Raw genomic sequence first — 115,343 nt, 5'->3', positions numbered from 1 at the left:
GTGCGACAGCGCCGACAGCAGCGCATTGCGTAGCTGTTCGCGCTCCGCCGCCAGCCGTGAAGCGGCTTCGCGCTGGCTGAGGGCCATGCGTTCCAGCGCGTTAGCGATCAGCACGGTAAAAGTTTCCACCAGCCGCTGCTGCTCCGGGATCATCAGCTGGCGCAGATTCAGCGGTTCCAGGATCAGCAGTCCGAGGGTATCACTGCCGCTTTTCAATGGCAGCATCTGCCACTGCACGCCCGGCAAGGTATCGGTCCCGGCTCCCGCCGGCTGGCCCTTATCAAAGCTCCAGCGCGCAATTGCCCGGTCCGGCACCGCGCTAAGATGCGCAGCGCCTACCGGCACCAGCTCGCCGTGCTCGTCAGGCAGATAAAGCTCACTGCGCGCCTGTAGCGTACTTTCCACGCTGCGCTGTAAGGTGGCGGCGATATCACGCTGTGTCAGGGCGCGACTGAGGGCTTTTGCCGTTTCATACAAATGATGCGCCCGCTGCTCGCGGTAACGCGCCACCCGGGCCTGATAACGAACTCCGGCGGTTAAATTACCCACTATCACCCCCACCGCCAGCATCACGCCGAAGGTCACCAGATACTGCACGTCTGACACCACCATCGTGCCGGTTGGCGCGACAAAAACCAGGTCAAAGGCGGCGATATTCAGCAGGGTCGCCACCACTGACGGCCAGCGGCCGTAGCGCAGCGCGACAATCACCACCGCCAGCAGGTAAACCATCACCAGGTTGACCGAATCCACCGCCGGCAGCAGCCAGCGCCCGGCCAGCGTCACCAGCATACATAACAGCAGAGCGGCGGCACAGCCACGCAGCTGACCGCGCCGTTTTCCCTCGTTGCCGTTGATACGCTCGTTTAGTGAGCTGACGCCGTCCGCCGGCGGGTCGTCCAGCGCGACGATCAAAATATCCAGATCCGGCCCCAGTTCGCCAACACGCTCGGCAAAGCTTTCGCGCCACCAGCGCCGGGTCGGCCGACGGCCAATGATAATTTTGCCGAGGTTGTGTTCACGCGCGTAGCGCAGCACCGCGCTGGCCTCGCTCGGATCGGAGAGCGTGGCCGTTTCCGCACCCAGATCCTGTGCCAGTTGCAGAGTGCGCAGAATGCCGCGCCGCCGTGTCTCGGACAGACGGTACAGTCGCGGCGTTTCGACATACACGGCGTGCCATACGCTGTCGAGGCGCGCTGCCAGCCGGGCCGCGCTGCGTACCAGCTTTTCGCTGCCGCTGTTGTCGCCGATGCACAACAGAATGGCATCACGCGTGTGCCACACCTTTTCGCGCCCCTGGGTATCTCGCCAGGCACGCATCTGGTCATCCACCCGGTCGGCGGTGCGCCGCAGCGCCAGCTCGCGCAGCGCGATCAGGTTGCCCTTGCGGAAGAAATTTTCGATCGCGCGCTCTGCGCTCTCACCGATATAAACCTTGCCCTCTTTCAGACGCTGGCGCAGATCGTCCGGCGGCAGATCCACCAGCACCACCTCGTCGGCCGCATCGAAAAAGGGGTCCGGCACCGTTTCACGCACCCGAATGCCGGTAACGCCGCCCACCACATCGTTAAGGCTTTCAAGGTGCTGAACGTTGACGGTAGTCATCACGTCGATACCCGCGTCCAGCAACTCGTCGATATCCTGCCAGCGTTTAGGATGGCGCGAGCCGGGCGTATTGCTGTGCGCCAGTTCATCCATCAGGATCACCGCCGGATGGCGCGCCAGCGCGGCATCAAGGTCAAATTCCGGGCGGCGCTGCTGCCCGGTAGCCCGCCTTGGCAACACCGTTAGTCCGGCCAGTAGCGCCGCCGTTTCCGGTCTGTCATGCGTCTCTACCACACCGACCAGTACCTCCAGCCCCTGGGCGCGCAGTCGACGCGCCTCTTGCAGCATCGACCAGGTTTTCCCCACTCCGGCGCAAGCGCCAAAGTAAATTTTCAGCTTACCGCGATGGCTTTCCACCGCCTGGCGTAGCAGCGCATCCGGATTGGGGCGCTGGAGTTCGTCGTTCATGACACTCCTTTAGCGTTGTAGCGCGTCCAGCGCCAGGTTCAGCGCCAGCACGTTCACCGCCGGTTCGCCAAGAAATGCTGGCATGGGCATCGTGGTATGTTCATCAATCAGCTGCTGAACGTTTGCCAACGGCAACCGCCGCGCTTCGGCAACCCGCCAGGCTTGCCAGTAGGCCGCCTGCTGTGAAATCTGCGGATCCAGCCCGCTGGCGGAAGCCGTGATCAGGTCAACCGGCACCTGCTGGCTGGCCATCGGATTAGCTGCCCGCAGCGCCGCCACCCGCTGGCTGACCGCCTGGTCCAGCGCCGGGTTACTGCCCGCCAGGTTGCTGCCTGAGGAAGCCAGCGGATTATAGGGCCTGTCGCCAGTTGCTGATGGCCGCCCCTGGAAATAATCCGGGCGGGTAAAGTTCTGGCCGATCAGCGCCGAACCGCGCACGCTCCCCTGCTCCAGCAGCAGCGAGCCGTTTGCCTGCTGCGGAAACATCCACTGCGCCAGCGTGGTGGTCAGTAAGGGATAGAGCAGCCCGGTAACCAGCGTCAGCAGCAGCAGTAAAAATACGGCAGGACGAAGTTGACTCATGTTAGTTCTCCTTATGCCAGACCGGTGACGGTCAGCAGCATATCAATCAGTTTGATGCCGAAGAACGGCACCAGCAGCCCGCCTGCACCGTAGATCCACAGGTTACGTCTTAGCAGTGCTGCCGCGCTTAGCGGCCGGTAGCTTACGCCTTTCAGCGCCAGCGGGATGAGAAAGATAATCACCAATGCGTTAAAAATGACCGCCGACAGGATCGCCGATGCCGGTGAATGCAGCCCCATTACGTTGAGCTGATTCAGCTGCGGATAGGTCGCAGCAAACGCGGCGGGCAGAATGGCGAAATACTTGGCCACGTCATTGGCGATGCTGAAAGTGGTCAATGAACCCCGCGTCATCAGCATCTGCTTACCGATATGCACCACTTCCAGCAGCTTGGTGGGGTTCGAGTCCAGATCCACCATGTTGCCAGCCTCTTTTGCCGCCTGAGTGCCGGAGTTCATCGCCACCGCCACGTCGGCCTGCGCCAGCGCCGGGGCGTCGTTGGTGCCATCGCCGGTCATTGCTACCAGCCGTCCTTCCGCCTGATACTGGCGGATCAGCGCCAGCTTGGCTTCCGGCGTGGCTTCAGACAAAAAGTCATCCACCCCGGCTTCAGCAGCAATCGCAGCGGCCGTCAGCGGGTTGTCACCGGTGATCATCACGGTTTTAATCCCCATCTTGCGCAGCTCGGCAAAGCGTTCTTTAATCCCGCCTTTGACGATGTCCTTCAGCGCCACCACGCCCATCACCCGGTTACCGTCACTGACCACCAGCGGCGTGCCGCCCGCGCGTGCCACCTGATCCACCAGGCTGTTGACCTCGTTCGGGAACTGACCGCCGTTGCTGTCGATATATCGGCGCACCGCATCCGCCGCGCCTTTGCGGATGGCCCGTTGCTGTACATTGACCCCGCTCATGCGCGTTTGCGCCGAGAACGGGATAAAGGTCGCCCCCATGCTGTTGAGGTCGCGTTCGCGCAGATTAAATTTCTGCTTGGCCAGCACCACAATGCTGCGCCCTTCCGGGGTTTCATCAGCCAGTGAGGCCAGCTGGGCGGCATCAGCCAGCTGCTCTTCGCTCACGCCCTCCGCCGGCAAGAACTGCGTTGCCTGGCGATTACCCAGGGTGATGGTGCCGGTTTTATCCAGCAGCAGTACGTCAACGTCCCCTGCTGCTTCCACCGCACGACCGCTGGTGGCGATGACGTTGGCTCCCAGCATCCGGCTCATCCCCGCCACGCCAATCGCCGATAGCAACCCGCCGATAGTGGTTGGGATCAGGCACACCAACAGCGCCACCAGCACCGTAATACTGACCGGGTTACCGCCCCAGGCAGAGAACGGCCAGAGCGTCACGGTCGCCAGTAGCAGCACGATGGTCAGCGCCAGCAGCAGGATGGTAAGGGCGATTTCATTGGGCGTCTTGCGTCTTGTCGCCCCTTCCACCATCGCTATCATACGGTCAAGGAAGGTTTCCCCCGGGTTCACGCTGCACTGTACCACCAGCCAGTCAGAGAGAATGCGCGTACCGCCGGTCACCGAGGAGAAATCGCCGCCGGATTCGCGGATCACCGGCGCCGATTCCCCGGTGATCGCACTCTCGTCCACCGAGGCACCGCCCTCCAGCACTTCGCCGTCACAGGGGATAATGTCGCCCGCTTCCACCAGCACCCAGTCGCCTTTACGCAGCGTGTCCGCGGCCACCGGATGATGGCTGGCCCCGTACTTCGCCTCGTTGAGCTTTTTGGCCATGCTGGTTTTGGTCACGCCTTTCAGGCTGTTGGCCTGCGCTTTACTGCGCCCTTCCGCCAGCGCTTCGGCAAAGTTGGCAAACAGCACGGTAAACCACAGCCAGACTGAAATCGCCGTGGTAAATCCTGCATCGCCCGGCGTTTTACCAGCGGCCATGGCGATAGCCAGCAGCGTAGTGACCATACTTCCCAGCCAAACCACAAACATCACCGGGTTGCGTACCTGGGTACGCGGGTTCAGCTTTTTCAACGCATCGAGCAGCGCGACACGCATCAGCGCCGCGTCAAACAGCGCCAGTTGATTACGACTCATGACTCGATTCTCCGCCCGTTAATGACCAGGCATTTGCAAATGTTCCGCCACCGGCCCCAGGGCCAGTGCCGGGATAAAGGTCAGTGCACCTACCAGCATCACGGTGCCAATCAGCAGTGAAATAAACAGCGTGCCGTGGGTAGGCAGCGTGCCGTTACCGGCGGGCTGGACTTTTTTCACCGCCAGAGAACCGGCGATCGCCATCACCGGGATAATGATGCCGAAGCGCCCCAGCAGCATGCAGAACGCCAGCAGCATATTCCAGAATGGGGTATTAGCACTCAGACCGCCAAAGGCGCTGCCGTTGTTGTTGGCCGCCGAGGAGAGCGCATACAGCACCTCGCTGAAACCGTGAGCTCCCGGGTTAAGCATGGCGCTGCGCCCGGCATCGGTCATCATCGCCAGCGCGGATCCCAGCAACACCAGGGCGGGCGTTACCAGGATCGCCAGCGCGGTCATCTTCATTTCCCAGACGTCGATTTTCTTACCGAGATACTCCGGTGAGCGGCCGATCATCAGCCCGGCGATAAACACCGCCAGCAGCACAAACAGCAGCATGCCGTACAGCCCGGAGCCAACGCCGCCAAATACCACTTCACCAATCTGCATCAGCCACATTGGCACCATGCCACCGAGGGCGGTCAATGAGTCGTGCATCGCATTCACCGCGCCACAGGATGCCGCCGTGGTGATCACCGCAAACAGGCTGGAGTTCAGGATGCCGAAACGCGTTTCTTTGCCTTCCATATTGGCAGCGCTGTCAGCGCCAAGGGTGAGGAAGTGCGGGTTGCCGTTGACTTCGGCCCACATCACCACCACAACGGCCCCGATGAACATCAACGACATGGCCCACAGCAGCGCATGCCCCTGACGACGGTCGCGTACGATATCGCCAAACGCAAAGCACAGCGCCGCCGGGATCAGGAAGATCGCCAGCATCTGTACAAAGTTGCTCAGTGCGGTGGGGTTTTCAAACGGATGAGCCGAGTTGGCGTTGAAGAAGCCACCGCCGTTGGTGCCAAGCATTTTAATGGCTTCCTGCGAGGCCACCGGCCCCATCGGCAGCGTCTGTTTCACCCCTTCCAGGGTGGTCAGATCGAGATAGCCGTGCAGGTTTTGCAACGTACCCTGGCTGACCAGAAACAGCGCCATCAGCAACGACAGCGGCAGCAGCACGTAAAGCGTGATGCGGGTGATATCGCGCCAGGCGTTGCCCAGATCGCCTGATGCACGATTGGCAAAACCGCGCATCAGCGCAAAGGCCACGGCAATCCCGCTAGCCGCCGAGAAGAAGTTCTGCACCGTCAGGCCAACCATCTGACTGAAGTAGCTCAACGTGCTTTCCCCGGAATAAGCCTGCCAGTCGGTGTTAGTGATAAAGCTCACGGCGGTGTTCAGCGCCAGGTCCCAGCTGAGGCCAGGCAGGTGCTGCGGGTTCAGCGGCAGGCTGGCCTGATTCATCAGGATTAAAAGCAGCAGCAGCAGCCCGACGGCGTTGAACAGCAGAATTGCCAACAAATAGCGCTGCCAGCTCATGCCCTGCTTTGCCACCCCGCTGACGCGCCACAGCCCGCGTTCGACGGCGGCAAACCCGGTAAGCGGACGGTCGGCGACCAGATGTGCCAACCCTGTACCCAGCGGACGGGCCAGCAGCAGCAGCAGCAGCAGATAGCTGCCAATCAGCAAACTTGCGGTAGCCATCATCAGAATGTCTCCGCATTGATCAGGGCATAGATCAGATAACCCAACAGCATAAACACCAGCACAATGCCGGTCATCACAGTGATGCTCACAATACACCTCCAGAGGCGTTTCACATGGCGGATAGTGTTGCGGTTGGCGTGCAAAGTTGATGTAAAAATGTCGGGCTGGGGTGTAAATAAAGTATAAAAATGGCGGAGTGTTGACGAGATTTCAGCCAGTCCGCTCCCCTTAATCCCGTTTACCGATGATGAACAGGCTGAACCATCCTCATGCTGAATACCATGAAATAGCTTAGCACCCTCTTCAGCAACGCGTTTGATCACCGGGGAGCGCTGGTGACGCTTTCAGATTAATGGCGCTGAGTGCTTAGCAACTCTATCGCTACGCGGCGGCGCCGGTCACCAGCCACACCGCCAGGTGATCAATAATGCTTTGGCTATAAAGCCCCGGAACAACGTTTCGCCGGGCAACAGACAGCCCCCCGGCACGCCAAATGGCGGGTTCAAAAAGGTGACGGCACTGTTATGCGGGATGGCTACAATATGACTTCGTCATTATCAATTTTTGATGATGAAAATTACGTGGGTACAATCTATTTATGCACTTCGCTAGCCAGTTAACAGTATGGGTACAGCATCCTTCCCATCTCCTTATCAGAATGGTTAAATCCGGTATTCATTACCGATCGGAGGTTTTATGCTGTCCTCACATACCGTTAGTCTGGCTATTCAGCGCAACTGGGTCGATCTGTACGAGACGATCTGGCAACCGACGTTTTTCCCTAAATGGGCTTCTGAGCTTGGCCAGGGACCGCTGGAGCAGGAAGGCAACGGCTGGAAGGGGCTGGGTCCGCACGGCCCGGTTAAAGCCCGTTTCACCGAACACAACGCGTTTTGCATCATGGACCACTATATTGACAGCGGTTTCAGCAAAGAAATTTTTATACCGATGCGCGTCGTCGCCAACGAAGAAGGTGCTCAGGTGCTGATCACCGTCTTTCGTCAACCCCTGCTGTCGGATGAAAAATTTGCTCAACAGCTCGAATCGGTACAACGCGATTTGCAGGCGCTGCATAACCTGCTGACCACCTGACAGCCAGGCCAGGGATGAACGTGCGCCTGACAATGGAAAGGATCCCCGATGCAGAAAATTATCTTCGATACGGATATCGGCGTCGACGACGCTTTTGCTCTCACTTATGCGGCGCAGAGCGTCGACATCATCGGCATCACTACGGTATTTGGTAACGTACCGGTTGCCCAGGCGGTCAGCAACGCGCGCCTGTGCAGCCATAAAATCGGCCTGAATGTACCCGTCTATCGCGGCTGTTCACGGCCGCTGGTTCATCCACCCACCCCACCCGCCTGCGCCATTCACGGTGAGGATGGCTTTGGCGACGTGTTTGATAATCCGTGGAATGGCGCGGCAGGCAATGCCGTTGATTTCATCATCAACAGCGTGCGTAACAACCCGGACGCGCTGACCCTGGTGGCCGTTGGCCCGTTGACCAATATCGCTCTGGCGATCAATCAGGCACCGGATATCGTGCCGCAGATCAAGCAGCTGGTGATGATGGGCGGGGCTTTTGGCACTCACGGGCACGGCGGTAATATCACCCCATTTGCCGAGTGGAATACGTGGAGAGACCCGCACGCTGCGGACCAGGTGCTCAACTCAACGCTGCCGGTGGTAATGATACCGCTGGATGTCACCCTTCAGGTGCTGGTGCATGGGGATGAGATACGCGCCCTTAATCAGCCCGTTCTGGAAGCCATCTCGCGGCGCTATCTGCAATATAACTGTGAAAATGATGGCATTGCAGCCATTGCGCTGCACGATACGCTCACCATTGCCTGGCTAAATCATCCTGAGTGGTTTAGCGTCAGCGAATCTCTGGTGCACGTTGTCACCGATGGCATCAGCCGGGGTCAAACCTTGCGCCACCCGGCATCGCGTCAGAACCCGTTTTCCACCAGACTAGTCAAGAAGCTTTGCCTGATGGTGGAGTCACAACGGGTAAAACAACACTTTCTCAATGCGCTGCAACGCTGATCGCCAGACCGTGCCAAACATGAGTTACCGGAAGAACGGCTAACCCTCTTACTTGATCAATTTATTTGACATAGTAGGACAAATCACTCCGCTATTCCTGTTCCATTAACAGGCGTATTATTATTTTAACGAGGCAAAAAGCCTTTAAATAACACGACTGATTAAGGAACGACCCCATGAAATACATCAAAAAATTTGCGGTAATTATCGTGCTTTCTACCGTTTCTTTCGCCGGTGTAGCTCAGAGCGTTACCGCAACCGGTACGACTCTGGACAGCGCTGAAGCGAAAATTGCCACCCAGGCGCAGCAGGCCGGGGCCTCTTATAAAATCACCGAAGCCAATACCAAGAACGGCGTGCATATGACCGCCGAGCTGGTTAAACAGGTTGCGGGCTAACGTCAGGCAAAATGCAGGCAGCATCGAAGATCACCTTATCCCTCCTGCCGCCTGCGCGTCGCCGTTGGCGGTACCCGGTGCTGGTCATTTCCGCGCCGTCTTCCTCCAGACGCCATCCTTAACTCAGTGAGGATCAGGGCGACCGTAGGCAAAATACTGCGCCACACGTTGAACATCTTTTTCGTCCAGGGTGCCGGAATCGCTCAACAGGGTGATCCAGGATTTGATGTAGGTGTATTTGGCGGAGGCCAGATCGCGCCGGGCGCTGTAGAGCTGCTGTTCCGCGTTAAGCACATCGACGTTGACGCGCTGCCCCGCCAGCACGCTCTGCCGGGTCGCCGTGACCTGAGTTGTCGCCGACTTCACCGCCAGCTCGTAGGCCGTCAGTTTGACGCGACTGCTGTTACACAGGTTGAACTGTTTGCGCAGATCGTTCAGCGTTGTGCCAACCTGCATATCCATTTCTGCCATCGCCTGACCATAGCGCGCCACCGCCTGCCGGGTTGATGCCGCAACACCGCCACCGGAATAAATCGGCATGCTGACCTGTACGCCGATGCTGTCGGTGCGATATTTCTGGTTAACCGTGTTGTCGCTGCTGGAGTCATTTTCCGAATGCGAAGCATAAAGTTGCACGTTCGGCATAAAGTCGGCACGGTTGCTCTCCACCTCGTATTTCGCCGCATCAACGCCGTGGCGCGAGGCCGACAATGCCGGATTGTTTTCCAGCGCGATCTTTTGCCACTCTTCAAATTTGGCCGGAATCAGCGGTGCCACCCGGAACTTGCCAGGCCGCAACACCTGCAGTTCATCCAACTGGTTCAACGGCACGCCGATGATCGCTTCAAGTTCGCGCTGCGCGGCATCCAGCGCGTCGTGCGCTTCGATCGCTTGCGCTTCGGCCAGGCTGTAGCGCGCCTGAGTTTCCGCAACGTCGGTAAGGGTTCCCTCGCCCGCACTAAGCAGGCGATCGTTCAACGTGAGTTGCTCTTTATAAGCCGCCTTTTGCGCTTCGGCCAGGGCGATTTGATCTTTGGCATCGGCCACTTCGATGTAAGCGCTGCTCACCCTTACCGCCAGGTCGAGCAGCTTGCCGCGGTAACGCTCGTCCGACATCATCGCCTGTGCCACGCCGCCCTTATAACGTGCATAGGCCTCGTAATCGAACAGCGGCTGCGTCAGCGTGACCGAACTGGAATAGCTGCGGTACTGCTGGCGTCGCGTCGCTTCCGACACGTTGCCTAAGAAGTCGCTTTGCGGGTATTTCTGCGTTTGCCAGTTGCGCGGTGAGTTCTGGTAATTAAGCGATATCTTCGGCAGCAGCCCCGCCCTGCCGATATTTTCGTTTTCATCTCCCGCTTCTTTCTCTTTTATCGCCGCCCGGAAAGTCGGGTCCTTTTCTAATGCCAGCGAATAGGCGTCTAAAATACCTAGCGCATAAACCGGTGCCGACATCGCAAACAAAAGGGTGCCGACAACGAGACCGGCAGCCTGTCGTTTTAACTGAATCAAAATTATTCCTCGGTCAATGAAGTATGAGCGCGATCCAAAATAGGTTTAAACAGATAGCTCAGTAGCGAGCGCGACCCCGTTTTCACGAACACTTCCACCGGCATCCCCGGCTTGATGTCCTCGCCACTGAGCATGGCCATGCCCTCTGGAGAGACCGTGACCTGCATCCGGTAGTAAGGTTCACCGCTGGTTTTATCGACCAGACGGTCGGCGGAAACCAACGTGACCGTTCCCGGAATTTTCGGGGTTTTATTTTGGTTGAAGGCGGTAAACATCAGATCGACCGGCAGTCCTTGGTACACCTTGTCGATCAGGTCAACTTTCAGGTGAGAATCCACCACCAGCGCCGCCTGGCTGGGTACAACGTCCATCAGGTGGTCACCCGCTCCCACAACGCCCCCCTGAGTGAAGATATTCAATCCGACCACGGTACCGTCCACCGGTGAGGTGATGGCGGTGTTGCCCAGGTCGAAATCAGCCATTTGCAGCTTGTTGCGAAACTCGCTGATGTCCATTTGGGTTTGCGCCAGCTGCGTTCTGACCTCGCGCTGATAGTCAGCGAAGCGCTGATCGATACGCTGCTGAGATTCCTGCAGCTGCTTTTGCAGTTGGCCAATCCGCCCAGCCGTTTCATTGCTGCTGCTGCTCACCTCGGCGAACTGGCGCTGAACGTCCAGATAGCGATTGCGCGGCAGATAACCGTCTGCCGCCAGCTGTTTCATGCTGTTCATCTGCTCGCGCAAGCTGGAGAGCTGAATCTGCTTGTTGGCGCGCGAGTCCTGCAGGCCTTTCAGCTGAAAACGCATTCCATCCATCGACTGCTTATAACCGTCAATTTCACTTTGCAATCCTTGACGGCGGGAAGCGAACAGCTGCGTTTGCAGCGCGATGATCTCCACTACGCGCGGCTGATCTTTGACCTGGGCGAAAATGGGGGAGAAAGTGACCTGGTTCAGGCCATCTCGCTCGGCAAGCAAGCGCCCTTCGGTTGCCAGCGTGGTGTAATAGCGATCGCGCAGCGAATCGACCTGTGCCTGTGCCTGCACCTGGCTCAACTGCACCAGAATCGCGCCGGCTTTCACCTTGTCACCCTCTTTGACCGCGATATTGTTGATGATGCCGCTGGCCGGGGCCTGCACCGTTTTACTGTTGCCGGACACGGTCACCGTTCCCGGTGACGCGACCCCTTTGTCCAGCGGCGCAAACGCCGCCCAGGCTAAAAAGCCGAACAATCCCACCCCCAGCGCCAACCAGCCCATGCGGGTATAGCGGCGCTCATCCTGCGGGATCTGTGCTGAATACGAGTCCTGCGACTCGTCAATATGCGTAGACATACCCATTCCTTTGACTGCAGGCGGCGTGAAAATGCCGACTGGCAAGTTCACGGCTTAATTAATTTGAGTTTGAGGCATAGCGCCTTCATCCGACCCGGCGTTCACCGCTCGCATCGCCTGCGGTGGCACCGGCGCTTTTTTCGCCTTCGCCAACGCCTGCAGCACCTGCTGCGTTGGGCCAAACGCATTAACGTTCCCGTTAACCAGCAGCAGCAGCCTGGTGGTCATCGACAGCAAGTGGGTTCGATGGGTGATCAGGATCACCGTTTTATTGCGCTGCTTGAGGAACAAAATGGCCTGATTCAATGCCTTCTCGCCGGCGTCATCCAGGTTGGCGTTAGGCTCATCCAGAATGACCAGCGAAGGATCGCCATACAACGCCCGCGCCAGACCGATGCGCTGTTTCTGCCCACCGGACAGGCCGGCACCGCCGTTGCCCAGCACCGAATCGTAACCTTTGGGAAAACGTAGGATCATTTCATGCACGCCAGCCAGCCTGGCAGCCTCGATCACCTTTTCAGAATCGATCTCGTTGAAACGGGCGATGTTTTCGGCGATGGTGCCGGCAAATAGCTCGATATCCTGCGGCAGGTAGCCGATGTACGGCCCCAGCTCGTCCTTGTTCCACTGATAGATGTCGGCGTTGTCCAACCGCACGATGCCCTCGCTTACCGGCCAGATGCCGACCAGCAAGCGTGCCAGCGTCGATTTGCCGGAGGCGCTCGGGCCGATAATCCCCAATACTTCGCCGGGCTGAATGGCAAAGCTCACGTTGTGCAACACCGCATCGCCTGCAGATCCGGGCGGCGTAGCGGTAATGCCCTCCACCGAAATCACCCCTTCAGGGCGCGGCAAAGACATGCCGGTGCCGCGTTGCGGGTGCGTATCCAGCAATTGCACCAGGCGACCATAAGAATGCCTGGCGGCGCTGTAGCTCTTCCACACGGTGATCACCTGCTCAATTGGTGCCAGCGCTCGCCCCATCAGAATGGAACCGGCGATCATCATGCCGGGCGTCATGTGCCCGTCGATAGCCAACCAGCCTCCCAATCCGAGTACCAAAGATTGTAGCGACATGCGCACAAACCGGGTGACCGACGTCACCCGCGCCGCCCGTTCGCTGGCGATGCGCTGGCTGTTTAAAAACCGCTGATGCAGACTAAACCACCGGCGTTTCAGGTTCGGCAACATGCCCAACGCCTCGATCACTTCGGCATTACGCAAGTTGGTGCTGGCCGAATTACCGGACAAAATCGACAGCTTACTGGCCTCCGCTAAAGGCTTTTTCGAGGCTATTTCATTGATGATCGCCAACGCAATCAGCAACAATGCCCCCACCAAAGCAAACAGCCCCAGCCACGGATTAAACAGGAAGATCATCAGCAGATAGATTGGAAACCAGGGGGCGTCGAAGAAAGCAAACAGCGCGTTGCCGGTGAGAAATTGCCGCAGAATGGTTAAATCGTTCAACAACTGACCGGCGTCAGAAGAGCCGTTTTTTAGATTCGCCTCGTAGGCCGCGGTATAGACCCGCGTATTGAGGCGCATATCCAGCTGGCTGCCGATACGGATCACCACCATGCTGCGCACATACTCCAGCAACGACATCATACCGAACAGGCCCAGCATAATTAGCGTCAGCATCAGCAGCGTGATTTCATTGCGTGAAGGCAGCACCCGGTCATAAACCTGAAGCATATAAACGGACGGCACCAACATGAGTAAATTAATAAATGCGGTAAAAATGCCAACGTCCCGGAAAACTTTGCTGTGTGTGCGTAAAACATCCGCAATTTCGTTGCGCGGTATAAACTGGTTCACCCTCTCCCCTTATAGCATGGTGTCGAATGGATAACGGCAGAAAACGGGGGATCAATTTTTGCTTTTCTTCAGTATTTTCCCGGTTTGCTGCCAGATTTGACTGCGGTAATGTTCCCCTTCACGAGAGAAAAACAGCACGGTAAGGCCATCGCCGTTTAATAACGCAATGCCGTCTGGTGCCGGACGCCATGCTTCAGGGGTTTCCGGCAGCACCGAAGGGTCACAGCCGGGTGAGATACTCAACTTATAGCCGTTTGCTGCCTCAAAGCGTTCCGCTGTGAGTTGAACATCGCATGAGCTTGATTTATCAACCACCGTCCACTGACCAGACAGTGATGCGGCGGAAGGTAAGACCAGACTGCTCGCCATAGAGACTCCTGAAAAAAATAGTGATATGACAACAAAAAGAGATGTTCGCATAGATAACCTGTTTAAAACGGTGGCCATGTCATCCACCGTTTTTTTGCTGCTTTACACGATAAAGTCGCTGGCAACATTAGCCTGGCCGACAATCTGCACCATAAAGTCTGGATTGGTGCCACCATCGACGTTGAATGCCAGCTCACTCAGATTGCTCCGGGCATCATATGACAACAGCGCCTCACCCGCCTGACCGCTGAAATGGTCAACAAAATGAATGAAGTCACTGCCTTTATCCCCCTGATTAAAGAAGGACAGGTCAATTTTGTCCTTGCCTGACTCAAAGTCGCGGATTTGGTCGGGTGACTTAGAGGACGAGTCTTTCAGGTCAGAGAATACGAAGATGTCGTTGCCGCTACCTCCCCATAATTGATCCTGTCCGCCGCCGCCGTAAATCACATCGTTGCCGGCACCGCCTTTAATGACGTTATCGGCGGCGTTGCCGACAATCACGTCGTTACCCGCACCGCCAATGGCGTTTTCGATTGTGGCACCGGCAGCAATGGAGATGTTACCTTTCAGGCCGCCCACATCAGAGAAAGAGCCTTCGTTGAGATTGATACGTTGGTTTTGAGAATAGCCAGAGAAATCAAGGGTATCGTTACCGCCTGCATCCCAGACGGCGAAAATCAGTTTCTGGTTGCTATCTTTGGCAGTGTAGAAGTCCCGATCGGTATTGGAATGAAAGCCGTATACGGTGTCACCCGTTCGGGTTGTCATGTTGGCGCCGTACAGATGCTGGATGGCCGCGATATCATCAATCAGCGGTGCAGCGGAATAATTTCCTCCGTTATCACCACCGGTATTAGGCTCGTTCCAGTAGCTCATGTCGCTAAACTGGCGCGAATCTTCGGCGTAGGTTGCATCGGCATAGCTGGGGTTGCCTTCGCCGGCATTATAATCCCCGGGGTGATTCAGTCCTAAAGTATGCCCGATTTCATGGGTAAGGGTTAATCGTCCATAATTACCTAATTCGGGCGCTAAATTTTCTGGATCGGACGTGCTGTACCAGGATTGTCCTGAAATATCGAAACTGCGATCGTCATAAATAATTTTGCCATTATCAGTCGACTGGGGAAGCATTGCGTACGCCTGAGTGTCGGGCGCAACAATATTACCAAAAGTTATATTGGAATACTGGTCCCCACTTACTTCGACGAACTTAATATTGGCGACATCGGACCAGGACTGCAATGACAGTTTGGTCTGAGCCTGTTGCTCAGGATTAAATGCCGAGTGGATGGTATCTCCATTGAAATTCTTTTTGCCCGGCTCCCACGAGGGGAAAGAATAGGTGACGGTGGCTCCTTTATCCGTTACGTGCACGCCATTCCAGCTTTGCTCCCCCCTGGCTATCTCTTTGCCGGCCTGATCAATATCATATGAAGTTTTGTTATTTACACTCGAACCATTTCCGCGTTGATGATAGTTAAGCAGGTCGTTAATGCTATCCCAACCCGTTTTTTTTCCTTTCAAAGCATTATCCATAACTTCCTCCAATATGTAGATAACACCCAGTGTTATCTAGTTGATATTCTTCAACAAGAAAAGCTTATATCTTAAGGAAAATCTTAAAATTAAGCTTTTTTATATTAATTTATTTAATCACAAAATCAACTTTATTAGACAAACTGTCTCATATTTGTGCGCCTTAACTTCTCAGAGGTAACCCCACAGTCAGCGACCTGTCGCAAAGCTCTGACATGCGGACCCGGTTGAGCGGGTTAAACAGGCGCCGTTTCGCGAGGAGGGGGAAGCTGATGACGGCATCAGCGCGGGATCGAACCACGCCAAACAATCGCCATTTTGCTGTCTGCAAAGCAGCGCCGGAGTGCGGCCTGCATGTAATATGCGAAAAACCGCTGTGCTTCAGCAGCGCGGAGGCGAAAGAGCTGGCAGATTAGAGCAAAAAGCGGAAGACAATCATGGGAATAACTTACGGTTATGCCGGTTACCCGCTGATCCAGCAGGCGCGCAGTATGATCGCCGAAGGGCTGCCGGGCGCGATCCGTATCGTCAATATGTCGTTTTCGCACGGTTTCATAACCAGGCGGCTGAGCTGACTCACCCCGGCACGCGCTGGCGCGTCGACCCGAATTTTGTCGCGCCGGATCATGCGCCGGGCGATCAGGCGATCCGCTGTTTCTGGCGCAAACCATGCAGCCAAAGCGGGAAATTAAGCGCCTGACGTGTTCACGCCAGAGTTTGGTGAGATCCCGGGCGCCGCTCGGGGACAAGGCTTTTGTGCAGATGGAGTACGATGACGACGCGGTGGGATCGCTGTGGTGTTCAGCGGTAAACAGCAGATCGGTGCACGGTCAGAAGATCCGGGTAATCGGTTCTGAAGCCAGCCTCGAATAGGGGGACGAACAGCCAAACCAGCTGCGCTATGAAATCCACGAGGAGCCGGGCGGATCTCCGAACGCGGCATGAGCTATCTGGCCCCGCATGTGCGGGAAGAAGATCGCATCGGCGGGGGTCACCCGGAGGGGCTGTTTGAAGCTTGGGCAAATTGGTATCACCGTTTTGCCATCGCTACAGATGCCACCGATCGCGGCGATCATGCTGCTGGCCGGATTCCGGTAACCGGACGTCCACGCCGGCGTGGCAGACATACAGTGGGTGGAACGCTGCGTTGCATCGGCGAATGCGGGCGCAAGTTGGATAGATTTCGCCGGTTAATTAAGGTGAAACGCACGGGGCTGTCTGCGGCGATCGCCCCGGATTTAGCCATCGGCAGCGGGCTTTCATCCACAGCCTGCACGCTAATGTCCTGTTTGCCAGCAGCTGCGCCCTACTTTTTTGGCGCTTAGCCCGCGGCAGCATAACGCATCACTTTGTCTCCGCCGGACGCGAATGCCTTACTGTAACGGTTTTTTACTTAGCCCGTCCCGGAACCTTGATCTTGATATTGGTGTTACCAACATTGCACCGATCGCTGTGGCGATACAGCGTGGCTCATTTGCATGGTTTATGGCTGAAGATCGGCACACTGAAGAATTGACAGCGCTTATCATCTGAGCAATCAGCCATTGCTGGCGGAAGTCTTAACCCATTAGCGCAAGGTGCTCTACCAGAATGCTGCTGCCAATACCAATCAGCACCACGCCGCCAAAAATCTCGGCCCATTTGCCCATAACCGGGCCGAGGAAGCGGCCAAGCAGAATACCTGTAGCGGCCATAATCATGGTCGATGCGCCGATGGCCAGCGCGGTAGTAACGATATTGACCTGCAAGAACGCCAGGCCAACGCCAACCGCCATCGCATCAAGGCTGGTTGCTACCGCAGTACAGGCCAGCAGCCAAAAACCGTGGCTGTCAGGCGCTTTTTCTGCTTTGCACTCTTTCTTACGTATTCCTTCAGCGATCATACGCGCGCCGAGAATAAACAGCAGTCCAAACGCTACCCAGTGATCCCACGCCATCACATACTGGCTGGCGGCAATGCCGATCGCCCAGCCCACTAACGGGGTCAGTGCTTCGATCACGCCGAAAATCAGGCCGGTGCGCAGAGCTTCTTTCAAGGTCGGACGATGCAGGCTGGCCCCTTTTCCGATAGCGGCGGCGAAAGCGTCCATCGACATACCAAAAGCCAGAATCAGGGTTGCATATAGGTTCATTGTATTTATCCCGGTCTGAAGCGGCGGGTGCGTTCCAAATCGTTAAAATAATGGCTTAAGTCAGAGAAATAACCCTAAGCCAGCTCAGGTGAACGGCATCCTATCACGGTGCGGGAAATAAAAAAAGACTGTAAAATCATACATTTGATTATAGCATCGGCTATACTTTTTAACGAATGCTATTTCATAAATCAATGATGAAGCGGAAACTCTAAAAGAATGACCGTGTTACACAAAGACCAGGGTTAAACACCCCTGACGAGATTGAGGGATAATTCGCTGAGTCAGCCTGAATGGCTTTCTGCTTATTTTTAACCGGCGCGTCTTCCCTTCATGCAGCCAGAGTGACAGCAGGAGCAGGCGATTTGCCCGCCCCCATTCAGCCAGAAGCTTTCGCCGGGTGCATGCCCCAGGCAACGGCTGTTTAATCACTGACCCCGAACCCCGGGCTGTCGGCCGGTATCGGTGGAAAGTTCGCCACCGGTATCAATTGTTGCCCCCCATTGCTACCGCTGTTTACTGAGCCAGATAACGGCTGATAAAGATAGCTGCTCTTTTGGTCACGACAGGGAGGGAAGCGATTTCCAGCGTCTCATTTTGCCCGTGCGCGCCTTTGCCCCAGGGGCCAAGACCGTCGATACTGGCTGAAACAGTTTGCGCAATGTACGAAACATCTGAACCACCACGTTCAGCCGCCGGCACAGACTTCAGCTGCGGCCCACCCAGCGCGGTATTGATGGCGCTGAACTGAGCTAAAAGCTGCCTGTTGCCGTCGGTTTCCGTCATGGCCGGCATGATGTCTTTGAATGTCAACTGACTGGAGGTAAGCGGTAACGAGGTGCCGGCAATATCACGCATTTTCTGCTCTGCCTTGTTTTTCTGGTCCTCGGAGTAAAAACGCAAGTCGCCATGCACCAGAGTTTGTGCAGCAATAACGGTTTTCTTGCCGCTGGCGCTACCGGTATTTTGCTGTACATCTTCGCTGGCGGTCTGCCCGCCAACAATAAGACCCGGATTGAGCGTTAACCCGGACGCCACGGACGTCTCTGCAAAGGCCGTCCGAAACGCGTTCAATACCCGCGCAGTTTCATAAATGGCACCATCGCCAGATTCTGGCCCAAATACGGTGGATGAATGGCGCGATTTACCCGTGCTGGCAAGGTACCATTCGCTCAATCCTCTTCGGTTTGTCACCAGCTGGTCTTCAGCCAGAGAAAACTCGAAACCTAATGCAATATCGCTACCCTGAGCGGCTGCACGCAGTGCCTTACGTGAGATTTCTGTGGGTTTCGCCGCCTGCTCCTCATCACCGATTAGCACCACGGTAATATTGGCATTTTTTAATTTGCCGGCGTGCTGTAGCGCCTTGAGCGAATATAAGATAGTGACTACGCCACCTTTATCATCGATAACGCCAGGCCCGGTGGCGAATTTTTGATCGGCAGAAAGCGTAAAGGACTGAAAAGGACTGTTGTCGGGGAAAACCGTATCCAGGTGGCCGATCAGCAAGATCTGCTTCCCGGACCCGCTATGGGTGGCCACTAAACTGCCAGCGTGTTTCAGGGTTGCCGGCAGCTCGACCCATTTTGTTTTAAAGCCCATGCTTTCGAACTCAGGCCGCACCATTTCGCCAATTTTTTTTACTCCCTGGCTGTTTTCCGTGCCGCTGTTGATATTAACCATGTTCTCTAATAATTTGAGCTGGTCTGTTTTATGCTGATCGATGTAATTGACTAACACCTCTTCATTGGTACTTAGCATTGCACTGGCTGCCGGTATGTAGTTGACGCCGGACAGCGTTAATAACAAAAAAAATAATTTAGCTTTCATGTTTCCTCACAGTTTCAATTACCCTGCACCTTACCGGCACGTATCAAGCCTGCACGCGTTGACAGGCCCTCCGTCTGCCGGGATGGCTGCGAATTGAGTTAATTTTGGCCAGGAGCATATCCGTTATCGCTCCGGGTCTTTACAACAGTTGACACTTTAAACATTGAAATTAAGATCGGCAATCGGAGTAGTCGGTTAATCAGCCGGCACTTGATAAATAGGGAATTGCGATGAAAAACCCGTTTGAAACTTTCCTGATGCCAATGAGCACTCTGCTGCTTGGCTTTCTCTCCGCGCTGCTGCTGCCCGCGCCGTGGTTTGGTGTGGCGTTAACGCGTAAGCTGGTGGCGGTTTTCCATCTGGAGGATATCGGCCAGCTGTATACGCTGGTATTTTGCCTGTGGTTTTTGCTACTTGGCGCGCTGGAATATTACGTGATCCGCTTTATCTGGCTGCGGTTTATCCATCCAGCAGCATAGAAAGACGGCCAGCGCCCACAGAGAGGGCACGATGAGGCGAACTGACTGCGTTTCTGCGCCAGTTCGCCCCCTGCCAGACATTCAGCCGCTAAAAACCATTGCCACGCCGCTGGCGAAGATAAGCAAGCCGGCGATAAACAGTACGATGGCGCTAACCGTATTCTCATGCTTCATCAATCAACCCTCCTCAGAACCACTGGCCGAAACGGCGCACATACAGACGTTTTACGCCCTGAGTCACCAGGCAGTAACCGAGCAGCGTTGCCAGCAGCCACGGGAAGTAACTCCACGGCAGCGGCTCCAGCCCAACGGCGTGACCGAGCGGCGAGAACGGGATAAGAATGCCCAACGCCATCACCAGTCCGGTCATCAGCATCACCGGTAAGGCGGCACGGCTCTGGATAAACGGGATCTTCTGGGTACGCAGCATATGCACCACCAGGGTTTGCGACAGTAGCCCTTCGACAAACCAGCCGGACTGAAACAGCGCCTGCGATCCCACGCTGTTGGCGGCAAAAACGTGCCACATCAGCCAGAATGTGGTGATGTCGAAAATTGATGATGTCGGGCCTAAGCACAGCATAAAACGGCCAATATTTTTCGCATCCCACTTCCGTGGCTTGCGCAGAAACTCTTTGTCCATTTTGTCCCACGGCAGCGCCAGCTGGGACAGATCGTACATCAGATTCTGCAACAGCAGATGAATCGCCATCATTGGCAGGAACGGGATAAACGCACTGGCGACCAGCACCGAAAAGACGTTGCCGAAATTGGCGCTGGCGGTCATGTTCAGGTACTTGATGATGTTGCCGAAGGTTTCACGGCCTTTAATCACCCCCTGTTCCAGTACCAGCAAGTTTTTCTCCAGCAAAATAATATCTGCCGATTCTTTGGCGATATCGGTCGCACTGTCGACAGAGATACCGATATCCGCCGCACGCAGCGCCGGAGCATCGTTAATGCCGTCGCCGAGGAAACCTACCGTGTGGCCGTTGCTTTGCAGCATCTTTAGCACGCGGGCTTTCTGCTGCGGGCTGAGACGACAAAACAGCGTTCTCTGTTCCACCAGCCGTGCCAGCTCCGCGTCGCCGAGGCGCGAAATCTCGCTGCCGCACAGCGCTTCACCCGGATCCAGCCCGATATCGCGACAGATTTTTGCCGTAATCATCGCGTTATCCCCGGTCAGCACTTTGACCTGGACGCCATTTTCATGCAGGGCGGCGACCGCTTCTGCCGCGCTCTCCTTCGGCGGATCGAGGAAGGTTAACAGCCCGCTGATAACCAGTTCACGTTCGTCGTCAGCACTGAGCTGTTTTGTAAGCGTGTGCTCACTTACCTGACGAGCCGCAATTAACAACACGCGGAATCCCTGACGGTTGTAGCTTTCCGCCTGCTGCTTCACCTGCTGGCGTACCGCGTCATCCAGCGGGCGCACTTCTCCGTTATCCATCCAGTATGCTGACACCGTCAGCATTTCATCCACCGCCCCTTTGCAGATCAGGGTTTGCTGGTTTTCGTCAGCAACCAGGACTGACAGGCGGCGGCGTTCGAAATCAAACGGCAGTTCATCCACTTTACGAAAACGCCACAGCCCGCCGGTCGCCAGATTGCCCTGACTGAAAGCGAGGATGGCCTTGTCCATCAGGTTTTTCACCCCGGTCTGATGGCGGCTGTTCAACCAGGCCTGTTGCAATACGCGTTCATCACTGCAACCGTGCAGGTTGAGATGCTGCGCAAGGATGATGCGATCGTGAGTCAGGGTGCCGGTTTTATCGCTGCACAGCACGTCCATCGCGCCAAAGTTCTGGATGGCGTTCAGCCGTTTGACCACCACTTGGCGTTTCGACAGGGCAATGGCACCCTTCGCCAGGTTTGAACTGACTAGCATCGGCAACATTTCTGGCGTCAGTCCAACGGCTACCGCCAGGGCAAACAGCAACGCGTCGCTCCAGTCACCTTTGGTGTAGCCGTTTATCAGCACCACCACCGGCACCATCACCAGCATAAAACGGATCAGCAGCCAGCTCACGCTGTTAACGCCCCGGTCGAAAGAAGTTTGTGGGCGCTCACCTACCAGTGAGCGAGCCAGCGACCCAAACCAGGTGCCGTTTCCGGTAGCCACCACCACCGCCGTGGCAGTCCCGCTGGCAACATTGGTTCCCATCAGGCAGATGCCTGGCTGGCACAGCAATTCCTGCTCATCAAGCGGCGTTGCCGGCCTGGCGACGTGCGGGCGGCTGTTGGTATCATATTTTTCCACCGGCAATGCTTCGCCGCTCAATGCCGCCTGGCTGACAAACAGATCGCGGGAATTGAGCAACTGCACGTCAGCCGGGATCATATCCCCGGCCGACAGCGTGACGATATCCCCCGGCACCACTTCGGCAAGCGGCACCTCGATTTTTACCGCCTCACGGTCGGCATGGCTACGGCGCACCACCGTAGCCGTGGTGCGCACCAGCGTTTTCAGTGCCTCTGCCGCTTTATTGGTACGGTATTCCTGCCAGAAGCGCAGCAGTCCGCTCAGGCCAATCATCACCAGCATAATAGTCATGCCGGTCAGGTCAGTCTCCTCGCCTTGACGCATTGGCAGCAGATAGTCGGTGAAGAAGCTGATCGCCGCCAGCGCCATCAGTATCCAGATAAACGGGTTGTTGAAAGCCTGTAGCAGTTGCAGCCATGCAGCAGGCGCCCGCTCGCTGGCCACCTGGTTAGGCCCGTGCTGTTGCAGCCGCGCGGCGGCATCTTCATAAGTCAGCCCCTGGTATTGGGCGTTAAGGCGAGCGAGGGTATTGTCCAGGCTCTGTGTCGCCGCGCTGGCGATGGCCAGATCGCGTGCCATTTTCAGGTTGGCTTTATGCATTTTCATTTGCCAGTTCCTTGAATTAATTGTGTGTTTTATATGCAGGCATAGCACGCCTGCCAAAGAGGATTTTTCAAAACTATGCAGAAGAAAGGCGGAGCTGACAGGATTAAACCTGGAGGGCTATCCAAAATAACCGTGGCGGCAGCAAAGCGGTGAGTGTGCGCATCCCCCGGCGCTGAGTGTCAGTAACTGGGGATGAGTACACGGCCATTGATCGCTGCGGCTTGCAGTCTCGAGGATAGAGCGCCGCCTCTCTCCGGACGGAGGTTCTTTCATCAGGAGCTCCTTATCACGTGGTTAAACCGTTACCGCTGGTGCGATCTGCCAGTACACCGCACTGACGCTTTTTCCAGACTGATACGGCAGACTCTATTTTCGATCCCCCGCTGCGCGGCGGTTAAAGCCATCACTTCAGTGCTCATGCCAGCATGCCCGGGCCGGGCGATATCGGCACCGTAAAGCGACCGCAGGCGCAGCACCACAGCGCGGCGGCGGTATTCAGCCCGTGACGTACAATCACCCCGGCCCCGAGAAAACCGATGCCGCAGACAATCTGCGCCACATTACGGCCAGAACTGTCTGATGATGTGCCCATGGAACTGAGAATGAAAATGGCCGCACCGGTGGCGACCAGCGCACCGGTGCGCAGTCCGGCCATACGCTGACGCCACTGGCGTTCAGCACCGATCATCGCCCCCGGCGTCACCGCCAGGGCCTGATGCAGGGTATAAGGGGTATATGCCATTTTCGTTGTCCTCACTGTCGTTTCTCGACGGGAATGCAGACGCGCAGCAGCGCACCGCCAGATTAAAATTCGCGCTGGCAGCGTGGAGGAAAAAGGTGATGACGTTGTGGCACGACAAGTACATGACGCATAAGCAATCCCATTCTGGCCGGGGGCCAGGACCTGCAGATGTCAAATTTCGGGATGCGACAGCTCAGAAGAGATGAAACATAGCCCGCCGGTTTACGGCAGACTCACAAATGGCGTGCGCCTGCCTGTTATAACGCTTGAATTACAGGATGACTGTCCAATTGTGGGCTCCATGAGAGAAAGTGGCGGAATTCTAGCCCTGTCGGTCAGGGTTGTAAATATTTATAATAGGCACTTTCTTAACCGTTTATCAATACAGGAAGAATATTCTCATTTATGCCGACCGGGTAATCAATGCGCTCAAGCTGGTAAAATCGCGCAGCATGACTGATTATTCACCACCAGACAGCATTTATCGCTGACTTCTCACTTTTATTGAGCCATTTTTCAGTGATTAACGCCATAAAATACCCTTTTGCCGCTGCCTTATAGGCGCAAATATGCCGTATTGAACATTATCCTCTTTTCCACCTCAGGAGCGGCAGCACCTGACGTTTACACCATTGAATGCGGCCTGGCCTGTGCGTAAGATCCTCTGTTCATCGTTTACTCACAAATAAGAACAAATCTATGCACGCCTCTATCGACACCGACGCCACTCCCGTCAACTCACGCGGTAAAGTGATGGTCGCTTCACTGGTCGGAACGGCTATTGAATTTTTCGACTTCTATATTTATGCCACAGCAGCCGTGATCGTTTTTCCGCACATCTTCTTCCCACAGGGTGATACCACCGTCGCCACGCTACAGTCGCTGGCAACGTTCGCCATTGCCTTTGTGGCGCGTCCGATTGGCTCCGCCTTATTTGGCCACTTCGGCGATCGTGCAGGACGCAAAGTGACGCTGGTGGCTTCACTGTTAACAATGGGTATTTCAACCGTTGCCATCGGCCTGCTGCCGGGTTACGACAGTATTGGCGTATTTGCCCCGCTGCTGCTGGCGCTGGCGCGTTTTGGTCAGGGGCTTGGCCTCGGTGGTGAATGGGGAGGCGCTGCCCTGCTGGCGACCGAAAATGCCCCGGCGAAAAAGCGCGCGCTGTACGGGTCATTCCCGCAGCTCGGCGCACCGATCGGCTTTTTCTTTGCCAACGGCACCTTTCTGCTGCTTTCCTGGTTACTGAGCGACGAGCAGTTTATGAACTGGGGATGGCGCGTACCGTTTATCCTTTCAGCAGTGCTGGTGCTGGTGGGTCTGTACGTGCGCGTGTCGCTGCATGAGTCGCCGGTCTTCGCCAAAGTACAAAAAGAGAAAAAACAGGTCAAAGTGCCGATTGGCACCCTGCTAAGCAAGCATTTGGGGACCACCATTATCGGTACCTTTATCATGCTGGCGACCTATACGCTGTTCTATATCATGACCGTCTATTCGATGACTTATGGCACCACGCCCGCGCCTGATGGCTTAGGCATCGCACGCAATACCTTCCTGTGGATGCTAATGTTAGCGGTGATCGGTTTTGGCGTGATGGTGCCGGTTGCCGGGCTGCTGGCGGACCGTTTTGGTCGTCGCAAGACGATGATAGTGATTACGCTATTGATTATCGCTTTCGCGTTGATTTTCCCGTCAATGCTGGGTTCCGGCAATCAGGCGCTGATTATGGCTTTTTTGCTGTGTGGCCTGAGCATGATGGGGCTGACCTTTGGCCCAATGGGTGCGCTGCTGCCGGAGCTGTTTCCTACCGAGGTGCGTTATACCGGGGCATCGTTCTCGTATAATCTGTCGTCGATTCTGGGTGCTTCCGTCGCCCCCTATATTGCCACCTGGTTAGCACACACTTACGGGCTGTTCTACGTCGGTATATATCTGGCGGCGATGGCCTGCCTGACGCTGATGGCGCTGATTTTGTGTAAAGAGACGCGCCATCAATCGCTGTTTGATTGAACGGGGTTGCACGGGGCAACCGGCAACGGCTGGCCCCGGCCCCTTTTCAATCGTTCTTCCCGTCACCGCGCCCGGCTACTGACCTTTCATCTGCTGTAATACGCGGGTGCACTGGTTATCATCGTTATCGCTCGGCGAAATCAGCGCCAACAGCGCGGCGGCCGGCGCCACCACCGTGCCCAACGCCAGGGCAGCGGCACCACGAGCCAGCAGCGAACCGGTTTTCACCCCGGCATCCGGGTTTTGAAACGTGCCCCGCACGTACAGCGGTGAACGCAAAGTTATAATTCTGACGCCCTTACTCTCCGGGTTAATCGACAGATCAAGGCGTTCGTTGGCGAAGTTGGTGCTGCCGGTAATATTGATAATTGCGTTTTCGGTATCAAACACTATCAGACGCGACGAAGCCAGCCCTTGTTTCACCTGCAAATCGGCGGCGGCGCAATTGATTTTCACTTCGTCATCGCCAAACAGCTTACCTACCACGTAGTTGCCGACGTTAAGACCGACTATCTCCATCAGGCTGCGGCTGATCAGGCCATCGTTCATCAGCAGTTTCAGAGAGCCATTGCTGGTGGCAAGCAGGTCCGCCACCGAATTGCCACGCCCGATCAGGCTGGCATCGCCGTTTATCTGGCCTGACGCGCTGCGCATGGCGGCCACGTCCGGAAACAGCTGGCGCAGCTTAAGATTACGCACCTGCAGATCGGCGCGCCCCTGCATCGGCGACCGATCGCCCTGTAAGCGCACGGTGGCATTCAGGCTGCCGCCGGCAATACCGAAGCGCAGCGGATCGAGCAGCAGGTCGCCATTTTTGAGGATCAAATGGGTCGACAGATCGCTAACCGGCAATGAACTGCTGTGCTCAATGCGCTTGCCACGAAAGCGCACATCAGCATCCATCGCCTGCCAGCTTTGCGTGTCAAACTCATCGTGTGGCAGTACCCGGCCAGCAGGTTGAGGAGACGTTGCGCCGCGTTGCGCTTTCGCCCGTGCCGTTTTCGCGCTGTCTTTGCCAGAATTAACGCCAATCAGTGGGCCGAGGTCAGCCATGCGCAGCTGCAGCGACTCCAGCGTCCCGGTTAGCTCAGGTCGGGGTTTGCCCTGGCGGTAGGCGAGCGAGCCGCGAATATCGCTGTCGCCGATATGACCATTGAAGTTCTGATAGCGGAATTCCGCTCCGTTTGGCTGCTGGAAACGCGCTGTCAGGTGGCCGTCGGTTTCATAAGGCGGCGTTTCTGGCAGCAGCACGCCGGTCAGCCCGTAGAGGTTAGCCAGCGTATCGCCGGAGAAGCGCAGCCGGATATCCACCGCGCCCATATTCAGCGGGTCCCGCACCGTGCCCGCGATGCGCACGCGGGTGGTACCATTGCGCACATCGGCAGCAATCGGGAACGGCGTGTTCTGGCTGCGCAGTGACAACATGCCGCCTGTTTTGCCCTCGCCACTGAGCTTTTCATTGTGGTATGTGCCGCTGGCGCGCCAGCCGAAAACAAAGTCGGCCGCGCCTTTTTGCTTATCGTCGCCGCCTGCCAGCTGGCCATAAGGCACCGGTTTGCCCAGCGGATCGACCATCACCTGCACATCGGCTTGATTAATGGCATCGCGGTAGCTGACGGTTCCCCGATCGAAAGCGATGTTGTCGAGGCGGAAAGACCACGCAGAGGATCCCTTACCGGCCTGCTGGTCATCGCTGCCGGCAAGGTTAAACGTCCAGTTATTCTTTCCATTGGCAGTCTGCACCAGCCTGGCCTGCGGCTGCTGCAGTGAGATCCACGGCAGATAGATCTGCCGGCTTAACAGCGCCAGCGGGGACAGCGTGGCTTCTACCCGTTGCAGGTGAACCATCGTGACATCGGGGATATCGGGCGGGTTGCCCAGCATGATATCCTGCGCATGCACCTGTGGCCAGGGTACCCAGCTGCGCCAGCCGGGTTCACCGCGGTTACGCTGCCAGCTCACCCCCAGATCGCCACGGATGGCAAACGGGCGGTTAATCTCTGCCGAAACTTTTCGATTGATAGTGGGTTTCAGGCGATTCCAGTCAAAAAGCGCGATCGCCGTCACTGTAACCACCACCAACAATAAAAAAATTCCGCCGATCCAGCTAATAACTTTCCCCGTCCGCGACATTCGTGGTTCTCCCGATCGCTACCCGTCTCAGGTCAAAGCATAGTCGAGACGTTAGCAGATGCCATCAGATGACATGCATTGGCAGGGTATCCAGCAGTTCAATCGGCACGGGGCGGGAAAAAAAATAGCCCTGGGCTGCACAGGCCGGGGAGTTACGCACCTGCTCCCAGTCTTCCCGAGTTTCGACACCTTCAACAATCACCCCTTTACAGTAGCGATTGATCAACGCCAGTAGCATACCGAACAGGTTGCGTCCCTCTTCGCTGGCACGCAGCAGGATAAACAGCTCACGCGCCAGTTTGATATAGTCATATTTCAGTTCGGTCAGGGCGGAGAAGTTCGCCATGCCGGAGCCAAAATCATCCATCCAGAGGGGCCCAAATTCCGGCATTTGCGTGGCGATCAGTTCCTGCGGCAGCACATGGTGCTCGACCAGTTCAAAACGCAGCCACGGGCAGCGTGCGATCAGCCGGCGCAGCGTGCTGTTCTGCCGGGTAGCTAACAGCGTAGACCCGTCAATGTTGACCGAGGCAACGATATTAGTGCTGATGAATTTCTTTTCCCATTTCACCAGCGACTCCAGCTGTTCGACGACGATATCCAGCCGCTGCGGAACCTCAAGCGTGGCAAAATAAAGCTCCGGTGATACTTTCAGGCTCGGGGCGGCCGGGTGAAACACCGCGGTGAGCAACTCAATTGCCATCAGACTTCCGTTCACCCGATAAATGGGCTGGAAGTGATAGGAACGCCGACACTGCTGCCAGTATTCAGGTTCTTCTGGCTGCTTTAGTTTAACAATTGAGGAAGGAAGCCGGTGGCTGAGCGCGTTCAGCACCATCGATATGATCCTTTGTCTGTGAGACCGCCTTCAATGGGCATCCCGTATTGCAAGTATCGGCAACGTCCTGGATAATTTCAGCTTTGCCGCCACATTTAGCAGGGCAATAGTAACAAAGCGGCGCACTTTTCAATCGCCAAAACAGCTGCACCTTAGGCCGTTTCATCCGCAATTGGCGCAAGCTCAACCCGCAACTTGATGGTACTGAAAACCTGTTTGACGTCAGCGATCGGGTACCAGGGCGCGTTGATTGAGGGCTGGCTGGCGTCACGCGCGCCGCAAAGAGCAGCCAGCCGTCGTGCTGCGCATCGATCACCGCCCCACGCTTTACGGGCGTCCAGTCGTGCTTGCGTATGACCTGCTGATGTTGCAGGTGCTGTTTGTTCAATGCCAGTTCAGCATGATTATGGAAAGCATATTGCTGCGCGCCCGTCGCCGGGCTGAAGAAGCGCCCCGGTAACGAGGCTGACTTAAAGCGTAGCAGCGGCAGTGGCCTGAGATCGACACTACGCTGGCGAGATTTTAGCTAATGGGGTACGGGGACACCCTCCGGCGGATCAGGGCAGCCGACCATGGCCGCCTGTGGACGGGGCGTTCAGGATGCAGGCGCGGTGTTTTCACCGACGGTGGCTGCCGCCGGGGAAGTCACCCCGGGCGTCATCATCTTCTGCCAGTTTTCCTGCAATAGCTTCACGTTGGTTTCCGCTTCGCCTTGAGGCTGCATCAGCACCATGGTCATATCTTGCGTCAGCTGCTGGCGTAGCTCCTGATTGAGCATATCCAGCGTCATCCCGGACAGGAACGTCTGGCGCAGCTTCTGATATTGTTCCGGGGCAATGTCCACCACTGCGTTTTGCTGTGAACGCAGACGCTGGCTCATCAGCACGCTGGTATCGGTACGGGCATAGGTGGCAAACAGCTTGCTCAGTTCGGCATTTTTCTGCGCCATCAGCGCATCGAACTCCTGCTGCGTCAGTCCTTTATCTCGCACGGTAACCATCTCTTGCGCCATCAGCCCAAGATTGTCGTTCAGTGCCGCGTTGTCCGCATCCATATTGATGGCACACTGGGCGCGCTGATACAGCACCCGACAGTCGAAGCTGACCTGCATACCCGGCGTTTTTTTGTCGCTTAGCGCTTTTTGTACGTGCCAGAACAGCGCTTCACGCGCCAGATCGCTCTGCCAGTAACGCAGCAGGCTGGCCGATTCGCGGATCGGTTGCCACGGGTTATCCCATACCAGCGAAAGACGATCCTGGCTGATGGCATTGTTAACCAAATTCACCGGCTGCTGCGGTAAAGGAGAGAGAGTTGGCATCGCGGCTGGCTGGTCACGTTTGCCTGCCAGCGGGGAGAAAATTTTATTGATCTGCTCCACCAGGCCACGGCTGTCGACGTTGCCCACCACAAACAGCGTCATTGCATCCGGCGTGTACCATTGCTTGTAAAAGGCATTGAGCTGGGCGAGGTCGACCGGCCGTTTCACGGCGGCGGCAGGATCGTGCGCCAGCATGGCGGAGCTATTCAGACGATAGCGCCACCAGACATCCTGCGTATTGCCCGGCCACGTCGCGCCGGGGTCATCGGCTTGGATAGCCGTATCCACCACCTGCTGATTAATGGTCATTTTGCCTGCGGTTGCCGCCAGCCAGCTCAGTGCTTCTTTTAGCACTTCCGGGCGGTTATTCGGCAGACTGAGGTTATACAATGTGAAGTCGTACGAGGTGATGACCGGCGGATTTGGGTGCTGCGGGTCGATGCTCTGCTGCCAAAGCGAGCGCTGCTGAGCAGGATCCAGCCGGGCGTTGTGAACCAGCGACAGACGCGGTAAAAGATGACTGTAACCTTCCTGTTGCACGCTTTCCACCATAGATCCGGTGTTCACCCTCAGGCGGATCTCAACGCGGTCACTGGGCCGTTGAGGCGTGGTGAGCAGCTGCCAGCTGAAACCATTGGCCAATTTTCCCTGCTGCCAGGCGGGGTCGGGTTGCAGTGTTTCAGCCTGCGCAATACCGGCTGCTGCCAGCAATACTCCCCCAACCAATAGACGAATTCTGGTGTCCTGCATGTGAACCCCTACTCAATCACTAACTCAAATTAATAACCGGTGAGCTACGGCCTGCTGCAATCACGCGATGAGAGATCCCCGCTAAATTTCCTGTGACTCGCATTATTTGGCTACAACCTGGCAAAGCCGCTGTTTTTTAAGGAACAGCCTGTTAGACCACGCACCGACAAGGATGTCACACAGCGCCATAAAATTTCTTAAAACAGATGGGGGTTATTATGCAAATGCCCGCCGTGAGGGCAAGTCACGACGGGCATTTGTGGCCATTTTTCACAAATTAACTCAGGGTTAACTGATTTCAGGCGGTTTTTACCTCTTTTTTCCCTTTACTAAGCGTCTCCGTTAGCTGCTTCTGATCCAGCTGGCCCACCCACTTAGCCACCACCACGGTCGCCACGCCGTTACCGATCAGATTGGTCAGCGCACGGGCTTCGGACATAAAACGGTCAATGCCGAGGATTAGCGCAAGCCCCGCCACCGGCAGATGACCGACCGCAGACAGCGTTGCCGCCAGCACGATGAAACCGCTGCCGGTCACACCTGCAGCGCCTTTCGACGAGAGCAGCAGTACCACCAGCAGGGTGACCTGGTGCCAGATATCCATGTGGCTGTTGGTTGCCTGGGCAATAAACACCGCCGCCATGGTGAGATAAATCGAGGTGCCATCAAGATTGAAAGAGTATCCGGTGGGAATAACCAAACCCACCACCGATTTCTTACATCCCAGGTTCTCCATCTTAGCCAGCATACGCGGCAGCGCGGACTCCGATGAGGATGTGCCAAGGACGATCAGCAGCTCTTCTTTGATATAGGCGATAAATTTGAAGATGTTAAAGCCAACCACGCGCGCAATCACTCCCAGCACCACCACCACAAACAGCGCACAGGTGATATAGAAGCAGATAATCAGCTGGCCAAGTTGCACCAGCGATCCCACACCGTATTTACCAATGGTGAAAGCCATCGCGCCGAAAGCGCCGATCGGAGCCAGACGCATAATCATATTAATGATGCCGAAAATAACGTGGGAGAAGCTGTCGATAAAGTTAAATACCAGCGTGCCTTTATCGCCCATACGATGAAGCGCAAAGCCGAACAGAATGGCGAACAGCAGAACCTGCAGAATATTGCCGCCGGCAAACGCGCCAATGACGCTGCCGGGAATGACATCCAGCAGGAACGCAACAACGCCCTGCTGCTGCGCCTGCTGGGCGTAAATCGCCACCGCTTTGGCATCCAGCGTCGCTGGGTCAACGTTCATACCCGCGCCGGGTTGCAGCACGTTGACTACCACCAGACCGATAATCAGGGCAAGAGTGCTGACCACTTCAAAGTACAGCAGCGCCACCGCACCCGTGCGCCCGACAGCTTTCATACTTTCCATACCGGCAATCCCGGTTACAACGGTACAGAAAATCACCGGAGCAATAATCATTTTGATGAGTTTAACGAAAGCGTCACCCAGCGGTTTCATCTGCGCGCCCAGTTCAGGGTAAAAATGGCCGAGCAACACACCAATGGCGATAGCAGTCAACACCTGGAAGTAAAGGCTTTTAAACAGAGAGGTTTTCATAGGATTTCAGTTAACCACTTTAGTTATAATCAGAAGAAAGATAACGCGAAAGTAACACCTGACTAACAGGATAGATATATGGCGAGCGGGGCGGATGCCGCAGATAATTCATTTTTATGAGCTGAATCACTTCAGTTCGATGTTGTGAAACTAAAGAAAGTCAGCGCGCGCGAGCAGAGCCTGGCGCGGTGGTCAGTAACTGGCCAGATAGCGCTGATTAAACTGCGCCAGCGGCAGCGCTCCCGCATAGAGATACCCCTGGCCGAAGTGGATCCCACAAGCCAGCAGCCGCGCGCGTTGCTCATCGGTTTCGACGCCTTCTGCAATCACGTCCAGCTTAACGATCTCGGCAATCGCCGCAATGATACGCACCATGGTGTCATCGTATGGCAGCACCGTCACAAAGCTACGATCCATCTTCAGCTTGCCTATCGGCAGGGTTTTAAACTGGTTCAGCCAGTTGAGGTTGGCATAACCCATGCCGAAATCATCCAGCGCGACGGCAACGCCGGTCTTTTGCAGCTCCTGCAATAACAGCAGTGCCTGCTCCGGCTCGCCGATCTGGGCCGTTTCGGTGATTTCCAACACCAGGCTACCAGCACGGATCCCATAGCGTTGGATCAGGGCCTGCAAATGAGTCACCATCGCCGCCTCGCGCAGCTGGATGGCGGACAGGTTGACGCTTAGCGTCAGCTCACAGCCGCGCTGTTGCCACTGCGCCAGGATGCGGCAGGATTCTTCAAATACCCAGCGCCCGAGGATGGCAATTACGCCTATTTCTTCGGCGTTGGCAATGAGATCCTCCGGCAGTGACCAGCTGCCATCGGGTTGGCGCATGCGCAGCAGTGCTTCGGCGCCCACCAGTTGACCGCTGCGCATATCGACCTGCGGCTGTAGCCACAGCGCAAATTTTTCCTCTGCCAGCCCCTGTAAAATGTCATGTTCCTGCGTCAGCCGCTTCTGCGCCCGCTGGGCCAGCACCACATCAAAAAACAGGATCTGGTTCTTGCCCTGGTGACGCGCCGACATCATCGCCGAGACGGCGCGCGCCAGTAGTTCGGGCGCGCTAAAGCCCGCTTCACGCTGCGCGATGCCAATGCTGATATTAGGCCGCAGCTGCATGTGCTGGAGCAGCACCGGCTGATTGAGCTTCAGCATCAGGGTACGCGCCAGCCGCAGCGCGCGGAAGGGATTGTTAGCGCGCTTAATCAGCAACGCAAAATCACCGATCGACAGCTGCGCCAGAACCGTGCGCTCATCAATACAGCTGCGAATTTTGCTCACCAGCGTCAGCAGCAGGGCATCGCGCCGTTCGTCAGTCACCAGGCCATTGGTCTCCAGCAGCGTTTCGATACGCAGCACCATTACCGTAAACACACCTGAGCGACCGATCGCGCGCAGATGCTGTTCCAGCATGGCAAGGAATAAGGTTTGGTTCGGCAGATCGGTCAAGGTAAAACGGGTACTCTGACGGCTCATCTCATCATGCATGGCGCACAGCGCCTGCTGATTGCGGTTGTAGTTGCGGATAAGAAGACCTATCTCATCATTACGATGATGCTTAGGCAGCAATAGCTGGTGGTGAATCGCCTGCTGCGGCGTGAGATCTTGCAGGGCGTTGGCAATATTGCGCAGCGGCCGCACTATCAGGCGGTTTATACACCAGCTGATTGAGACTGAGAGGATCAGCGCCAGCAGCAGATAGGCGGTGACCATCGTCGATACAGCACTAAGAATAAACTGATAAACACGCCACGAATCCGCCTGCAAAACCAGAAATGCCAGCGGTTTCGGGTTGGCAGGTTCAACCGAATAGAGCGGGACAGTAATCTGCACCGGCAGTTCAAACAGCCGGGCGATAAAGTGCGGGATCGGCCTCTCCGCGGCAAACTCGGTATGCAGCGCCTGTAATCCGTTGGGCAATAACACTTCTGCCCGCGCAAGGATCCCGGCCGGGCGCAGCGAGTTAAGGATAAGTTCAGCCTGCGGGATATCTGCTTTTAGTACCGCCTGCGACAAGGGCTGGCGCACGGTATGAGCCACGTTCTCCATCTGCTGGGCATAGTCAATTCTGCGCTGCTGCACAAAATGAAAAAGCTGGATAACGATAAAGATACAAACGGTGACCAGCGCAACGCTGGAAATGGTCGCCATTTGCTTAATCTTTAATGAACGGCTGACGCGCAAGCAAACTCTCCGAAGCGCTGAAAGGGTTTTTCAACGCATTTAAGGCCAAAACAGCCTTGAGTATATCCTAAGGTAACTACTTGTTAAGTTACCACGCTTCGCCAGCCGCCGTTTAAGTGTTTTCCTGGATGAGGCGATCGGCAGGTGAACAGAGCCGCGCGGCGGGTACAGAACTAAGCCAGACTGCAGAACGCCAGGTTTCACAGATGAAAACGTGATAAATGATCCGCTGACGCGTTTTAAGCAGTGATGTATATTGAAATGAATAATCACTGGTGCTGAAATGTCATTCACACCAGCTTCCCCCGAATGATTCCCGGTGCGCATAACGTTATGACGATGTCATTTACCCTGGGCCTTGAACAGGTGCAAAACGAATTAATCCAGATGAAAACCCCTGGCTGCTATTGGGTAATGGTCAACCGACAGCAGGATGCACATCTGCTGGTGCGTCAGACCATCGCTGCGCACGCGGCAATCACCCTGATAAGCCATGCCGCCGGGGCAAACGAAGATTTACTGCCGCCGATCGATGCCGGCGTGCGCGATCGGATCGCGTTGTTTTCTCTACCGGATGCGCCGGATGCGCTGAACGACCTGACCCAATATCTGTCGCGTGGCGTAAACGATAATCCGGGACTTCTTCTATTTTGTGCCGTGTTGAGTACATGGGATAACCTGTCCGCTGACCAGCTGGCCCAGTGGCTAAAGGGGATGCAGCAGTGGTTAGCCCGCAAACAGCTAACCATGCTGGTTATTACGGAGGGGGGCGGGGTCGATATCGCGCAGCATGATTTGCATGCGTGTTACCGCCACCTGGAGGGGTTGTCCCACCTGGCATGGCAGCAGGGAAGCTGGCATTACCGCGTTCACTGGTGGGGCCATGGCGGCCGCTTGCTGGCCGACCGCCTGCTGTCTCTTGACGTACAGCACGGGGTTTTCACTCAGATTGTTCCAGGCCAGCAGGGCGCTCTCTCAGAATGTCATGATGAAAACCTGTATCTGGTGGAAAAAAACGTGCTGGCAGGCGCGGCGCCATTGCCAACGGTGAACTGGGCGCTGTTTGAGGGTAACGGCCAGTTGGCGCAACGTGCGCAGCAGGCCAGCAGCGCTACCGTGGTGTTTAGCCTGCAGCATCATCACCAGATTGAGGCACTGGCCGGCGATATTCACCAGCTGCGGCGTACGCGCGGCAGTCGGCTAAAAATTGCAGTGCGTGAAATGCAGCAGGCGCTGCGCCGCAGCGACGAACGCCTGCTGCTGGCCTGCGGCGTCAATACTATTTTGCCGTCAAACGTGCCGACATCGCGCTGTCTGGCTGCCCTTGAGGGGTTGCAGGGGCAGGCTTATAACCGCCACGTTCCGGCCGAACTCGCCGTACTGCTGAAATCCCTGCAGCCGATACAGGATAAAGGCTACCTGCCACCAACACAGTTCTGCCATGCGGTAACGCGAATGATCGGCAACCGGCTGCTGCCGGAAAATGGCAAAGGGCTGCTGGTCGCGCTGCGCCCGGTGGCAACCCTGAGCACGCAGCAGGCGCTGATGCTGTGCAGGCCAAGGCGCTTTGGCGATCTGGTGACGCACACCGAAGATTGCCTGTATCTGTTCCTCTCTTTCTGCCACTACCACCATCTTGAAACCGCGCTGAAGTTTATCTTCCCCAGGCCTGCCGGGGAAATCTTCGTCGACCTTCAGGTGTGGTTCGAAGATTTGCTCGTCTGCGCTGAATTGCAACACATCACCGCAAGGGGAGCAGATCCTGTCTCCGCTCCACCTTTCGTCCCTTAGCGGTCTTTAAACGCCAGCCAGGTTAACAGGTGCAGGCTTGATGAGTAATAGTCTTCACTGGCGCCCGGTGATCCATCGAGATATCCGGTGTCACCCAGGGTTAAATCACGCACCGCCAGCAGGCCGCCTGCCATATAGTAGGGAGCTTTGTTGTTGCTTATCACATCTACCCATGCCGGGGTTTGCAGGCGCTGGAAACCGGCCCAGAAACGCTGGAACGGCACCAGCCCTGAAGACGTGGCGTCGTACCAGTGCAGGTACAACGGAATACGGATCGCATCATAACTAAATCGTGGTGGCCAGGCGGTAGCCGGTGCCAGCGAGCCGTCGGCGTTCATTGCCACCCAGTCCAGCGGCAGAGCGGTATCGCCAAAATGCATTTCCGTGAGCAAATTCTGTCCGTCTCCAATCAGCTGCTCCCACACCTTTAAGTGACTGCGCCGGGCAAAATCACGCCACGCCGGGAAGACAAAATAGGAGGGGTTCAGCACCACGTAGCTGGTTTTATTGAAGCCCTGCACACCGGGCAGCATCACGGTGCGGCCCCCAAAGGCAATCACGTTATGCGCCACAATGGCCCGCTGAATACGGTCTGACTGCTGCAACCAGCCGGGAACCTGCCACTTTTCTCCCGCCTTCAGTAGCGCCCAGGCGATCAGTACATCCCCGTCGGAGGCATTATTTTTGTCGCTAACCGGGTCGCTGGCTCCGGGGGTGTATTTCCAGTAAAACAGGCCATTTTTCGGGTTACTGAGGTTGTTCTGCGTCCAGTGCCACAGCTTGTCAAAGCTGCTGCGGTCGTTGAAATAAACCGCCATCAGCATGGCATAGCCCTGGCCTTCGGTGTGGCTGACGTTCTGATTGCCGGTATCCTGAATCCGGCCATCGCTGGTCATAAAGCGCGTTTTGAAGCTGCTCCAGCCATCTGCGGCCATCGCCTGAGACATTCCCATTATGAGCGCCAACAGCATAAAGCCAGCCCTGAGTATGGCCATCTTATTAATCCTCAAACCTGATAACGAAAACGCAGCGAACAGTCGCCGGTCTCTTCAAGGGTCAGCCCGACCTGGTCGCTGCCGCCCTGACCACGCATCCAGCGGGCGTACAGCCCGCGCAGTACCGCGCCCATCGCCAGACGCCATTGCCGATGCGGCATGACGCCGTCACCGGCTGGCAGCGCGCTATGATCGATAACAATCGCGCCGTCATATGCTTGCAGGCAGACAAAGCCCCAGTTAAACCGCTCCAGTACCTGATTGATATTCCCTTCCAAATCGGCCACGGTGCGCGCTTTATCCAACGGATAACGTCCGGCCAGGTTGTCGCCCATCTGGCGTAAAAATGCCTGGATTTCCTGCTCGTCGGCATTATCCATCATGCCGCCTACCATCACGTTCACCAGATCAAACCAGCCCGGCTGAGACTGCCGTTGCCGGTGATATTGCAGCGTGCGTTCCTGGAGTAACTGACTCATGCTTATTTGCCCCCCAGCATGTAGCGCAAGTAGAGTTGTGCCGTGCTTTCGTTATAGTCACCAAAAGTGTCATAGCCAAGCTGGCCGCCAAGTGAGACGTTTTTGTTAATCTTGTAATCTGCGCCAGCATGAAGGTTATAGCCGATGCCGCTCTTACTGCTTCCGCTAAAATACGCTTCTTTGGCATAGCCCGCCGTAACCATCTCTTGCAGCAGTGACTGATAATCACTGTTATTCGGGAAGTAGGCACTGCTGTTCTGAGTATAGGACTGATAACCTACCGACCCACCCAGCCTGACGCGTAAATCGTCGTAAGTCTGCGAGAAGTCCACCGGCAACGACACGCTGATATAGTTCTGCGGACTAAAGTAGCCGCCCTGTCCGAGGCTGAAACCGCTGAGGTTTTTTGAGAAGTCCATCCAGCTGATATTCATCCCGGTTTTCAGCTCGCGATCGCTATAGTGAAACGGACGCACGTAAGCCCCGGCGTTCGCCATGAGTGCGCTGTTGCTGGCAACGTTTTCCCCCGTATAGCCGTAACCACCGGCACCCGCGTAGAATCCGGCATCGCCATCATCATAGCTTAACAATGCGTTAGCGCCGTTTTTGCTTACCCGTCCCCAGCTTTTACCCGAATAGGGATCCTTCACGCCCACATAGGAGAGCAGGCTGTCGGTCACCGCACGGCGTTCGCCGGTCAGGATCAGCGTCAGGTAGTCGGTCAGTTTCGGCGACCATTTGATGCCACCGACCAGGGTACTGAGTTCCTGGCCGAGCGGCGTACTGCCCAGGTCGATGCGGTAACCGTCGCCGCTTAACGCCAGGTTCAGCTCCACGCCGGATGCCGTCTGCGAATCCGAGGCGTCAGTGCTCGCGCGATCGACGTCAGCTTTACGCGATGAGGCAGCGAGATAATTCTTAAGAGCTGCGTTGTTATTGATCGCGTTGAGATGGCTCATCCCGCCGTTGGTGAACGGGTTATAGTCAGCCGCGTTAATCCCGTTCAGGCCATCCAACGCGGCCGCGACATCAGGATTAGCCGCATTGAAAGCAGTCACACCGTCGGTATTGCCGTTTGCGCTGTCCGTCGCGCGCAATGCTTTAAGGTGATCCTGTTCGTTCTTGATGTTCTGGATCTGATTGGCCACCGCAACGCCCGCCGCCCCGCTCCCCAGACGGCGATAGGCGTCGCCGCTGGCGCTGCCCGCGCTCAGGGTCATTGGCGTCACGGTGAAGTCAACACGCATATCGCCCAGCGGCGAACTCGACCAGGTAAGCGGCGCTTTGCTTTCGTTCAGCTGACTTAAGCCCTCTTCACCATCGCGGCCACGGATCTGTACCCCCGCCTGAACCCAGGTGCCGCTCTCTGTTTGCAGGGAGTCCATCATGGTATCGATCTGGCGTAACGTCTGATCCTGTGCGCTGGCCACCTGCGGCACGCTGACGCCATCAATGCTACGGTAATCACGCGCATCCGGGGCCTGCTGCCACGGCATGGCGTGGCCATAGATCGACGGGGAGGGAGCGGCTGACAGCGTGGTACGGTTGATAAACGGGTTATCCGCCAGCGCCAAACCACCCATGGCGGCCGGGCTACCTTGCAGGCCGATCATTTTGCCTTTCGCGCGGCGCAAGTAGCTTAGCGCCTGGCTGCGGTCGCCGTCTGCTTCTGATACTCGCGCCATTAACAGCAGGCGCTGCGCTGACGGTTCCCCGCGCAGCCCTGCCGCCAGCTCACGCGCTTTCGCCACGTCATTCAACGATAACGCACTGTTGATCGCCCCTTCACGCGCCTCCTGGCCCGGCGTATCCCGCGTCATCAGGTAGTCATAAACCACCGCCGCCTCTTTGTTCATTTTGCCGGACTGATACAGACGTGCCATGGCAAACATCAGATCGCTATTCTGCGGGTCCTGCTGCAGTGCGCCAATCAGCTTGTCATAGGCGGCTGCATACTGTTTGCGCGTGCGCAGCTCATCCACCTGATTGATCAACGCGCCGTTCAGGACGCCTGCCAGCTGCGCGCGGGTGCTGCGCGCCTGTAATTCGGGATTGTTGATGAAGCTTTGCGCTTCCGCGCCCAGCCCGGCCTGCTCCAGTACCGCCAACTGTGCCGCATAATCCCCCACATTACCCTGTACCCCGCGCTGCATATTGCTCCGCACGACCGACACCGCCGTGGGGAGATCGCCAGCCTGCGCCAGGCCTGCCGCCAGCTTACCCGCATCGACGGGGTTGTACGGTGGGTTGACCGCCAGCGCTCTCAAGGTATTGTCCGCGGCTGCCGGGAAACCCTGTGCCAGATAGCGCCGGGCCACCGCCATCTGCTGGTTGAAGTTCACCCGCTGCGCCAGGGTGCGCATATCCGCGTTCTGGCTGCGGGATGGAATGCGTGACAGCAGGCTCTGCGCCTGTGACCAGGCGCCGTTTTCGCTGGCAAACAGGGCGGCGGCATAGATTTCATTGCCGCTGGCTGCGGGACGAAAAGCGGGCTGCATGACGTCAGCGGCCGCCGCCGCATTGCCCTGCTGCTGATAAATACGCGCCAGATCGAGGCGTAACCAGCCGTCGCCCGGAAAACGCTGCACCCCCTGTTGCAGAATGCCGATCGCCCGTTGCGCATCGCCCGCCGCCAGCCGCTGTTGTGCTTCACGCCGCAGCGGATCGCTGGTGGCTAGCGGGCGCGGTGTCACCGCCTGACGGACGCTGGCCGGCAGCGAAGCCAGCAGGGTGTTGGCTTCGGCAGTGCGGTTCTGCTGGCGCAGCACGTAGAACAGCCCCTCCTGCGCCTGGCGGTTAGCGGCATCGGTAGCCAGTACGGCGCGATAGGTTTGCTCCGCCTGGCCCGGTTGATTCTCACGACGCAGCACGTCAGCATAGAACAGCTTAGCCGCTGTGCCTTTTTCGCCTTCTGCCTGGGTCAACGGCGCGCTCAGGCTCAGTGCCTGTGCGCTGTCGCCAGATTTCAGCGCCTGCCGGGCGCTGGCTAACCGGGCGTAGAAACGCGCATCGTCCGCCTGCTGCTGGCGCTGCTGGCTGTCGCTACCGCCCAGATTTGCCGCACGTTGCAGGTATTCCGCCGCCTGAGAATCGTGACCGCTACGCTGCGCAGCATAGCCAAGACCGGCCAGCGCATCCGCATCTTGCGGGTTGCTCTGCAATACCTGGTCGAAAGCGCTCTGCGCGCCGGCGATATCACCGCTGTTCAGGGCGCTAAAACCTTCGCCTTTCTCGGCAGCGGTCACATTTTTGCGGTAGTAGTCCGTTACCGTCTGGTCCTGCGGGTGGCGCTGCTGGAAATTCCGGTACAGCGGCGCATCCCCGGGCTGTGGGCCAAGCCACAGCAGCGCCTGGCGTAGGGAGCGGTCAGCCTCGGCGTTGCCGTCCGCCAAACCTTCCAGCACCTGCAAACCTTCACGCCGGGTGGCGTCCTGGTAAGTCAGGGCTTTACCGAGAGCCAGTTTCCCCCCGATATCCTGCGGATGACTGGCAGAGAACTGGCGCAAATTATCCACCGCCTGCGGCAGCAGGCGGCGGTCACCGGCCATGGTCAGATAATACTCCGCCGCCACGCTGGCCGGAGGCTGGTTGCCGCTGAAGGTGTTACGCCAGGTTTGCAACGCGGCGGCAGTGTTGCCGCTGCGTGCCTGCTGACGCGCCAGCGCCAACTGAGCCGCCGGCAGAGTTTGCAATTGCCGCGCATTATCCAGGCTGACCAGCCGCGGGTCCTGCGGCGAAACCTGACTCAGTCGATTGCGCCAGGTAGCCGCTTCGCTTGCATTGCCCCTTTGCTGCGACCACAGCGCCATCAGATACAAGGCCTGCACGTTGCTGCCGTCAACCATCAGGACTTTTTGCAGCGCCTCACGCGCTAAATCGTCATGGGATTTCTGATGCCAATAGTCAGCCTGCTCGAACAGCGCCTGCAATGCCGGATTGTTATCCACTGCCAGTGCCGCAAATGTCAACATCGACAGTGCAAGGCTGCTGCTGCTCAGCCAGCGCTGGCGCGCACGGCCAGTGAACTGAACAGGTTTATTTTTCATTGTCTTTTTTCTCGTCAGAAGGACGAAGTTTGTCCAGTGGATGCAGACGGCGCCGTGCATGGCGATCCAGCAGAACCCAGGCACTGAGGCCGATGACGGTGGCACAAAACAGCGCCAGCAACGACAGCATTACCGCATGCTGGTTGGCGTACCACACCACCATCATGTACCACGGCATTTCCCCGCTCGGAAACTGTGCGCCCACGCGGAAGCTGCGAATGCCATTTTCATCAGTGATGATTGCCGTGTCGCCACGGATCCCGGCGTTTATACGTCTGGAGGTCATATCATTATGCAGACGGCCCAGCTGTTGGTCGTTGGTCGCCAAGGCCATCACCATCAGACGGCTACTGTTCCACGGCGATCGGTAGCTGATAAAACCACGCCAGTCCTCGTTCGAAGAGAGGTAGCGATCTGCGGCCAGCGTCTGGCGATACCAGTCACCGTTCAGCCAGCCGCGCAGCTTATTTAGCAAACCGGGCACTTTGACGCCGAGCGTATGGTCATTTAGCTCATACGGGGAGTCGACCAGCATCTGCTGGGTAAATTCACCCTGAACCAGCGTGGAAACCGCCAGAATGTCGCTATTAGCCAACTTTTCACGCAGCGGGCCGTCGGACGGAACGCCAAACATCACGCTATTATGGAACAGCGCCACGCCGGTGGCATTACCGGAACGGCCAGCCATATCCAGCAGGGTGCTGATTTCACTGTCAGAGGGTTCTTCTGGCAGCATGAATACGGTCTGCGAGTAGTCGGCAAGGCGGGAGAACGGAAATGATGCGCCGACGAAATAAGCGAGGTTCGGCAACAGCGCAAAGTGACGGGTATGACTGAGATCGATAAATGAATTGTCCTCAATACGGCTCTTGATATTGTTATTGGCCAGAACGCTGCAGGGGGCGCTGTCCTTTGGCTTGATATCGAAATAGAGCTGCATCTGGTTGTCACCGTAGATCAGGTACGGATCGAGCCGCAGCGTATATTGCTCCAGACGCGCATCACCGCCGAGACGGTGCCAGATATTCTCCAGCAGCCCGACTTTGTTCACCGTCAGGTTGCGCAGAAAGGTGCCGTTCAGCGTGACGTTCAGCAGCGAGTTATCTTCATCAATCCAGCTTTCTGACGGGAAGCGGTAGTTCAGCCGGACCGGAACGCTGTCACCGTCCCACAGGAACAGATCCGGGGCGGCGCGGAAGTTGACGCGCAGCGCATCGTGCCAGATGCCGGTAGTGGTCAGGCTCTGATCTTTGCGCAACAGCTCACTGAGGCTTACCGGGCGATCGGTGCTGATCCAGCGCGGCGCATCATAGGGTTCGCGCAACGGCATATGCTGGTCTGCTACCGCCAGTTGAGGAGCATCCAGCTCCAGAGGTTGCAGCAGTCGCCAGCTGGCCTGACGTAGCGCCTCGTCATCCTTGCCAGTCACCAGCAGCAGCTTGTACACCGGGTTATCCGGGTTGTCGATAATTTGCAGTGACAGGCCTTCACCGGCTGGCAATGTCAGGCTGCCAATTTTTTCGCCGGGATGACCAAAGACCACCCCATTTTGTTCGGGCAGCTGGCCACGTATTACCGGGAAGCTGACGCCACGATAATCTGCCTGAATCCCCATCCAGGAGGCAATTATCGCCGCCGCACTCACTTCTCCCGGGGTGACATGGTGACCAAAGGTCATGGGGACGCTGGCCTGGCTCATACGCAGCGGGTCGATAAACGGACGCGGGAAATGGCGCAAACTGTTACCGATCTTCAGCTGTTGCCCTTCAAGCGCCAGCGTGGATTTCGGCAGGATCGTCACCTGATATAAGCGGGTGCTGTCACGCTCACACATCAGCCGATCCGCATCGTTGATTTTAAAGCTCAGATTATTGCTGGAAACCACCATCGCCGCCGGGATTTCCAGCTCGTAGTCTTCGCTGTTGTTCTCTGTCGCACCCAGCGGCAGCGTACCAAGCGGTTGGCCGTTAAGCATCAGCTGCAGTGAGGTATTGCGCGCCGCCAGCGCCTGCGACACCTTCAGCGACAGGTTCAGCCGCGCATGAGTAATGACTTCATCGTTGGGCAAGGTAAAGATGATGCCGGACTGCAGCTGCCCGCCGCTCAGGGTAATCCCCTGCTTCTGGCCCATCTCGGCTACGCTAAGGATGCTGGATGTCGGCTGGTTTAGCGCAGACATCGACGTAGCAGGCTGCTCATCGGCCACGGCTGAAAGGGGTGGATCCTCGGGCAGTACGCTGCCATTGCCCGCCAACGGGTCGTTTGGCATCACCGCACCGGGTGGATGGCCCTGCTGTGGCTCGATGCCTGCCCGGGAAGGTTGAGGTGCCGGGATCGCTCCCGGCGCAGCGGAAACAACATCCACCGGCGGCGGAATAGTTGCCAGCGCATTGCTATCCCCGGTAACGCTGGCCGCATCTGCCTGAACGCCACCGGGGGTTAACAGCGTATACAGGCAGAGTGCGCGTACGATTAATTGCTTCATGCCGCGCCATCCTCTTTCATTTGTGCCTGGCGTTTTTTCTTCGCGCGGCGGTCTTTCCACGACAGCCAGAACAGCTCAAATACGGTGCGAACAATGTTCAACAGCGAACGTAGCGGATTATCCTGATACTGCTGCGGTTTAAGCCACGCATCGGCACGCGACAGCACCACGCGCACCAGCTCACGCCGCCGCGCCAGCGGCATTTCCTCAAACTGCAGGCGGATTATTCCGTCGTGCGCGTCGATATACTGCACCGGAATTGAGATGGTGGCAGAATGCAGAATCACATCGATCGCTTCAATGCCATCATTTTCGTGGCGCTGGTCCGGCGCGTGGATCTGGGCGCCGCCCATTGACAGATTGATGGTATGAGTACGTGAGGAGATGCCGCTGGCATAGTGTACAATTGCGGGCAGATCGGCATCTATGCGGATGGTTTTACGCACCTGTTTGGTTTCACGCGCCACGGCAATCGCCGCCATCAGAATAATCAGGCTGAAGGTAGCCCAGCCGACGTTGAGCGCGATCACATAGCGGTCAACGCCGAAGTAATCCTGTGCCGTAGCGCGAACGATGCCGCTGACCACGCCGGCAAGCAGTAACAGGGCACAAATGACGTGCGGGCGCACAATGTTGAAGTCAAAGAAACCAACGTCCAGCAGGCCGCCTTTATCCGTGACGTTAAACTTACCGTGTTTAGGTGAAATCATCGTCAGCAGCGTAGGAATAATCAGATGGAACGCCATCACCGTTTCGTATATTTCCCCCCAGAAGCTGGCGCGGAAACGGCCATTGATGCGTGCGTTAACGTACAGTGACATCACCAGATGCGGTAACACATAAGCGAAGATCAGGCTGGCCGATGAGTGGATAATATTAAGATTAAACAGCAAATAAGCCAGTGGTGCGGTCAGGAACACCACGCGCGGCAGGCCAAACTGGAAATGCAGCATGGCGTTGAGGTAGCACAGGCGCTGCTGCCATTTAAGACCACGGCCGAGCAGCGGGTTATCGACGCGAAATATCTGCGTCATGCCACGCGCCCAGCGGGTTCGCTGAATAATATGCAGCCCAAGACGCTCGGTGGCCAGACCGGCCGCCAGCGGGATGGCGAGGAAAGCCGTGCGCCAACCCCGGCGCTGCATTTTCAGTGCGGTATGCGCATCCTCAGTCACTGTTTCTACCGCAAAGCCGCCAATTTCTTCCAGCGCGCCACGGCGAATAACCGCACAGGAACCGCAGAAGAAGGTGGCATTCCAGTTATCGTTACCCTGCTGTACCGGGCCATAGAACAGCGCACCTTCATTCGGAATTTCACGAGCGGCTTTCAGGTTACGTTCAAAGGGGTCCGGCGAATAGAAGTAGTGCGGCGTCTGTAACAACGCCAGCTTATCGTCTTTCAGGAAAGCACCCACCGTTGCCTGCAGAAAGGTCCGGGTGGCAACATGGTCACAGTCAAACACACAAATCAGCTCGCCTTTAGTGATTTGCATGGCGTGGTTGAGGTTACCGGCTTTCGCGTGGCTGTTGTTATCCCGGGTGATATAGCCCACGCCCGCATCGGCGGCGAAGCGCGCAAACTCACTGCGTTTACCGTCATCCAGCAGGTAAACCTTAATTTTATCCTGCGGATAGTCGATACATTGCGCCGCCAGGACGGTATCACGGACTACGTCGAGGCTTTCGTTGTAGCTGGGAACATAGACATCAACCGTGGGCCACAGGCTGACATCATCCGGCAGCGGTTGGATGGTGCGCTTAAGCGGCCATGATGTTTGCAGGTAGCCAAGAATTAATATAAGCCAGACGTAAAGCTCGGCAATAAATAAGCCAATACCCAAAATGGCTTCCACTTCTGAATTAAAGTGCAACGTTTCTGAGGCGCGCCAGTAAATATAGCGGGTCGACATCAGCGAGGAGAGGACAACCATCACCAGGGAAACTTTTCTGCTTTTGCTAAAGCCTAATAAAAACAGCAGCGCGATGGAAACCAGGCCAAAGATATATTGCTTTTGGCTGTCCATAGGAACAATCACAATAACCGCAGCCAGCGGGAACAATATCAGCAACAGCAGATAAAACAGGACTTTATTCATGAGTCATCCTGGAAAGCATATCGTTATCATACGTGACAAACTCGCCACACGTCCTCGGGCCTCCCTGCCCAATAATCAATCCGCCAGCTAATGGTTATTTAACGGGGCGTGCATTTCCCCGTTGCCGACTTTGATATCAAGCACTGCCATAAGGCGCTGACCGATCAGTTCAATATCAAAGGCGGCGGCGGAAACCGGATTAAATTCGAAAACAGACTGTTGTGACGCGTTAGCTTCTGCCACGCTTTCATCCCGGTTAACCACGCCCATTAGCTTTTCGCCAAGGCGTTGCTGCATAAAGGCGGTGACATCGCGGCTGATATGTCGGCGGTTGTCGCACTGGTTAAGCACGAAGGAGTGGCCGGCACGTTGATTCAGCACGCCGCCGATCATTTTTTCATTTTCAATCTGCGGCAACAGCGCCAGCGAGGCGGTATCAGCCATCAGCACCACCAAATGCAAATCAGCAAGCGCCGTCATTGCCTTTAATGCCGGCCCCGGCCCCGGCGGAAAGTCGGCAATAATGATCAGCCCCGGATAGTTGAGTACGGTATGCAGCCCCCTGGCAACGAAGTTAGCGTCTTTGGTCAGACGATCTTCAAAGTCAAGGCGTTGTTCCTCTGTGACTTCACCGTATGGCAAGACGAAAATATTGCCGCCGGTAGTGAGGATAGACTGGCTCCAGTCAGATGATTGCGCCGATTTCGCCACAAAACCACGACCGTCAGACAACGGGACGCCAAAGTGCAGGCGCAAAGCATTCTGTACATCAAAGTCAATGGCAAGCACTTTACTGCCGCCGCGAGCAAGAGCGTGGGCGAGGTTAGCCACCATGGTGGTTTTACCCACTCCGCCTTTAGGTGAGCAAACACAAACTAACGGCATGAGGCAATTTTCTCCAGCAGGGGGGATAACAACGTGTCTTTCGACAGTGCACCGGACGCCGATGCAACGGGCGAGCGGAATAACTGACTGCCGCCGGGGGTGATCCGCGCCGTGGCGATCTCTGGCCGGGCTGCGGGCGCGTCTTCGTTAACTTTAACCGCCGGTTGCACTGCCAGCGGAGTAGCCTCAACCAACGGTAAAGAAGCAGCAATACTGTCCAACAGCGTTGCACCGACCTTGTCTGAAGCCCCCGGCGCCGCAGTGAATGGCCGGCTGCTGAAGGGCTTTAGCGGTTTTTCACTGACCGGGTAAGCCGTAAAGGCAGCAGGCCCCACCGCTTGCGGTGCATCAATGAGTGGAATGTTATGCAATACCGACTCTGCACCTTCGTCCGCCAGCTGTTTAATCAACGGCCAGGGGCTACTTTTGGCGTTAAAAAAATGCTCGGACATGTCTTTAAAATCAATTTTTTTTGTTTGTGTTTTTTCTTTAAAACGCTGCAGGTCATCATAACTTTTCATCAGTATGATCCCCAAGGTAGGAAATTTGAAACGAATGTAACACAACAGCGGCAATAACACATAATTCTATTAAGATTAATCTTACAAGATAAGAGTAATCCCATTAAAAACAATTATTAAGAATAACCCAAAGCCGATAATCAATTTATTTAATGAGGCCCGATTATCCTGAACGAAAGGTGGCATTAATTAGCCATGTTATTCCATAGCTTTACCCTGTCCTGATTTATGTTATTACAATGCATAAAACATTTACCTTTATTTCACATCTCGTTTTCCATTTTTTATCTCACCCTCTGCTGGTCTCCTCCGCTGTTTGAAAAAATTTGCCGTAACAATCAACAAAGCGTCTCAACAGAACCGAGCTTCATTGCCAGCAAGCAACCGGACAGAATCAGTCACCGGCAGTCTGCTTTTGATCCAACTAAGCAGCCGCGAAGGATTCATGCATTTTTCTTAAGCATGCCACGCTGTCTGTCAGGAATATGGGCAAAAACGCGGGAGAATGATAAACAAAATCACTGTTTAAACAGAGGATGGGGAAGAACGTCGCGACCGCCGACCGTTTGACAATAAGGGGGGCAACCAGCGCCCCCCGGGCAGCATTCAGGGTAACCGACCTTCGTCCTGCTCGACGGCAAAACAGGCGATTTGCTGGCCAGCGAAGTTTTGCAGCTTAGGCTGCAGCTGTACACAGGTGCCAAAGCGGCGGCGACAGCGTGCATTAAACGCGCAGCCCGGCGGTGGATTGAGCGGGCTTGGCAGCTCTCCGGTCAGTTTGATACGCTCGCGGCGCTGGTCCGGGTTAAGGCGTGGGGTCGCCGACAGCAGCGCCTGCGTGTAAGGGTGGCGCGGATTGGCAAAAATGGCCTCTTTACTGCCCTTCTCCACGCAGCGACCGAGATACATCACCATCACCTCATCGGCAATATGCTCCACCACTGACAGATCGTGAGAGATGAAGATGTAAGACAGGCCGAGGTCCTGTTGCAGATCCATCATCAGATTCAGCACCTGCGCACGCACTGAAACGTCCAGCGCCGATACCGGCTCGTCGGCAATCAGCACGTCCGGATCCAGCATTAATCCACGCGCGATGGCAATACGCTGCCGCTGGCCGCCGGAGAACATATGCGGGTAACGGTCGTAATGCTCGGTTTTCAGCCCCACCTTCGCCATCATCTCCAGCGTTTTCTCCCGCCGTTCGGCACGGGTCAGGCTGGTATTAATCACTAAAGGCTCTTCCAGGATCTGGCTGACCTTTTTGCGCGGATTAAGCGATCCGTACGGGTTCTGGAATACGATCTGAATTTTCTGACGGCGCAGTTTCGCCGCCTGCGGATCGTGCAGCAGCAGATCCTGGCCCTGATAAAACAGCTGACCTTCCGTTGGGGGTTCAATCATGGTCAGCAGGCGGCCCAGCGTGGATTTACCGCAGCCGGACTCCCCCACTACCGCCAGCGTTTTGCCGCGCTCCAGGTCAAACGATACGCCATCAAGCGCTTTGACCAGCTGCTGCTGGCCAAACAGCCCTTTTTTCACCGGATAGTGCTTTTTCAGATCGATAGCCTGCATCAGCAGGGTCGGTTTATCGTGTTCAGGCTTCATAAGAGGGCCTCCCGGCATCGTCCAGAGGGAAATGACATTTGGACTGCCGCCCGGCAATATCACGCAGAGGGGGTTCTTCACTACGGCAGCGCTCTTTAGCATAGGGGCAGCGTGGATTCAGCAGGCAGCCGTTCGGCCGATCGTACTTGCCGGGCACTACGCCAGGCAGTGACGCAAGCCGCGCTTTATCAGCAGCAAATTCCGGCAGCGCACGCAGCAACGCCTGAGTATAGGGATGGCGCGGAGCCTTGAAGATATCCCGCGCTTTACCGGTTTCTACCACCTGGCCGGCATACATCACAATAATATGCTGCGCGGCTTCTGCCACCAGCGCCAGATCGTGAGTGATCAGGATCAGCGCCATATCTTCCTGGCGTTGCAGATCGAGCAACAGCTCAATGATCTGCGCCTGAATGGTCACATCCAGCGCGGTGGTCGGCTCATCGGCAATCAGCAGCTTTGGCCGACAGGCAATCGCCATCGCGATCATCACGCGCTGGCTCATGCCGCCAGACAGCTGGTGCGGGTAGACATCCAGTCGCGAAGCCGGGTCCGGGATGCCCACCTGATCCAGCAGATCGATAGCACGCTGGCGTCGGGTACGGCGATTGCCGCCCTGATGCACCTTGATGGCCTCCATGATCTGGTAACCCACGGTGTAACACGGGTTGAGGCTGGTCATCGGGTCCTGGAAAATCATCGCCACTTCAGAACCCACCAGCTGGCGGCGCTGTTTTTCGGAGAGCCGTTGCAGATCGCGCTGATTAAACTCCAGCTTCCCGGCCATCACCTTGCCGGGATAGTCAATCAGCCCCATGATCGCCAGCGAACTGACGGACTTACCGGAGCCGGACTCACCGACAATCCCCACTACCTGGCCCTGTTCAACCTGGTAGCTGATGCGGTCTACGGCGCGGAACGGTGCGTTTTCGTCGCCGAAATGCACCGAAAGCTTATCTACAGTTAATAGTGCCATCTCGCTGCCTACTGTTTGAGTTTCGGGTCCAGAGCGTCGCGTAAGCCGTCGCCCATCAGGTTAAATGCCAGTACCGTCAGCAGGATCGCCACCCCAGGGAAGGTGACCACCCACCAGGCACTTTGCGCAAACTGCAAGACGTCGGAGAGCATGGTGCCCCATTCCGGCGTAGGCGGCTGCGCGCCCATACCCAGGAAACCCAGCGCGGCCATATCCAGAATGGCGTTGGAGAAACCGAGAGATGCCTGCACGATCAGCGGTGCCAGGCAGTTTGGTAAAATGTTGACGAACATCTGGCGCAGCATACCGGCCCCCGCCACGCGCGATGCCGTGACGTAATCTCGCGTTACCTCGACCAGCACCGCCGCGCGGGTCAGGCGGATATAGTGCGGCAGCGCCACAAAGGTCAGTGCCAGAGAAGCATTGACGATCGACGGGCCAAAAATGGCCACCAGTACCAGCGCCAGCAGCAGGCTGGGCAGCGCCAGCATGATATCCACCAGGCGCATAATCGCGGCGTCAATTACGCCGCCAACATAACCGGCGATCAGGCCAAAAATCACCCCCAGCACCAGCGACAGCACCACCACCAGGCAGCCGACCAGCAATGACAAACGCGCACCGTAAATCAGGCGCGACAGCACGTCACGACCGACGTCATCGGTGCCAAAGACATATTGCCAGCTGCCGCCTTCCTGCCAGGCTGGCGGGCGCAGCAGCGCATCGCGGAACTGCTCTGCCGGCGCATGCGGGGCCAGCACGTTGGCGAAAAGGGCGATAGCGATCATCAAAACCACGTAAACCAGGCCAATAACGGCACCTTTGTTACGCTTAAAGTAGTGCCAGAATTCCTGTAACGGGGTCATCGGCTTGGGTGCAGCATCAACGCTGCCTGGTTCCACAACAGACATGTTGGCCCCTTATTTCTTGTGACGGATGCGCGGATTAACCACGCCGTAAAGCAGGTCAACCAGCAGATTGACGAGGATAATCAAGGTTGCCACCATCAGTACGCCGCCCTGCACCACCGGGTAGTCGCGGCGCTGCAGTGCATCAATTAACCAGCGCCCGAGACCGGGCCAGGAGAAGATGGTTTCGGTGAGAATGGCTCCAGCCAGCAACGTACCGACCTGCAGGCCGATCACCGTGACCACCGGCAGCATGGCATTGCGTAAGGCATGCACCACAATCACCCGCATTGGCGTCAGCCCTTTGGCACGCGCGGTACGAATATAGTCTTCACCCAGCACTTCCAGCATCGCCGAACGCGTCATGCGCACGATGACCGCCAGTGGAATGGTTCCCAGCACGCTAGCGGGCAGGATCATATGCATCACCGCATCGTTGAAATCGCCGGGTTCGCCCCAAATCAGGGTGTCGATCAGCATAAAGCCGGTCAGCGGCTGGCTGTCATCGAGGAACACGGTGTCGGCAATTCGCCCGGAGACCGGGGTAAGATTGAGCTGCACCGATACCAGCATGATCAGCATCATGCCCCACCAGAAAATTGGCATTGAATAGCCGGTTAATGAAATGCCCACCACGGTATGGTCAAAAATGGAACCCCGTTTGACCGCAGCCAGCACGCCAGCCGGAATACCAACGGCAATGGCAAACAGCATCGCACAGATCCCCAGCTCCAGCGTGGCCTTGAAGCGCGGTATGAATTCGTCCCACACCGGCACACGGCTCTTCAGCGACAGCCCCAAATCGCCATGCATTACGCCATTGATATAGGTGATGTACTGCTGCCAGAGAGGCTTGTCCAGACCGAGCTGAGCCATCAGCTCGGCGTGGCGTTCGGCGGAGATACCGCGCTCGCCGACCATAATCATCACCGGGTCACCGGGGATCATATGAACAAACGCGAAGGTTAACAGGGTGATACCAATAAACGTCGGGATAACAAGCCCCAGACGTCGGAGTATGAATTGCAGCATATTCCGGATTCTCTTGTATTTCCCGCCGACTGTAACCGACAGGATTATTATTGCTCACATCTTGCGCGCGGTTATACCCGTGGGTATTTAACCACTCGCGACGCAGAAAATGCGCCTTGACGACCGTTTTGCCTGCTGGCAAGAAGGGCCGGATTAGCCCGGCCCTTTGCAAAGGTGTACAGCCGGTATGCACCGGCTAACACATTACTCCTGGATATCAACGTTCTCGAAGTGGTGTTTGCTCAGTGGATCAACAATATAACCCGATACTTTTTTGCTGACCGGCTCGTAAACCGTCGAGTGCGCGATAATCAGCGCGGGCACCTGGTCGTGCATCACCACCTGCGCCTGCTTGTAATATTCAATGCGCTTGTTGTGATCGGCTTCGGCGCGCGCTGGCTGGATCAGATCTTCAAACGGCTTGTAGCACCAGCGTGAGTAGTTCGAACCGTCTTTGGCGGCAGCACAGCTGAACAGGGTGGCGAAGAAGTTATCCGGGTCGCCGTTGTCACCGGTCCAGCCCATCATCACGGTTTGATGTTCACCGGCTTTAGCACGCTTAAGGTATTCACCCCATTCGTAGGTGACGATTTTGGCTTTGACGCCAATCTTCGCCCAGTCGCTTTGGATCATTTCCGCCATACGGCGCGCGTTCGGGTTGTACGGACGCTGAACCGGCATCGCCCACAGATCGATAGTAAAGCCGTCCGCCATGCCCGCTTCTTTCAACAGCGCTTTGGCCTTTTCCGGGTCGTAGGCGTAATCCTGAATACTGTCGTTGTAGCTCCAGATGGTTGGCGGGATCAGGTTCTTCGCCGACTGCCCGGCCCCCTGATAGACCGCTTCGATAATCGCTTTTTTATTCACCGACATCGTCAGTGCCTGACGCACCTTAAGATTATCCAGCGGCTTCTTCTCGGTGTTGAACGACAGATAACCGACGTTCAGCCCCGGAATCTGCATCAGGTTGATATTTTTATCTTCCCTCATGCGCGCCAGATCGGCCGGATTCGGGTACGGCATCACCTGGCACTCGCCCTTTTGCATTTTGGCGTAACGTACTGAGGCATCAGGCGTAATGGAGAACACCAGACGGTCTGTCTTGGGTTTGCTGCCCCAGTAGTCCGGGTTGGCTTTATACAGGATGCGCGAGTCTTTCTGATATTGCAGCAGCTGGAACGGACCGGTGCCGACAGGATTAAGATCCAGCTTCTCCGGCGTGCCGGCTTTCAGCATATTATCGGCATATTCAGCGGAGAGGATCGACGCGAAGTCCATGCCGAGATCCGCAAGGAACGGGGATTCCGGACGATTCAGTTCGAAACGTACGGTAGCATCATCGACTTTAACAATTTTGCTGATCAGCTTCGGCATATCCATGCCTTCAAAGTACTCATAGCTGCCGCCGGAAACCCCGTGATATTTGTTGTTCTTGTCCAGCTGGCGCTCGAACGAGAACACCACGTCATCGGCATTTAAATTGCGTGTGGGTTTGAAATCTTTGGTGGTCTGCCACTTCACGCCCTGGCGCAGATGGAAGGTATAAGTTTTGCCATCGGCGCTGACGTCCCATTTTTCCGCCAGGCCTGGCTCAATTTCGGTTGTGCCGACTTTGAATTCAACCAGACGGTTGTAGATCGGCACCGAACTGGCGTCGTAGGTGGTACCCGAAGTAAACAGCTGTGGGTTGAAGCCTTCTGGCGAACCCTCAGAACAGTAAACCAGAGTTTTCGCCTGAACGCCTGTAGCGATCGTCAATGCAATGGCGCTGAGAGCCACTTTCAGCATGCCGAATTTAGCCAGGGGAATACGCATTTTTATACTCCAGTAGTGATGTGTGTTGTGTGCATTACGCCGGCCGATAGTTTTTTTAGATGACCTGTGCGTGTCGCCTTACAGCATCAGTAAACAGCGGGAGCTGCTGTCCTCAGGTGGCCAGAAGATCCCCATACCTTTTGTACTGAGGCTTCAATTTGTCAATTGTTGCAAGGTACGTCAATACAGGCTTAAGTTTTTTACTCAGAGTGTGTGATTCAGCAACCAAATATAAAAAAGTCATTAAGACCTTTCTCCAGCGTAAAGATCAGCGCGTTAAGCCAAAGCGCCAGTTTGAACCACTTTAAACAGGCATATTAGCAGCGTGTTACTCTGCAAATAAACGTGTGAAATAATCTGCAAACCACGCCGTTACACACGATAAACTGATATAAACCGCGCTGTGACAGATAAAAACGCTGCAACGCAGAGATAAGAAATGGTCAACCTGACGAAGTTGACCATAAGTAAAATGCGTAGCGAATTAAGTGGCAGAAGACTGGATACTGGCCCAGGTTGGCTTAAACAAGATTTTCTTTGCCATAGAGGTGAATGATCGCTTTTCTAAAGGGATCACGATAAAATTGAGGGGGATAATCCGCGTTTGGGTTTACCGGTGATACGTAAGGGCGTGGCAGAGAATCGCTTTCATCTATCCTGCTATATTTTACTTCTGTCTCTATGCATGCCTGATTAATCGCAAGCTTTGCTGTGTGAGCTTCGTATTTTTTCAATTTCATCATCAGACGCGTTTTGATTTCAATATATTTCATCGTTTTATTACAATCGCCCCTGCTATTTTTTAACTTTATCTGTACCCTTTCCAGGTTGCTTTGTGCTTCTGCGTTTTTAACTGAAAGCAGTTTGCGTGCAAACTGGAGGTTTCTGTTATCTATATTTGCCCGCATGCACGCTGAATCGGTACTGCGAAACAGATGGGCTTTAACAAAATCTACTGGTGAGGATATAAAAAATAACATACTAAAATTCCTTTTCATTGGACAAGTTATATCCGCTTTAAACACACTTTTAGTCCTGCATCGCTGCCGGGGTTCTCTGGCAGCTTAAGAAATAAAGTGTAATGGCGGATTAACGTCACTTATGGATGAGTTTAAATATTTCTGACAGCACTATTGAACATATCACACATCATCTTAATAAATAAAACAGTGAACGACCTGGTGAAATAATGGCGTTAATTACATGAGTAAAAAAATTGTGTTTCGCGGAGAATTAAATACGGCCAGAAATATGAGTTTTTCTTACGGGAGAAATATGAGCCAGGCAATAAGTAAGCACTTTTTATCTGCAACTATTGTCATCCCGGCACAGTGCAGGGTGAGCCGTTATTACTAATCAGTGGGATCGGGTGGGGCCGTCGTTGTGGTGCAGACGGCCCCTGGAGAGATTATGGCGCGGCACACCAGTTATTAGACTGATTTATGCCACCATCGGGGGACGTGTAGCCAAGGCAGCCTAAAATGGTGTCAAACAGTTCAACATGGCGGTGGGTTTTACCCGCACGCTGTTGTGCCTGTAACTGCTCAAAAGCACGCTTATTCTGCGCGTCGGCAAGATACTTATCCGATGCCCAGACTATCATCGGCACACGGAATTGCTCCGGCGGTGCCATATTGCGCGGCGTACCGTGCAGGTGCATATTGTCGCTGATCGATTCGCCGTGATCGGCGGCATAAAACACAATTGCTTTCTTATCCCGCAGCTGGTCAAACACGCTGTCAAGCATGGTGTCAACGTACCGAATCGAGTTGTCGTAAGCGTTGATCAGCATCTCTTTGCTGCAGGTATCGTCCACGCCCATACACTCCGGCTGGTAGTGGGCAAATTCGCGTGGATAACGCTGCGAATAGAGATAATGAGAGCCTTTGGTATGCAGTATGACCAGATGTTTACCTTTGGCATGGTCATCTATTGATGACTTCAGTTCCGGTATCAACAGCATATCGTCTACCGATTTACCCTGATTACGTTGCTCGGAACCAATCTGCTCGCGGAAGGCAAAGCTGTCCGCATTGGTGTTGTTGTAAAACCAAACTTCACTCTGCATTGCGTACAGGTCAGAACTAAAGCCCAGTTGTTTCAGCACCGCAAACACATTCTGCTCTTTGAGCGTGCGGGCCGGGTTATCCTCGGTTCCCCCTTCACGCACAAACATGCAGCGCAGCGATAGCTTGGTGGAGGTATCGCAGGACTCACCGCGAAACGCCACCAGATTCTTCTCTTTCGCCAGCTTTGGCGTGGTATCGCGTGCATAACCCAGCAGGCCCATATGGTCCCAGCGCGTGGTTTCACCAATAACGAACACCACATAGGTATCATCTAATCCGTCAGGGGCGTGATAAGTAAACTTTTTCGCCGGATCGAACAGGTTATCACTGGCCATATGCTCGTCGTAGCTGGTGTAGGCAAGCAGCCCCAGCGCCGTCAGCCAGTTAGACGGCAGATAGGAGTGCGCCACGACGCCGCCGTAGCTCGGAAGATCGATATTAGTCTGCTTCTCGTTAGCGCTTTGTGCTTTATCAAAATAACGGATGGGTAGCCAAATCAGCAGCACGGCCAGCAGCAGCATCAACAGCGGTTTGCAACGCTGCCCGGGCGTTTTTATCTGTTCCAGAAGCGTCAGGCGCAGTCTGCTGCGCCAGATCGGTATCAGCGGAATAAGACTGATCGGCACCATCCACAGCACAAAGTGGTATCCGACCACCTCTTTTGACAGGTCGGTGTCGGTGGTCATCACCGAGGCGACAATGCCGTAGCCGATGACAACATTAAAGAAGGTCATGTAGTAACTGGCGGCAACGGATATCACCACCAGCAGGCTGACGGATACGCGCCAGAATAGTTTCCCGCCCAGCGACAGCAGGCGCAGCAGGAAGAAAGTCAGCAGCACGGTAGCCACGACTTCAGCCAGCGCGGACATCCATTGCAGGGTAGCAAACTTAACGAGGAAGGGGTCAAAGCGACGATAAAATACCGGAATATTTAAAAACAGCCCGATATAGAGAGCCAGCAACAGCGACAGCTTTTGCTGGGTACACATTTTAATATAATTCATTCAAACTTAATCCTGGCCTAATCGGAACAATTGCTAAACACCATCTGAACGCTAATCAGACCCTGGCTCTACACCAGAGTTCACCGGATTGACCGTTAAACCTCAGGAACGGGTATAAACAGAGGAATCTGATAACCGGGAGGAAGACGAGGTGACGTTGCAGGCGGCTAGTTAAACATACTTACGCCTGCGCGTCTGTTTACAGGACAAAATTAGCTGTTTTACGACAAATATAGGGATTTTCTGATTAAAGCAGGTAAGGCCCACGCATCCGGGACTGGCAGCCCCGGATATATAACTTTATGCAGGCTTAGTTGATGATGTTCAACGTCACGTCAATATTGCCGCGCGTGGCGTTAGAATAAGGACAGACAATATGCGCCGCATCGACCAACTTCTGTGCTTCCGTGCCGTCCATACCCGGCAGATGAATATTCAGCGTGGCTTCAATGCCAAACCCGGTCGGTAACGGACCAATTCCGACTTCGCCTTCGATAAAGGCGTCTTTTGGCATAGTGAATTTATCGCGACCGGCAACAAACTTCATCGCGCCGAGGAAACAGGCAGAATAACCGGCAGCAAACAGCTGCTCCGGGTTGGTCGCTTCACCACCTGCACCGCCCATCTCTTTTGGTACGCCGAGTTTGATGTCCAGCACGCCGTCTGAGGAAGTCGCACGGCCATCACGTCCACCGGTGGCTTTTGCTTTTGCGGTATAAACAACTTTTTCTAATGACATAGTGAAGCTCCTGAGTTGGTTTACTTGCGATTAAATAGCACGCTATTTATAAAACTGGGTATGATAATTATTTAGGCTATTTCCTGGTGTCAGCACAATTAACCATTAAGGTTATCACGTAGCATTTCAAGCTCGCTTTTCAGCGATTGCAGCTCTTCCGGTTTACAGGCGGAGGCACGGCAGACGGATGCGGGCAGATCCAGCGCCTGCTGACGCAATGCTCTTCCCTGTTCTGTCAGCGTAACCTCCACCTGACGTTCGTCTTTACGCGAACGATAACGGTTTAACAGACCTGCTGAATCAAGGCGTTTAAGTAACGGCGTCAGGGTGGCTGAATCGAGGTACAGCCGCGCGCCGATCTCAGATACCGTGACATTATCCTGCTCCCACAACACCATCAGCACCAGATATTGCGGATAGGTGATGCCCAGCGGAGCCAGCAGCTGCCGGTAGAGCTTATGCAGCGCAAGGTTGGCCGAGTAAAGCGCGAAGCACAGCTGCTGGTCGAGCAACAGGGGCGCAGTAGTCACTTCTTTAACGTTCTTATCGTTTTTATCGGTCATCATGCTAAGATGATAGATAGTGCACTATATAATTGCAAGCGACTTTTATGATCTGGGGGTGCAGAAGCATGCATACAGTGGAAGAACGAGCGCATCGCTATGCCAGAAAAGCTCATGCTGAAGCCGGACAGCGGCGAAAATATACTGACGAGCCTTATATCGTGCATCCCGCAGCGGTAGTGGCGCTGGTACGCAGCGTCAGCCACAATGAGGAGATGCTGGCAGCAGCGTGGCTGCATGACACGGTCGAAGATACTGCCAGCACCCTGAACGATATTCGTCGTCACTTTGGTGGCACCATTGCCAGCCTGGTTGAGATGCTCACCAACCGGGGTGACACGGCAGGTCAGAGCCGCATTGCGCGTAAAATCGCTCATTTCCGTCATACGCAGCAGGCCAGTCCTGCAGCGCAGACCATTAAACTGGCCGATATTATCGACAATACCCGTTCAATTATTCATTACGATCCGCAGTTTGCACGGGTTTATCTGGTTGAAAAACGCGTGCAGATAGCACTTCTCACGGCGGGCAACGCTGCCCTGTTGCAGCAGGCTAAACAGATTGCCGAACAGAGTATACGGCAACTGGGGCAACCGCCGCACAACGTCCCGGCCAGCTGGTTTGAACGCCAGGAAGCCAAGTACCGCCAGGCGATAAACGCAGCCGCTGGTAACGCATCGTACAGCTGAGATGCGGGCCGTTGAGCGACCCACCCGGCTACCCGCCTGCCTTATGGGCAGAAATGGGACTGTTTGTTATCAGCCCGGCGGGCTGCGCGCGATCAACTGATGTCCAGCAAGGCGATTTCTGCCAGCTTTAATGGTGCAGGCAGGGCGTTTAAACAAGGATGATGACCACAACGGGCAATGAAGGCTGCGAATAAGGTAAATAGCGTCATTGCCCTGTTGGCAGCTCGAAAATAAGCCTTAAGCAGCCACTCGCTATCGGAGCCAGCAGAATGAACTCCTGCTGGCATATTTATTACTGTGGGCTGATTGATAAATGGCGACATAAAGAGATTGATTCTATTTCAGGGAGTGGCACTGGAATACGTCCACCCATGCTCCCGGCGTGTTGAGAATATATTTTTTTTCCGCTTGCACAGACGCATCTTTTTCACTGCTGGCTGTAAAGGTCCAGTCCCACAGCCCACGGTCGTTATTATCACCATAAGCACCGCTGCAATAATATGCGCTTTGAGCAGCATAAACTGGCAGAGAGACTAAAGCAGTGAGGATGCAGATTAGTGAGAAAAAATTTTTACCTTTATTCACAGACGATCCCTTTAATTAATTACTCCAGTTGACGTGCGATAAATCAGGTTAAATATCGCACCTTAACGATTAACACAAGATAAACCATTTGCCTGCAACCACTCACATAACGTCCTGAATTTCAATCAGGCAATATTCGACGGGGATTATTTATTTGAGCAATTCCTATCCTGTAAGGGGGGGTTAATTTTCTTCAACCGGCCCATCGTATGCACTGGCACCTCGACGTTTTGGAAATATCCCATTCTGACACCGCATGGTGTCAGGCGATGATCCACACCATTTTACAAGCCGGTGGTAAGCGCTGGCAGCCGTGGGATACCTGTAATATGCTGTATGAGTTCATTATTATATGCGTACCCTATCTTTGCGGTTCGCTGAACGGGGCAAATTATTCTGAGCTAAATCAGACGTGCGACCGGCGATTATCGCACGCTTTATGGAGTTGAACTATGTGCGCATATCGTTTCACCTGTCCCGCAAATAAATTGAAAGTGGCCGTCGCGCAGGCGGAGCCTGTGGCGGGGGATATTCCGGCTAACGTGCAGCAGTCCGTTACCCTGATCGAGCGAGCAGCAAAATTGGGGGCAAAAGTGGTCTTACTGCCGGAGAAATTTCTCAGTGGTTATGAACCTTCGTTAATCAAAGCCGATCCCGCCCGCTATGCCGTTAGCACCACTGACGAGCGGCTGAAGCCGATTGCAATGGCATGTCGTCAGGCAGCTATTTTTGCCGTTATTGGTGCTGCTACCCAGGAAGAAACGGGAGTTTGCATTACTTCGCTGTGCTTTAACCCACAGGGTGAGCTGTTTGCCCGTTATCACAAACGAGCGCTGTTCAGTAGCGAAGCGAGGTTTTTCCAACCTGGCCAGCAGGCTGTGGCGATTGAGGTCGAAGGATGGTCGCTGGGGATGGCTATCTGCTACGACAGCGGTTTTGCCGAACATGCCCGCGCAGCGGCGCTATCAGGATGCCATGCTTATCTGGTCAGCGCCCTGTTCAGCTGCGGAAATGGCTACCATGAATCCCGAATCTGGATGCCAGCGCGGGCGCTGGATAACACCTTGTACGTGTTAATGTCCAATCACGTTGGTACGACCGGGGGCTGGCAGGCGTGCGGAGGCAGCGCCGTCTGGGATCCTTACGGCAAGATAATGGTCGAGGCCAGCGCAGAGAGCACGGAAGTGATGGTGGCAGAGCTGGACCCGGCATTTCTGCGTGATATGCGCGGCCGGGAAAACATGCTGAACGACTTTGCCGAACGTTACTACATGTTGGCCAGCCCGCTGACGCAAGGGGCAGGATCATCGTAATACGGATATGAAATGGATCCGTAAGCCGCCGGATCCGTAACATCAACAGCGGCGTTAAAATGCGGCTTCGCTTCACTGGTACAATTTTCTTGTAGCGATGGTTAATACCATTGAGGTCAATATGAAGGAGATCAACTTCAGCGATGCTCGCCAGAACCCGGCGGCGGTCTTACAGCAGGCAACTGACCGCATGCCCCTGTGACCATCACGCGTTGCGGACATTCCTCAGCGGTGATTATCAGCACCAGCGAATTTCATGCCCTGCAGACGGCAAAAAATGGACAACGAGTTTAAGGTCATAATCAATATTCATGGCGACCAAGCCTGGGATCAGGCACCCAAATGACGATACGTTTCATTTCAGCGGAATTATGGCTCGCTTTGTTACCGGATACTGAATGTCACTCACGGAGTCAGACGGATTTCCGAACCGGGACGCGCCGCTTACTTAATCAACATATTTATAAAGGTGTTAAGGTTATTTTGAGCAGGCAGCTGTTCACCTGCTGGCAATATCACGCGGCCCTGTATTCAATGATGGCAATATGTGCACTGCGCTGTTTATTATACTACTTTTTCTAAGACATAATGGGATTGAAATACAGAGTAGAGGTATTCAACAGGTTTAACAGCGGGGGCGCAGGATCCTGGATAGCTGTAACTGATACCGCTGCATCTACCCTTTTTGGCCTGTACCAGTCGTCTAAGCAACGCTTACTGAGCGCGATACAGCACCTCTCGGCAGCAAGAACATCCCAATCCATGTTCTATAAGTTTTGAAGTGGAGCGTTATTCCGCGCAGCTATTAAGATGAAATCATTATTCATTCCTTCAATACTCGCGTTTCTTTTATTTATATATAGAATGAGATCGTTACTCAGAATTGAATTGGGTAATGATTTATTTGTTGTTATTTTGTTTATATAATTTTTATGTGATTTTAAAATACTGTTTTTCACTAATATCCCACCATTCTCATTTATTACAATGATATTTCTATCATACAGTTTATGGTGGTTTTCACATAACCAAATTCCATTATTTTCACTTAGGGCATGCTTAAGCTTTTCATCATCACTTAAGTTTATCTTTTTTATCTCAGATACAGGCCAAATATGAGCTCCCTGTATTATTTGAGGGATTTCACAATCACAAAAGGAGCATTTTTTTTGTCCTATTTTATTTAGTAAGTTATATATGAATGTAGGAGATCGAAGGCTATCATTTTTTATGAATTCATCTCTCTCCATATCTTTATCAGACTGAATTTCTAATATATTAATCTCTCTTTGGATGACAGATAAATCTGGTTTTGGTAACTTAGTTAAGCTTCCCTCAGATACTTGAATGAGTTCAACCCGCTTACAATCAAGATTAGCTAAAGCCAAACACATTAACGTTGACTCTTTTTTATTTGCTCCATATGTTTTAGCATATATTTGAGTGATATTTTTATCGTTTATAGTTATGTAAGATGAGTTATTGGCCTTATTTTTACTCCGCAACGAATCTTTATTTAATATTAAATCATCTATGTTATTGAAATGTGTTATTTTCTTTCCAACTGCAATGTCATCATTTAAAAAAACAAATCCTGCAGTTGCCATTAATCTATACATAAAGTTAAAGTATTTTGTTTTTATGTTTCCTTCGTGATTAACAAAATAAAAAAATACCTCTTTATTTCTCGATGAATCATTATGATAGGCAACTAAGGCACTAGTTGCACTTTGAAAGCTAGAGTTTCTTCCTTCAGCATTACTTTCCGATATAGAAATATAGTTAGTTTTCCCATTGAACTCTAACCTTGCTAAACGCCCTTTATTATAACTATCATTATCATACGTAACATGATAGTCTTTTCGTCCTGTTATCCTGTAACAGATATCAGTCAAAACGTCATTGCTAAAAACATCTGAGAATAAAAATTTACCTTTTTGCGATTTTCTTTTAATGGTAAAAAGTGGGTTTTTACTTTTCATAATTTACAATGATTACCTCTTTTCTATTTCGCCCTAAAACAATTGGAAGTTCAATTAATTTGTAATCATTTTCTTCTATAAATGATTTTAACTGATGGTTGTATTCTCCACCGTGTTCCAATACATAAGACAGCATGAATTTTATTTTCTTATTGTTTAATTGATTACAAAAGCAAAATAAATTAGATTCATCATCAACACCCCAACCGTTAAATCCTCTTTTTCCATCATTATAAGAACCGGTTGTAAGTCTGTAAGGTGGATCAAGGTAAACAAAATCATCGCTATCGATTGAGTTCATCAAAAGCTTATAATCTTCCTGATAGAAGGATACATTGATTTCTTTTATTTTCCTGGAAAAAGAAATTAATTTTTCTAAGACCTTGTTATTGAACCACCGCATCCCGGTTGGATTATTAAACTCATAACTACCATTAAATCTTATTTGCTGCTGAAATCCATACAATATTATAGTATATAATAAAATCGGATCTCTTTTATCAATAGAACTACTATTGTAATCCTTTCTGGCCTTTAGGTAATTATCTTTATTTTCCGGCTCAAGGTTATATTTTTTTATTAGTTTTTTTACGTTAGTTATGTATTTATACGTATCAATGTCATGAATTGACTCAATTAGCTCCTTAACGAAAAAATTATATTCATTATATATAACACTATCAGCATCGATATTAATCCCAACATTGAAACCCCCACCAAAAATATCATAGAACTTATCTATTTTATTGGGTAAAGCAGAATTGATGAAATCAATATATTTAGACTTGCTTCCAATGTAATTTAATGGCGATTCATATCGTACAGTGTTTTTTTCTCTTTTTTTTATATAAAACAGATACTCAAAATGTTCTGACTCACCTTTAGATTTATGGTTTTTATATTTTTTATACGCTATTTTTCTGCATTCGTAGCTGCTTTTCACACCATATCGCATCATGACTGAGTCAATAAAGTCTTTTGACATAAAACCATCAGCACTGTAGCTTAATAATATGTGACTTGCTTTTGTTTTGCTTATTATTTTATCTAACAGGATATGACACTTGAAATCCTTTGACCAATCTGATCTCATCGGCGTTGTTGATCTGGATCCTGTTACTTTACTAATATCAGGTGAATCATTTAAGATCAGTGTTTCAAGTAAATGATATTGAGTCCCATATTGGTTTTGCGTATATGGAGGGTCTAAATAAAGAATATCGCATTCAACATTTTCTATGATGTCTTCTATTTTTTCGTTAAATACAGTTAACTTATTACAGTTTCCATCGCTACAATCAACAGGGAGATACTCAATTTCTTTTAACGCTCTGGAGTCCCAGTGCTTTAAGTATGCCCCATAAACCCCTGCTGTGTTGGACACTTTAGATATAGACTCTATTAAACTTGCTAAAAGATAGTTATACTCACTTTTATTTATTTGGCCATCTAAAAACCAATTTTCGATATTCTCTCGAATATAATCTATTCTCCCTGCATTTTGCGCGGAAAAATACATCCGTTCAGAACCACCAGGGGAGTAGTTTTTGTAAAAAAACCCTTTTTTGATTTCACTGGTATTATTAAAGAAATCAAAAGGATTGAAGTTTAATTTATTAAACCCGCACTCCCCAGATAGCAATCTTCCTGAAGAATATAACGTACTCCATTTTAAATTATCATTGATAACAATTTCACTATAATTACTTTTCAATGCATCAGCAACTGACCCAGTACCACAAAAAGCATCAAAAAATGAATATTCATTTTTGATGATATTTTTATCTTTTAATAATTCAATTATATTAGAAACGATAGTTTCTTTATTCCCTAAATATCTCAATTTAACTACCTAATCTTAACTGTAAAAACTATACTTCATGATATATCCACACCGCATTCATTGCCACAGAAAATAATGTTTTCTATATCTACATTCTCCACCCTGTCCCCCAGCGACAACATCGTGTACGTTTTGGCCTTTTTTGTGTCGCCGGTCCCGGTTCGGCCAGGATGAGAGCGTCCTTACCTCTACCGGGATGTATATCAGCCATATTGAACCACTGCCAGAAACCTTGCCTGCCGGCAGTCTGGTAATGGTACCCGGCGTTAGCGACTTCAGCCTGTGGTTTAAACCCCGCAAGCACAGACGCCACGCAGCTGGCTGACACGCATTCAACCGATGATCTATGCGCCGCGGGTGTGTATCTGTTCCGGTTCGCTACTGGCGGCCAGGGCGGTAATTGCTGAACGGCGGGAAGTCACCACTCACTAAGAGATGACTTCCCGCCTGAATGCGGCAGAAGCTGCTACGATCGTCAAACAACACCGTTTTTTTGTTAAAGACAGGGGTTCCGGACCCGCGCCGGGATCACCGCCGGCATCGATCTGTCGCTGCATCTGACAGGCTGCCTGTGCGATTCTCAGGTGGCGCCGGATGTCGCGCAAAAATTGTGGTGTTTTTCCTACGTTCAGAGGAAGAGCCGCAGCTGTCGCCCTGGCTGCGCTATCACAGCCACATTCATCCTGCCATCCACCGGGTTCAGGACATGCTGATACTGCAACCGAAGCAGCCGTGGTCACTGGAGGAAACTGCCTCACATGCGCCTGTCAGTGCACGTCTATTGCGCGCCTGTGCCGCCAGCAACTCGGCATTAGCGTGGGTGCTTATCATCAACAGCTGCGTCTGACCATTGCACGGCAGCGGCTCCGGCAGGATATAGGCAGTGAGAGAGCAGCGCGGTCTGCCGGGTTCTCTTCCTCACGCCAGCTGCACAGCACCCGCAATGCTGGCAGCAGTGTTTTTTTCACGCATCGCCGCCAGTGGCTTGGGCCGCCGGTTTTATCACCTTGATTTTCTGTGCTACGGTTACAAATAACATTGTCACTATCTGTTTCAGATTAAGGATAAGGTTTGCACCGCAACAACGATGAAAAATCGAACTGGTTACACCTTGGTGCTGGCGCCTTTCACCGCGCACACCAGAGCTGGTATCTGAACCAACTCCACCAGCAGGGAGACAACAGCTGGACACTTTCCCTCGCCAATATTCGCAACAGTCGTACGCAAAAAACCCTCCAACAGCTGGCAAAACAGCAGGGCCGCTACACGCTGGAAATCATCTCCCCCGAAGGTGACATTGTCTATCAGCCGATTGAAGCCGTCGAAAACGTCATCCTTTGGGACAACGGCCTGAAATCACTGGTCGATGCAGGGGCCAGTGCAAAAACGAAAATTATCTCGTTTACCGTCACCGAGGGCGGCTATTTCCTTGACGATGATGGCCAACTTGACCTGACGCACCCGGCGATTCAGGCCGACCTTGCCGGGCAGCAGGAAACCGGCACGCTGTACGGTGCGCTGGTGAAAATTCTGCGTGAGCGTATGCGTCATCAAACCGGCTCCGTTACCCTGCTTAACTGCGATAATCTGCGCAATAACGGCGACAGCGTGGCACGCGGTTTATCTCAGTTTGTTAAAGCGCAGCACGACCCGGATCTGCTGGCGTGGATTGAGCACAACACCTCCGCCCCGAACGGTATGGTTGACCGCATCACGCCCAAATTTGATGCCGCACTGTCAGACAGGCTGGCGAAACAGGGTATTAAAGATGACGATGTGCCGCTCTCCTGTGAAGCTTTTTCCCAGTGGGTACTGGAAGACAAGTTTATTGCCGGCCGTCCGGCGCTGGAAAAGGCCGGAGTTGAGTTTGTCAGCAGCGTCACGCCATATGAAGAAGCCAAAATACGCGTTCTGAACGCCAGCCACAGCGGCATTGCCTGGGCCGGCGCACTGCTGGGCAAAAAGTATATTGACCAGAGTTTGCAACCGCAGATCAAACAGTGGATTTGCGACTACGTGCTAAAGGATGTGGCGGCAGCGTTGCCGCCTTGCGATATCGATCTGGCGCGTTATGCTGAAACCACGCTAAACCGATTTAGCAATAAATGGGTGCGCGATACCACGCAGCGCGTCTCTTCGGACAGTATCGCCAAGCTCCAGCAGTTTATCTCGCCAACGCTGAAAACCCGTTATAAACAGGGTGCGACACCTGCGGCAACGTTGATCCTGCCCGCCCTGTGGTTCCGCTTTATGCAGCAGCATCATGCCGGAACGCTGCCGTTCGACTATGAAGACCGGGCGCTGGATGAAGTGCCGTTTGCAGACATCTTCAGCGCCGACGACCCGCTTCAGGCATTGACTCAACAAAAGAAATTATTTGGTTCGCTGGCTGGCCGCCCTGAACTGTATCGCGATCTGGCAGCAGCGGTGGACAAGGTTGATAAGGGTTTACAAAAGATGCGAGAAAATCCATGAAAAATATACTGATTGTGGCCGCCACCATTGCCCTGGCGCTGTTGTCGATCATCTTCCTTAGCCCGTGGCCGGTCTGGTTGGGAACCCTGGCGGCCTGGGTCACCACCGGTTCTTTCTGCCTGCAGGTGATGCATATCGTCAAAAACAAAGATACCAGCGGGCTGTCGCTCGGGATGTGGGCCGCGCTGTTCTTCGGCGTTTCCTGCTGGACGTGGTACGGCTACCGCATGCACGATGTGCCGGTGATGGCCGCTAACAGTGTCACCTCGATACTGGCTCTGACGGTGATTATGCTCAAGCTGTGGCACGAGCGCCCGACGCGCAACCCTAACCCACGCCGGCTGGTGCGTACACCGGGGGTGATCCTCAATCCACGCATTAGTCGTCTGCGCCCGCTGGTGACGCCGGGGATGCGCCGTCGGGATAAAAAAGGTCAGCTCACCAAATGATATTTATCGATGCGCTTCAGCCCCGCCGCCAGTAGCAGGCTGCCCAACAGGGTAATGGAAAATACCAGCGGGATATCCAGCAGCGGGCGATCGGTGTTATCCAGGTGGCGGGTGCGCATAAAGTGGATAAACAAGGCATGGAAGCCATAAATCGGCAGCGAATAGCGTGAAATCAGCGCAAAGAATGGATTAACACGCTGGTTAAGGGTGTTTTTAAACAGCACCAGCAGGCTGACCGCAGCAAGAAATACTGCCGGACCGCAATAGAGATACCAGGTATCAGCAAAGGCGCCGTTTATCGCAAACTGTCGTTTGGTGCCAAACGCAATCAGCAGCACGCAGAGTACAAAACTCCCCCCGGCAAGCCAGCTAACGCCGCGCCTCTGCGTATCCATCATGCCTATCGCCCGGCCCATCAACGCGTACAAAAGGTAGTAGATGGTGTCGCCGCTGATATACAGATTAACCGGTAACCAGTGGAAGCGGGCAATCGAACCGTCGACGGTATTCGGGTTGGCGAGGATCGCCAGCACCAGCGTCACCGCTGCCAGATAGCCAGCACGCACCGGTTTCACCTGTATCAATGGCGAGAAGAGATAGATAACGATAATCGCGAAGAAGAACCACAAATGGTAGAACACCGGTTTTTGCAGCAGGTATTTGATCGACTGCGCTTCGTTAATTGGCGTCAGCAGCGTGATGTAGAGCAGCGCGACCGCGCTGTAGAACAGCAGGCACAAAAAAATCCTCAGAAAGTGTCGCTTCTGCGCGCTACGCTCGCCAAAGAACAAGAAGCCGGAAATCATAAAAAATAGCGGTACGCAAACGCGTGAGGCAGAATTCAACAGGTTGGAGAGATCCCAGCTGCGCTCGCCCACCGATAAACCGGTAGTGACATACCAGGTGGTGGTGTGGATCATAATGACCATCAAACAGGCCAGGGCGCGTAAATTCTCAATCCAACCGATTTTGTGCGACATTTCGTCCTCTGTTACCCGATTAATCCTGCCTCAATGCGAAATTCAGGGTAGCCAGGCGGCCAGCCTACAACAAGCTGCAAACGAAAAATTAGGAACAGGATGAGGGCGCGCTTGCCCGGACGGCGGTATGACAGGCTGAAAAGCACATTACGCGCCGCCGCGCATTTTGCGCAGCAGGCCGCAAGAGCAGATACCCTTTTGGTAATCCCCCCGGTCAACGGGTATACTGATGCCCACTTTTATAACGACTCGTATCGCGTGCGAAATCAACATGCAAAAGTTTGATACCAAGACCTTTCAGGGGCTGATCCTGACCTTACAGGATTACTGGGCTCGCCAGGGCTGCACCATTATCCAACCGCTGGATATGGAAGTGGGCGCGGGGACATCTCACCCGATGACCTGCCTGCGTGCGCTCGGCCCGGAGCCGACTGCGGTTGCCTACGTGCAACCCTCACGCCGCCCAACCGATGGCCGCTATGGTGAAAACCCGAACCGCTTACAGCACTACTATCAGTTCCAGGTGATCATCAAGCCTTCCCCGGACAATATTCAGGAACTGTACCTCGGTTCACTGAAGGAGCTGGGCATGGATCCGACCATTCACGATATTCGCTTCGTGGAAGATAACTGGGAAAACCCCACGCTGGGCGCCTGGGGCCTGGGCTGGGAAGTGTGGCTGAACGGCATGGAAGTGACGCAGTTCACCTACTTCCAGCAGGTTGGCGGCCTGGAGTGTAAGCCGGTTACCGGTGAGATCACCTACGGGCTGGAGCGCCTGGCGATGTATATCCAGGGCGTCGACAGCGTATACGATCTGGTGTGGAGTGACGGCCCGCTGGGTAAAACCACCTACGGCGACGTGTTCCATCAGAATGAAGTCGAGCAGTCGACCTATAACTTTGAATACGCCGACGTCGACTTTCTCTTTCCCTGCTTCGAGCAGTACGAGAAAGAAGCGCAAAGCCTGCTGGCGCTGGAAAAACCGCTGCCGCTGCCGGCCTATGAACGCATTCTGAAAGCCGCACACAGCTTTAACCTGCTGGATGCGCGCAAAGCGATCTCCGTCACCGAGCGTCAGCGCTATATTCTGCGCATCCGCACCCTGACCAAAGCCGTGGCTGAAGCCTACTATGCCTCCCGCGAGGCACTGGGCTTCCCGATGTGCAATAACAAGAAATAAGAGGCAGCCATGACTGATAAAACTTTTCTGGTGGAAATCGGCACCGAAGAACTGCCTCCGAAAGCGCTGCGCAGCCTGGCTGAGTCCTTTGCCGCCAATCTGACCGCCGAACTTGACGCTGCGGGCCTCGCCCACGGCGAAGTGAGCTGGTTTGCCGCCCCGCGGCGTCTGGCGCTGAAAGTCGCTAATCTGAGCGCCGCCCAGCCGGATCGCGAAGTGGAAAAACGCGGCCCGGCGATCCAGGCGGCGTTTGATGCTAACGGCGTGGCCACCAAAGCGGCTGAAGGCTGGGCGCGCGGCTGTGGCATCACCGTTGATCAGGCCGAGCGCCTGAGCACCGATAAAGGTGAATGGCTGATGTACCGTGCCCGGGTCACCGGTGAGCGTACCCAGGCGCTGCTGCCAGCCATGATTGCTAATTCGCTGACAAAACTGCCGATCCCGAAACTGATGCGCTGGGGCGCATCTGAGGTGCAGTTCGTGCGTCCGGTGCACACCGTGACGCTGCTGCTGGGCGATGAGCTCATTCCGGCCAATATTCTCGGGGTCGATTCGGCGCGCGTTATTCGCGGCCACCGCTTTATGGGCGAACCGGCGTTCACCATTGACCATGCCGATCAGTACCCGCAGATCCTGCTGGAACGCGGTAAAGTCCAGGCCGACTACGCAGCACGTAAAGCCACCATTAAAGCAGATGCCGAAGCGGCAGCCGCGAAAATTGGCGGCGTAGCCGACCTGAACGACAGCCTGTTGGAAGAAGTCACTTCGTTGGTCGAATGGCCGGTGGTGCTGACGGCGAAGTTTGAAGAAAAGTTCCTTGCGGTTCCTGCCGAAGCGCTGGTGTATACCATGAAGGGCGATCAGAAATACTTCCCGGTATATGATAAGGCGGGCAAGCTGCTGCCGAACTTTATCTTTGTGACCAACATCGAGTCGAAAGACCCGCAGCAGATCATCTCCGGTAACGAAAAGGTGGTGCGCCCACGTCTTGCTGACGCCGAATTCTTCTTCAACAGCGACCGTAAACGCCGTCTGGAAGATAACCTGCCGCGTCTTGAAACCGTGCTGTTCCAGAAAGAGCTGGGCACCCTGCGCGCGAAAACGGACCGCATTCAGGCGCTGTCCGGCTGGGTTGCCGCACAGATCGGCGCTGACGTTAATCACGCCACGCGCGCTGGCCTGCTGTCCAAATGTGACCTGATGACTAATATGGTGTTCGAGTTCACCGATACCCAGGGCGTGATGGGCATGCACTACGCGCGTCACGACGGCGAAGCCGAAGACGTGGCGGTAGCACTGAACGAGCAATATCAGCCGCGCTTTGCCGGTGATGTGCTGCCTTCTAACCCGGTGGCCTGTGCGCTGGCGATTGCGGACAAGATGGATACCCTGGCGGGCATTTTCGGTATCGGTCAGCATCCGAAAGGCGATAAAGACCCGTTCGCGCTGCGTCGTGCTGCGCTGGGCGTGCTGCGTATCATCGTCGAAAAGAATCTGCCGCTGGATTTACAAACTCTGAGCGAAGAAGCGGTGCGTCTGTATGGCAATAAGCTGTCTAACGCGAAAGCGGTCGATGAAGTAATCGACTTTATGCTGGGCCGGTTCCGCGCCTGGTATCAGGAAGAAGGTCACAGCGTTGATACCCTTCAGGCGGTACTGGCACGTCGCCCAACGCGCCCGGCGGACTTCGATGCGCGCATGAAGGCGGTCTCTCATTTCCGCACGCTGGAACAGGCGGCGAGCCTGGCGGCAGCCAACAAACGCGTATCCAACATTCTCGCGAAGGCCACAGAGCCGTTGAACGACAGCGTGCAGGCATCGTTGCTGAAAGAGAATGAAGAGATCAAACTGGCGACTTACGTCACCGCACTGAGCAGCAAACTGCAGCCGTTCTTTGCCGAAGGGCGTTACCAGGAGGCGCTGATTGAGCTGGCGCAACTGCGCGAAGCGGTCGATAACTTCTTCGACAAGGTAATGGTCAACGCCGAAGAGAAAGAGGTACGTATCAACCGCCTGACGCTGCTGGCCAAACTGCGTGAGCTGTTCCTGCAGGTGGCCGATATCTCTCTGCTGCAATAACGGAAGAGGCAAGCGGCGGAATAACACGGGTCCGCCGCTACCCGCATCAGAATGATATGCTAATAAGCGGGCGGCCAGATTTCACCGCCCGCTGCGTTGTTTTGACACTTCATTTTACCCTTCCATGATTGCTTTCCGGGCTTCACCCCCCTACCCTGTAAGGTTTTCGCCAGGCAGGTTAAAACATTATGCAATCTCATGGATTCGCTGCCAAAGCAGCTAACACCCCGCTGGAACCCTTCGAATTTAAACGTCGTGAACTACAGGCTGGCGACGTCCATATCGATATTTACTATTGCGGCGTCTGTCATTCTGACCTGCACATGGCACGTAACGAATGGGGCATCAGCCAGTTTCCACTGGTGCCGGGTCACGAAATCGTCGGGCGGGTACTGCGCACCGGCAGCGATGTCACCGCCTTTAAAGCCGGGGATCTGGTCGGCGTTGGTGTGATGGTCGACTCCTGTGGCCACTGCGGGCAATGCCGCAAAGGCGAAGAGCAGTACTGCGAAGCAGGCTTTACCGCCACCTACAACGGCGAGGAGAAAGTCATCGGCGGCAGAACCTTCGGCGGTTACTCCGACAGCATCGTAGTCGACAGTAAATTTGTTATTACGGTGCCGGAAAATCTGCCGCTGAACGCCGTCGCTCCGCTGCTGTGCGCTGGTGTTACCACCTGGTCGCCGTTGAAGCACTGGAACGTGCAGCCGGGTCAGCGTGTCGGGGTCATTGGTCTGGGCGGACTGGGCCATATGGCCGTCAAGCTGGCGGCCGCGCTTGGCGCTGAAGTGGTATTGTTCACCACTTCCCCAGCCAAAGGTGCCGATGCCCGGCGGCTCGGGGCCAGCCAGGTCGTGGTATCAAAAGATGCACTACAGATGGAAAGCGTGCAAAACAGTCTGGATATGATCCTCGACTGCGTTGCCGCTCCGCACGATCTTGACCCGTACCTTAGCGCGCTGAAGACCAACGGGCATCTGGTTCTGGTGGGTATTCCTGATGCACCGCATAAATCCCCAGACGTCACGCCGATGGTATTTAAGCGCCTGAGCATCTCAGGAACGTCGATCGGCAGTATCAATGAAACACAGCAGATGCTGGATTTCTGCGGCCAGCACAATATCGTGTCAGACGTTGAAGTCATCCGTCTGGATGAGATCGAACAGGCGTTTGCACGAATGCTGAAAGGAGATGTGAAATACCGATTTGTCATTGATATGAAAGCTGGCAAGTAACCTTCAGAAGGCAAAAACCCGCCTGAGGGCGGGTTCATTCTTCTAGTTCAGCAGATCTCTGCTGAGATAAGGATTCGACTGAATCAACTTCATCAACTTTTGCGCACTGCGTGACGGTTTGGTTCGTTTGGCTTCCCAACTTTTTACCGACGATACGCTCACGCCTAACACTTGGGCAAATTCATCAATCTTCAGACCGGTAATTTCCCGGATTCGCTGCGGTTCGGGCATCGCCGTACTGTCCTTAGAGGCGGTTACCGCCGGTACTCCATCACGGGTTAACACTATCTGCTCCAGACTGGACAGCAGTTCAGACATTGGATCTTTAGTCTCCATCGGCACACCTCAATAAACTCACATAAACGTGAACAACCAGAGGGGTAGAACCTGAGGCTCAGGTTCTGAATACTGGCGAACACTTGCCGCAGCAACGTTTTCGGGCAGCAAAAGGGAAAACGCCAGAACCCTAAGTATTAGTTCACTTTTGGAAATTTGATCATACTTTTACATTATTTTTCCTGATATGGCTGCGCTGGCGGAAGTCAAACAGGATAAAATTCAGCTGTTCAGAGACAACTATCCATAAAAATTGATTTCGACTATTCTTTACGCAAGATTGATTGTGCAGGCAAAAATGACAGGAATTTGTTAACAGGGGTTTATTTCTTATGAAGACAGGATTATCACGCATCTGGACGCGCGTGCTGGTGCCGTTTATGGCACTGTTGCTGGTAACGCAGCTGACCGGCTGCGGCGATAAAGAAGACGAACAGCGCAAAGCGTTTGTCGATTTTCTGCAAAATACCGTGATGCGCAGCGGCGAGCATTTGCCAAGCCTGAGCGAGGATCAGAAGCAGAAGTTCGGCAACTATGTCAGCGACTATGCCATTCTCTACGGTTTCGCCCAACAGATTAACCGGGCGGTAGATTCCGGTCTGAAGCCGGTGGTTGATGAGCTTTCTGCTATCCGCACACCGCAAGATTATCTGACGCACCGCGACGCGCTGCGCCAGGCGAGCGGTTCTCTCGGCGTGCTCGGTCAGCAGATCCAGACAGCGAAAACGCTGGCCGACAGCAGTAAAGCCTCGCTGAAGCAGCCTGAAGACCTGAAAACCGTTTACGATAACGTGTTTAATAAAGTGGTGGTCCGGCCTGCCGCTTCCTTGTCGCCGCTATTGCCGGCATTACAAATGCTCAGTCAGGATGTGGTGCAAACCGGAGACTTTCTGCAGCAGCAGGGAGCACGAGTCAGCTTTAACGGCCCGGCTATTCAGTTCCCCACTCAGGAGCAGGCAACGCAGTACAATACGCTGATGAGTAATTTGAGCAATAACGTTCAGGCTCTTTCTCAGGCGCAGCGAATACTGCAAGGAGGCGTTAACTAAACGCTGAAAATGTAAAGGGGCAACAACGTTGCCCCTTCGGAGTTTACTCCACGTTCAGCGTGTTCAGGCGAGTCACTCTTTGCCGACATTCTGCTGTACGCCTGCCGCCGAAGCCAGATTTGCCCTGTAATCAGACTCCTTTCAATCCCTGCCACCCTGAAACTTTTCCCACCCCGACTAATGACAACTGACGAATTCCCCGTTTTCACCTTACTGTTTTAAATCAAAATTCCTGTTGCCAGCCAGATAAACTGGCGCAACACACAAAAAAAACGCTTTTACTGATAGAAAATCTATTTTGGTGACATTCAGGCAATTTCACAATATGACGGTGAGGCCAGCAATTATCACACTCTTCAATCATGTTGAGATGATTACAGCAAGAGGAAACAACGCTGCCCCTTATGGGTAAAAATTTACAACCGTTTATTACTGGCCAGGTGCGTAAAAATTGGCCCGATCATCTGCTATATTCTCACCGTTGAAACCTATATTGACTAAACAGCCTGGCATACGCTGCGCAAAGCCGGGGGGTTCGCAGCAATTCAGCGCTGGCCGCCGTTGCTGTCCCGTTGATTAACAGACGAGGAAATGATTCTTATGACGCTAGCGGAATTTGTACCATGCATCCGGTACTTCAACCCTGTTTCACTTCGATTCAAAATGGTGCCTGCCATGACAAATCCAATAACGACTGGTTGCAGATCAATCGATGTTGGCAATAATCGTGTCAAAATTTAAATTTAACTCTCTCGCACTGGCACAGTGATAAAAGTTATTTTTTATTAATAATCTGCTGATTTTATCTACATATCCCTTTTTTTAGCCTGGCGGCATCGTTGTTAGTGCAGTAAATTTTTTTGTGAACAAAATCACATTGCCAGCATAAACACCCAAAAAAAATTGTGAGTAAAATCACATAAAGGATCCCTTCGGGTTCTTTTTTTCTACATAACATTGCGAATATCTTTACACTTCGTGACTCATGTCACTAAAAAATACCCCGCACCCCCTGCAATTAAGTGACCCGCATCACACTTAATCCCCTGGCTACGCAAACGCCATATTCACATGATAGAGTCTGCCGGCATACAGTGACACCAGCGGCCACGCCGTAACGTCTCATACAAAAATCAACGCGCTCTCTTATTGGGTTAGCGCGTACTTATAAGAGGTGAGTTTATATGTCCTCATCAGACATCAAGATCAAAATTCAAAGCTTTGGTCGTTTTCTGAGTAATATGGTCATGCCAAATATTGGCGCGTTTATCGCCTGGGGTATCATTACCGCGCTATTTATCCCAACCGGATGGCTGCCGAACGCCACGCTGGCGAAGCTGGTGGCGCCAATGATCACCTACCTGCTGCCACTGCTGATCGGTTATACCGGTGGCCGTCTGGTCGGCGGCGATCGCGGCGGCGTAGTGGGGGCGATCACGACCATGGGCGTTATCGCTGGTGCTGACATGCCGATGTTCCTCGGGTCGATGGTTGCCGGTCCTCTGGGTGGCTGGGCAATCAAAACCTTCGACCGCCGGATTGATGGTAAAATCAAAAGCGGTTTCGAAATGCTGGTCAACAACTTCTCTGCCGGTATCATCGGCATGCTGTTGGCTGTCCTCGCATTTCTGGCGATTGGTCCAATGGTTCAGGGACTGTCACATATTCTCGCCGCCGGCGTTAATCTGATGGTACAAAATAATCTGCTGCCACTGACCTCCATCTTTGTGGAACCGGCAAAAATTCTGTTCCTGAATAACGCCATCAACCACGGGATCTTCTCGCCGCTGGGTATCCAGCAGGCGAGCGAAGCCGGAAAATCGATTTTCTTCCTGATTGAAGCTAACCCTGGCCCGGGAATGGGCGTGCTAATGGCCTATATATTCTTTGGCCGTGGCAATGCCAGACAGTCGGCCGGTGGGGCTGCCATTATTCACTTCTTCGGCGGTATTCACGAAATCTACTTCCCGTATGTGCTGATGAACCCTCGCCTGATCCTCGCCGTGATCCTCGGTGGTATGACCGGCGTTTTCACCCTGACACTGTTAAACGGCGGCCTGGTTTCTCCGGCTTCACCGGGATCTATCCTTGCCATACTGGCCATGACGCCAAAGGGAGCCTACTTCGCTAACATCGCGGCGATTGCGGCAGCCTTTGCCGTTTCCTTCGTGGTTGCGGCTATTCTGCTGAAAACCAGCAAGGCGAAAGAGTCTGATGATATTGAAGCAGCAACACGCCGCATGCAGGAAATGAAATCCCAGTCCAAAGGGCCGTCGGCTGCTGCGCAAGCGGATGGCAAGGGCCTGCAAGGTGACCTGAGCCACGTACGCAAAATCATCGTAGCCTGTGATGCCGGCATGGGTTCCAGCGCAATGGGAGCTGGCGTACTGCGTAAGAAAGTGAGTGAAGCGGGACTGAGCAATATCTCGGTCACTAACAGCGCGATCAACAGCCTGCCGGGCGATGCAGACCTGGTGATTACCCACCGCGATCTGACTGAACGAGCGATGCGTCAGGCCCCTCATGCGCAGCATATTTCGCTGACTAACTTCCTTGATAGCGGGCTGTATAATGAATTGACGGCGCGTTTGGCGGAAGCAGGCCGCACTGCCGAACATCGTGAGAAAGTCAGCGCGGTACTCAATGACAGCCTTGAAGATAACCAGGAAAATCTGTTCAAACTGAGCGCCAGCAACGTATTTCTTGGCAATCACGCCAGCAACAAAGAGCAGGCTATTCGCTTCGCCGGTGAGCAGTTGGTCAAGGGCGGCTACGTGGAGGCGGAGTACGTGGAGGCAATGCTGGCACGCGAGGAACTGACGCCAACCTACCTCGGTGAATCTATCGCCGTGCCGCACGGAACAGTAGAAGCTAAAGACCGCGTGCTAAAAACCGGTGTGGTATTCTGCCAGTACCCTGCCGGCGTTCACTTCGGTGAAGAACCTGAAGACATCGCTCGCCTGGTGATTGGTATCGCTGCGCGTAATAACGAACATATCCAGGTCATTACCAGCCTGACTAACGCGCTGGATGACGAAAAGGTGATTGCACGCCTGGCCTCCACGACAGATGTACAGGAAGTTCTGGACCTCCTGTCAGGTAAAACCAGTCGATAAGCCGTTTTGATCGTGATCCCTCAATGGGTGCCGGGAATGCCCGGCCCTTATTGCTGCGGGAATACATGAGATTTGCATCATTAATACGGGAATATTTATGAAAGCATTACATTTTGGTGCCGGTAACATCGGCCGCGGCTTTATTGGTAAACTGCTGGCCGATGCAGGAATTCAGCTGACTTTCGCCGACGTCAATCAGGTAGTACTGGATGCCCTTAACGCCCGTGGCGAATATCTGGTTCACGTCGTGGGCGAGCAAGCGCAGATTGAGACAGTGAAAGGTGTCAATGCCGTGCACAGCGCCAGCGATGATATTATTGCGCTGGTAGCTGAGGTTGATATCGTCACCACGGCGGTGGGTCCGCAAATCCTTGAACGTATAGCCGGTGGCATTGCAAAAGGTATTGCCAAACGCAGTGATAGCGCTAATTCCCGACCGCTAAATATTATCGCCTGTGAAAACATGGTGCGCGGCACTACGCAGCTTAAAGCGCATGTACTGCGGGAGTTGCCCGGGCAGTATCACGCCTGGCTGGAAGAGCACGTCGCCTTTGTCGACTCTGCAGTCGATCGTATCGTTCCACCTTCTGCAGCGGACAGCAGCGATCCGCTGGAGGTGACGGTTGAGACCTTTAGCGAATGGATTATTGATAAAACCCAATTTAAAGGCGAGTTGCCAAATATTCCAGGATTGGAACTGACGGACAATTTGATGGCGTTTGTCGAACGTAAACTGTTCACACTCAACACCGGCCACGCTATCGCTGCCTATCTCGGCCAGCTGGCCGGCCATAAAACAATTCGCGAGGCGGTACTGGATAAGCATGTTCGGGCGATTGTACAAGGAGCCATGGAAGAAAGCGGCGCGGTGCTGATTAAGCGCTACGGTTTTGCTGCAGATAAACATGCTGCTTATATCCAGAAAATCCTTAACCGCTTCGAAAACCCGTACCTGAACGATGATGTTGAGCGTGTGGGTCGCCAGCCGCTCCGCAAACTGAGTGCGGGCGACCGCCTGATTAAACCGACGCTGGGCACCCTGGAGTACCATCTGCCGAATGATAATCTGGTCACCGGCATTGCCGCAGCGCTGCATTACCGTAGCGACCAGGACCCGCAAGCGCTTGAACTTGCTGCACTGCTATCCCACCAGGATGTCGCCACCACGCTGGCTCAAATCTCCGGGCTGGATAGCGACAGCGATGTGGTTAAAGCGGTAGTGAAAGCCTGGCATACCCTGGCATAATGTCGAACGCTCCTCACGGATGAACAAACAGGGCGCAGCACCGCTGCGTCTGCGCAAAAATACGAATCCATATGAATGAATTACAGTCTTTGACAGGGCAATCACAGGCTTTCGAAAATCAGGTCCTTGAACGCCTGAACGTAGGACGCTCGGTGAGATGTCTGCTTATCGCCGCCGTAGAAATGCTGGCCGATGCGGTTAACATGCTGGTAGAACAGGTATTTCGTAAAGACGATTATGCCGTCAAATACGCCGTAGAACCTCTGTTGCACGGCGATGGTCCGCTGGCTAAGCTGTCTGTTCGTCTGAAGCTAATTTATGGCCTTGGGGTGATTAATCGCCATGAATATGAAGACTGTGAACGCCTGATGGCTCTGCGCGAAGCTTTGAACCATGACGGTAGCGAGTACCGTTTCACGGACGATGAAATCGTTGGACCAATTAGCGCATTGCACTGCATGAGCACGTTACCGGCCTTTCCTGATTTTGCCAGCCATGATGCCGAACTGCGTGTTATGCAGCAGCAGCGCTATCAGCAGGTGGTGCGCTCCACAATGGTGCTGTCGTTGACTGCGCTAATTTCACGGCTTAGCCTCAGGCGGGCTTTCAAAAAGTAACCTACTCCTTTCCCTCTTTGCCCCACTTTCGTGTATTCTTTGCTGCAATGACTCCATTTAATGGTTAAGAACAATGAAAGAAAAAGTACAGGCAGAAATTAAAGAACTCAGTGACAAACTGGATGCGCTGAATCACAAAGAACCCGCACTGCTGGCTTCCGGGGACAGCGAAAAACTGGGTGAGCTGCTGAAAGAAAAAGATAAACTACAAGCCGAAATTGAGCGCCTGCGTGGCGTACGTGCCGAAAAGTTGGGTAAAGAAGCACAACAGCTCAATAAGCTGCCATTCAGCCGACCCATCACCAAAAAAGAACAGGCCAATATGGGGGCGCTGAAAAAAAGCGTACGCGGATTGGTGATTGTTCACCCTACCAGCGCGCTGGGTCGGGAAATGGGCCTGAAAGAGATGACCGGCTTCGCTAAAACCTCGTTCTGAGCACCCGGATGCTGGTGATGTAGCAAGCAGGATGCTTCCTTCCTGTTTGCTCATGTTGTGCCAACGCATCTCACATCATCTTCTCGCCACCCAACAAACCCGCCCAGCCGCGTTCTGCAATCGGCGTAACCAGCATGCGTACCTGAATTCAGACTCCATAAGTTGTTTTGATTGAAGACTGGCATTGCCCTCCATGACAAAAATCACAAGTGCTAAATTTATTAAATAAAAAACAGATTTTTTTTATCTCGATATTTAGTGTCGAAAATAAAATAATAATTCCCACTCGCGATTTATCTGGCAATCCAAATACATCAAAGCAAAATCAAATGTCGTAATAGACCAAAAGGCGAACATTGATATCGTCAGGAGTTTAATTTCAATATAATATTTTAGAAAGGTACTATTCAGGAGCTGCGTAGAGGCGCTTAATCAATGCCTCTGTTTAGGGATATCTTCAGGTAATTGGCCATGAAAAAAAACAACATCACGATTGTCATCAACGATCCGAACCGCTTTTACTTTGAAGGGTTAAAGAGTAGCGTTTACGAAAATCTTTTAGAGCAGGGCATAAACGCTGATTATACTGAATCTGCCTTTAATAGCCGTGCAAAAATAATCTTTCTGGCAGAAGAGTCATTATCCTTAGCAAATATTCACTACCTGAACCGCCGCATGTCTATGCGCCCCCTCTGCGTCTTTATTATTAAAAATAACCCCCACGAAGAGAGCCAGCTGGATATCACAACGGACGGCATGCATCATTATGTGACACTTTATCGTAATCAATCAGTCGAAAGTATACTGGCAGTAGTCAACGAGCAGCTGGAACAGCTGGATAACTTTCGCACCCGGCTTACTCCTTCAGGCGTTAATCGTTCCAGTAATAACCTGACCCGCCGTGAAACCGAAATTCTTCGTTATTTGGCGCGTGGCATCAGCAACGGCGGCGTTGCGCGATTCCTGAATATTAGTGAGAAAACGGTCAGTGCGCATAAGAGAAACATCATGTCAAAACTTAATATGGTTCGCCCCGCAGAGCTTAGCTACTGGTTAATACAGGAAGGCTGGTGTGAATCCCTGCGTGGCAGTTAAGTTGACTAATTGACCAGGGTGAAAAATTTATTTTCCCCGTATCAATCGTGGCGTATTCGGACAGAACGAATACGCCATTTTTTAGCCGGTGATGAAATTAACCCTTGAAAGATTTGGTCTTGTTCCAGTACAAACTTTTGCTATTGTTTAGTTTGAATGAGGTGATAACACCTTCTTGCTCTAGTTTAATTAAAATATGCCTGGCATTATATATGCTCAATTCCGATCTGTTGGCGATATCTCTGGTACTGGCAAAAACTGAGGGCGCGCTATTAGCATTTTGCTCTTCAAAGAATTCATTTATCGCACTAATGACTTTATCTACAGACATTCTTCGCTTAATGTTCTTGATGCTGTTCTCACGCATTGCACTACTCCTTTTGTTATACCCGGCTCCTGCCGAATCTATTTGCAAATTATAAAAGCGGTAAAAACATAGCGCACCAATGATAATACGCTAAATAGCAAAAAAAAACTTAATCTCAATTATTAAGTAATATTATTATTATTAGCCACTTTATTGTGAATTTTAAGAATAAAATATTCCTGAAGGGACATAACATCAATAATATTAAACAAATCACCTGAATATTTAGCTTTACCAATATGATGCCCGGAATGTCAAACCTGGCTTAACAATATTTAAATGGCTCTTAGTTACAGGAAACCGCAAACAGCTTGCGCGGTGCAGACAGTGCGATGACAAAAAAACTTATTTGGCTGGTGGAAAAAATGAACTACATTATTAATCATAACCTCTGTTTTGATTCATTAAATGGGTTACTGAAACTGACTGATAACAGTGACTCAACGTTACAGCTATCCAGGCCTGGAACAAGATTATTGACTGAATTAATTATTCACGCTGGTGAAATAATGACGCGCGAGGATTTGATAAAAAAAGTGTGGGAAGATCACGATCTCACCCCTTCTGGCAGCAACTTAAGCAACCATATCAGCCTGCTGAGAAAAGCATTCTCACAGCTGGCGGTGACAGAAATAATGATTACCACCATCCCTAAAGTCGGCTTTCGACTTGACGCCGTGGTCAGTGTGGAAAAATCCATCCATCGTCAATCAGGCTTTATTATTACCAACCTGAAAGCCTTGTTAGCCCCATTGAATAAGAAAAAAAAACTTTAGTCCCATAACCCAGAAGCTGGTTCCTGGTGGTTTTAATAACCCTTGATATCTGGTCACCACAACAGTGAATTGACTTTTATTCTTCCAGTCTGCAAATAGTGATAAATCTTAGCCAGGCATGGCTGATTTAATGAATTAAAGATGGTTGTGTAAAAGCATAAAGTGAGAGCTTAATATTCAGTCAACGCAGAAGCAGCGCCACCATCATATTTAAGATAATACTTATTTCCGTTTGATTTTCTCGCCCGATGAACAATAACAGTCTGTTACGCCATTCCCATAACGGCAGAAGCCACTTGATAATCTTCTTAGTGCATCCTGAATGGACAGGTGCCGTTTAAAGTAAACCATTTCACTTATGGCATTGCTGTGAACATGCGCGAGCGGCGAGAGGTCCGCTCATTCTTTTAACTACGTCGAGTTACTACTATCTTTTGAACTGCCACGCCAGCCTGCTGACCACCGCTAATGGTCAGCATTTTAAGGTTAATTGAGGGATCTACCCCTGAAGCAGATAACCCCTTATTTTACAAGATGACGTACCTGTACTACTTTTTCGCGTACTGCGCTTCAAGGTCGGCAAACCACGGGGCCACAAAGTCGTCCGATGCCCCCCAGCCCGGAATGATTTTACTCAGAGTGGCAACGCTAACTGCCCCACTTTGGGCAGCCAGATCGACCTGTGAGATAGCCGCAGCTTTAAACTGAAAGCTGGCCGGCGTTGCCTCGCCGCCAATTTTATTGGCAACAAGCCGCATATTTGTCGCACCAATCAGCTTACTGTCTACCGCTGCCGTCTGCTTCCACGGACTGTTTCTCTCGTGCATCAGCTGCAAATCCTGATTGGAAACATCAATGCTGTAAAGTTTAATCTCGGTACGCCCGTTCTCTTGCAGAGCTTTATAAGCTCCTTGGGCGAACGCATCCCACGATCCCCAAATTGCATTAATACTGCCTTTAGGATACTTCGCCAGAATAGCGCCTATCTTATTGGCCGTGTCGCCCTGCACGTCAGATGAAACCGCACCAATTGACTCCAGTTGGTGAATGCCCGGATTCGCTTTCAGCATCTGCTCATAAACGACCTGACGCCGCTCCATAGCCGGGAAGCCCGCAACCCACAGTTTGACTATATTCGCCTTACCGTTGCTATCTTTCACCAGTTGGTTAAGGGAGAGCTGTGCCAGCGAAGCATCATCCTGCGCCGTCACCGTCACGCCAGCAATCGGCTGGTTGACGGGTGTATCAAACACCGACACTTTGATCCCGGTATCAGAAATGCGTTTCACCAGTGCGGTTGAATAAGGGTCTTTGCCATGTGACAGAATAATACCGTCGTACTTCTGACTAATGGCCTGATTCACAAAGTCCTGGAAGCGGGCATCGTCTCCGTTGCTCAGGAACGTGCTGACCTTGAAGCCCAGCTTGCGGCCTTCCTGAACGGCTCCGGCGACAAACTGGGTGGTGTTGTCGTCGGAACCGAGGTTACGGATCACCGCAATACGCACCGGGCCTGAGTGGTTAGCGATTGCCGCAGGTACGGCCGCGAAGGCCGGTGAAGCGGTGAGCAGGCTCAAGGCCAGCAGAGATAAAGCGAATTTTTTCATTTTACTACCCCTGTTGAAAGCTACGCGCCCGGCACGCGCTGAACGTAAGTGATAGCCAGCGCAACCGCCAGCACCAGGCCTTTGATAATATCCATCGCGTAGTAAGGTACGGACAGCATCACCAGGCCATTTTGTAATACTCCCAGAATAACCGCGCCCAGCAATGTTCCCAGCGCGTTGGGCTTGCCCGCACCAGCGAGCGATAATCCTATCCACGCCGCTGCCACGGCATCCATCAGATAACCACCGCCGGCGTTAATCTGCGATGAACCTATGCGTGATGCCAGCAAAATACCACCCAGCCCGGCCAGCAACGCCGAAATCACATAGGCCAGCACGCGATAACGACCTGTGCGAATGCCGGAAAGCCTTGCTGCTTCTGGGTTACCACCGATGGCATACATGCGGCGGCCATGTTTGGTTAGCGACATCAACAGCTGTGCCACTATGGTCACCGCCAGCATCACGATAACGATGATCGGCACCTGCCCAAGTAGTGAAAACGCTGACGGTAGGGTTCCGGCGGCCATATCACCATTGGGCAGAACCATATTTTCGGTAATCGATCCCCCATAGCTGTATGTCATCGCCACACCCTGTACCACAAACAGGCTGGCAAGCGTTGCCAGCATGTCGGGGATCTTCAACACTACGATCATAAAAGCATTAAACAGGCCAACCAGGGTACACAGCAGCAGAGTCAGAGCGATGGCCTGAGTCGGGCCGAAGCCGTACCAGACGAACAGCGAGATAACCAATGAGTTCGCCAACGACGCGGTGGAGCCAACCGAAAGGTCAAAACCCCCGATGGTCAGCGAAATCGATACGCCAACCGCCATCACCGTCACTATCGCTATAGAGCGTAAAATATTGATGATATTGGTCGGTTCAAGAAAGCTGTCCGAGGCGATGCCGAAACCAGCAATTAATGCGACTACCGTTAATAACATTCCCCACTTATAGAGAAAATCAAATAACTGATGCCGTGCGGACGGAGCCGCTTTCAGGGAAAGTTCTTTGCTGCTCACGCAGGCGTTCCTCCGGTAGAATAATGTAAAAGAGTCTGTTCATCGGCGGCGTCGGCGGCTATTTCTGCCACAATTCTGCCATCCCACAGCACGCAGATGCGATCGCACAGGCCAGTCAGCTCGGCAAATTCGCCAGAGGCATAAATGATGCCTTTGCCCTCGCGCGCCAGCCCGTCTATCAGGGCGAACAGATCGGTTTTAGCCTTGATATCCACGCCTTTGGTCGGTTCGTCAAAAATCCAAATATCCGCGTCATTGCACAGCCATTTGCCGATGGCGACTTTCTGTTGGTTGCCACCAGACAGGCTGCGCAGCGTTTGCCGCGGTCCGGTAGTACGGATCCCCAAACGCGCAATCACCTCTTCAGCCCAGCGCCATGCCAGGCGATGACCGAACAGACCCCAGCGCGAAAAACGGTTATCCGCGCTCACGCTAAGGTTCATCATCACCGACTCGGCGATAAAAACCCCCTCTTTGCGACGCTCTTCCGGGATCAGCGCCATACGGTTTGCCACCGCCGCATGGGGGGAAGAGGGTTGCCACGGCTGACCGTGCAGCCTGGCATGCTGTACCCGGCAGCGGCTGGCGCCAAACAGCGCCTTGCACAGCTCGGTTTTTCCCGCTCCGGCCAGTCCGGCAATGCCAAGGATCTCGCCTTTATGCAAGGTCAGGTTAATATCCTGAAGCAGTTTCTCATCATGCAGCCCGGCAACATGCAGCAGTTTTTCCGTGCTGAACGGCGCGCGGCGCGGCGGATAGAGGTCGCCAAGCCGATGACCGATCATCTGCTCAATAATCTGTTCCGCGCTCAGTCCCTGCATTGCGCCGCTCCCGACCCGTTCCCCGTCGCGCAGCACCGTTAGCCGGTCGCAGATTGCCATCAGTTCGTGGATGCGGTGGGAGATAAACACCACGCCAATCCCCTGGCTTTGCAGCTGACGCAACACGGCAAACAGCCTGGCGCTTTCATGCTGGTTAAGGGGAGCGGTGGGTTCATCAAGGATCAGAAAACGGCAGTGATGCGACAACGCGCGCGCCAGCAGGATCTGCTGTTTTTCCGCCAGCGAGCACCGTTCCACCTTGCGGCGCACGTCTGTCTGTACGCCCAGCTGCGACAGCAATACCCGTGCCTGACGGCGCATCTCGCCCCAGCGGAGGATATGCCCTCCTTCCGCCAGCCGATCCAACATGATGTTCTCCGCCACGCTCAGGCCGGGAACCAATGCCACATCGACTTCCTGCTGCACCAGGTGAATGCCCAACTGCCTGGCATCGCGTGGGCTACGGATCGTCACCGGCTGGCCGTCGAGCAGGATCTCTCCACTGTAATGGTCGTGCGCGCCAGAAAGCACCGCCATCAGCGTGGACTTTCCGGCACCGTTGGCTCCGGTCAACGCATGGACAGAATGCCCTTCAAGGGTCAAATCGACGGATTTAAGCGCCGTAAAACCGCCGAAACCGATCGAAATCTGGCGCATTTCAAGGCGATTTATCGCTGTCATAGGCGTATTTTCTCTGGCTGAAACAAGTGAATGAGCCGCATTTTTTAATGGATTGTCACGGCAAGCAACTAACGAAAAGGAATAAGCTAACACAAACGATTCTTAGCCATCCAGATGTCCATAAACTACAGCCTTTAGCGCTGGGGCCTGGGGTTTAATCAGTAGAAAACAGCGGAGTAACGCTGATTTGAGGGTGGTTGTGCTGGTTTGTGGTGAAATTTGATTAAGCAAATCGAAGGTCAGAAAAGGGATGTCGCTGGCAGGCAAAAAAACCGGCGAACAGGTCACCGGTTATCGTCGTGGACTCGGTTACTTAGCGGCGGCGAAGTTCTCTGCTGCCCGATCCCAGTTCACCACGTCCCAGAAAGCCTTGATGTAGTCAGGGCGTTTGTTCTGGTATTTCAAGTAGTAGGCGTGTTCCCACACATCCAGGCCGATGATCGGAGTGCCGGATGCACCAGAGATGGCTTCACCCATCAGCGGGCTGTCCTGGTTAGCGGTAGAAACCACCGCCAGCTTGTCGCCTTTTTTCACCAGCCACGCCCAGCCGGAACCGAAACGGGTGGTTGCCGCTTTTTCGAATTCTGCCTTGAAGGCGTCAACGCTACCGAAATCTCTCTCGATGGCTGCTTTGAGATCGCCGCCCAGAGAGGTGCCGGTTTTCAAACCTTTCCAGAAGAAGCTGTGGTTAGCGTGGCCACCCGCGTTATTACGCAGTGGGCCTTTCTTATCGGCTGGCAGCTGGTCCAGTTTGGCGATCAGCTCTTCAACCGGCAGGTTAGCGAACTCGGTACCTTCCAGCGCGGCATTGGCGTTGTTCACGTAGGCTTGATGGTGTTTGGTGTGGTGGATTTCCATCGTCTGCTTGTCGAAATGGGGTTCCAGCGCGTCGTAGGCATAGGGCAGGGATGGTAGTGTATAACTCATGTTCTTCATCTCCAGTCATGTAGGGCGGTGCTGCGAGTTGCTCATCAGCACCACGTAAGCAGTCGGATCATTATAGTTAAATAAACCCGTGGTAAAAGGGTTATCAATGCCCCGCCATTCATAAGGGTATCAGTGACAACGCGCTCGGTAACGGCGTTATATCTTTATCCGCCAGGTTACAAGCAAATGATCTAAGGAGCTTTTAACGGCTCAGTGCCGCCAGCGACTTATCGAGCGCACCCACCAGCCAGTCGATGTCACTTTGCTGAAACGCCAACGGCGGGCGCAGCTTCAGCACATTACCATACGGCCCGGCGACGGAGGTCAGCACGCGATCCTCACGCAGCATCTCGGTGACATCCAGCGCCAGCTGCTTGTCCGGCGTTTTGCCGGCTTTGTCTTTGACCAGCTCAAAACCAATAAACAGGCCGGAACCCCGCACGTCGCCCACGCACTCATATTTCTCTTTCAGCATTGCCAGCTCGTTGAGCAATTTCGCGCCGACAACGCGACTGTGTTCCTGAAGCTCTTCCTCTTTAATAACCTTCAGCACCGCCTGTGCCGCCGCCATGGCTACCGGGTTGCCGCCGAAGGTATTGAAATAAGGAATATCATCGCTGAACGCTGCCAGCACATCGCTTTTCGCCAGCAGCCCGGACACCGGAATGCCATTACCCATCGGCTTGCCGGTGGTGATGATATCCGGCACCACATGGTGTCGGGCAAAACCCCAGAACGCTTCGCCGGTACGGGCGAATCCGGGCTGTACTTCATCCGCAATGAAGATGCCGCCGTTACGATGTACCACGTCGATGGCCTGCTGCAGGAACCCTTTTGGCCCCGGCAGCACGCCGTCGGAGGAGAAGATCGAATCGGCAAGGAATCCGGCAAATTTGATGCCGTGTGCGGCCATATCATCAATCTGCTGCTGGATCCGATCGGCAAACCAGGCACCGAGATCCGCTGCATCAACGCGGTAGCGATCCGGCGGCGGCACCAGGCGCGTGGTGGCTGCCAGCGGCTGCCCGCTGCCCAGCGCCGGGGAAACCCCGGACGTCAGGTCGCTGGTGCCATGATAAGACTCCTGGGTGACGATGATCCCGCTGCCGCCGCTGTAAGCCCGTGCCACGCGGATGGCCAGGTCGTTGGCTTCCGACCCGGTGCACATGTACATGGCGCGGTCGATCGCCGCCGGTGCGGTAGCCAGCAGCTGTTCGGAGTAGTCGAGGATCGCTTCATGCAGATAGCGGGTATGGGTGTTCAGCTGATTCATCTGCTGGTACACCGCATCAATCACCGCCGGATGACAGTGACCAATACTGGCAACGTTGTTATACACATCAAGGTACTTATCTCCTGCAGCATCCCACAGATACTGGCCCTTACCACGCACCAGATGAACCGGCTTACGGTAGAACAGACGGTAAGACTCGCCCAGCACCTGGCTGCGTTTATCCGTCAGTTTGCGCACGTCCGCGCTCAGACCGTCGGCATGCTCGGCGCGAAAACTGTTGGTATCCATGATAGTTGAACGTGTAGCCATGATCACTCCCGTAGCAAAATTGAGGTTCGCCTGCCGGCAGGCAGTCAGCGCTGTCTGCCCCCATCATGGCAAATTTTGAGCAAAATGCAATAAAATACACAAACGCAATAAAATACACATGCAGAGTGGCACATGATCGGTTAGGCTGTAGCCGTGAGTTGTCGTCAGGGAATCTGAATTATGCTGCAGGAAACACGCTTACATCGCATCCGGGCGCTGCTCAGCACCCTGGGCCAGGTCAGCACCGAACGAATCATCAAAGAGCTGGGCATTTCGCGGGAAACCGCCCGGCGAGATATTATTGTGCTGCAAGCACAGGGGCTGGCTAAACGCGTTCACGGCGGGCTGGTGGCGCTGGACGCCACGCCTGAACCGCCGCTAACGGTGCGCAGTTCGGTGATGGCGAAAGAAAAACGCGCCATTGCGCGCACCGCCGCCCGTCTGTTGCAGCCCGGTCAGACGGTATTCCTTGATGCCGGCAGTACCACCACCATGCTGGCGGAAGAGCTGCGTACCATGTCCGGCCTGACGGTGATTACCAACAGCCTGAATGCCGCGTTAAAGCTTTGCGCGGCGGAAGAGGATGAAACGCTGAACAACCAGGTGATTCTGTTAGGAGGCAGTATGCAGGCCGGTGCGCAAGAGACGCGCGGAGAGCTGACCGTCGGTGAGATTTACCGTTATCGCGCCGATGTGGCGCTGCTCTCCCCGGTCGGGATTGAGCAAAATCACGGGGCCAGCAGCTTTCATCCCCATGAAGCCGCGATTGCCAGAGCGATGACCCATCAGGCCAGCCGCCTGATCCTGTTGGCCGACCACAGTAAACTCGGCATCAACAGCCGCCTGAACTATGCCGGCATCCATCAGGTCAGCACGCTGGTGACCGACAGCAGTGCGGCCGCGCTGCCGGCATTTGTTGCCCTGAATCAGGTGCTGCCAGAGGTCGTACTGGCCCCGACCAGTCGCTGCGGATGAGTATAGATTGTCGCGCGGCCCGGTTTACTGAAGCCTGCCAGCGTCAGATTGCTGCGCTCTGCGACCTCCACCGCCAGGCGAGTTGCGGCAGAGACGGCAAACAGGATCTCCACCCCGCACATGGCGGCTTTTTGTACCATTTCATAGCTGGCGCGACTGGATACCAGCAATGCGCCGTCCGCTCTGGCCCATTCGGCCTGACTGCGGATGCCGAGCAGCTTGTCCAGCGCCACATGGCGGCCAACATCTTCGCAGCCGGCGCGCAGCCGTCCGTCCGGATCAATCCATGCCGCGGCGTGAGTACAACCGGTTAACTGCCCTACCGGCTGGAAATCCTTTAGCTGGCGCAGTGCGCTATCCAGCTGACCGAGGTCAAAATGCCGGGTAAACGGCAGTGGCTGAAGCGGTTTACCGATCTCCGCCAACTGTTCCACACCGCATACGCCGCAGCCGGTACGCCCGGCCATCGCCCGCCGCTGCGCCTTCAGCGCCATAAAACGGCGGCTGGACAACTCTACCCGGACTTCAATACCGTTGCAGGCTGGCACAATATCAATCGCGTAAATATCGCCCGGCACCGCGATAATTCCTTCCGACAACGAGAATCCGACAGCAAAGGCGGCCAGATCCTTTGGCGTGGCCATCATCACCACATGGGAAATGCCGTTATAGACCAGCGCTACCGGCACCTCTTCCGCCAGCCAGTCCGGTTGCGGCTGCTGTCGCGCACCACGCTGCCACACCATCACCTGCTGTGCGCCGGTCTGTTTCTGACCCTGGTTTTCGCTTTCTTGCTGTTTGTCATTCACGAAATGCACTCATCATCTGCGCCACACATTGCGGTGGCCTGGTTATCGTCATATGCGGCTAAAAAACGCATTTTCTTCATTGTGAGCTTTCAACGCCAGCGCCGCAAAAATTATTCAGCCGTACTCTGTCAGCGCAGCTATTTTGTTCGTGCGCGACAGACAAATCTCAAGAATTTGCACGATGCACTGGGCTGATTCCGGCAAAAAAGCAGAATCCGGCGCTGGCGGGGACTATAATCTCCGCCAGAAGCGGGTATTCTTGATGATAACTGCCCCGTTTCATCTGGTACGATGACTTCGCTGCGATCGGCCGGGCGAAATAAATTTGCTATTGCCGCGTGCGCACACGGCAAAACAGCTATAAACAACCGAAAAAGGTCTCTGATGACGATTCGCATTATCCCGCAAGATCCACAGGAGAAAAGCGATCGGACGGTGGATGACGCCATCCCGCCCTTACTTTTCCCCAGGCTGAAGCATTCTTACAGCCGGCGCGCCGCGCGCTTGCGCCAGCTGGCAGCAAAAAATCCTTTGGGCGACTATCTGCGTTTTGCTGCGGTCATTGCCAGCGCGCAGGAAGTCGTGCTGTACGACCATCCGCTGCGGATGGATCTGCTCGCCCGCCTGGAGGAAAGCGCCCGCCTCGGCAAACCTCCGCTTGATATCACCACCCAACCACGCGATGCGCACTGGCAGCGGCTGCTGCATTCGCTGATTGCCGAGCTTAAGCCGGAAATGACCGGTCAGGCGCTTTCGGTGCTGGAAAACCTGGAGAAATCTTCATCTGCCGAGCTGGAAGCCATGGCCAGCGCGCTATTTGCCAATGAGTTCGCTAAAGTAAACAGTGATAAAGCGCCGTTTATCTGGGCCGCCCTGTCAATCTGTTGGGCACAGATGGCCGCGCTTATTCCAGGCAAGGCGCGGGTTCAGGCTGGTGGGCAGCGCCAGTTTTGCCCGGTATGCGCCAGCGTGCCGGTCTCCGGCATGGTGCATATGGACGGCGTGCGCTACCTGCACTGCAATCTGTGCGAAAGCGAGTGGCATGTGACGGAGGCCCGTTGTAGCAACTGTGAACAAACGCGTGACCTGCATTACTGGTCGCTCGACAGTGCGGCGATCAAGGCTGAAAGCTGCGGCGACTGCGGTACGTGGCTGAAACTGCTGCATCAGGAAAAGGATCCGGCGGTCGACCCGGTTGCGGATGATCTGGCATCGCTTATCCTTGATGCACGCATGGAGCAGGAAGGTTTTGCCCGTAGCAGTTTAAATCCTTTTTTATTCCCGGGGGAATAACGATGAAGCTCATTGGTAATTACACCAGCCCGTATGTCCGCAAAATTTCAGTGCTGCTGCTGGAAAAAGGGATCACTTTTGAGTTTGTTAACCAGTCGCCGTGGCATGCTGAAAGCCATGTTAAAGACTACAACCCGTTAGGCAAGGTCCCGGCGCTGGTCACCGATGCGGGGAGCACCTGGTTTAACTCGCCGATTATCGCCTCTTGGCTCGAACTGCACCATCCTGAACCGGCCTTTTTGCCGGCCGATCCCCAATCTGCGCTGGCGGTGCGCCAGCTGGAGACGCTGGCCGATGGGGTATGTGATGCCGCACTGCTTATCGTGCGGGAGCAGCAAAAAGACCCGAGCCAGCAGTGCGCTGATGAAATGCTGCGCCAGCGCGATAAAATCAAGCGTGGGCTGGACGCGCTTGAAGCCGCAGCCGCAGAGGGATTGGGGTTGAACGGCACGCAGCTCACGTTGGCGGATATCGCCACTGCCTGCACGCTGGGCTACCTGAATTTCCGCCGGGTAGCACCCGACTGGTGCGTGGGTCGTCCACAGCTGGTTGCGCTGGTCACCACCCTGTTTCAGCGTGACAGCTTTGCGCGGACCGAGCCGCCCGCCAGCTGAATTCATACATTTCCACTATGGGGAAGAGCGCCATGCAACGTTGCGGCTGGGTGTCTGACGACCCGCTGTATGTTGCCTACCACGACAGTGAATGGGGCGTTCCTCAAACCGACACGCAATCATTATTTGAGATGATCTGCCTTGAAGGCCAGGTCGCCGGGCTGTCCTGGCTGACGGTACTAAAAAAACGTGAGAACTATCGCCGTCTGTTTCACCGTTTTGATGTGCAGGCGGTGGCAAAGATGGATGAGGCGGATATCGAGCGGCTAATGCAAGAGCGCGGTATTATCCGCCATCGCGGCAAGATTGCTGCAATTATTGCCAATGCCCGCGCCCTGCTGCGGATGGAAGCAGCCGGAGAACCTTTTGAGGCGTTTATCTGGAGCTTCGTCGAACATCGGCCGCAAATAAGCCATTTTAGCGACTATCGCCACATACCGACCACCAGCGCAGCTTCCGACGCCATGTCAAAAGCATTGAAAAAGCGCGGCTTCAAGTTTGTCGGCTCCACCACCTGTTACTCATTTATGCAGGCATGCGGGCTGCTTTGCGAGCACGTCAGCGGCTGTTTTCGCCATCCCGACAACAAAAAATAGCCACGGGTGATCAATTTGGGAATTAGCCTAACCCATTAACCCTTGTTTCAGCAGCATAATTGGCCTGTTAACGGGCATCGTTGTCCAATTGCTGTAATGAAAGGGAACCCCATGAAGAAAAAAAGCGTTATGACTCTCGCCCTGCTATTGAGCGGAACTGTTGCCCTGACGGGCTGTACCACTAACCCTTACACCGGCGAGCGCGAAGCAGGCAAGTCCGGTATTGGCGCGGGCATCGGTGCTGCACTGGGTGCCGGGGTGGGGATGCTCTCCTCCTCGAAAAAAGATCGCGGCAAAGGCGCGCTGATCGGTGCCACAGCAGGCGCGGCGCTGGGCGGCGGTGCGGGCTATTATATGGATGTGCAGGAAGCGAAACTGCGTGACAAGATGAAAGGCACCGGCGTAAGCGTGACGCGCAGTGGCGACAATATCGTGCTGAACATGCCTAATAATGTCACCTTTGACTCCAGCAGCAGTACGCTGAAGCCGGCGGGTGCCAATACCCTGACAGGGGTGGCGATGGTGCTGAAAGAGTACCCGAAAACCGCCGTTAACGTTGTCGGGTACACCGATAGCAGCGGCAGCCGCCAGCTGAATATGAACCTCTCGCAGCAACGTGCTGATGGCGTAGGCAGCGCCTTGATCGCTCAGGGTGTCGCCGCTAACCGCGTACGCACCAACGGCATGGGCCCGGATAATCCTGTCGCCTCTAACAGCAGCGCCGAAGGTAAAGCGCAAAACCGACGCGTTGAAATTACGCTTAGCCCGCTGCAGTAATTCGACCGGCTTCGTCCTTGCAGGGCAGGGCTTTATCATTTCCCCGTTGCCATTAACGGTATGACAAACAACCGGAAATGAATATCTCTCTGCCCTTCAGATGCCCTGACCATTTAAGCTGAAACCTGATTTGGTGCGGCAGTTATGATAGTCTCGATCTATTGTTAACCCCGGGGAACACCATGAACCGTAAAGCCGCCAAAGCCACCATCAGCGATGTTGCTAAAGCCGCCAATACCGGAAAAACCAGCGTTTCCCGCTATCTTAACGGCGAACTAAGCGCATTATCGACCGATCTCAAAACGCGCATTGAACGCGCCATTACCCAACTTAACTATCGCCCCAGTCAGATGGCGCGTGGCCTGAAACGCGGGCGCACACGCTTAATCGGCCTGATTATCGCGGATATTACCAATCCCTATTCAATCAATATGCTGAGCGGTATTGAAGCCGCCTGCCGCGCCAACGGCTTCACCCTTCTGATGTGTAATACCAATAATGAAATCGATCTGGAACAGCATTACCTCAATCTGTTGAACAGCTACCAGGTAGAGGGGATTGTGGTTAACGCGGTGGGGATGCGCGAAGAGGCGCTGAGCCAGCTACAGCAGTCGCAGCTGCCGATGGTATTGATCGACCGTAAAATTGCCGATTTTCATTGTGACGTTATCGGTCTGGATAATCATGCTGCTGCGTGGCTGGCGACCGAACACCTGCTGGCACGGGGCTACCGGGCGCTGCTGTTTATCAGCGAACCGCTGGGCCTGGTCAATACCCGGCTGGAGCGCGCAAACAGCTTCCGCCAGTGCATGGCACAGCAGCCACAACGGGTTGCGGAGCTGGCTGAAATCGCATCGGGTGACAGTCAGCGGCTGGAGCAGGTGCTGCGCGAATTCCATCAGCGCCATCACGCCGCCCCCTGCGCGGTGATGGTGGTCAACGGCGCACTGACGCTTCAGGTCGCCCGCGCGCTGCGCCGTCTTGATCTCAACTGGGGCCAGCACATTGGCCTGTTGGGCTTTGATGAGCTGGACTGGGCCGAGCTGGCCGGCGTAGGCATCACCACGCTGAAACAGCCGACCTGGCAGATGGGCTACGCCGCCCTTGAACAGGTTTTGAGGCGCATTGAGGGTGATGATGCCCCGATTGATGAACAGCGATTCAGCGGCGAACTGATTGTCCGGGGATCGACCGCCGGGAGCCGCGGAGAGCAGGAAGTTGAGTAAAGAGAACAACAGCAGCCACTGCCGTGATAAGACAGTGGCCGAATCGTTATTGAGCTTGCTCTTTCACAAAGCGGCTCAATGAGGCCCAAAGTTTAGCACTGGCCGCTATCTGAGCGCGACCAGAGCATGACACGGCGATTAAACTCACCTTCCCCGGTTAGTTGCAGGTTTTGCGATGCAGCCTTTATCTCTGCTGAATGATCCTGATGTTGCCTGTGTTTCGTTGAGAGTCCGTTACACGGGGCGTTTGCCGGGCGGATTGACACACGCAGTTGCTTGCTGATTTTTCAAGCAATTTTTACACTTTCAAGCTTGTTTTTAAGATTCTCACACGCTTTTGCATGACTTGCATCATCATGACCCAGACGATTAAAACGAGGCCCCATATCCAGTACCAAATCCGGACGTGCCTGTACTGCACTCAACAGCTTACCAGCAAAGTTCAAGTTTTTTTCAGTATTGTATTTTTCCGCCAGTTTCACCGCAGCTTGCGGGCTTCTGAATACATGAGCATTAATATAGATGTGTAAATGTTTTATGTGCATGATTAACCCTGTTAAGTTCTGCTTTATGACGGGTCAGATGTATTTCACCCACCATATTGAATGGTACCAATCACTCCGCGTAATCGGGATGTATAAGAATGAAAAGATCTGCCTGGCTGATTTTATTACCCATCTTCAGCGTAATTTTCTGCATATCCGCTAAAATCAACTCATGATAGATAACCCTGCTCTAGCTCAGCGCTGTAAAGGCATCAATAAAATATCCTGCACGGTGTGCCCCTTCAGGGCGACATATTATCGGCACTAATTTATCAGGATCCTTAACAGCTCTACTTCCTTTATTTTGATAAGCATCCACACTTTTATTCCGAAGTTTAATCAGATAAGCCACAATATTATAGATAACATTTTTACTCGGTCTGCCAGTGACAGGCCAGTTGTAAATATGAACCACTGGCACATTGATTTTAACCTTATCATCAGAAATGCTCATCGAATAAGCAACAGCCTTTAACTCCCCAAATTGGATCTTTGCGGTTTCCACAGATCGGGTCTTAAGTCCTGATGGATATTCATGTTCCTGGGTGAAAAATCCAGCCGCACTTTCTTTTAACTGTACCGGGCTAAATTCATTCAATGCTGTCAAAACAGTAAGAACGGGAGTGCGGTTATCGAAAATTCTTTGCACTTTACTTTCCACATTGTCCTGTGAAGGGAGGTTGCGGATCCTAAAGATTTTTTTCTGGCCAGCAGAAATTGTTCTTTCAGTGATCAGGTCTTCAGCCAGTGGTGCAGGTGCTTTCGCATCTCTACGGGGAAGTAGTGGAGGGGGTACTTCTTCGCTCTTGCCCGTTCCTTTCTGTTCAAATGCTCCTGATTCTTCTGTTGGTAATGATGTGATCAGATTTCGCCCTAGTGATAGAGCAATTTTTACGAAACACTCCAGCTGCTCACTGTTCTGAACCATTGACCCATTGCGGCTTCTACGCATATCCTCAACAATTTCTTGCACGCTTATATCGTTTTGCAGGGCTGTAGTAGCAATAAACACCCCGGTGCGTCCCACCCCCGCACGGCAGTGTACAAACGGTAGCCCTTCATTTTGCATTTTCCTGACAAGGCCATTAGCTTCCAGGATTGCCTCAGGGCTTAAAGTCCCATGGTCTGGCCATTTGAGAACATGAAACACTTTAACAGGGTAATCGTCGCCACAACCCTTTATAACCAGCTCATAAATGTGCATCGTTGAATTATCGCGTAGTTGTTGGGTGTCAATTTTTTCAGATGAAGTGGTAACTCCTTCATTATAGTCCCCTGCAATGCCAAAGTAGTTCGGCATTTTATTCATCGGGTCTTTGATTTCATCTTCCGAGGCTAAAACAACAATCCCCGCACATTTTTCTGCTACTATCATTTTGAAATAATTTACTAACTGCCCTTCCAGGGGGTATTGACCGGCAATAGCACAGTATTTACCTCCGATCTTAATTTTATTAGCATTGAGATCTTCACCTACCCGGGTTTCATTTAATGCTAATACATCATTGAAACGATTTATCTTATTATTATTTTGGGCAAAATAACGGGGATCGTTTGCAACCGGTCGCATCTCCTCTTTTACTTCTTCCAGTCTTTTTTCTAAAAACTCCCTCTCGGACGTTGATGTCAACGCTGGCGATTTCATTAAATTTTCGGAAGTGTTCTTTGCTACCTCCACCTGAGAGAGAACCGGAGATCTTGATGATTGATTAACAGATGCAAGCTCAAAATATTTTTCAGAACGGGGGGGGATTGGTGGCAGAGCGGAGTTTGGAATCATTTTTAGCCTTATTATTATCTAACAAGCAGCAGACATAATTTTATTATATATCGCTGGCCATTATATTAATAATGGCGGAATGATTTATCATAAAACGCTAATCTTTTAACTGAAGATTTATTTTTGGTGAGCAATAGCATTCTGGCTGCCGCCCGGAATGGGAACGTCATCATCGCAGCCGCGTGAGGCGCGCTGTTCGAATCTAAATTCACCCTCCGCCCCTGAAAGGATGCATCAGAAAAGGATCCGTTATCTCTCTGAATCCGCATTCTCACCCGCAAGCAAAATTAAAATGATTTGTTATGACTGGCTAACATCGTTTTCCGATCTTTTTCATCCATTCTGCCGATCTTTTTGTGGGTCAGCGACGCTTTCCGTATTATGCCGCTTCAATGAAATAACAGATCCGTGAAAAGCAGGCCTTTGAACACGTTTTGCCATTTGACCGGTATCCTCCACTTTCGCCTCCTGTCACGTTAAGAAAAATCCCCAGCTCAACGTAGCGGTATCTGGGGCGTCATCATAAGTTACATCTTTGTCTCTTTCCTTTGGAACCGGTTCCATCTACATTTTTAACATGCAAATGGAGGATCCATGAAGAGAGATGTGATTGTCGTCACCGCTGCCTACGGTCAGCAGCAGGTCGCGGCGCTGGGCGGCCAGCAGGCGCTGCTGCCGATTATTGCCGCCGCCGGGGCCGATGGCGTTGAGATCCGCCGTGAGCTGTTTACCCCACAGCAGCTGACGCAGTTACCACAACTGGCGCAGGCGATTGCTGCTGCGCAGTTGGTGGCGTTTTACTCGGTACCTGAAGCGCTGTTTATGCCGGATGGCTCGCTTAACCCACGGCTGGATCTACACTTTGCTGAAGCGCAGCAGCTGAATGCGCGCATGCTGAAATATGCCCTGGGCCATTTTCAGCCGGGTTTTGACGGCGGCGAGCTGCGCAGCAGGCTGGCGGGGAAAACGGTACAGCTGGTGGTGGAAAACGATCAGACCGACTGCGGCAGACTCACTGCCTTTCAGCGCTTCTTCCAGGCCGATGAAGCGAGCCGTATCATCAGCGGCATGACTTTTGATATGGCTAACTGGCTGTGGGTGGGCGATCGACCGATCGACGCGGCTGGATCTCTGAGCCGCCATGTTGACTACATCCATGTGAAAGCCGCTGCGCCGCAGGGTAGCGGCTGGCGAGCTGTGGCGCTCGATCAGGCCGACAGTTTGTGGCGTGAAACGCTGGCGTTACTGCCGGGCGACGTGCCGCGCGCCATTGAGTTTCCGCTGGAGGGCAGCGACCTGGTGGCGACGACCCGGCATTACGTTGACCTGCTGCGCGAGGTATAAGACATGACTATTGATGCCAATGGCACGCTGGATGCCGTCACCATCGGTGAAGCGATGGCAATGTTTGTCGCTGCTGAAGCAGGCGATCTCGCCACGGTGACCCGTTTTACCAAACGCATTGCGGGGGCAGAACTGAATGTGGCGATTGGCCTGGCGCGCCTGGGACTGAAAGTGGGTTGGGTTAGCCGCATTGGTGACGACTCCTTTGGCCGTTTTACCTGCCAGCAGCTGGACAAGGAAGGAGTCGATCGCCGCCACGTGACGCCGGACAGACGTTACCCCACCGGATTTCAGCTCAAGTCGAAAGTCGATGATGGTTCCGATCCGCTGGTGGAGTATTTCCGTAAAGGCTCCGCCGCCAGCCATCTGTCGCCGGCAGATTTTGATCGTGACTATTTCGGCAGCGCGCGTCATCTGCATCTTAGCGGCGTGGCAGCGGCCATCTCCGACTATTCGCTGGCCCTGTCGCTGTATGCGGCACGCGAAATGAAAGCGATGGGTAAGACCATCTCCTTCGATCCCAATCTGCGCCCGGTGCTGTGGTCAAGCGAGCAGGAGATGGTCAGGCAGCTGAATAATCTGGCGCAATATGCCGACTGGGTACTGCCGGGCATTAACGAAGGGAAAATCCTTACCGGCTATCACCAGCCGGAAGCTATCGCCGATTTTTATCTGGCAATGGGCGCCAAAGCGGTGGTGATCAAGATCGGCTGCGATGGAGCCTGGTACAAAACCGCTGACGGTGACCATGGCCAGGTGGCAGCGGTGAAAACCGATAACGTCATTGATACCGTCGGAGCCGGTGACGGCTTTGCGGTTGGCGTGATCAGCGCACTGCTGGAAGGAAAATCGTTACCCGCAGCGGTTCTGCGCGGCAACAAAATCGGGTCGCTGGCGATTCAGGCCATCGGCGACAGCGAAGGATTACCGACGCGCACCAAACTGGGTGATTTCTAAGCGACTGCCCTGACCGGAATATAACAAAACCGCATCGCCCTACCCGACAAGAGAATGCGGCCACCGAGGATCAGAACTATGAGCAATCAGACAATCGCGCCAAAACGCTGGTGGTATATCATGCCCATCGTGTTTATCAGCTACAGCCTGGCGTACCTGGATCGTGCCAATTTCAGCTTCGCCTCCGCTGCGGGGATCAACGAAGATCTGGGGATAACCAAAGGCGTAGCGTCCCTGCTGGGCGCGCTGTTCTTTCTCGGCTACTTCTTTTTTCAGATCCCCGGTGCTATCTACGCCGAGCGGCGCAGCGTTAAGAAGCTGGTGTTCTGGTGCCTGATCTTGTGGGGCATTTGCGCCACGCTAACCGGACTGGTGAGCAATATTCCGATGCTGGCGGCAATCCGCTTCACGCTGGGCGTGGTTGAAGCCGCAGTCATGCCCGCAATGCTGATTTATATCAGCAACTGGTTTGTCAAATCAGAGCGATCACGCGCCAATACCTTTTTGATGCTTGGTAATCCGGTCACCGTGCTGTGGATGTCGGTGGTCTCCGGTTATCTGATCAACGCCTTCGGCTGGCGCGAGATGTTTATTATTGAGGGCTTCCCGGCGGTGATCTGGGCAGTCGTCTGGTGGCTCCTGGTGCAGGACAAACCGGCGCAGGCAAAATGGCTGAGCGATGGCGAAAAAGCCGCGCTGCAGGCCGAGCTGGAGAGAGAGCAGAAAAATCTGAAGGCAGTACGCAATTACGTTGAAGCGTTCAAATCGCGCAACGTGATTATTTTGTGCACGCAGTATTTTTGCTGGAGTATCGGCGTGTACGGCTTTGTGCTGTGGCTGCCATCCATTCTGCGCAACGGCACGCAGATGGGGATGGTGGAGGCAGGCTGGCTCTCTTCAGTCCCCTACCTGGCGGCCACCGTGGCGATGATCGTCGTCTCATGGGCGTCGGATAAGTTACAAAACCGCAAAGTATTTGTCTGGCCGCTGCTGCTGATTGGTGCGCTGGCCTTTATCGGCTCGTATCTGGTTGGCACCGGCAATTTCTGGCTGTCCTATGCGCTGCTGGCGGTGGCCGGGGCAGCAATGTATGCCCCCTATGGCCCGTTCTTTGCCATTATCCCGGAAATGCTGCCGCGTAACGTTGCCGGCGGCGCGATGGCGCTGATCAACGCGATGGGCGCGCTGGGTTCTTTCCTCGGATCCTGGGTAGTGGGTTATCTGAACGGGGCGACCGGCAGCCCGTCAGTATCCTACATCTTTATGGGCGGAGCGCTGCTGATTGCGGTCTGGCTGACGATGATCGTTAAACCGACAGATCACCAGCCACCGCCGCTACCTCATGGTGCGCTGTCGCCAAAATGAGGGCAATACAGTTACGCACTGACTTATTCACTTCTTAACAGGGAGATCCGCATGAAACCTTGCGTGGTGCTGTATAAATCATTACCCGAAGATCTGCGTAAACGGCTGGATGTACATTGCGATGTAACCGAAATCAGCGGGTTAACCCCGGATAATATCGCCAGACATGCGGAAACGTTCCGCCAGGCAGAGGGTATTCTCGGTTCCGGCGGCAAAGTTGACGCGGACTTTTTGCGTCAGGCACCGAAGCTGCGCGTGGCATCAAGCATTTCCGTCGGCTATGACAATTTTGACCTGGCTGCGTTAAACGATCGCGGCGTGCTGCTGATGCACACGCCAACGGTGCTGACCGAAACCGTTGCCGATACCATGATGGCGCTGGTGTTGAGTAGCGCACGGCGGGTGGTAGAACTGGCTGAACGCGTCAAATCCGGCGAGTGGCGCGGCAGTATTCCTTCAGACTGGTTCGGCATTGACGTGCACCATAAAAAGCTCGGTATCCTCGGCATGGGGCGTATCGGGTTGGCACTGGCACAACGTGCTCATCTCGGCTTCGGCATGCCAATCCTTTACAACGCCCGCAGGCGTCATGAAGAAGCCGAACGGCGTTTTGACGCCCGCTACTGCAACCTCGATACGCTGCTGGCTGAATCGGATTTTCTGTGCATCAGCCTGCCGCTAACCGAACAGACTCACCATTTGATTGGTGGTGAGCAGCTGGCAAAAATGAAGCGCAGCGCGGTACTGATCAACGCCGGACGTGGTCCGGTGGTCGACGAGCAGGCGCTGATTGCCGCGCTAAAGGATGGCACGTTGCATGCTGCAGGGCTGGATGTGTTTGAGCAGGAGCCGCTGCCGGTCAGCTCGGAGCTGCTGGCGCTGCGCAATGTCGTGGCGCTGCCGCATATTGGTTCCGCCACCCATGAAACGCGCTACGGCATGGCAAAGGATGCGGTAGACAATCTGATTGCCGCGCTGAACGGTAAGGTTGAGAAGAACTGCGTGAATCCCCGTTAACGGCACGACCGGGCGCCGCTGTTGGGTGCATATTCAGCACTGCCCGCCTGGCAGAAAGGTCGCCATCGCGGCCTTTCTGCTTTATATCGCCCTGAACGGGCGCAGGGCAGCCCCTGGCGGGACGTGTTCTGTACTGACGATGCAGATGATTTATGGAGAGTGGAGCGGACATGAGATCGCCCTCATCTTACAGAAAGACACCGCGTCTTCGGGGGTAAGCAATTTTTTCTTCGGCGCAATAGAGACGCCGACGATAATCGTTTTTCCTGAATAAGTAAGATCTTTGACTTCAGATTTCGTCAGACTGGCGTTTTATCTGATGACACGCTTCCTTCTTTTTTTGCACTTCCTTCAGCGCTTAAGTCCCCTTTTTGAAGGTTTTTTTTCGTTTCTGAACTGTTTCCCGCCCGGCTTAACGTGCGGATTAAACCGTTTTGGTGTGCGTTTTCACTCTTCACGGGACGAGGAGTCCCTGGTGCCGAAGCTGTCGTTTTTTCTACTCCACTCATCATATTACCTCTGTAAATGTCTGGATGTCAGAAAACCACTTTCAGTCTACTGCAGGCTTTGTATACCTGACATACACCACATTGGTTAAGACAGGATGTGCATCCGAAGTGAGCGCCTGCTGGGGCGCTCAGGCTATCGCACAAACGTGGGGCTGATTATTCTTTCGCAATCGGCGTTTCGTTTACCGCCACGGCTTGGTTGCCCTGAATCCGGCGCACGCGCTGTTCCACTTCCTGTACCGCACCGGCATCCTTCAGCAACGTGTAGGTCAGTGTAAACCCGGTGCTTTGCCCCGGCTGTAGCTGTTTCACCCGTCCCTGCTGTTTCTCTATCGTCACCGGATAAGCGTAGTTAGTACCAGGCTCAATGCCGGTAACATAGCCCTGCTTAAGCGTATCGGTGTTCTTCCACAGGGTTAGCAGTGGCAGCTGGCGGGTATCAAATTCGATCGATGCCCCTTTATCGCCTTTACTGTTGATCAGCGCCGCCACGGTTTTGCCGCTGGCGTCCGCTTTCGGCACCAGGTTAAACACCATTTCATCGAAATCTTTAGTCGGAGCGCCATAGCTGTCCCAGCCTTTCAGCCCTTTTTTCGCGTAGTCATTAAACGGCGAAACCGATTTTAACGGTGCAATAAAGCGCGCCTCCTTTTCGAGGATTGGCGTACCGAAATTGCTGTGATAGATAATCTGGTAATCGTGGGGATAATCGGCCTGATTAGTTAACACGTCATCTACGGTAAATGAATCGGAACCCGGCACATAGCGCAGCTCGGTCCAGGTTTCGAGTTTGGCCTTTTTGAAGGTGGCCTCCTTCAGCAGTCCGCGAATGCGGATCTCATGCGGAGCGCGATCGTCCACCGTCACTTCTACCTTCGATGCCGGGGTATTTCCCGCCTTACCGTGCAGGGTATAGAGCACCCCGTCTTTGTTGACCGGGTGACCCGTCCACTCAAAGCCGCAGCGCACCATCATCTCGTTGAAACCTTCCAGCCAGCCTGTGCCGTTACGGCTTTCCAGGTTCATATACGCCGGGTTGACTACCTCCTGAACCGGGGAGTCCCAACCCAGGCGAACGCCGTGACCGTTAACATGCAGCAGATCCATGCCACGGCTGGGGCTTAGCGCGATAGTCAAACCGTTTTGGCTGGTTAGGATCAGCACTTTGCTACCCTCCTGTTTGCCGCCATGCAGGACTTTTTGCTCAATGCTGAAGCGCTCCCCCGACAGTTTCAGCTGCTGACTGTCTACCTGCCAGTTTCCCTTTTCGACGCCGCTTTCAGCATCGGTCAGCAGCCAGCTTTGTGCTGCCGCCTGGCCGCTGATCACCGCCATCACCACTCCTGCCAGAACGCTTTTTTTCATCTTTTTTACACCTTTAGCTGAATTGATTTAGCTTGAACCGCGCCAAGACTACAAATGTCAGCAGGATAAAAATGTGACAGCCATCACCGCCTGATTGATTACTGTTATTAACTTAATAAAACGCGTACTGCATCACTCATTAATAAGTGAAATGGTTTACTTGCAGGAATAATGTGTAATGGTTAACGGTTTTTACCCGAAGGAATAAAAGCGATTCAGCCAGTAAGGTTGCACAGGGGCCGAGCCTGTCCCCCCGGTTATTGCATCATACCGATACTGACGTTAAGGTGGTGCCCTGGTGAAGGTAACAAGTGATTAACAGGGTATGAGCTTTTCAGCATTCGGTGAAAAATTTACGCGGCATTCAGGTATTGCACGTCTGATGGAAGATATGGATGAAGGGCTACGAACCCCTGGGGCTGTCATGTTGGGCGGCGGCAATCCTGCGCAAATCCCGGAGATGAACGACTATTTCCAGCAGTTGCTGCAACAGATGCACGAACAGGGAAAGCTGACGGAAGCGCTATGCAACTACGATGGCCCACGCGGTAAAAGCGCCCTGCTGGATTCGCTTTCCGGGCTGCTGCGCGAGCAGTTCGGCTGGCAAATTACGCCGCAAAATATTGCGCTCACTAACGGCAGTCAGAGTGCCTTCTTCTATCTGTTCAATCTGTACGCCGGTCGCCGTAATGATGGCAGCAAGAAACGCGTACTGTTCCCGCTGGCCCCGGAATATCTGGGCTATGCCGACGCGGGGCTGGACGAGGACCTGTTCGTCTCAACGCGCCCCAATATCGAAATGCTGCCGCAAGGACAGTTTAAATATCACGTCGATTTTGAGCATCTGCACATTGGTGAAGATACCGGTTTGATCTGCGTTTCACGCCCGACCAACCCCACTGGTAACGTGATCACCGATGAAGAACTTCTTAAGCTGGACGCGCTGGCACAGCAGCACGATATTCCGCTGCTGATTGATAATGCCTACGGTGTGCCGTTTCCCGGCATTATCTTCAGTGAAGTACGCCCGCTGTGGAACCCGAACATTATCCTGTGTATGAGCCTGTCAAAACTCGGGCTGCCCGGATCACGCTGCGGCATCATTATTGCCGATGAGAAGGTCATCTCCGCGGTCGGTAATATGAACGGCATCATCAGCCTGGCACCCGGCAGCATTGGCCCGGCTATCGCGAATGAAATGATCCTGCGCGGTGACCTGCTGCGGCTGTCAGAGCAGGTAATAAAACCGTTTTATCAGCAGCGCGTTAACCAGACGATTGCCGTTATTCGCCGCTATTTAGCGCCAGATCGCTGCCTGATCCATAAACCTGAAGGAGCGATATTCCTCTGGCTGTGGTTCAGAGACCTGCCGATAACCACGGAAGTGCTGTACCAGCGCCTCAAACAGCGCGGCGTATTGATGGTGCCCGGGCAGTTCTTCTTTCCCGGGCTTGAGCAGGCGTGGCCGCATACGCATCAGTGTCTGCGCATGAACTATGTGCCGGACAGCGAAAAAATTGAACGCGGCGTTGCCATTCTGGCAGAAGAAGTTGAGCGGGCGCACCGCGAAGGGTAATTGCAGGGCCGCCGTATGGCGACCCGCGTGAGGGGGGTTATTTCACAATTTCAATGCGTCGTGGCTGGTTGGCTTCAGGCACCACGCGTTCCAAATCGATATACAGTAAACCATTCTCCAGCCGCGCATCACGTACATGTACATGCTCAGCCAGCTGGAATTTGCGCTCAAAGTTGCGCTCGGCGATCCCCTGATACAGCCAGGTTCGCTCCTGCTGTTCGTCAGGGTGCGAACCGCGTACGCTCAGAAGATTATCGTGGGAGGTGATCTCCAGTTCGCTTTCGGCGAACCCCGCCACGGCAATCGTGATACGGTAGTGATTCTCGGCCACCAGCTCAACGTTATAGGGAGGATAACCCCCGTTATTTCCCTGATTCTGACTGGTTTCCAGCAGGTTAATCAGACGGTCAAAACCAATGGATGAACGGTAAAGCGGGGCAAGGTCGAAATTACGCATTTTCAGCTCCTGATATTCAGCAAGTTGTTGATAAGCATTACCGACCCTCCGTAATGGACGGGTCGTCGCAGCAGAAAGCACTGCCCTGTCGGCACAGTTTCTTCTTAGCGTAGTCTTAAAATGGTGATGTCTGCTACGCTTTCAAGGGCGTGAATGTTGTTTTTTTTAACCTGAGAGCGGCGAATGTCTTACACTCAAGGATAAGCTAATCGGTATGGCGTGCCAGCCGCTACAGAGTGGAGATGAATGAGTTTTACAGCACGTTGGCAACCATTTTCGGCAAGGCTTGTGATGACTGAAGGGATGATAAAATGAAAGCATTTAAGCGTTGCCATATTGCCGGCGTTGTTGCCTGTTTGTCTCTGGCCAGTACCGGCGGCTGCTCAAGTATGATGGCACACACCGGCCCGAATATGGGTTACTACCCAGGCACAAGGGCCAGCGCAGCGGTTCTGACCGATGAAAACAGCAGCTGGATAATACGGCCGATGGCGGCTGTCGACCTGCCTTTCTCTGCCATACTCGATACGCTGCTGTTGCCGGTGGACTATATTACCTCTGGCGATCGCGACTCGCCCGGCGAACGCGTGCGCCGCAGCGAGCAGGCCAACTGCACTAACGCCGTGATGTCGCAGACGGTCGCTCCCGCGGCCGCTGGTCGACCTGCACAGTAAATATCTGACGGTAACCCGCGCAGTCGCGCAAAAATGCCACCCGCTTTCCATCTGGAGAAAAGACCACCGCATCCGCTACCGGCGGCGCCTCGCTACGCTCGCCGATCCTGTGCAGCGCGCCGCTGACGACATCGCAGAGGGTGATGCGGTTATCACATACAAATGCCAGCTGGCGGCCATCAGGATGCCAGCTAAATGCTGACTGAATATCACTGGCGCAACGCGTTACCTGACGAGGCGAGCCTCCCTGCGGAGAAACCGTCCACAGCTGTACCACCCCTGTATCATCCCTCATCAAAAAGGCGATCGCACTACCGTCGGGCGAACTGCGCAACCAGTGGCGTGGCGTGGTCACCAGGCCAGGATAAGGTCGTTGCGAGGTATAAGTCAGGCGCTTTTGCCGTACTCCGGCGGGCGGCGCGGGCAACGTCGTCGCCGTCCCTTGCAGAGGCGCTTCACCGGCCACCGCATAATCAGCATTTTTCTCCGGCAGATCGACGATAAACACCTCCGCGACTTTCTCGCCGCTGGCGGAAAGCGTGTCACCGATAAACGCCAGCGCCCAGCGTTGACGGCTGCCATCGGCGCGCAGATAGCCCCGGTTGCCTACCCAACCCTCTTCATAAGCACGATTGATCTCGTCGCTGCCTGGCTGCGGCGCAGCCGTGGTGCGGCTGACCAGCACGCAATAATGGCTGCCATCGTATTCACGCGGATGACTTTTCGGCGGGCAGACCGCATGCAGCGGTAGCGCGATAGCCACGTTGCGCAGATCCTGCCGCGCGTCCCATTCATGCATCACATGGTCGTTATAGGTAAAGCTCAGGCGCGACCCGTCCGGGCTGAAGACATGCACATGGGAACCACCGCGCAGCGCACCCGCGGTAAACGGCGGGGTGATATCACAGGCGTCAAGGTTCTCTGCCCGCCCCTGTTGCACGACCACGCCACGCCGGTGGTGAAAATCATAATGCCAGTGGCTGTCCGGGTGCTCCGGGCCATGAATAAACACATAGCGGGGCGGCAGATCGGGGCTGGCGGTCACCACACCGACATGGGCGCCATCGCGGGCCTGGTACAGTACTTCGATTTTGCCGCTGCTGATATGAACCCGCTCAATGGTCAGGCCGGTAAAAGAGGCACCGCTGGGGCGAACGTCGTAAACCAGCCACTGGCTGTCGGCGGTCCAGACGTTAATATTGGTAAGCTGATGATGACGCGGCGCAAAAGTGAGCTGCTTTTCTTTCATCGGAAACACCCTTAGCACAGTTTTGCTAAGGGTAATCCATTCGCGGCCATGATGGTACCAGCTAAAAAATCCGGATGATTAAAGTACGAACTTCTCAATCGCCCAGGCAACACCGTCTTCCGCGTTGGTTTTGCTGACAAACTGTGCCACGGCCTTCACTTTTTCAATGCCATTGCCCATTGCCACGCCGGTACCGGCATACTCCAGCATCGCCAGGTCATTTTCCTGATCGCCAATCGCCATCACTTCTTCGCGCGCCAGTCCCAGCCGCTCTGTCAGCAGCTGTACTCCGGCCCCTTTATTGACGCGCTTATCAAGGATCTCCAGGTAGTAAGGCGAACTTTTCATAATGGTATAGCGCTGAAACGCTTCCTGTGGGATGCGGGCAATGGCGGTGTCCAGCAGCTCAGGAGGATCGATCATCATCACCTTCGGGAAAGTCAGGCTTCGATCCATCTCACTGACGCTGCGGTGACGCAGAGGGATCCCGGTCATCCACGCCTCATGAACGGTGTATTCGCTGATATCCTTATTTGGGGTAAACAGCTCGGTTTTGCTTAGCGCCTGAAAATGCACGCCCAGCGCCCGGGAAAGCCGCTCAAAATAGAGATAATCATCGAAGTTAAGCGCCACTTCCGCCACGCACTCGCCGTCAGCCGCCTGCTGCACCAGCGCGCCATTATTGGTAATGCAGTACTGACCTTGCTGCTGTAAATCCAGCTCCTTCAGGTAGCGCTGTACGCCAATAAACGGGCGTCCGGTGGCCAGGACAATCACCACCCCACGATCGCGCGCCGTTTGAATGGCCTGCTTCACCCGTGGCGTCACCTCATGCTGCGGATTAAGCAGCGTGCCGTCCATATCAATCGCAATCAGTTTAATCGCCATACCATCCTCGTTAGCTAACCGTGTCTCTTTATGCTAGCGCGATCCAGCTTATGATGACCAGCCGGACGATGCGAAACTTAATACAACGGTGGGCCGCCTTCTTAAGCAACCGTGATATCGTCGATTATCAAGCTTCACCACTGCCGGGCGATAAGGCTGTTTGTTATGAATGAATGACTGGATACCCTCGCAAATATGTTTATTGGGTGGCCAGCAGGAAATAATAAAAAAAGACGTCAGGGCAAATACCTTAAGGGGCTACCACTGCGTAAAATACCCGACCTGTCGCCGAAAAAAGAGCAGCCGGAAGGGAAACAGGCACGGTAACGAAAGGAGATATCGTTTGGATAAGGCAGGCGGGGAGCCGATCGGGCAATCCGGCAGCGCTGAGGCTGCCGGATAGTCCAGTACGGCATCAGATATCGATATTCGCGGCGCGCAGAGCGTTTTCTTCGATAAAGGCACGACGAGGTTCTACCGCGTCACCCATCAGCGTGGTAAACAGCTGATCGGCGGCAACGGCGTCTTTGATGGTGACGCGCAGCATACGGCGGCTGTCCGGGTCCATGGTGGTTTCCCACAGCTGTTCCGGGTTCATCTCTCCCAGCCCTTTGTAGCGCTGAACCGACAGCCCACGGCGCGACTCTTTGCCTAACCAGTCAATCGCCTGTTCAAAGCTGGCAATTGGCTGACGGCGTTCGCCACGTTCGATATACGCATCTTCTTCGATCAGGCCACGCAACTGCTCGCCAAGCGCGCATATTTTGCGGTATTCGCCGCCGAGGATAAATTCGTTATCCAGCGGGTAATCGGTATCCACACCGTGGGTGCGTACGCGCAGTACCGGCTCGAAGAGGTGCAGTTCGCGGTTTTCACGCACCACGCCGTTATAGCTGCTGCCGTGCTGATCGTTTTCGTTAAGATAGGTTACCAGGCCATCCAGCCAGGTATTTACCGGCGCTTGCGCCGTCAAATCACTCAGGGTGGCGTGGTAGATCAGCGCGTTCAGCAGCGCCATCGGATAGCGGCGCTCCATGCGTTTGATCATTTTGCGCGTGCTGTTGAACTCAGACACCAGGTCTTCCAGCGGCTTGCCGCCCAGCGCCGGAGCGCTGGCGTTGGCGTGCAGCGTGGCACCGTCAAGAGCAATAGCGATTTGGTACTGATCCATCGCCTCATCGTCTTTAATATACTGTTCCTGCTTGCCTTTTTTCACTTTGTACAGCGGCGGCTGCGCGATATAGACGTGGCCACGCTCGATGATTTCCGGCATCTGACGATAGAAGAAGGTCAACAGCAGCGTACGGATATGTGAACCATCAACGTCAGCATCGGTCATGATGATAATGCTGTGATAGCGCAGTTTGTCCGGGTTGTATTCGTCGCGGCCAATGCCGCAGCCCAGCGCGGTGATCAGCGTTGCCACTTCCTGTGAAGCCAGCATCTTATCAAAGCGCGCTTTCTCCACGTTGAGGATTTTACCTTTCAACGGCAGGATGGCCTGATTTTTGCGGTTACGCCCCTGTTTGGCAGATCCTCCCGCGGAGTCACCCTCCACCAGGTAGATTTCAGACAGCGCCGGATCGCGTTCCTGGCAGTCAGCCAGCTTGCCCGGCAGCCCCGCCAGGTCCAGCGCGCCTTTACGGCGGGTCATCTCACGCGCGCGGCGCGCCGCTTCACGCGCACGAGCCGCATCAATAATTTTACCGACCACGATTTTCGCATCGCCCGGATGTTCCAGCAGGTATTCAGACAGCAGTTCGTTCATCTGCTGCTCAACCGCCGATTTCACCTCAGAGGAAACCAGTTTGTCTTTAGTCTGTGAGGAGAATTTCGGATCCGGCACTTTGACCGATACCACCGCGATCAGCCCTTCACGCGCGTCGTCACCGGTGGCGCTGACTTTGGCTTTCTTGCTGTAGCCTTCTTTATCCATGTAGGCGTTCAGGGTGCGGGTCATGGCGGCACGGAAGCCCGCCAGGTGCGTACCGCCGTCGCGCTGCGGAATATTGTTGGTAAAGCAGTAGATATTTTCCTGGAAACCATCGTTCCACTGCAGGGCCACTTCCACGCCGATGCCATCTTTCTCGGTGGAGAAATAGAACACGTTGGGGTGGATCGGGGTTTTGTTTTTGTTCAGGTACTCAACGAACGCTTTGATACCACCTTCGTAGTGGTAATGGTCGTTTTTGCCGTCACGCTTATCTTCCAGCTTGATGGATACGCCGGAGTTCAGGAACGACAGCTCACGCAGACGTTTTGCCAGTATTTCGTATTCGAATTCAACAACGTTAGTAAAGGTTTGATGACTAGGCCAGAAACGCACCCGCGTTCCGGTCAAATCGGTTTCGCCGGTGACATTCAGCGCGGCCTGTGGCACGCCGTGAACGTAGACCTGCTGGTGGACTTTGCCTTCACGGCGGATGGTCAGTTCCAGTTTTTCCGACAGGGCGTTAACCACGGAAACACCCACGCCGTGCAGGCCGCCGGAAACTTTATAGGAGTTATCATCAAACTTCCCGCCCGCATGCAGCACGGTCATGATCACTTCAGCGGCAGAGATCCCCTCTTCTTCGTGGATACCGGTAGGAATACCACGACCGTCATCCTGTACCGAGACAGAGTTGTCGGCATGAATGGTCACAAGAATATCGGAGCAGTGACCGGCGAGGGCTTCGTCAATGGCGTTATCCACGACCTCAAATACCATGTGATGCAGACCGGTGCCGTCATCCGTATCGCCGATATACATACCCGGGCGCTTGCGTACCGCATCCAGCCCCTTGAGAACTTTGATACTGGAGGAGTCATAAGAATTCGACATCAACTTTTCTCGCTCGTTTAATCTTCAGATTGAACCGCTATTTTACCCTGTTCTACGTGGAACATCTTGCCCTTTTCGTCAGCCATGTCGAAGACGTGCTCCGCGGCAATGGCACTGACAAAAACCTGGGCCTGAGTGGCTTTTAAGTGCGCTGCCAACAGCTGACGGCGCGTTTCATCCAGCTCAGAGGCAAAATCATCTATCAGATACAGGCAACGTCGCCCGTTCTGTCGGGTGAGAAACTCACCCTGCGCCAGCCTCAGGGCGCACATCAGCAGCTTTAACTGGCCGCGTGACAGTAAATCTTCCACCGGCGTGCCCTCTGCACGAATACGGAAATCCGCTTTGTGCGGGCCGCTGGCGGTGTAGGTGAGCGCACGATCGCGCTCAAAGTTGCGTTCGAGCAGTTCGGCGTAACCGCTGTCTTTATCCCAACCGCGCTGAAATGAGAAACTCAGCTGAAACTCGGGCAGAAACTGCGCACAGGTGGCGTTGATATCGGCCGCGATAGCCTCGCTGTAGGCCGCCCGCCACTGGCTTATCTGTTCTGCCAGCGGAGCCAGCTCCTGATCCCAGGCGCGGATCTGTTGATAGCGCGATACCTGGCGCAGCGCAGCGTTACGCTGTTTCAGCAGCCTGCGCAGATTACTCCATGCGTTGAAAAATCCCGGTTCGTTGTGAAAACAGCCCCAGTCGATATAGGCGCGGCGATATTTTGGTCCGCCGTTAAGCAGGGTGAACCCTTCCGGCGTAATCAGCTGCATGGGCAACATCTGCGCCAGTTCGGCAACTTTATGGCCATCGCTGCCGTCGATGCGCACCTTGCTGTCACCGGCGCGGTTTTTCGTCAGCCCGACGGAGATTTCACGTTCGGTAGCCGCAATACGCCCGTGTAACACAAAAGCATCCCGATCGTGGCGGATCACGCGACCGGCCTGCAAACTGCGGAATGCCCGGCCGTGCCCAAGGGTGTAAATCGCTTCCAGCACGCTGGTTTTGCCACTGCCGTTCGGTCCGACGAGGAAATTAAACCCCGGAGCCAGCGCCAGGTCCGCATCTTCAATGTTACGGAAGTCTTTGATAAGAAGGCGGGTTAATGCCATAGCGGAGGAAATCCTAAAACAGGCGGTGTGATAACAGCGCCTTGTCTTTTTTGTACTACAGGCCAGGGCGTCAATAACGCCGCCATTTTTGGCTGTGGCAGGGCGCAAAAAACATCGCGTACACAGGGTACAAGATAATCTTGCACGCTGCCCCTTGCCAGAATGGCAGGCAGGTTAGCCCGATAAATTACAATCTCATCGGCATAACGACATAGGCGGCAGACTGACTGGCTGCATCCTCGATCTGCACGCTGGAAACGGAATCGGTCAGTAACAGGCGCACGTTTTCGCACTTCAGCGCGTTCAACACGTCTAAAACGTAGCTGACGTTAAAACCGATTTCGAGGTCGGTGCCACCGTAGGTAACATCCAGCATCTCTTCCGCTTCTTCCTGCTCCGGGTTATTGGCGGTAATTTTTAGCTGATTTTCGCTGATATGCAGGCGAACACCACGGAACTTCTCATTTGAGAGGATCGCCGCACGGGCAAAAGCCTGCTTCAGCAGGTCACAGCCGGCATCGAGGGTTTTATCCGGGTTCTTTGGCAATACGCGGCGATAATCCGGGAAACGGCCATCTACCAGCTTAGAAGTGAAGATAAAGTCACCGACATGAGCACGGATGTTATTGCTGCCGATTTGGACCTGCAACAGGCTGTCGCCAGCGTCCAGCAAGCGCACCAGCTCAATAACGCCTTTACGCGGCACGATCACCGAATGGCTCGGCAACGACTGGCCGACCGGCATGGAACATACCGCCAGGCGATGACCGTCGGTGGCGACGGTGCGCAGCTCTTCACCTTCAGTCTCAAATAACATACCGTTCAGGTAGTAACGCACGTCCTGATGAGCCATCGAAAACTGGGTGGCTTCAATCAGGCGCTTCATGGTGGCCTGCGGCAAGGTAAACTCAACCTCGCTTTGCCAGTCATCAAGGTTAGGGAAATCGCTGGCTGGCAGGGTGGACAGAGAGAACCGGCTGCGGCCGGAGCGCACCAGCATCCTTTCGCCTTCCAGGATCACCGCGATCTCGGCACCTTCCGGCAAACCACGGCAGATATCAAAGAATTTGCGCGCGGGCACGGTGGTCGCACCCGGCTGATGATCCTGCGCCAGCGCCACGCGCGCCACCATTTCCATTTCCAAATCGGTACCGGTCAGCAACAGAGTGCCTTCCGTTACCTGTAACAACAGGTTGCCAAGAATAGGCAGTGTTGGACGGCCACCCAGCGGACTGCTTACCTGCTGTAATGGCTTGAGTAAACGCTCACGTTCTACAGTAAATTTCATAGTCAGGAAGATAATGTTCTGATTAGATTAGAGAAATCTTCTTTAATGTCGTGACTCTCTTCACGCAACTGCTCGATTTTGCGGCAGGCGTGTAGCACCGTAGTATGATCACGACCCCCGAAAGCATCACCGATTTCCGGCAGGCTATGGTTGGTCAGTTCTTTAGCCATCGCCATCGCCATCTGGCGCGGGCGGGCTACCGAACGCGAGCGACGCTTCGACAGCAGATCGGCCACTTTAATTTTATAGTATTCAGCCACCGTCTTCTGAATATTATCGATGGTCACCAGCTTCTCCTGCAATGCCAGCAGGTCGCGCAGCGCTTCACGGACAAAATCGATGGTAATAGCACGGCCGGTGAAGTTGGCATTGGCAATCACCCGGTTCAGCGCCCCTTCCAGTTCACGCACGTTCGAACGCAGACGTTTAGCAATAAAGAAAGCCACTTCACCCGGCAGGCGAATATCATTTTCATCGGCTTTCTTCATCAGGATCGCAACGCGGGTTTCCAGCTCCGGCGGCTCGATCGCCACCGTCAATCCCCAGCCAAAGCGCGATTTCAGGCGATCTTCCACCCCGTTGATCTCTTTTGGGTAACGATCCGAGGTCAAAATGATCTGCTGATTGCCTTCCAACAGGGCGTTAAAGGTGTGGAAAAACTCTTCCTGCGATCGCTCTTTATTGGCAAAGAATTGAATATCATCAATCAATAACGCATCGACCGATCGGTAATAGCGTTTGAACTCTTCAATCGCATTATTCTGCAACGCCTTGACCATGTCCTGCACGAAACGCTCGGAGTGCATATACACCACTTTCGCGTTGGGCTTGCGCGCCATGATCCCGTTCCCCACCGCATGCAGCAGGTGAGTTTTACCAAGGCCGGTGCCGCCATAAAGAAACAGAGGGTTATACGCCCCGCCGGGGTTATCGGCCACCTGACGTGCCGCCGCACGCGCCAGCTGGTTGGATTTACCCTCGACGAAGTTGTCAAAGTTATGCCGGGTATTCACGTTCGAACGATAGGATAACTCCGCCAGCGCGGGCGCGTTGTCCCAGCTTGGTCGGGTCGGTGCCGGGCGGCTTACCACGCCGGGTGCGCTGGCATGCGCACTGGCCATCACCGGCTGGCTGACGGTTTGAGCCACAGGCTTGCTGCCGACTTCAAAACGCAGTAAAGGAACATTAGCGCCACAAAAATTATTGAGCAGTGCATTGATATTGTTCAGGTATTTGTCCCGAACCCAGTCGAGCACAAAACGGTTTGGTGCATACAAGGCCAGCGTATTATCGTTCAGTTCAGCCTGCAAGGGGCGTATCCACATGCTGAATTCGGTGGCAGGTAGTTCATCCTGCAGGCGGGCAAGACACTGTTGCCAAAGCGTAAGTGACAC

At 54.1% G+C, this 115,343-nt stretch carries 92 protein-coding genes and 3 pseudogenes (1 of these 95 running past the window's edge); 36 read left to right on the top strand and 59 right to left on the bottom strand.

Annotated elements, in window-relative coordinates:
- The 5 genes in view from kdpD to kdpF are tightly spaced (at most 18 nt apart) and all read right to left on the bottom strand, a layout consistent with a single transcriptional unit that may run on beyond the window.
- Positions 1-2,013, bottom strand: partial view of a two-component system sensor histidine kinase KdpD gene (kdpD, locus tag JGC47_RS00485; protein WP_004161005.1) — the 5' portion only. Its footprint begins 666 nt before the window's first position; only the first 2,013 of its 2,679 coding nucleotides appear in the window; its start codon is at positions 2,011-2,013; its stop codon lies off the left edge, out of view.
- A 9-nt stretch (positions 2,014-2,022) separates the two neighbouring features.
- Positions 2,023-2,595: a potassium-transporting ATPase subunit KdpC gene (gene kdpC, locus JGC47_RS00480; protein ID WP_004161007.1), complete on the bottom strand. Its 573-nt coding sequence runs from the start codon at positions 2,593-2,595 to the stop codon at positions 2,023-2,025.
- Positions 2,596-2,606: 11 nt separating this feature from the next.
- Complete coding sequence (gene kdpB / locus JGC47_RS00475) at positions 2,607-4,655, bottom strand: potassium-transporting ATPase subunit KdpB (protein WP_004161012.1); 2,049 nt, start codon at positions 4,653-4,655, stop codon at positions 2,607-2,609.
- Positions 4,656-4,673: 18 nt separating this feature from the next.
- Positions 4,674-6,359: a potassium-transporting ATPase subunit KdpA gene (kdpA, locus tag JGC47_RS00470; RefSeq protein WP_004161013.1), complete on the bottom strand. Its 1,686-nt coding sequence runs from the start codon at positions 6,357-6,359 to the stop codon at positions 4,674-4,676.
- The gene (gene kdpF / locus JGC47_RS17910) at positions 6,359-6,433 is read right to left on the bottom strand and encodes a K(+)-transporting ATPase subunit F (RefSeq protein ID WP_004161015.1); all 75 of its coding nucleotides are present in this window, start codon (positions 6,431-6,433) and stop codon (positions 6,359-6,361) included. Before kdpF ends, kdpA begins: the two co-directional genes overlap by 1 nt.
- Before the next feature lie 622 nt (positions 6,434-7,055).
- Between kdpF and JGC47_RS00460 the strand changes: the two genes are divergently transcribed.
- From JGC47_RS00460 to JGC47_RS00450, 3 genes are all read left to right on the top strand, one after another.
- On the top strand, positions 7,056-7,451 hold the full coding sequence (locus JGC47_RS00460) for a hypothetical protein (protein WP_004161017.1): 396 nt from the start codon (positions 7,056-7,058) through the stop codon (positions 7,449-7,451).
- A gap of 48 nt (positions 7,452-7,499) precedes the next feature.
- A complete protein-coding gene (locus tag JGC47_RS00455) occupies positions 7,500-8,411 on the top strand; it encodes a nucleoside hydrolase (RefSeq protein ID WP_004161019.1) in 912 nt (303 codons plus the stop codon).
- 176 nt (positions 8,412-8,587) lie between these two features.
- Complete coding sequence (locus JGC47_RS00450; protein WP_004161022.1) at positions 8,588-8,809, top strand: YdgH/BhsA/McbA family protein; 222 nt, start codon at positions 8,588-8,590, stop codon at positions 8,807-8,809.
- 123 nt (positions 8,810-8,932) lie between these two features.
- Here the strand turns inward: JGC47_RS00450 and JGC47_RS00445 are convergent, their stop codons facing one another.
- The 5 genes from JGC47_RS00445 to JGC47_RS00425 all read right to left on the bottom strand — a co-directional run bounded on the left by JGC47_RS00445 (position 8,933) and on the right by JGC47_RS00425 (position 15,384).
- Positions 8,933-10,321, bottom strand: a complete 1,389-nt coding sequence (locus tag JGC47_RS00445) for a TolC family outer membrane protein (RefSeq protein WP_004161024.1) — start codon at positions 10,319-10,321, stop codon at positions 8,933-8,935.
- Positions 10,322-10,323: 2 nt separating this feature from the next.
- A complete protein-coding gene (locus JGC47_RS00440) occupies positions 10,324-11,655 on the bottom strand; it encodes an HlyD family type I secretion periplasmic adaptor subunit (RefSeq protein ID WP_004161026.1) in 1,332 nt (443 codons plus the stop codon).
- A gap of 54 nt (positions 11,656-11,709) precedes the next feature.
- On the bottom strand, positions 11,710-13,476 hold the full coding sequence (locus JGC47_RS00435) for a type I secretion system permease/ATPase (RefSeq protein WP_004161028.1): 1,767 nt from the start codon (positions 13,474-13,476) through the stop codon (positions 11,710-11,712).
- A 51-nt stretch (positions 13,477-13,527) separates the two neighbouring features.
- Entirely contained in the window at positions 13,528-13,845 is a 318-nt protein-coding gene (locus JGC47_RS00430; RefSeq protein WP_004164870.1) for a protease inhibitor Inh/omp19 family protein, read from the bottom strand.
- A gap of 102 nt (positions 13,846-13,947) precedes the next feature.
- On the bottom strand, positions 13,948-15,384 hold the full coding sequence (locus JGC47_RS00425; RefSeq protein ID WP_004161034.1) for a serralysin family metalloprotease: 1,437 nt from the start codon (positions 15,382-15,384) through the stop codon (positions 13,948-13,950).
- Positions 15,385-15,625: 241 nt separating this feature from the next.
- Between JGC47_RS00425 and JGC47_RS17435 the strand changes: the two are divergent.
- A pseudogene (locus tag JGC47_RS17435) lies at positions 15,626-16,578 on the top strand (Gfo/Idh/MocA family protein); the annotation flags it as partial.
- Between the two features lie 365 nt (positions 16,579-16,943).
- Here the strand turns inward: JGC47_RS17435 and mntP are convergent.
- Both mntP and JGC47_RS00395 read right to left on the bottom strand, forming a co-directional pair.
- Positions 16,944-17,516 carry a manganese efflux pump MntP gene (gene mntP, locus JGC47_RS00400; protein WP_004161038.1) on the bottom strand — a complete coding sequence of 191 codons (573 nt, stop codon included), beginning with the start codon at positions 17,514-17,516 and terminating at the stop codon, positions 16,944-16,946.
- Between the two features lie 516 nt (positions 17,517-18,032).
- Positions 18,033-19,346, bottom strand: coding sequence for a M20 family metallopeptidase (locus tag JGC47_RS00395; protein WP_004161039.1), 1,314 nt, complete (start codon positions 19,344-19,346; stop codon positions 18,033-18,035).
- A 230-nt stretch (positions 19,347-19,576) separates the two neighbouring features.
- Here JGC47_RS00395 and JGC47_RS00390 point away from each other — a divergent pair, with 230 nt between their 5' ends.
- Positions 19,577-19,825 carry a DUF1158 family protein gene (locus JGC47_RS00390; protein ID WP_004161040.1) on the top strand — a complete coding sequence of 83 codons (249 nt, stop codon included), beginning with the start codon at positions 19,577-19,579 and terminating at the stop codon, positions 19,823-19,825.
- A 187-nt stretch (positions 19,826-20,012) separates the two neighbouring features.
- Here JGC47_RS00390 and mgtA read toward each other — a convergent pair whose 3' ends face one another.
- Positions 20,013-22,694 (bottom strand): magnesium-translocating P-type ATPase, encoded by a 2,682-nt coding sequence (gene mgtA, locus JGC47_RS00385; protein WP_004161043.1) that lies wholly within the window; start codon positions 22,692-22,694, stop codon positions 20,013-20,015.
- Positions 22,695-22,988: 294 nt separating this feature from the next.
- Positions 22,989-23,436 (bottom strand): annotated as a pseudogene (locus tag JGC47_RS00380) (MgtC/SapB family protein).
- A 699-nt stretch (positions 23,437-24,135) separates the two neighbouring features.
- Here JGC47_RS00380 and JGC47_RS00375 point away from each other — a divergent pair.
- The gene (locus tag JGC47_RS00375; RefSeq protein ID WP_013036306.1) at positions 24,136-25,446 is read left to right on the top strand and encodes an MFS transporter; all 1,311 of its coding nucleotides are present in this window, start codon (positions 24,136-24,138) and stop codon (positions 25,444-25,446) included.
- Positions 25,447-25,521: 75 nt separating this feature from the next.
- Here the strand turns inward: JGC47_RS00375 and JGC47_RS00370 are convergent, their stop codons facing one another.
- Positions 25,522-27,579 (bottom strand): AsmA family protein, encoded by a 2,058-nt coding sequence (locus tag JGC47_RS00370; RefSeq protein ID WP_004161048.1) that lies wholly within the window; start codon positions 27,577-27,579, stop codon positions 25,522-25,524.
- A 64-nt stretch (positions 27,580-27,643) separates the two neighbouring features.
- Positions 27,644-28,417: a cyclic-guanylate-specific phosphodiesterase gene (gene pdeH, locus JGC47_RS00365; RefSeq protein ID WP_004161049.1), complete on the bottom strand. Its 774-nt coding sequence runs from the start codon at positions 28,415-28,417 to the stop codon at positions 27,644-27,646.
- A 250-nt stretch (positions 28,418-28,667) separates the two neighbouring features.
- Here pdeH and JGC47_RS00360 point away from each other — a divergent pair, with 250 nt between their 5' ends.
- The gene (locus tag JGC47_RS00360) at positions 28,668-28,877 is read left to right on the top strand and encodes a hypothetical protein (RefSeq protein WP_033477755.1); all 210 of its coding nucleotides are present in this window, start codon (positions 28,668-28,670) and stop codon (positions 28,875-28,877) included.
- Between the two features lie 135 nt (positions 28,878-29,012).
- Here JGC47_RS00360 and JGC47_RS00355 read toward each other — a convergent pair whose 3' ends face one another.
- The 3 genes from JGC47_RS00355 to hmsP form a co-directional block, all read right to left on the bottom strand.
- Positions 29,013-30,485 (bottom strand): M16 family metallopeptidase, encoded by a 1,473-nt coding sequence (locus tag JGC47_RS00355; protein ID WP_004161051.1) that lies wholly within the window; start codon positions 30,483-30,485, stop codon positions 29,013-29,015.
- 298 nt (positions 30,486-30,783) lie between these two features.
- Positions 30,784-32,058, bottom strand: coding sequence for a dicarboxylate/amino acid:cation symporter (locus tag JGC47_RS00350; protein WP_004161052.1), 1,275 nt, complete (start codon positions 32,056-32,058; stop codon positions 30,784-30,786).
- 192 nt (positions 32,059-32,250) lie between these two features.
- Positions 32,251-34,245 (bottom strand): biofilm formation regulator HmsP, encoded by a 1,995-nt coding sequence (gene hmsP, locus JGC47_RS00345; RefSeq protein ID WP_004161053.1) that lies wholly within the window; start codon positions 34,243-34,245, stop codon positions 32,251-32,253.
- A 333-nt stretch (positions 34,246-34,578) separates the two neighbouring features.
- On the opposite strand from hmsP, the gene bcsE reads away from it, so the two are divergent.
- Positions 34,579-36,036 carry a cellulose biosynthesis protein BcsE gene (gene bcsE, locus JGC47_RS00340; protein WP_004161054.1) on the top strand — a complete coding sequence of 486 codons (1,458 nt, stop codon included), beginning with the start codon at positions 34,579-34,581 and terminating at the stop codon, positions 36,034-36,036.
- Here bcsE and JGC47_RS00335 read toward each other — a convergent pair.
- From JGC47_RS00335 to JGC47_RS00260, 16 genes are all read right to left on the bottom strand, one after another.
- Complete coding sequence (locus JGC47_RS00335) at positions 36,033-37,007, bottom strand: glycosyl hydrolase family 8 (protein ID WP_004161055.1); 975 nt, start codon at positions 37,005-37,007, stop codon at positions 36,033-36,035. The two genes, bcsE and JGC47_RS00335, sit on opposite strands and share 4 nt — an antisense overlap.
- Before the next feature lie 35 nt (positions 37,008-37,042).
- A complete protein-coding gene (bcsD, locus tag JGC47_RS00330; RefSeq protein ID WP_004161056.1) occupies positions 37,043-37,510 on the bottom strand; it encodes a cellulose biosynthesis protein BcsD in 468 nt (155 codons plus the stop codon).
- Positions 37,511-37,512: 2 nt separating this feature from the next.
- Positions 37,513-41,616: a cellulose biosynthesis protein BcsC gene (locus tag JGC47_RS00325; protein ID WP_004161057.1), complete on the bottom strand. Its 4,104-nt coding sequence runs from the start codon at positions 41,614-41,616 to the stop codon at positions 37,513-37,515.
- Positions 41,546-44,041 (bottom strand): cellulose biosynthesis cyclic di-GMP-binding regulatory protein BcsB, encoded by a 2,496-nt coding sequence (gene bcsB / locus JGC47_RS00320; RefSeq protein WP_013036310.1) that lies wholly within the window; start codon positions 44,039-44,041, stop codon positions 41,546-41,548. The genes JGC47_RS00325 and bcsB overlap by 71 nt, the downstream gene beginning before the upstream one ends.
- Positions 44,038-46,137, bottom strand: coding sequence for a UDP-forming cellulose synthase catalytic subunit (gene bcsA, locus JGC47_RS00315; protein WP_004161058.1), 2,100 nt, complete (start codon positions 46,135-46,137; stop codon positions 44,038-44,040). Before bcsA ends, bcsB begins: the two co-directional genes overlap by 4 nt.
- An 87-nt stretch (positions 46,138-46,224) precedes the next feature.
- Positions 46,225-47,022, bottom strand: a complete 798-nt coding sequence (gene bcsQ, locus JGC47_RS00310) for a cellulose biosynthesis protein BcsQ (RefSeq protein ID WP_004161059.1) — start codon at positions 47,020-47,022, stop codon at positions 46,225-46,227.
- Entirely contained in the window at positions 47,013-47,543 is a 531-nt protein-coding gene (gene bcsO, locus JGC47_RS00305) for a cellulose biosynthesis protein BcsO (RefSeq protein ID WP_004161060.1), read from the bottom strand. Before bcsO ends, bcsQ begins: the two co-directional genes overlap by 10 nt.
- Before the next feature lie 606 nt (positions 47,544-48,149).
- Positions 48,150-49,151 (bottom strand): dipeptide ABC transporter ATP-binding subunit DppF, encoded by a 1,002-nt coding sequence (gene dppF / locus JGC47_RS00300; RefSeq protein ID WP_004161061.1) that lies wholly within the window; start codon positions 49,149-49,151, stop codon positions 48,150-48,152.
- Positions 49,141-50,127, bottom strand: a complete 987-nt coding sequence (dppD, locus tag JGC47_RS00295) for a dipeptide ABC transporter ATP-binding protein (protein WP_004161062.1) — start codon at positions 50,125-50,127, stop codon at positions 49,141-49,143. Before dppD ends, dppF begins: the two co-directional genes overlap by 11 nt.
- Positions 50,128-50,135: 8 nt before the next feature.
- A complete protein-coding gene (gene dppC, locus JGC47_RS00290) occupies positions 50,136-51,038 on the bottom strand; it encodes a dipeptide ABC transporter permease DppC (protein WP_004161063.1) in 903 nt (300 codons plus the stop codon).
- 9 nt (positions 51,039-51,047) lie between these two features.
- Positions 51,048-52,067, bottom strand: coding sequence for a dipeptide ABC transporter permease DppB (dppB, locus tag JGC47_RS00285; RefSeq protein WP_004161064.1), 1,020 nt, complete (start codon positions 52,065-52,067; stop codon positions 51,048-51,050).
- 204 nt (positions 52,068-52,271) lie between these two features.
- Complete coding sequence (dppA, locus tag JGC47_RS00280; protein ID WP_004161065.1) at positions 52,272-53,882, bottom strand: dipeptide ABC transporter periplasmic-binding protein DppA; 1,611 nt, start codon at positions 53,880-53,882, stop codon at positions 52,272-52,274.
- Between the two features lie 521 nt (positions 53,883-54,403).
- Positions 54,404-54,862 (bottom strand): hypothetical protein, encoded by a 459-nt coding sequence (locus tag JGC47_RS00275; protein ID WP_013036311.1) that lies wholly within the window; start codon positions 54,860-54,862, stop codon positions 54,404-54,406.
- Between the two features lie 428 nt (positions 54,863-55,290).
- On the bottom strand, positions 55,291-56,958 hold the full coding sequence (gene eptB, locus JGC47_RS00270; protein ID WP_004161068.1) for a kdo(2)-lipid A phosphoethanolamine 7''-transferase: 1,668 nt from the start codon (positions 56,956-56,958) through the stop codon (positions 55,291-55,293).
- Between the two features lie 310 nt (positions 56,959-57,268).
- A complete protein-coding gene (locus JGC47_RS00265) occupies positions 57,269-57,697 on the bottom strand; it encodes an organic hydroperoxide resistance protein (protein ID WP_004161069.1) in 429 nt (142 codons plus the stop codon).
- Between the two features lie 98 nt (positions 57,698-57,795).
- Positions 57,796-58,263: a MarR family winged helix-turn-helix transcriptional regulator gene (locus JGC47_RS00260; protein WP_004161070.1), complete on the bottom strand. Its 468-nt coding sequence runs from the start codon at positions 58,261-58,263 to the stop codon at positions 57,796-57,798.
- 65 nt (positions 58,264-58,328) lie between these two features.
- On the opposite strand from JGC47_RS00260, the gene JGC47_RS00255 reads away from it, so the two are divergent.
- Positions 58,329-58,949, top strand: a complete 621-nt coding sequence (locus JGC47_RS00255) for an HD domain-containing protein (RefSeq protein ID WP_004161071.1) — start codon at positions 58,329-58,331, stop codon at positions 58,947-58,949.
- A gap of 92 nt (positions 58,950-59,041) precedes the next feature.
- Here the strand turns inward: JGC47_RS00255 and JGC47_RS00250 are convergent, their stop codons facing one another.
- Entirely contained in the window at positions 59,042-59,272 is a 231-nt protein-coding gene (locus tag JGC47_RS00250; protein WP_004161072.1) for a hypothetical protein, read from the bottom strand.
- Between the two features lie 13 nt (positions 59,273-59,285).
- Positions 59,286-59,534: a hypothetical protein gene (locus JGC47_RS00245; protein ID WP_004161073.1), complete on the bottom strand. Its 249-nt coding sequence runs from the start codon at positions 59,532-59,534 to the stop codon at positions 59,286-59,288.
- 452 nt (positions 59,535-59,986) lie between these two features.
- Between JGC47_RS00245 and JGC47_RS00240 the strand changes: the two genes are divergently transcribed.
- Positions 59,987-60,847, top strand: coding sequence for a carbon-nitrogen hydrolase family protein (locus JGC47_RS00240; protein ID WP_004161074.1), 861 nt, complete (start codon positions 59,987-59,989; stop codon positions 60,845-60,847).
- 491 nt (positions 60,848-61,338) lie between these two features.
- Positions 61,339-61,443, top strand: a pseudogene (locus tag JGC47_RS17905) (type II toxin-antitoxin system death-on-curing family toxin); the annotation flags it as partial.
- 171 nt (positions 61,444-61,614) lie between these two features.
- Here the strand turns inward: JGC47_RS17905 and JGC47_RS00235 are convergent.
- Positions 61,615-62,829, bottom strand: a complete 1,215-nt coding sequence (locus JGC47_RS00235; RefSeq protein ID WP_004161076.1) for an HNH endonuclease signature motif containing protein — start codon at positions 62,827-62,829, stop codon at positions 61,615-61,617.
- Positions 62,819-64,672, bottom strand: coding sequence for a DNA adenine methylase (locus tag JGC47_RS00230; protein WP_004163504.1), 1,854 nt, complete (start codon positions 64,670-64,672; stop codon positions 62,819-62,821). Before JGC47_RS00230 ends, JGC47_RS00235 begins: the two co-directional genes overlap by 11 nt.
- A gap of 613 nt (positions 64,673-65,285) precedes the next feature.
- Between JGC47_RS00230 and JGC47_RS00225 the strand changes: the two genes are divergently transcribed.
- The 3 genes from JGC47_RS00225 to JGC47_RS00215 all read left to right on the top strand — a co-directional run bounded on the left by JGC47_RS00225 (position 65,286) and on the right by JGC47_RS00215 (position 67,596).
- A complete protein-coding gene (locus tag JGC47_RS00225) occupies positions 65,286-65,519 on the top strand; it encodes a helix-turn-helix domain-containing protein (protein ID WP_168385081.1) in 234 nt (77 codons plus the stop codon).
- Positions 65,520-65,743: 224 nt separating this feature from the next.
- Positions 65,744-67,147, top strand: coding sequence for a D-arabinitol 4-dehydrogenase (gene dalD, locus JGC47_RS00220; protein WP_004161085.1), 1,404 nt, complete (start codon positions 65,744-65,746; stop codon positions 67,145-67,147).
- A complete protein-coding gene (locus JGC47_RS00215) occupies positions 67,144-67,596 on the top strand; it encodes a SemiSWEET family sugar transporter (protein WP_004161086.1) in 453 nt (150 codons plus the stop codon). The genes dalD and JGC47_RS00215 overlap by 4 nt, the downstream gene beginning before the upstream one ends.
- On the opposite strand, the gene JGC47_RS00210 is transcribed toward JGC47_RS00215, so the two are convergent.
- On the bottom strand, positions 67,581-68,576 hold the full coding sequence (locus tag JGC47_RS00210; protein WP_004161089.1) for an acyltransferase: 996 nt from the start codon (positions 68,574-68,576) through the stop codon (positions 67,581-67,583). The two genes, JGC47_RS00215 and JGC47_RS00210, sit on opposite strands and share 16 nt — an antisense overlap.
- A 271-nt stretch (positions 68,577-68,847) precedes the next feature.
- Here JGC47_RS00210 and glyQ point away from each other — a divergent pair, with 271 nt between their 5' ends.
- From glyQ to JGC47_RS00195, 3 genes are all read left to right on the top strand, one after another.
- Positions 68,848-69,759 carry a glycine--tRNA ligase subunit alpha gene (gene glyQ / locus JGC47_RS00205; protein WP_013036313.1) on the top strand — a complete coding sequence of 304 codons (912 nt, stop codon included), beginning with the start codon at positions 68,848-68,850 and terminating at the stop codon, positions 69,757-69,759.
- 9 nt (positions 69,760-69,768) lie between these two features.
- Positions 69,769-71,838 carry a glycine--tRNA ligase subunit beta gene (glyS, locus tag JGC47_RS00200; protein WP_004161091.1) on the top strand — a complete coding sequence of 690 codons (2,070 nt, stop codon included), beginning with the start codon at positions 69,769-69,771 and terminating at the stop codon, positions 71,836-71,838.
- 188 nt (positions 71,839-72,026) lie between these two features.
- The gene (locus JGC47_RS00195; RefSeq protein WP_004161092.1) at positions 72,027-73,073 is read left to right on the top strand and encodes an NAD(P)-dependent alcohol dehydrogenase; all 1,047 of its coding nucleotides are present in this window, start codon (positions 72,027-72,029) and stop codon (positions 73,071-73,073) included.
- A gap of 42 nt (positions 73,074-73,115) precedes the next feature.
- Here JGC47_RS00195 and JGC47_RS00190 read toward each other — a convergent pair whose 3' ends face one another.
- Positions 73,116-73,409, bottom strand: a complete 294-nt coding sequence (locus JGC47_RS00190) for an HTH-type transcriptional regulator (RefSeq protein ID WP_004161093.1) — start codon at positions 73,407-73,409, stop codon at positions 73,116-73,118.
- A gap of 332 nt (positions 73,410-73,741) precedes the next feature.
- On the opposite strand from JGC47_RS00190, the gene JGC47_RS00185 reads away from it, so the two are divergent.
- From JGC47_RS00185 to JGC47_RS00160, 6 genes are all read left to right on the top strand, one after another.
- The gene (locus tag JGC47_RS00185; protein WP_004161096.1) at positions 73,742-74,458 is read left to right on the top strand and encodes a DUF3053 domain-containing protein; all 717 of its coding nucleotides are present in this window, start codon (positions 73,742-73,744) and stop codon (positions 74,456-74,458) included.
- Positions 74,459-75,642: 1,184 nt separating this feature from the next.
- Positions 75,643-77,574 (top strand): PTS mannitol transporter subunit IICBA, encoded by a 1,932-nt coding sequence (locus tag JGC47_RS00180; protein ID WP_004161098.1) that lies wholly within the window; start codon positions 75,643-75,645, stop codon positions 77,572-77,574.
- Positions 77,575-77,671: 97 nt separating this feature from the next.
- Entirely contained in the window at positions 77,672-78,820 is a 1,149-nt protein-coding gene (locus JGC47_RS00175; RefSeq protein WP_004161099.1) for a mannitol-1-phosphate 5-dehydrogenase, read from the top strand.
- Between the two features lie 71 nt (positions 78,821-78,891).
- On the top strand, positions 78,892-79,437 hold the full coding sequence (locus JGC47_RS00170) for an MltR family transcriptional regulator (protein ID WP_004161100.1): 546 nt from the start codon (positions 78,892-78,894) through the stop codon (positions 79,435-79,437).
- Positions 79,438-79,510: 73 nt separating this feature from the next.
- Positions 79,511-79,873 carry a YibL family ribosome-associated protein gene (locus tag JGC47_RS00165; RefSeq protein ID WP_004161101.1) on the top strand — a complete coding sequence of 121 codons (363 nt, stop codon included), beginning with the start codon at positions 79,511-79,513 and terminating at the stop codon, positions 79,871-79,873.
- Positions 79,874-80,344: 471 nt separating this feature from the next.
- A complete protein-coding gene (locus JGC47_RS00160) occupies positions 80,345-80,968 on the top strand; it encodes a helix-turn-helix transcriptional regulator (RefSeq protein WP_004161102.1) in 624 nt (207 codons plus the stop codon).
- Positions 80,969-81,065: 97 nt separating this feature from the next.
- Here JGC47_RS00160 and JGC47_RS00155 read toward each other — a convergent pair whose 3' ends face one another.
- The gene (locus JGC47_RS00155; protein ID WP_004161103.1) at positions 81,066-81,335 is read right to left on the bottom strand and encodes a FaeA/PapI family transcriptional regulator; all 270 of its coding nucleotides are present in this window, start codon (positions 81,333-81,335) and stop codon (positions 81,066-81,068) included.
- Positions 81,336-81,667: 332 nt separating this feature from the next.
- Here JGC47_RS00155 and JGC47_RS00150 point away from each other — a divergent pair, with 332 nt between their 5' ends.
- Positions 81,668-82,111: a winged helix-turn-helix domain-containing protein gene (locus JGC47_RS00150; protein WP_004163508.1), complete on the top strand. Its 444-nt coding sequence runs from the start codon at positions 81,668-81,670 to the stop codon at positions 82,109-82,111.
- A 548-nt stretch (positions 82,112-82,659) separates the two neighbouring features.
- Here JGC47_RS00150 and JGC47_RS00145 read toward each other — a convergent pair.
- From JGC47_RS00145 to JGC47_RS00125, 5 genes are all read right to left on the bottom strand, one after another.
- Entirely contained in the window at positions 82,660-83,718 is a 1,059-nt protein-coding gene (locus JGC47_RS00145; RefSeq protein ID WP_004161106.1) for a sugar ABC transporter substrate-binding protein, read from the bottom strand.
- 20 nt (positions 83,719-83,738) lie between these two features.
- On the bottom strand, positions 83,739-84,746 hold the full coding sequence (locus JGC47_RS00140; protein WP_004161107.1) for an ABC transporter permease: 1,008 nt from the start codon (positions 84,744-84,746) through the stop codon (positions 83,739-83,741).
- A complete protein-coding gene (locus tag JGC47_RS00135; protein ID WP_004161108.1) occupies positions 84,743-86,248 on the bottom strand; it encodes a sugar ABC transporter ATP-binding protein in 1,506 nt (501 codons plus the stop codon). Before JGC47_RS00135 ends, JGC47_RS00140 begins: the two co-directional genes overlap by 4 nt.
- Before the next feature lie 309 nt (positions 86,249-86,557).
- Complete coding sequence (gene sodA / locus JGC47_RS00130) at positions 86,558-87,175, bottom strand: superoxide dismutase [Mn] (RefSeq protein ID WP_004161110.1); 618 nt, start codon at positions 87,173-87,175, stop codon at positions 86,558-86,560.
- A gap of 202 nt (positions 87,176-87,377) precedes the next feature.
- Positions 87,378-88,718, bottom strand: coding sequence for an aspartate aminotransferase family protein (locus JGC47_RS00125; protein WP_004161111.1), 1,341 nt, complete (start codon positions 88,716-88,718; stop codon positions 87,378-87,380).
- Positions 88,719-88,898: 180 nt separating this feature from the next.
- Between JGC47_RS00125 and JGC47_RS00120 the strand changes: the two genes are divergently transcribed.
- On the top strand, positions 88,899-89,693 hold the full coding sequence (locus JGC47_RS00120; protein ID WP_004161114.1) for a DeoR/GlpR family DNA-binding transcription regulator: 795 nt from the start codon (positions 88,899-88,901) through the stop codon (positions 89,691-89,693).
- Here JGC47_RS00120 and fdhD read toward each other — a convergent pair.
- Positions 89,645-90,502: a formate dehydrogenase accessory sulfurtransferase FdhD gene (gene fdhD, locus JGC47_RS00115; RefSeq protein ID WP_013036317.1), complete on the bottom strand. Its 858-nt coding sequence runs from the start codon at positions 90,500-90,502 to the stop codon at positions 89,645-89,647. The genes JGC47_RS00120 and fdhD overlap by 49 nt on opposite strands.
- A gap of 384 nt (positions 90,503-90,886) precedes the next feature.
- Between fdhD and fdhE the strand changes: the two genes are divergently transcribed.
- The 5 genes from fdhE (at position 90,887) to JGC47_RS00090 (ending at position 95,008) form a co-directional block, all read left to right on the top strand.
- Complete coding sequence (fdhE, locus tag JGC47_RS00110; RefSeq protein ID WP_004161120.1) at positions 90,887-91,795, top strand: formate dehydrogenase accessory protein FdhE; 909 nt, start codon at positions 90,887-90,889, stop codon at positions 91,793-91,795.
- A gap of 2 nt (positions 91,796-91,797) precedes the next feature.
- Positions 91,798-92,409: a glutathione S-transferase gene (locus JGC47_RS00105; RefSeq protein ID WP_004161122.1), complete on the top strand. Its 612-nt coding sequence runs from the start codon at positions 91,798-91,800 to the stop codon at positions 92,407-92,409.
- Between the two features lie 32 nt (positions 92,410-92,441).
- Positions 92,442-93,005, top strand: a complete 564-nt coding sequence (locus JGC47_RS00100; RefSeq protein ID WP_004167378.1) for a DNA-3-methyladenine glycosylase I — start codon at positions 92,442-92,444, stop codon at positions 93,003-93,005.
- 129 nt (positions 93,006-93,134) lie between these two features.
- Positions 93,135-93,782, top strand: a complete 648-nt coding sequence (locus JGC47_RS00095) for an OmpA family lipoprotein (protein WP_371410425.1) — start codon at positions 93,135-93,137, stop codon at positions 93,780-93,782.
- Positions 93,783-93,964: 182 nt separating this feature from the next.
- Positions 93,965-95,008 carry a LacI family DNA-binding transcriptional regulator gene (locus JGC47_RS00090; protein ID WP_004161128.1) on the top strand — a complete coding sequence of 348 codons (1,044 nt, stop codon included), beginning with the start codon at positions 93,965-93,967 and terminating at the stop codon, positions 95,006-95,008.
- Positions 95,009-95,295: 287 nt separating this feature from the next.
- Here JGC47_RS00090 and JGC47_RS00085 read toward each other — a convergent pair whose 3' ends face one another.
- Positions 95,296-95,553, bottom strand: a complete 258-nt coding sequence (locus tag JGC47_RS00085; RefSeq protein ID WP_004161129.1) for a hypothetical protein — start codon at positions 95,551-95,553, stop codon at positions 95,296-95,298.
- 190 nt (positions 95,554-95,743) lie between these two features.
- Positions 95,744-97,333 (bottom strand): protein-tyrosine phosphatase family protein, encoded by a 1,590-nt coding sequence (locus JGC47_RS00080; protein WP_004161138.1) that lies wholly within the window; start codon positions 97,331-97,333, stop codon positions 95,744-95,746.
- Positions 97,334-97,927: 594 nt separating this feature from the next.
- Here JGC47_RS00080 and JGC47_RS00075 point away from each other — a divergent pair.
- The 4 genes from JGC47_RS00075 (at position 97,928) to ghrB (ending at position 102,016) form a co-directional block, all read left to right on the top strand.
- Positions 97,928-98,677, top strand: a complete 750-nt coding sequence (locus tag JGC47_RS00075; RefSeq protein ID WP_004161140.1) for a hypothetical protein — start codon at positions 97,928-97,930, stop codon at positions 98,675-98,677.
- 3 nt (positions 98,678-98,680) lie between these two features.
- Positions 98,681-99,634, top strand: a complete 954-nt coding sequence (locus tag JGC47_RS00070) for a sugar kinase (RefSeq protein ID WP_004161144.1) — start codon at positions 98,681-98,683, stop codon at positions 99,632-99,634.
- 78 nt (positions 99,635-99,712) lie between these two features.
- Positions 99,713-100,999, top strand: coding sequence for an MFS transporter (locus JGC47_RS00065; protein ID WP_004161146.1), 1,287 nt, complete (start codon positions 99,713-99,715; stop codon positions 100,997-100,999).
- Between the two features lie 51 nt (positions 101,000-101,050).
- Positions 101,051-102,016 carry a glyoxylate/hydroxypyruvate reductase GhrB gene (gene ghrB, locus JGC47_RS00060; RefSeq protein ID WP_004161154.1) on the top strand — a complete coding sequence of 322 codons (966 nt, stop codon included), beginning with the start codon at positions 101,051-101,053 and terminating at the stop codon, positions 102,014-102,016.
- Positions 102,017-102,315: 299 nt separating this feature from the next.
- On the opposite strand, the gene JGC47_RS00055 is transcribed toward ghrB, so the two are convergent.
- Entirely contained in the window at positions 102,316-102,528 is a 213-nt protein-coding gene (locus JGC47_RS00055) for a hypothetical protein (protein ID WP_127133440.1), read from the bottom strand.
- A gap of 153 nt (positions 102,529-102,681) precedes the next feature.
- Entirely contained in the window at positions 102,682-103,890 is a 1,209-nt protein-coding gene (locus tag JGC47_RS00050; protein ID WP_004161156.1) for an aldose 1-epimerase family protein, read from the bottom strand.
- A gap of 325 nt (positions 103,891-104,215) precedes the next feature.
- Between JGC47_RS00050 and JGC47_RS00045 the strand changes: the two genes are divergently transcribed.
- On the top strand, positions 104,216-105,466 hold the full coding sequence (locus JGC47_RS00045) for a valine--pyruvate transaminase (protein WP_004161159.1): 1,251 nt from the start codon (positions 104,216-104,218) through the stop codon (positions 105,464-105,466).
- A 37-nt stretch (positions 105,467-105,503) separates the two neighbouring features.
- Here JGC47_RS00045 and ibpA read toward each other — a convergent pair whose 3' ends face one another.
- Positions 105,504-105,923 (bottom strand): small heat shock chaperone IbpA, encoded by a 420-nt coding sequence (ibpA, locus tag JGC47_RS00040; RefSeq protein ID WP_004161161.1) that lies wholly within the window; start codon positions 105,921-105,923, stop codon positions 105,504-105,506.
- A 311-nt stretch (positions 105,924-106,234) separates the two neighbouring features.
- Here ibpA and JGC47_RS00035 point away from each other — a divergent pair, with 311 nt between their 5' ends.
- Complete coding sequence (locus tag JGC47_RS00035; RefSeq protein ID WP_004161163.1) at positions 106,235-106,597, top strand: YceK/YidQ family lipoprotein; 363 nt, start codon at positions 106,235-106,237, stop codon at positions 106,595-106,597.
- On the opposite strand, the gene JGC47_RS00030 is transcribed toward JGC47_RS00035, so the two are convergent.
- From JGC47_RS00030 to dnaA, 6 genes are all read right to left on the bottom strand, one after another.
- The gene (locus JGC47_RS00030) at positions 106,539-107,846 is read right to left on the bottom strand and encodes a YidR family protein (RefSeq protein ID WP_004161166.1); all 1,308 of its coding nucleotides are present in this window, start codon (positions 107,844-107,846) and stop codon (positions 106,539-106,541) included. The two genes, JGC47_RS00035 and JGC47_RS00030, sit on opposite strands and share 59 nt — an antisense overlap.
- A gap of 78 nt (positions 107,847-107,924) precedes the next feature.
- Positions 107,925-108,734, bottom strand: coding sequence for a sugar-phosphatase (yidA, locus tag JGC47_RS00025; RefSeq protein ID WP_004161167.1), 810 nt, complete (start codon positions 108,732-108,734; stop codon positions 107,925-107,927).
- 415 nt (positions 108,735-109,149) lie between these two features.
- Positions 109,150-111,558 carry a DNA topoisomerase (ATP-hydrolyzing) subunit B gene (gene gyrB, locus JGC47_RS00020; protein ID WP_004161169.1) on the bottom strand — a complete coding sequence of 803 codons (2,409 nt, stop codon included), beginning with the start codon at positions 111,556-111,558 and terminating at the stop codon, positions 109,150-109,152.
- A gap of 17 nt (positions 111,559-111,575) precedes the next feature.
- Positions 111,576-112,661, bottom strand: a complete 1,086-nt coding sequence (recF, locus tag JGC47_RS00015) for a DNA replication/repair protein RecF (protein WP_004161170.1) — start codon at positions 112,659-112,661, stop codon at positions 111,576-111,578.
- Positions 112,662-112,848: 187 nt separating this feature from the next.
- Entirely contained in the window at positions 112,849-113,949 is a 1,101-nt protein-coding gene (gene dnaN / locus JGC47_RS00010; RefSeq protein WP_004161178.1) for a DNA polymerase III subunit beta, read from the bottom strand.
- A gap of 2 nt (positions 113,950-113,951) precedes the next feature.
- Positions 113,952-115,343 carry a chromosomal replication initiator protein DnaA gene (dnaA, locus tag JGC47_RS00005; protein ID WP_004161180.1) on the bottom strand — a complete coding sequence of 464 codons (1,392 nt, stop codon included), beginning with the start codon at positions 115,341-115,343 and terminating at the stop codon, positions 113,952-113,954.

Source organism: Erwinia amylovora (assembly GCF_017161565.1).
Lineage (GTDB): Bacteria > Pseudomonadota > Gammaproteobacteria > Enterobacterales > Enterobacteriaceae > Erwinia > Erwinia amylovora.
This window is presented reverse-complemented; position numbering and strand designations above follow the sequence as displayed.

Coding starts and splice junctions, on each gene's coding strand:
- JGC47_RS00455 (WP_004161019.1), top strand. CDS start 7,500: ATGCAGAAAATTATCTTCGATACGGATATCGGCGTCGACGACGCTTTT.
- JGC47_RS00070 (WP_004161144.1), top strand. CDS start 98,681: ATGACTATTGATGCCAATGGCACGCTGGATGCCGTCACCATCGGTGAA.
- JGC47_RS00395 (WP_004161039.1), bottom strand. CDS start 19,346: ATGAAAGCTAAATTATTTTTTTTGTTATTAACGCTGTCCGGCGTCAAC.
- JGC47_RS00045 (WP_004161159.1), top strand. CDS start 104,216: ATGAGCTTTTCAGCATTCGGTGAAAAATTTACGCGGCATTCAGGTATT.
- JGC47_RS00125 (WP_004161111.1), bottom strand. CDS start 88,718: ATGGCTACACGTTCAACTATCATGGATACCAACAGTTTTCGCGCCGAG.
- JGC47_RS00180 (WP_004161098.1), top strand. CDS start 75,643: ATGTCCTCATCAGACATCAAGATCAAAATTCAAAGCTTTGGTCGTTTT.
- JGC47_RS00160 (WP_004161102.1), top strand. CDS start 80,345: ATGAAAAAAAACAACATCACGATTGTCATCAACGATCCGAACCGCTTT.
- glyS (WP_004161091.1), top strand. CDS start 69,769: ATGACTGATAAAACTTTTCTGGTGGAAATCGGCACCGAAGAACTGCCT.
- kdpC (WP_004161007.1), bottom strand. CDS start 2,595: ATGAGTCAACTTCGTCCTGCCGTATTTTTACTGCTGCTGCTGACGCTG.
- gyrB (WP_004161169.1), bottom strand. CDS start 111,558: ATGTCGAATTCTTATGACTCCTCCAGTATCAAAGTTCTCAAGGGGCTG.
- JGC47_RS00440 (WP_004161026.1), bottom strand. CDS start 11,655: ATGTCTACGCATATTGACGAGTCGCAGGACTCGTATTCAGCACAGATC.
- JGC47_RS00150 (WP_004163508.1), top strand. CDS start 81,668: ATGACAAAAAAACTTATTTGGCTGGTGGAAAAAATGAACTACATTATT.
- JGC47_RS00075 (WP_004161140.1), top strand. CDS start 97,928: ATGAAGAGAGATGTGATTGTCGTCACCGCTGCCTACGGTCAGCAGCAG.
- JGC47_RS00190 (WP_004161093.1), bottom strand. CDS start 73,409: ATGGAGACTAAAGATCCAATGTCTGAACTGCTGTCCAGTCTGGAGCAG.
- recF (WP_004161170.1), bottom strand. CDS start 112,661: ATGGCATTAACCCGCCTTCTTATCAAAGACTTCCGTAACATTGAAGAT.
- JGC47_RS00275 (WP_013036311.1), bottom strand. CDS start 54,862: ATGTTATTTTTTATATCCTCACCAGTAGATTTTGTTAAAGCCCATCTG.
- JGC47_RS00450 (WP_004161022.1), top strand. CDS start 8,588: ATGAAATACATCAAAAAATTTGCGGTAATTATCGTGCTTTCTACCGTT.
- dppD (WP_004161062.1), bottom strand. CDS start 50,127: ATGGCACTATTAACTGTAGATAAGCTTTCGGTGCATTTCGGCGACGAA.
- dppC (WP_004161063.1), bottom strand. CDS start 51,038: ATGTCTGTTGTGGAACCAGGCAGCGTTGATGCTGCACCCAAGCCGATG.
- glyQ (WP_013036313.1), top strand. CDS start 68,848: ATGCAAAAGTTTGATACCAAGACCTTTCAGGGGCTGATCCTGACCTTA.
- ghrB (WP_004161154.1), top strand. CDS start 101,051: ATGAAACCTTGCGTGGTGCTGTATAAATCATTACCCGAAGATCTGCGT.
- JGC47_RS00135 (WP_004161108.1), bottom strand. CDS start 86,248: ATGACAGCGATAAATCGCCTTGAAATGCGCCAGATTTCGATCGGTTTC.
- JGC47_RS00055 (WP_127133440.1), bottom strand. CDS start 102,528: ATGATGAGTGGAGTAGAAAAAACGACAGCTTCGGCACCAGGGACTCCT.
- JGC47_RS00210 (WP_004161089.1), bottom strand. CDS start 68,576: ATGTCGCACAAAATCGGTTGGATTGAGAATTTACGCGCCCTGGCCTGT.
- JGC47_RS00165 (WP_004161101.1), top strand. CDS start 79,511: ATGAAAGAAAAAGTACAGGCAGAAATTAAAGAACTCAGTGACAAACTG.
- dppF (WP_004161061.1), bottom strand. CDS start 49,151: ATGAAGCCTGAACACGATAAACCGACCCTGCTGATGCAGGCTATCGAT.
- JGC47_RS00120 (WP_004161114.1), top strand. CDS start 88,899: ATGCTGCAGGAAACACGCTTACATCGCATCCGGGCGCTGCTCAGCACC.
- bcsQ (WP_004161059.1), bottom strand. CDS start 47,022: ATGCCGTTAGTTTGTGTTTGCTCACCTAAAGGCGGAGTGGGTAAAACC.
- JGC47_RS00370 (WP_004161048.1), bottom strand. CDS start 27,579: ATGTCGCGGACGGGGAAAGTTATTAGCTGGATCGGCGGAATTTTTTTA.
- sodA (WP_004161110.1), bottom strand. CDS start 87,175: ATGAGTTATACACTACCATCCCTGCCCTATGCCTACGACGCGCTGGAA.
- fdhE (WP_004161120.1), top strand. CDS start 90,887: ATGACGATTCGCATTATCCCGCAAGATCCACAGGAGAAAAGCGATCGG.
- dppB (WP_004161064.1), bottom strand. CDS start 52,067: ATGCTGCAATTCATACTCCGACGTCTGGGGCTTGTTATCCCGACGTTT.
- JGC47_RS00430 (WP_004164870.1), bottom strand. CDS start 13,845: ATGGCGAGCAGTCTGGTCTTACCTTCCGCCGCATCACTGTCTGGTCAG.
- JGC47_RS00265 (WP_004161069.1), bottom strand. CDS start 57,697: ATGTCATTAGAAAAAGTTGTTTATACCGCAAAAGCAAAAGCCACCGGT.
- yidA (WP_004161167.1), bottom strand. CDS start 108,734: ATGGCGATTAAACTGATTGCGATTGATATGGACGGCACGCTGCTTAAT.
- JGC47_RS00195 (WP_004161092.1), top strand. CDS start 72,027: ATGCAATCTCATGGATTCGCTGCCAAAGCAGCTAACACCCCGCTGGAA.
- bcsE (WP_004161054.1), top strand. CDS start 34,579: ATGACGATGTCATTTACCCTGGGCCTTGAACAGGTGCAAAACGAATTA.
- bcsA (WP_004161058.1), bottom strand. CDS start 46,137: ATGAATAAAGTCCTGTTTTATCTGCTGTTGCTGATATTGTTCCCGCTG.
- JGC47_RS00170 (WP_004161100.1), top strand. CDS start 78,892: ATGAATGAATTACAGTCTTTGACAGGGCAATCACAGGCTTTCGAAAAT.
- JGC47_RS00175 (WP_004161099.1), top strand. CDS start 77,672: ATGAAAGCATTACATTTTGGTGCCGGTAACATCGGCCGCGGCTTTATT.
- mntP (WP_004161038.1), bottom strand. CDS start 17,516: ATGAACCTATATGCAACCCTGATTCTGGCTTTTGGTATGTCGATGGAC.
- JGC47_RS00355 (WP_004161051.1), bottom strand. CDS start 30,485: ATGCAGGACACCAGAATTCGTCTATTGGTTGGGGGAGTATTGCTGGCA.
- JGC47_RS00155 (WP_004161103.1), bottom strand. CDS start 81,335: ATGCGTGAGAACAGCATCAAGAACATTAAGCGAAGAATGTCTGTAGAT.
- JGC47_RS00100 (WP_004167378.1), top strand. CDS start 92,442: ATGCAACGTTGCGGCTGGGTGTCTGACGACCCGCTGTATGTTGCCTAC.
- JGC47_RS00050 (WP_004161156.1), bottom strand. CDS start 103,890: ATGAAAAAAAGCGTTCTGGCAGGAGTGGTGATGGCGGTGATCAGCGGC.
- JGC47_RS00255 (WP_004161071.1), top strand. CDS start 58,329: ATGCATACAGTGGAAGAACGAGCGCATCGCTATGCCAGAAAAGCTCAT.
- JGC47_RS00375 (WP_013036306.1), top strand. CDS start 24,136: ATGCACGCCTCTATCGACACCGACGCCACTCCCGTCAACTCACGCGGT.
- JGC47_RS00460 (WP_004161017.1), top strand. CDS start 7,056: ATGCTGTCCTCACATACCGTTAGTCTGGCTATTCAGCGCAACTGGGTC.
- JGC47_RS00425 (WP_004161034.1), bottom strand. CDS start 15,384: ATGGATAATGCTTTGAAAGGAAAAAAAACGGGTTGGGATAGCATTAAC.
- bcsD (WP_004161056.1), bottom strand. CDS start 37,510: ATGAGTCAGTTACTCCAGGAACGCACGCTGCAATATCACCGGCAACGG.
- JGC47_RS00335 (WP_004161055.1), bottom strand. CDS start 37,007: ATGCTGTTGGCGCTCATAATGGGAATGTCTCAGGCGATGGCCGCAGAT.
- JGC47_RS00235 (WP_004161076.1), bottom strand. CDS start 62,829: ATGAAAAGTAAAAACCCACTTTTTACCATTAAAAGAAAATCGCAAAAA.
- JGC47_RS00325 (WP_004161057.1), bottom strand. CDS start 41,616: ATGCACGGCGCCGTCTGCATCCACTGGACAAACTTCGTCCTTCTGACG.
- JGC47_RS00095 (WP_371410425.1), top strand. CDS start 93,135: ATGACTCTCGCCCTGCTATTGAGCGGAACTGTTGCCCTGACGGGCTGT.
- JGC47_RS00250 (WP_004161072.1), bottom strand. CDS start 59,272: ATGTCGCCATTTATCAATCAGCCCACAGTAATAAATATGCCAGCAGGA.
- kdpA (WP_004161013.1), bottom strand. CDS start 6,359: ATGATGGCTACCGCAAGTTTGCTGATTGGCAGCTATCTGCTGCTGCTG.
- JGC47_RS00065 (WP_004161146.1), top strand. CDS start 99,713: ATGAGCAATCAGACAATCGCGCCAAAACGCTGGTGGTATATCATGCCC.
- JGC47_RS00145 (WP_004161106.1), bottom strand. CDS start 83,718: ATGAAAAAATTCGCTTTATCTCTGCTGGCCTTGAGCCTGCTCACCGCT.
- eptB (WP_004161068.1), bottom strand. CDS start 56,958: ATGAATTATATTAAAATGTGTACCCAGCAAAAGCTGTCGCTGTTGCTG.
- JGC47_RS00080 (WP_004161138.1), bottom strand. CDS start 97,333: ATGATTCCAAACTCCGCTCTGCCACCAATCCCCCCCCGTTCTGAAAAA.
- JGC47_RS00030 (WP_004161166.1), bottom strand. CDS start 107,846: ATGAAAGAAAAGCAGCTCACTTTTGCGCCGCGTCATCATCAGCTTACC.
- mgtA (WP_004161043.1), bottom strand. CDS start 22,694: ATGAAAATGCATAAAGCCAACCTGAAAATGGCACGCGATCTGGCCATC.
- JGC47_RS00035 (WP_004161163.1), top strand. CDS start 106,235: ATGAAAGCATTTAAGCGTTGCCATATTGCCGGCGTTGTTGCCTGTTTG.
- JGC47_RS00105 (WP_004161122.1), top strand. CDS start 91,798: ATGAAGCTCATTGGTAATTACACCAGCCCGTATGTCCGCAAAATTTCA.
- JGC47_RS00390 (WP_004161040.1), top strand. CDS start 19,577: ATGAAAAACCCGTTTGAAACTTTCCTGATGCCAATGAGCACTCTGCTG.
- dppA (WP_004161065.1), bottom strand. CDS start 53,882: ATGCGTATTCCCCTGGCTAAATTCGGCATGCTGAAAGTGGCTCTCAGC.
- JGC47_RS00350 (WP_004161052.1), bottom strand. CDS start 32,058: ATGAAAACCTCTCTGTTTAAAAGCCTTTACTTCCAGGTGTTGACTGCT.
- JGC47_RS00090 (WP_004161128.1), top strand. CDS start 93,965: ATGAACCGTAAAGCCGCCAAAGCCACCATCAGCGATGTTGCTAAAGCC.
- JGC47_RS00260 (WP_004161070.1), bottom strand. CDS start 58,263: ATGATGACCGATAAAAACGATAAGAACGTTAAAGAAGTGACTACTGCG.
- bcsB (WP_013036310.1), bottom strand. CDS start 44,041: ATGAAGCAATTAATCGTACGCGCACTCTGCCTGTATACGCTGTTAACC.
- JGC47_RS00215 (WP_004161086.1), top strand. CDS start 67,144: ATGAAAAATATACTGATTGTGGCCGCCACCATTGCCCTGGCGCTGTTG.
- bcsO (WP_004161060.1), bottom strand. CDS start 47,543: ATGAAAAGTTATGATGACCTGCAGCGTTTTAAAGAAAAAACACAAACA.
- pdeH (WP_004161049.1), bottom strand. CDS start 28,417: ATGGTGCTGAACGCGCTCAGCCACCGGCTTCCTTCCTCAATTGTTAAA.
- kdpB (WP_004161012.1), bottom strand. CDS start 4,655: ATGAGTCGTAATCAACTGGCGCTGTTTGACGCGGCGCTGATGCGTGTC.
- ibpA (WP_004161161.1), bottom strand. CDS start 105,923: ATGCGTAATTTCGACCTTGCCCCGCTTTACCGTTCATCCATTGGTTTT.
- JGC47_RS00185 (WP_004161096.1), top strand. CDS start 73,742: ATGAAGACAGGATTATCACGCATCTGGACGCGCGTGCTGGTGCCGTTT.
- JGC47_RS00085 (WP_004161129.1), bottom strand. CDS start 95,553: ATGCACATAAAACATTTACACATCTATATTAATGCTCATGTATTCAGA.
- dnaN (WP_004161178.1), bottom strand. CDS start 113,949: ATGAAATTTACTGTAGAACGTGAGCGTTTACTCAAGCCATTACAGCAG.
- JGC47_RS00240 (WP_004161074.1), top strand. CDS start 59,987: ATGTGCGCATATCGTTTCACCTGTCCCGCAAATAAATTGAAAGTGGCC.